The sequence below is a fragment of the Caulobacter sp. UC70_42 genome (genome assembly GCF_044056025.1).
Lineage (GTDB): Bacteria > Pseudomonadota > Alphaproteobacteria > Caulobacterales > Caulobacteraceae > Caulobacter.
The window spans coordinates 1,340,618-1,453,775 of sequence record NZ_CP171994.1 but is presented as its reverse complement, the minus strand read 5'-3'; the positions used below and the strand labels follow the sequence as shown (position 1 = coordinate 1,453,775).

The 113,158-nt window shown below is 67.5% G+C and carries 91 protein-coding genes, 1 tRNA gene and 27 pseudogenes (1 of these 119 only partly in view); 71 read left to right on the top strand and 48 right to left on the bottom strand.

Translation table 11 applies throughout. From position 1 onward, the window contains the following. Together hisB and ACHMW8_RS07545 are read right to left on the bottom strand one after the other, a co-directional pair. Window positions 1–592: pseudogene (gene hisB / locus ACHMW8_RS07550) on the bottom strand (imidazoleglycerol-phosphate dehydratase HisB). Window positions 593–600: 8 nt separating this feature from the next. Continuing rightward, complete coding sequence (locus ACHMW8_RS07545; protein WP_395445167.1) at window positions 601–1,590, bottom strand: adenosine kinase; 990 nt, start codon at window positions 1,588–1,590, stop codon at window positions 601–603. A 146-nt stretch (window positions 1,591–1,736) separates the two neighbouring features. Here ACHMW8_RS07545 and ACHMW8_RS07540 point away from each other — a divergent pair, with 146 nt between their 5' ends. Continuing rightward, window positions 1,737–2,594 (top strand): RimK family alpha-L-glutamate ligase, encoded by an 858-nt coding sequence (locus tag ACHMW8_RS07540; RefSeq protein WP_395445166.1) that lies wholly within the window; start codon window positions 1,737–1,739, stop codon window positions 2,592–2,594. On the opposite strand, the gene nth is transcribed toward ACHMW8_RS07540, so the two are convergent. After that, window positions 2,591–3,298 (bottom strand): endonuclease III, encoded by a 708-nt coding sequence (gene nth, locus ACHMW8_RS07535; RefSeq protein ID WP_395445922.1) that lies wholly within the window; start codon window positions 3,296–3,298, stop codon window positions 2,591–2,593. The genes ACHMW8_RS07540 and nth overlap by 4 nt on opposite strands. 69 nt (window positions 3,299–3,367) lie before the next feature. On the opposite strand from nth, the gene ACHMW8_RS07530 reads away from it, so the two are divergent. Together ACHMW8_RS07530 and ACHMW8_RS07525 are read left to right on the top strand one after the other, a co-directional pair. Beyond that, entirely contained in the window at window positions 3,368–3,844 is a 477-nt protein-coding gene (locus tag ACHMW8_RS07530; protein ID WP_125158972.1) for a DUF2244 domain-containing protein, read from the top strand. Window positions 3,845–3,906: 62 nt separating this feature from the next. Continuing rightward, entirely contained in the window at window positions 3,907–4,803 is an 897-nt protein-coding gene (locus ACHMW8_RS07525) for a methylated-DNA--[protein]-cysteine S-methyltransferase (RefSeq protein WP_395445165.1), read from the top strand. 2 nt (window positions 4,804–4,805) lie between these two features. On the opposite strand, the gene hslU is transcribed toward ACHMW8_RS07525, so the two are convergent. Both hslU and hslV read right to left on the bottom strand, forming a co-directional pair. Next, on the bottom strand, window positions 4,806–6,098 hold the full coding sequence (gene hslU, locus ACHMW8_RS07520) for an ATP-dependent protease ATPase subunit HslU (RefSeq protein WP_125158974.1): 1,293 nt from the start codon (window positions 6,096–6,098) through the stop codon (window positions 4,806–4,808). A 916-nt stretch (window positions 6,099–7,014) separates the two neighbouring features. After that, window positions 7,015–7,614 (bottom strand): ATP-dependent protease subunit HslV, encoded by a 600-nt coding sequence (gene hslV, locus ACHMW8_RS07515; protein ID WP_395445164.1) that lies wholly within the window; start codon window positions 7,612–7,614, stop codon window positions 7,015–7,017. A gap of 5 nt (window positions 7,615–7,619) precedes the next feature. Between hslV and ACHMW8_RS07510 the strand changes: the two genes are divergently transcribed. The 4 genes and pseudogenes from ACHMW8_RS07510 to ACHMW8_RS07495 all read left to right on the top strand — a co-directional run bounded on the left by ACHMW8_RS07510 (window position 7,620) and on the right by ACHMW8_RS07495 (window position 11,438). Then, window positions 7,620–8,357, top strand: a complete 738-nt coding sequence (locus tag ACHMW8_RS07510; protein ID WP_199743572.1) for a molybdopterin-synthase adenylyltransferase MoeB — start codon at window positions 7,620–7,622, stop codon at window positions 8,355–8,357. Window positions 8,358–8,415: 58 nt separating this feature from the next. Further along, complete coding sequence (locus tag ACHMW8_RS07505) at window positions 8,416–9,378, top strand: alpha/beta fold hydrolase (protein ID WP_125158978.1); 963 nt, start codon at window positions 8,416–8,418, stop codon at window positions 9,376–9,378. 79 nt (window positions 9,379–9,457) lie between these two features. Next, window positions 9,458–10,973: pseudogene (locus ACHMW8_RS07500) on the top strand (acetyl-CoA hydrolase/transferase family protein). A gap of 87 nt (window positions 10,974–11,060) precedes the next feature. After that, window positions 11,061–11,438, top strand: a complete 378-nt coding sequence (locus tag ACHMW8_RS07495) for a globin (RefSeq protein WP_395445921.1) — start codon at window positions 11,061–11,063, stop codon at window positions 11,436–11,438. 4 nt (window positions 11,439–11,442) lie between these two features. On the opposite strand, the gene ACHMW8_RS07490 is transcribed toward ACHMW8_RS07495, so the two are convergent. Beyond that, complete coding sequence (locus ACHMW8_RS07490) at window positions 11,443–12,429, bottom strand: D-glycerate dehydrogenase (RefSeq protein ID WP_125158981.1); 987 nt, start codon at window positions 12,427–12,429, stop codon at window positions 11,443–11,445. 72 nt (window positions 12,430–12,501) lie between these two features. On the opposite strand from ACHMW8_RS07490, the gene ACHMW8_RS07485 reads away from it, so the two are divergent. From ACHMW8_RS07485 to ACHMW8_RS07470, 4 genes are all read left to right on the top strand, one after another. After that, on the top strand, window positions 12,502–13,026 hold the full coding sequence (locus tag ACHMW8_RS07485) for an SH3 domain-containing protein (RefSeq protein WP_395445163.1): 525 nt from the start codon (window positions 12,502–12,504) through the stop codon (window positions 13,024–13,026). A gap of 81 nt (window positions 13,027–13,107) precedes the next feature. After that, complete coding sequence (gene fabA, locus ACHMW8_RS07480; protein ID WP_125158983.1) at window positions 13,108–13,623, top strand: 3-hydroxyacyl-[acyl-carrier-protein] dehydratase FabA; 516 nt, start codon at window positions 13,108–13,110, stop codon at window positions 13,621–13,623. A 107-nt stretch (window positions 13,624–13,730) separates the two neighbouring features. Continuing rightward, entirely contained in the window at window positions 13,731–14,945 is a 1,215-nt protein-coding gene (fabB, locus tag ACHMW8_RS07475) for a beta-ketoacyl-ACP synthase I (RefSeq protein WP_125158984.1), read from the top strand. Between the two features lie 72 nt (window positions 14,946–15,017). Beyond that, on the top strand, window positions 15,018–15,833 hold the full coding sequence (locus ACHMW8_RS07470; protein ID WP_395445162.1) for an enoyl-ACP reductase: 816 nt from the start codon (window positions 15,018–15,020) through the stop codon (window positions 15,831–15,833). 48 nt (window positions 15,834–15,881) lie between these two features. Here the strand turns inward: ACHMW8_RS07470 and ACHMW8_RS07465 are convergent, their stop codons facing one another. From ACHMW8_RS07465 to ACHMW8_RS07455, 3 genes and pseudogenes are all read right to left on the bottom strand, one after another. Further along, window positions 15,882–16,490 (bottom strand): TetR/AcrR family transcriptional regulator C-terminal domain-containing protein, encoded by a 609-nt coding sequence (locus tag ACHMW8_RS07465; RefSeq protein WP_395445161.1) that lies wholly within the window; start codon window positions 16,488–16,490, stop codon window positions 15,882–15,884. Between the two features lie 16 nt (window positions 16,491–16,506). Continuing rightward, window positions 16,507–18,100: pseudogene (locus tag ACHMW8_RS07460) on the bottom strand (DHA2 family efflux MFS transporter permease subunit). Window positions 18,101–18,116: 16 nt separating this feature from the next. Then, window positions 18,117–19,237: pseudogene (locus tag ACHMW8_RS07455) on the bottom strand (HlyD family secretion protein). A 387-nt stretch (window positions 19,238–19,624) separates the two neighbouring features. Here ACHMW8_RS07455 and ACHMW8_RS07450 point away from each other — a divergent pair. Beyond that, on the top strand, window positions 19,625–19,744 hold the full coding sequence (locus ACHMW8_RS07450) for a hypothetical protein (protein ID WP_395445920.1): 120 nt from the start codon (window positions 19,625–19,627) through the stop codon (window positions 19,742–19,744). Between the two features lie 101 nt (window positions 19,745–19,845). On the opposite strand, the gene dut is transcribed toward ACHMW8_RS07450, so the two are convergent. Further along, window positions 19,846–20,313, bottom strand: coding sequence for a dUTP diphosphatase (gene dut / locus ACHMW8_RS07445; protein ID WP_125158990.1), 468 nt, complete (start codon window positions 20,311–20,313; stop codon window positions 19,846–19,848). Between the two features lie 69 nt (window positions 20,314–20,382). Next, window positions 20,383–21,578, bottom strand: a pseudogene (coaBC, locus tag ACHMW8_RS07440) (bifunctional phosphopantothenoylcysteine decarboxylase/phosphopantothenate--cysteine ligase CoaBC). Window positions 21,579–21,745: 167 nt separating this feature from the next. Between coaBC and ACHMW8_RS07435 the strand changes: the two are divergent. Continuing rightward, entirely contained in the window at window positions 21,746–22,309 is a 564-nt protein-coding gene (locus ACHMW8_RS07435; RefSeq protein WP_395445160.1) for a hypothetical protein, read from the top strand. 2 nt (window positions 22,310–22,311) lie between these two features. On the opposite strand, the pseudogene ubiB reads toward ACHMW8_RS07435, so the two are convergent. Both ubiB and ACHMW8_RS07425 read right to left on the bottom strand, forming a co-directional pair. Further along, window positions 22,312–23,791, bottom strand: a pseudogene (gene ubiB / locus ACHMW8_RS07430) (2-polyprenylphenol 6-hydroxylase). A 32-nt stretch (window positions 23,792–23,823) separates the two neighbouring features. Next, window positions 23,824–24,583: pseudogene (locus ACHMW8_RS07425) on the bottom strand (class I SAM-dependent methyltransferase). 85 nt (window positions 24,584–24,668) lie between these two features. Here ACHMW8_RS07425 and mutM point away from each other — a divergent pair. After that, window positions 24,669–25,545 (top strand): annotated as a pseudogene (gene mutM / locus ACHMW8_RS07420) (bifunctional DNA-formamidopyrimidine glycosylase/DNA-(apurinic or apyrimidinic site) lyase). A gap of 1 nt (window position 25,546) precedes the next feature. Here the strand turns inward: mutM and ACHMW8_RS07415 are convergent. Together ACHMW8_RS07415 and ACHMW8_RS07410 are read right to left on the bottom strand one after the other, a co-directional pair. After that, window positions 25,547–26,221 (bottom strand): hypothetical protein, encoded by a 675-nt coding sequence (locus ACHMW8_RS07415; RefSeq protein WP_395445159.1) that lies wholly within the window; start codon window positions 26,219–26,221, stop codon window positions 25,547–25,549. Between the two features lie 59 nt (window positions 26,222–26,280). Then, window positions 26,281–27,690 (bottom strand): calcium-binding protein, encoded by a 1,410-nt coding sequence (locus tag ACHMW8_RS07410; protein ID WP_395445158.1) that lies wholly within the window; start codon window positions 27,688–27,690, stop codon window positions 26,281–26,283. A 177-nt stretch (window positions 27,691–27,867) separates the two neighbouring features. Here ACHMW8_RS07410 and ACHMW8_RS07405 point away from each other — a divergent pair, with 177 nt between their 5' ends. From ACHMW8_RS07405 to ACHMW8_RS07390, 4 genes are all read left to right on the top strand, one after another. Beyond that, window positions 27,868–28,656, top strand: coding sequence for an enoyl-CoA hydratase (locus ACHMW8_RS07405; protein ID WP_125158996.1), 789 nt, complete (start codon window positions 27,868–27,870; stop codon window positions 28,654–28,656). Window positions 28,657–28,793: 137 nt separating this feature from the next. Beyond that, window positions 28,794–29,069: a 30S ribosomal protein S20 gene (gene rpsT, locus ACHMW8_RS07400; RefSeq protein WP_004617408.1), complete on the top strand. Its 276-nt coding sequence runs from the start codon at window positions 28,794–28,796 to the stop codon at window positions 29,067–29,069. Between the two features lie 403 nt (window positions 29,070–29,472). After that, the gene (gene dnaA / locus ACHMW8_RS07395; RefSeq protein ID WP_395445157.1) at window positions 29,473–30,948 is read left to right on the top strand and encodes a chromosomal replication initiator protein DnaA; all 1,476 of its coding nucleotides are present in this window, start codon (window positions 29,473–29,475) and stop codon (window positions 30,946–30,948) included. Between the two features lie 113 nt (window positions 30,949–31,061). Next, entirely contained in the window at window positions 31,062–31,448 is a 387-nt protein-coding gene (locus tag ACHMW8_RS07390) for a MerR family transcriptional regulator (RefSeq protein WP_395445156.1), read from the top strand. A gap of 82 nt (window positions 31,449–31,530) precedes the next feature. Here the strand turns inward: ACHMW8_RS07390 and ACHMW8_RS07385 are convergent, their stop codons facing one another. Continuing rightward, window positions 31,531–32,148 carry an alpha-ketoglutarate-dependent dioxygenase AlkB gene (locus ACHMW8_RS07385; RefSeq protein ID WP_395445155.1) on the bottom strand — a complete coding sequence of 206 codons (618 nt, stop codon included), beginning with the start codon at window positions 32,146–32,148 and terminating at the stop codon, window positions 31,531–31,533. A gap of 92 nt (window positions 32,149–32,240) precedes the next feature. Here ACHMW8_RS07385 and ACHMW8_RS07380 point away from each other — a divergent pair, with 92 nt between their 5' ends. From ACHMW8_RS07380 to dnaJ, 3 genes are all read left to right on the top strand, one after another. Further along, on the top strand, window positions 32,241–34,880 hold the full coding sequence (locus ACHMW8_RS07380) for a M1 family metallopeptidase (protein WP_395445154.1): 2,640 nt from the start codon (window positions 32,241–32,243) through the stop codon (window positions 34,878–34,880). A 373-nt stretch (window positions 34,881–35,253) separates the two neighbouring features. Further along, window positions 35,254–37,155: a molecular chaperone DnaK gene (dnaK, locus tag ACHMW8_RS07375; protein WP_395445153.1), complete on the top strand. Its 1,902-nt coding sequence runs from the start codon at window positions 35,254–35,256 to the stop codon at window positions 37,153–37,155. A 160-nt stretch (window positions 37,156–37,315) separates the two neighbouring features. Further along, window positions 37,316–38,473 (top strand): molecular chaperone DnaJ, encoded by a 1,158-nt coding sequence (dnaJ, locus tag ACHMW8_RS07370; RefSeq protein ID WP_125159002.1) that lies wholly within the window; start codon window positions 37,316–37,318, stop codon window positions 38,471–38,473. Here dnaJ and ACHMW8_RS07365 read toward each other — a convergent pair. Further along, window positions 38,470–38,871 (bottom strand): energy transducer TonB, encoded by a 402-nt coding sequence (locus ACHMW8_RS07365; protein WP_395445152.1) that lies wholly within the window; start codon window positions 38,869–38,871, stop codon window positions 38,470–38,472. The two genes, dnaJ and ACHMW8_RS07365, sit on opposite strands and share 4 nt — an antisense overlap. 213 nt (window positions 38,872–39,084) lie before the next feature. On the opposite strand from ACHMW8_RS07365, the pseudogene mutS reads away from it, so the two are divergent. From mutS to ACHMW8_RS07335, 6 genes and pseudogenes are all read left to right on the top strand, one after another. Further along, window positions 39,085–41,792, top strand: a pseudogene (gene mutS / locus ACHMW8_RS07360) (DNA mismatch repair protein MutS). A 20-nt stretch (window positions 41,793–41,812) separates the two neighbouring features. Next, window positions 41,813–44,636 (top strand): annotated as a pseudogene (locus ACHMW8_RS07355) ([protein-PII] uridylyltransferase). 71 nt (window positions 44,637–44,707) lie between these two features. Further along, complete coding sequence (locus ACHMW8_RS07350) at window positions 44,708–44,908, top strand: hypothetical protein (protein ID WP_395445151.1); 201 nt, start codon at window positions 44,708–44,710, stop codon at window positions 44,906–44,908. 636 nt (window positions 44,909–45,544) lie between these two features. Further along, window positions 45,545–45,889 (top strand): annotated as a pseudogene (locus ACHMW8_RS07345) (cupin domain-containing protein); the annotation flags it as partial. A gap of 85 nt (window positions 45,890–45,974) precedes the next feature. Then, the gene (locus ACHMW8_RS07340) at window positions 45,975–46,448 is read left to right on the top strand and encodes an AraC family transcriptional regulator (protein ID WP_395445150.1); all 474 of its coding nucleotides are present in this window, start codon (window positions 45,975–45,977) and stop codon (window positions 46,446–46,448) included. Window positions 46,449–46,542: 94 nt separating this feature from the next. Continuing rightward, complete coding sequence (locus ACHMW8_RS07335) at window positions 46,543–47,292, top strand: SDR family oxidoreductase (RefSeq protein WP_125159008.1); 750 nt, start codon at window positions 46,543–46,545, stop codon at window positions 47,290–47,292. A 73-nt stretch (window positions 47,293–47,365) separates the two neighbouring features. Here the strand turns inward: ACHMW8_RS07335 and ACHMW8_RS07330 are convergent, their stop codons facing one another. Continuing rightward, on the bottom strand, window positions 47,366–47,749 hold the full coding sequence (locus ACHMW8_RS07330; RefSeq protein ID WP_125159009.1) for a DUF2237 family protein: 384 nt from the start codon (window positions 47,747–47,749) through the stop codon (window positions 47,366–47,368). Between the two features lie 117 nt (window positions 47,750–47,866). On the opposite strand from ACHMW8_RS07330, the gene ACHMW8_RS07325 reads away from it, so the two are divergent. Both ACHMW8_RS07325 and ACHMW8_RS07320 read left to right on the top strand, forming a co-directional pair. Continuing rightward, a complete protein-coding gene (locus ACHMW8_RS07325) occupies window positions 47,867–48,757 on the top strand; it encodes an HpcH/HpaI aldolase/citrate lyase family protein (RefSeq protein WP_395445149.1) in 891 nt (296 codons plus the stop codon). Between the two features lie 20 nt (window positions 48,758–48,777). Next, entirely contained in the window at window positions 48,778–49,824 is a 1,047-nt protein-coding gene (locus ACHMW8_RS07320; RefSeq protein ID WP_395445148.1) for a hypothetical protein, read from the top strand. Here the strand turns inward: ACHMW8_RS07320 and ACHMW8_RS07315 are convergent. Further along, on the bottom strand, window positions 49,821–50,246 hold the full coding sequence (locus ACHMW8_RS07315) for an HIT domain-containing protein (protein WP_125159010.1): 426 nt from the start codon (window positions 50,244–50,246) through the stop codon (window positions 49,821–49,823). The genes ACHMW8_RS07320 and ACHMW8_RS07315 overlap by 4 nt on opposite strands. Beyond that, window positions 50,239–51,285 (bottom strand): MaoC family dehydratase, encoded by a 1,047-nt coding sequence (locus ACHMW8_RS07310; RefSeq protein ID WP_395445147.1) that lies wholly within the window; start codon window positions 51,283–51,285, stop codon window positions 50,239–50,241. Before ACHMW8_RS07310 ends, ACHMW8_RS07315 begins: the two co-directional genes overlap by 8 nt. A gap of 135 nt (window positions 51,286–51,420) precedes the next feature. Between ACHMW8_RS07310 and mdh the strand changes: the two genes are divergently transcribed. Next, window positions 51,421–52,383 carry a malate dehydrogenase gene (mdh, locus tag ACHMW8_RS07305; protein WP_125159012.1) on the top strand — a complete coding sequence of 321 codons (963 nt, stop codon included), beginning with the start codon at window positions 51,421–51,423 and terminating at the stop codon, window positions 52,381–52,383. Between the two features lie 67 nt (window positions 52,384–52,450). Here the strand turns inward: mdh and ACHMW8_RS07300 are convergent, their stop codons facing one another. Next, window positions 52,451–52,882, bottom strand: coding sequence for a CBS domain-containing protein (locus tag ACHMW8_RS07300; RefSeq protein WP_125159013.1), 432 nt, complete (start codon window positions 52,880–52,882; stop codon window positions 52,451–52,453). Window positions 52,883–53,002: 120 nt separating this feature from the next. Between ACHMW8_RS07300 and ACHMW8_RS07295 the strand changes: the two genes are divergently transcribed. The 5 genes and pseudogenes from ACHMW8_RS07295 to ACHMW8_RS07275 all read left to right on the top strand — a co-directional run bounded on the left by ACHMW8_RS07295 (window position 53,003) and on the right by ACHMW8_RS07275 (window position 57,050). Next, window positions 53,003–53,509 (top strand): DUF1993 family protein, encoded by a 507-nt coding sequence (locus ACHMW8_RS07295; RefSeq protein WP_125159014.1) that lies wholly within the window; start codon window positions 53,003–53,005, stop codon window positions 53,507–53,509. Between the two features lie 287 nt (window positions 53,510–53,796). Beyond that, window positions 53,797–55,324: pseudogene (ffh, locus tag ACHMW8_RS07290) on the top strand (signal recognition particle protein). Window positions 55,325–55,349: 25 nt separating this feature from the next. After that, window positions 55,350–55,840: pseudogene (gene rpsP, locus ACHMW8_RS07285) on the top strand (30S ribosomal protein S16). A 53-nt stretch (window positions 55,841–55,893) separates the two neighbouring features. Further along, window positions 55,894–56,460, top strand: a complete 567-nt coding sequence (gene rimM, locus ACHMW8_RS07280) for a ribosome maturation factor RimM (protein WP_125159017.1) — start codon at window positions 55,894–55,896, stop codon at window positions 56,458–56,460. Between the two features lie 20 nt (window positions 56,461–56,480). Next, entirely contained in the window at window positions 56,481–57,050 is a 570-nt protein-coding gene (locus ACHMW8_RS07275) for an NUDIX hydrolase (RefSeq protein WP_395445146.1), read from the top strand. Between the two features lie 4 nt (window positions 57,051–57,054). Here ACHMW8_RS07275 and ACHMW8_RS07270 read toward each other — a convergent pair whose 3' ends face one another. Next, entirely contained in the window at window positions 57,055–57,909 is an 855-nt protein-coding gene (locus ACHMW8_RS07270; protein WP_395445145.1) for an acyl-CoA thioesterase, read from the bottom strand. Between the two features lie 81 nt (window positions 57,910–57,990). On the opposite strand from ACHMW8_RS07270, the gene ACHMW8_RS07265 reads away from it, so the two are divergent. Further along, entirely contained in the window at window positions 57,991–58,911 is a 921-nt protein-coding gene (locus ACHMW8_RS07265) for a histone deacetylase (protein ID WP_395445144.1), read from the top strand. 72 nt (window positions 58,912–58,983) lie between these two features. Here the strand turns inward: ACHMW8_RS07265 and ACHMW8_RS07260 are convergent, their stop codons facing one another. The 3 genes from ACHMW8_RS07260 to ACHMW8_RS07250 all read right to left on the bottom strand — a co-directional run bounded on the left by ACHMW8_RS07260 (window position 58,984) and on the right by ACHMW8_RS07250 (window position 60,217). Further along, entirely contained in the window at window positions 58,984–59,082 is a 99-nt protein-coding gene (locus tag ACHMW8_RS07260) for a hypothetical protein (protein WP_395445143.1), read from the bottom strand. 218 nt (window positions 59,083–59,300) lie between these two features. Continuing rightward, entirely contained in the window at window positions 59,301–59,720 is a 420-nt protein-coding gene (locus tag ACHMW8_RS07255; RefSeq protein WP_125159022.1) for a PaaI family thioesterase, read from the bottom strand. Further along, window positions 59,717–60,217 carry a PaaI family thioesterase gene (locus tag ACHMW8_RS07250; protein ID WP_125159064.1) on the bottom strand — a complete coding sequence of 167 codons (501 nt, stop codon included), beginning with the start codon at window positions 60,215–60,217 and terminating at the stop codon, window positions 59,717–59,719. Before ACHMW8_RS07250 ends, ACHMW8_RS07255 begins: the two co-directional genes overlap by 4 nt. A 25-nt stretch (window positions 60,218–60,242) precedes the next feature. Between ACHMW8_RS07250 and ACHMW8_RS07245 the strand changes: the two genes are divergently transcribed. Further along, on the top strand, window positions 60,243–61,271 hold the full coding sequence (locus tag ACHMW8_RS07245; RefSeq protein WP_395445142.1) for a ligase-associated DNA damage response exonuclease: 1,029 nt from the start codon (window positions 60,243–60,245) through the stop codon (window positions 61,269–61,271). Here the strand turns inward: ACHMW8_RS07245 and ACHMW8_RS07240 are convergent. Beyond that, the gene (locus ACHMW8_RS07240) at window positions 61,247–62,419 is read right to left on the bottom strand and encodes a citrate/2-methylcitrate synthase (RefSeq protein WP_395445141.1); all 1,173 of its coding nucleotides are present in this window, start codon (window positions 62,417–62,419) and stop codon (window positions 61,247–61,249) included. The genes ACHMW8_RS07245 and ACHMW8_RS07240 overlap by 25 nt on opposite strands. Window positions 62,420–62,493: 74 nt before the next feature. On the opposite strand from ACHMW8_RS07240, the gene ACHMW8_RS07235 reads away from it, so the two are divergent. The 5 genes from ACHMW8_RS07235 to queG all read left to right on the top strand — a co-directional run bounded on the left by ACHMW8_RS07235 (window position 62,494) and on the right by queG (window position 67,999). Beyond that, the gene (locus tag ACHMW8_RS07235; RefSeq protein ID WP_395445140.1) at window positions 62,494–63,579 is read left to right on the top strand and encodes a citrate synthase/methylcitrate synthase; all 1,086 of its coding nucleotides are present in this window, start codon (window positions 62,494–62,496) and stop codon (window positions 63,577–63,579) included. A gap of 56 nt (window positions 63,580–63,635) precedes the next feature. After that, window positions 63,636–64,565 carry a cation diffusion facilitator family transporter gene (locus ACHMW8_RS07230; RefSeq protein WP_395445139.1) on the top strand — a complete coding sequence of 310 codons (930 nt, stop codon included), beginning with the start codon at window positions 63,636–63,638 and terminating at the stop codon, window positions 64,563–64,565. A 31-nt stretch (window positions 64,566–64,596) separates the two neighbouring features. Continuing rightward, window positions 64,597–66,048: a D-glycero-beta-D-manno-heptose-7-phosphate kinase gene (rfaE1, locus tag ACHMW8_RS07225; protein WP_125159027.1), complete on the top strand. Its 1,452-nt coding sequence runs from the start codon at window positions 64,597–64,599 to the stop codon at window positions 66,046–66,048. Between the two features lie 168 nt (window positions 66,049–66,216). Next, the gene (gene fzlA / locus ACHMW8_RS07220) at window positions 66,217–66,903 is read left to right on the top strand and encodes an FtsZ-binding protein FzlA (RefSeq protein WP_125159028.1); all 687 of its coding nucleotides are present in this window, start codon (window positions 66,217–66,219) and stop codon (window positions 66,901–66,903) included. Continuing rightward, a complete protein-coding gene (queG, locus tag ACHMW8_RS07215) occupies window positions 66,884–67,999 on the top strand; it encodes a tRNA epoxyqueuosine(34) reductase QueG (protein ID WP_395445138.1) in 1,116 nt (371 codons plus the stop codon). Before fzlA ends, queG begins: the two co-directional genes overlap by 20 nt. Window positions 68,000–68,003: 4 nt before the next feature. Here the strand turns inward: queG and ACHMW8_RS07210 are convergent. Continuing rightward, window positions 68,004–68,874, bottom strand: a pseudogene (locus tag ACHMW8_RS07210) (UTP--glucose-1-phosphate uridylyltransferase). A 162-nt stretch (window positions 68,875–69,036) separates the two neighbouring features. Here ACHMW8_RS07210 and ACHMW8_RS07205 point away from each other — a divergent pair. Then, a pseudogene (locus ACHMW8_RS07205) lies at window positions 69,037–69,535 on the top strand (FKBP-type peptidyl-prolyl cis-trans isomerase). 6 nt (window positions 69,536–69,541) lie between these two features. On the opposite strand, the gene ACHMW8_RS07200 reads toward ACHMW8_RS07205, so the two are convergent. From ACHMW8_RS07200 to rfbC, 3 genes are all read right to left on the bottom strand, one after another. Then, window positions 69,542–70,744 (bottom strand): threonine ammonia-lyase, encoded by a 1,203-nt coding sequence (locus ACHMW8_RS07200; RefSeq protein WP_395445137.1) that lies wholly within the window; start codon window positions 70,742–70,744, stop codon window positions 69,542–69,544. Between the two features lie 87 nt (window positions 70,745–70,831). Beyond that, entirely contained in the window at window positions 70,832–71,755 is a 924-nt protein-coding gene (locus ACHMW8_RS07195; protein WP_395445136.1) for an alpha/beta fold hydrolase, read from the bottom strand. 2 nt (window positions 71,756–71,757) lie between these two features. After that, window positions 71,758–72,321 (bottom strand): dTDP-4-dehydrorhamnose 3,5-epimerase, encoded by a 564-nt coding sequence (rfbC, locus tag ACHMW8_RS07190; protein ID WP_395445135.1) that lies wholly within the window; start codon window positions 72,319–72,321, stop codon window positions 71,758–71,760. Window positions 72,322–72,357: 36 nt separating this feature from the next. On the opposite strand from rfbC, the gene ACHMW8_RS07185 reads away from it, so the two are divergent. Continuing rightward, a complete protein-coding gene (locus ACHMW8_RS07185; RefSeq protein WP_395445134.1) occupies window positions 72,358–73,383 on the top strand; it encodes a glycosyltransferase family 2 protein in 1,026 nt (341 codons plus the stop codon). Here the strand turns inward: ACHMW8_RS07185 and argE are convergent. Next, window positions 73,361–74,540, bottom strand: a pseudogene (argE, locus tag ACHMW8_RS07180) (acetylornithine deacetylase). The gene ACHMW8_RS07185 and the pseudogene argE sit on opposite strands and share 23 nt — an antisense overlap. A 114-nt stretch (window positions 74,541–74,654) precedes the next feature. Between argE and ACHMW8_RS07175 the strand changes: the two are divergent. The 6 genes and pseudogenes from ACHMW8_RS07175 to ACHMW8_RS07150 all read left to right on the top strand — a co-directional run bounded on the left by ACHMW8_RS07175 (window position 74,655) and on the right by ACHMW8_RS07150 (window position 80,643). Continuing rightward, window positions 74,655–75,290 carry a glutathione S-transferase family protein gene (locus tag ACHMW8_RS07175; RefSeq protein WP_395445133.1) on the top strand — a complete coding sequence of 212 codons (636 nt, stop codon included), beginning with the start codon at window positions 74,655–74,657 and terminating at the stop codon, window positions 75,288–75,290. A 90-nt stretch (window positions 75,291–75,380) separates the two neighbouring features. Next, window positions 75,381–76,226 (top strand): annotated as a pseudogene (gene purU / locus ACHMW8_RS07170) (formyltetrahydrofolate deformylase). Between the two features lie 94 nt (window positions 76,227–76,320). Next, window positions 76,321–77,388 carry a dTDP-glucose 4,6-dehydratase gene (gene rfbB, locus ACHMW8_RS07165; RefSeq protein WP_395445132.1) on the top strand — a complete coding sequence of 356 codons (1,068 nt, stop codon included), beginning with the start codon at window positions 76,321–76,323 and terminating at the stop codon, window positions 77,386–77,388. Further along, the gene (gene rfbD / locus ACHMW8_RS07160) at window positions 77,388–78,287 is read left to right on the top strand and encodes a dTDP-4-dehydrorhamnose reductase (protein ID WP_395445131.1); all 900 of its coding nucleotides are present in this window, start codon (window positions 77,388–77,390) and stop codon (window positions 78,285–78,287) included. Before rfbB ends, rfbD begins: the two co-directional genes overlap by 1 nt. 84 nt (window positions 78,288–78,371) lie before the next feature. Continuing rightward, a pseudogene (gene rfbA, locus ACHMW8_RS07155) lies at window positions 78,372–79,257 on the top strand (glucose-1-phosphate thymidylyltransferase RfbA). 108 nt (window positions 79,258–79,365) lie between these two features. Beyond that, window positions 79,366–80,643, top strand: coding sequence for a serine hydrolase domain-containing protein (locus ACHMW8_RS07150; protein ID WP_395445130.1), 1,278 nt, complete (start codon window positions 79,366–79,368; stop codon window positions 80,641–80,643). 52 nt (window positions 80,644–80,695) lie between these two features. Here ACHMW8_RS07150 and ACHMW8_RS07145 read toward each other — a convergent pair whose 3' ends face one another. Continuing rightward, a complete protein-coding gene (locus ACHMW8_RS07145; protein WP_395445129.1) occupies window positions 80,696–81,130 on the bottom strand; it encodes a COG3650 family protein in 435 nt (144 codons plus the stop codon). 48 nt (window positions 81,131–81,178) lie between these two features. Between ACHMW8_RS07145 and ACHMW8_RS07140 the strand changes: the two genes are divergently transcribed. The 3 genes from ACHMW8_RS07140 (at window position 81,179) to ACHMW8_RS07130 (ending at window position 83,834) form a co-directional block, all read left to right on the top strand. Then, window positions 81,179–82,303, top strand: a complete 1,125-nt coding sequence (locus ACHMW8_RS07140; protein WP_395445128.1) for a DNA cytosine methyltransferase — start codon at window positions 81,179–81,181, stop codon at window positions 82,301–82,303. 72 nt (window positions 82,304–82,375) lie between these two features. Continuing rightward, window positions 82,376–83,362, top strand: coding sequence for a cysteine synthase A (gene cysK, locus ACHMW8_RS07135; RefSeq protein WP_395445127.1), 987 nt, complete (start codon window positions 82,376–82,378; stop codon window positions 83,360–83,362). Window positions 83,363–83,381: 19 nt separating this feature from the next. Then, on the top strand, window positions 83,382–83,834 hold the full coding sequence (locus tag ACHMW8_RS07130) for a very short patch repair endonuclease (RefSeq protein ID WP_125159045.1): 453 nt from the start codon (window positions 83,382–83,384) through the stop codon (window positions 83,832–83,834). A gap of 219 nt (window positions 83,835–84,053) precedes the next feature. Here ACHMW8_RS07130 and ACHMW8_RS07125 read toward each other — a convergent pair. From ACHMW8_RS07125 to ACHMW8_RS07105, 5 genes and pseudogenes are all read right to left on the bottom strand, one after another. Continuing rightward, window positions 84,054–84,890, bottom strand: a pseudogene (locus tag ACHMW8_RS07125) (hybrid sensor histidine kinase/response regulator); the annotation flags it as partial. A 40-nt stretch (window positions 84,891–84,930) separates the two neighbouring features. Then, window positions 84,931–85,536 (bottom strand): hypothetical protein, encoded by a 606-nt coding sequence (locus tag ACHMW8_RS07120; RefSeq protein WP_395445126.1) that lies wholly within the window; start codon window positions 85,534–85,536, stop codon window positions 84,931–84,933. A gap of 188 nt (window positions 85,537–85,724) precedes the next feature. Beyond that, window positions 85,725–86,012: a DUF167 family protein gene (locus ACHMW8_RS07115; protein WP_125159047.1), complete on the bottom strand. Its 288-nt coding sequence runs from the start codon at window positions 86,010–86,012 to the stop codon at window positions 85,725–85,727. After that, complete coding sequence (locus ACHMW8_RS07110; protein ID WP_395445919.1) at window positions 86,005–86,112, bottom strand: hypothetical protein; 108 nt, start codon at window positions 86,110–86,112, stop codon at window positions 86,005–86,007. The genes ACHMW8_RS07115 and ACHMW8_RS07110 overlap by 8 nt, the downstream gene beginning before the upstream one ends. Before the next feature lie 106 nt (window positions 86,113–86,218). Then, window positions 86,219–86,320 (bottom strand): annotated as a pseudogene (locus ACHMW8_RS07105) (YggT family protein); the annotation flags it as partial. 112 nt (window positions 86,321–86,432) lie between these two features. Here ACHMW8_RS07105 and ACHMW8_RS07100 point away from each other — a divergent pair. From ACHMW8_RS07100 to istB (ACHMW8_RS07085), 4 genes and pseudogenes are all read left to right on the top strand, one after another. Continuing rightward, window positions 86,433–86,508 (top strand) — tRNA-Ala (locus tag ACHMW8_RS07100). A 569-nt stretch (window positions 86,509–87,077) separates the two neighbouring features. Further along, a complete protein-coding gene (locus tag ACHMW8_RS07095) occupies window positions 87,078–87,707 on the top strand; it encodes a hypothetical protein (protein ID WP_395445125.1) in 630 nt (209 codons plus the stop codon). 42 nt (window positions 87,708–87,749) lie between these two features. Beyond that, window positions 87,750–89,264: pseudogene (istA, locus tag ACHMW8_RS07090) on the top strand (IS21 family transposase). After that, window positions 89,251–89,980, top strand: a pseudogene (gene istB / locus ACHMW8_RS07085) (IS21-like element helper ATPase IstB). The pseudogenes istA (ACHMW8_RS07090) and istB (ACHMW8_RS07085) overlap by 14 nt, the downstream one beginning before the upstream one ends. Before the next feature lie 628 nt (window positions 89,981–90,608). Here the strand turns inward: istB (ACHMW8_RS07085) and ACHMW8_RS07080 are convergent. The 3 genes and pseudogenes from ACHMW8_RS07080 to istA (ACHMW8_RS07070) form a co-directional block, all read right to left on the bottom strand. Further along, a pseudogene (locus ACHMW8_RS07080) lies at window positions 90,609–90,848 on the bottom strand (transposase); the annotation flags it as partial. A gap of 191 nt (window positions 90,849–91,039) precedes the next feature. Beyond that, window positions 91,040–91,468, bottom strand: a complete 429-nt coding sequence (locus ACHMW8_RS07075) for an ATP-binding protein (protein WP_395445124.1) — start codon at window positions 91,466–91,468, stop codon at window positions 91,040–91,042. Beyond that, a pseudogene (istA, locus tag ACHMW8_RS07070) lies at window positions 91,455–92,968 on the bottom strand (IS21 family transposase). Before istA (ACHMW8_RS07070) ends, ACHMW8_RS07075 begins: the two are co-directional and overlap by 14 nt. Before the next feature lie 137 nt (window positions 92,969–93,105). Here istA (ACHMW8_RS07070) and ACHMW8_RS07065 point away from each other — a divergent pair. After that, the gene (locus tag ACHMW8_RS07065) at window positions 93,106–93,270 is read left to right on the top strand and encodes a hypothetical protein (protein WP_205196272.1); all 165 of its coding nucleotides are present in this window, start codon (window positions 93,106–93,108) and stop codon (window positions 93,268–93,270) included. Between the two features lie 217 nt (window positions 93,271–93,487). Here the strand turns inward: ACHMW8_RS07065 and ACHMW8_RS07060 are convergent, their stop codons facing one another. The 4 genes from ACHMW8_RS07060 to ACHMW8_RS07045 are packed head-to-tail and all read right to left on the bottom strand — an operon-like array spanning window position 93,488 to window position 96,606. Next, window positions 93,488–94,288, bottom strand: a complete 801-nt coding sequence (locus tag ACHMW8_RS07060) for a Dyp-type peroxidase (protein WP_395445123.1) — start codon at window positions 94,286–94,288, stop codon at window positions 93,488–93,490. Further along, window positions 94,269–94,862, bottom strand: coding sequence for a hypothetical protein (locus ACHMW8_RS07055; RefSeq protein ID WP_395445122.1), 594 nt, complete (start codon window positions 94,860–94,862; stop codon window positions 94,269–94,271). Before ACHMW8_RS07055 ends, ACHMW8_RS07060 begins: the two co-directional genes overlap by 20 nt. Before the next feature lie 3 nt (window positions 94,863–94,865). After that, a complete protein-coding gene (locus tag ACHMW8_RS07050; protein WP_035219808.1) occupies window positions 94,866–95,477 on the bottom strand; it encodes a hypothetical protein in 612 nt (203 codons plus the stop codon). A 40-nt stretch (window positions 95,478–95,517) separates the two neighbouring features. Next, entirely contained in the window at window positions 95,518–96,606 is a 1,089-nt protein-coding gene (locus ACHMW8_RS07045; protein ID WP_197426846.1) for a catalase family protein, read from the bottom strand. 155 nt (window positions 96,607–96,761) lie between these two features. On the opposite strand from ACHMW8_RS07045, the gene ACHMW8_RS07040 reads away from it, so the two are divergent. The 5 genes and pseudogenes from ACHMW8_RS07040 to ACHMW8_RS07020 form a co-directional block, all read left to right on the top strand. Then, window positions 96,762–97,385, top strand: a complete 624-nt coding sequence (locus tag ACHMW8_RS07040; RefSeq protein ID WP_050746444.1) for a TetR/AcrR family transcriptional regulator — start codon at window positions 96,762–96,764, stop codon at window positions 97,383–97,385. Further along, window positions 97,382–97,879: a thioesterase family protein gene (locus tag ACHMW8_RS07035; RefSeq protein WP_197426847.1), complete on the top strand. Its 498-nt coding sequence runs from the start codon at window positions 97,382–97,384 to the stop codon at window positions 97,877–97,879. The genes ACHMW8_RS07040 and ACHMW8_RS07035 overlap by 4 nt, the downstream gene beginning before the upstream one ends. Then, window positions 97,876–98,742 carry a 3-hydroxyacyl-CoA dehydrogenase gene (locus ACHMW8_RS07030; protein WP_046407406.1) on the top strand — a complete coding sequence of 289 codons (867 nt, stop codon included), beginning with the start codon at window positions 97,876–97,878 and terminating at the stop codon, window positions 98,740–98,742. Before ACHMW8_RS07035 ends, ACHMW8_RS07030 begins: the two co-directional genes overlap by 4 nt. A gap of 27 nt (window positions 98,743–98,769) precedes the next feature. Next, window positions 98,770–100,536 carry an oleate hydratase gene (locus ACHMW8_RS07025; RefSeq protein WP_066730386.1) on the top strand — a complete coding sequence of 589 codons (1,767 nt, stop codon included), beginning with the start codon at window positions 98,770–98,772 and terminating at the stop codon, window positions 100,534–100,536. Window positions 100,537–100,577: 41 nt separating this feature from the next. Beyond that, window positions 100,578–102,293, top strand: a pseudogene (locus ACHMW8_RS07020) (heavy metal translocating P-type ATPase); the annotation flags it as partial. Window positions 102,294–102,485: 192 nt separating this feature from the next. Here ACHMW8_RS07020 and istB (ACHMW8_RS07015) read toward each other — a convergent pair. The 4 genes and pseudogenes from istB (ACHMW8_RS07015) to ACHMW8_RS07000 all read right to left on the bottom strand — a co-directional run bounded on the left by istB (ACHMW8_RS07015) (window position 102,486) and on the right by ACHMW8_RS07000 (window position 106,209). Continuing rightward, a complete protein-coding gene (istB, locus tag ACHMW8_RS07015; protein WP_291844237.1) occupies window positions 102,486–103,214 on the bottom strand; it encodes an IS21-like element helper ATPase IstB in 729 nt (242 codons plus the stop codon). Continuing rightward, window positions 103,201–104,714, bottom strand: a pseudogene (gene istA, locus ACHMW8_RS07010) (IS21 family transposase). Before istA (ACHMW8_RS07010) ends, istB (ACHMW8_RS07015) begins: the two are co-directional and overlap by 14 nt. Before the next feature lie 118 nt (window positions 104,715–104,832). Beyond that, window positions 104,833–105,329, bottom strand: a pseudogene (locus ACHMW8_RS07005) (transposase); the annotation flags it as partial. A 304-nt stretch (window positions 105,330–105,633) separates the two neighbouring features. Further along, window positions 105,634–106,209, bottom strand: coding sequence for a TetR/AcrR family transcriptional regulator (locus ACHMW8_RS07000; protein WP_395445918.1), 576 nt, complete (start codon window positions 106,207–106,209; stop codon window positions 105,634–105,636). A 240-nt stretch (window positions 106,210–106,449) separates the two neighbouring features. Here ACHMW8_RS07000 and phbB point away from each other — a divergent pair, with 240 nt between their 5' ends. The 8 genes from phbB to ACHMW8_RS06960 form a co-directional block, all read left to right on the top strand. Continuing rightward, window positions 106,450–107,178: an acetoacetyl-CoA reductase gene (phbB, locus tag ACHMW8_RS06995; protein ID WP_395445121.1), complete on the top strand. Its 729-nt coding sequence runs from the start codon at window positions 106,450–106,452 to the stop codon at window positions 107,176–107,178. Between the two features lie 119 nt (window positions 107,179–107,297). Next, the gene (locus tag ACHMW8_RS06990; protein WP_395445120.1) at window positions 107,298–107,687 is read left to right on the top strand and encodes a hypothetical protein; all 390 of its coding nucleotides are present in this window, start codon (window positions 107,298–107,300) and stop codon (window positions 107,685–107,687) included. Window positions 107,688–107,713: 26 nt separating this feature from the next. Next, the gene (locus ACHMW8_RS06985; protein ID WP_395445119.1) at window positions 107,714–108,220 is read left to right on the top strand and encodes a TolC family protein; all 507 of its coding nucleotides are present in this window, start codon (window positions 107,714–107,716) and stop codon (window positions 108,218–108,220) included. Window positions 108,221–108,257: 37 nt separating this feature from the next. Beyond that, window positions 108,258–109,184 carry an efflux transporter outer membrane subunit gene (locus ACHMW8_RS06980; protein WP_395445118.1) on the top strand — a complete coding sequence of 309 codons (927 nt, stop codon included), beginning with the start codon at window positions 108,258–108,260 and terminating at the stop codon, window positions 109,182–109,184. Continuing rightward, window positions 109,181–110,251: an HlyD family secretion protein gene (locus ACHMW8_RS06975; RefSeq protein WP_066681802.1), complete on the top strand. Its 1,071-nt coding sequence runs from the start codon at window positions 109,181–109,183 to the stop codon at window positions 110,249–110,251. The genes ACHMW8_RS06980 and ACHMW8_RS06975 overlap by 4 nt, the downstream gene beginning before the upstream one ends. A gap of 81 nt (window positions 110,252–110,332) precedes the next feature. After that, window positions 110,333–112,600, top strand: coding sequence for a ribosome-associated ATPase/putative transporter RbbA (gene rbbA / locus ACHMW8_RS06970; RefSeq protein ID WP_395445917.1), 2,268 nt, complete (start codon window positions 110,333–110,335; stop codon window positions 112,598–112,600). Beyond that, entirely contained in the window at window positions 112,507–113,013 is a 507-nt protein-coding gene (locus ACHMW8_RS06965) for an ABC transporter permease (RefSeq protein WP_395445916.1), read from the top strand. Before rbbA ends, ACHMW8_RS06965 begins: the two co-directional genes overlap by 94 nt. A 1-nt stretch (window position 113,014) precedes the next feature. Then, on the top strand, window positions 113,015–113,158 hold the beginning of the coding sequence (locus ACHMW8_RS06960) for an ABC transporter permease (RefSeq protein WP_012285996.1). 978 nt of this gene lie beyond the right edge of the window; only the first 144 of its 1,122 coding nucleotides appear in the window; its start codon is at window positions 113,015–113,017; its stop codon lies beyond the right edge, outside the window.

Below are 113,158 nucleotides of genomic sequence, written 5' to 3'. Positions count from 1 at the left end.
TTACAGCACGCCCTTGGTGGACGGAGCCTGACCGCCGGTCTTCGGGTCGATCTCGACCGCCTGACGCAGCGCCCGGGCCAGGGCCTTGAAGCCGCTTTCGGCCACATGGTGGGTGTTGTCGCCGTACAGGGTCTCCAGATGGACGCACGCCCCGCAGTTCATGGCGAACGCGTGGTGGAACTCCTTGAAGAGCTCGGTGTCCATCTCGCCGACCTTGGGCCGCTTGAACTCGACCCTCCAGATCAGATACGGCCGGTTGGAGAGATCGATGGCGCAGCGCGTCAGGGTCTCGTCCATCGGGATATAGGCGTGGCCGAAGCGCCGGACGCCCTTGAAGCCGTCCAGCGCCTTGTGGATCGCCTGGCCCAGCACGATGCCGGTGTCCTCGACCGTGTGGTGCATGTCGATGTGCAAGTCGCCCTTGGTCTCGACCTTGAGGTCGAAGCCGCCGTGGCGCGCGAAGCTCTCCAGCATATGGTCGTAGAAACCGATGCCGGTGGAGATCGTTCGAGGCGCCGGTCCCGTCGAGATCGATCCAGACCCGGATCTGGGTCTCCTTCGTCTCGCGGACCACTTCAGCGGTGCGGGCCATTTGCGTCCTTACAGTCCGTTCTTCCGGGCCAGTTCGCGCAGGGACACCTGCGGACGTGGGCCATAATGGTCGATCACCTCGGCGGCGGCCAGGGAGCCCAGCTGACCGCAGACCGGCAGCGGGCGGCCCTGCGAAAGGCCGTAGAGGAAGCCAGCGGCGTATTGGTCGCCCGCGCCGGTCGTGTCCACGACTTTTTCCACCGGATAGGCCGAGATTTCGTGGAGGCTTCCGCCGGAAGCAATCACCGAGCCCTTTTCGCTGCGGGTGACGGCGGCGATCTCGCAGCGCTCGGCCAGGGCCTTCACCGCCGCGTCGAAGTCGGTGGTCTCGAACAGCGAGCAGACTTCGCTCTCGTTGGCGAAGACGATCTCGCACTGGGTCTCGATGAAGCCCATCAGGGCGCCGCGATGGCGATCGACCATGAAGCTGTCGGACAGGGTCATCGAGATCTTGCGGCCGGCGCCGTGGGCCAGGGCGGCGGCCTTGGCGAAGGCGCGGCGGGCTTCCGGCGGATCGAACAGATAGCCTTCCAGATACGAGATCTGGGCGGCCTCGATGATGGCGGGGTCGACGTCGGCCGGGGTCAGCTCGACGCACGCGCCGAGATAGGTCGACATGGTGCGCTGGGCGTCTGGGGTGACGTTGATCAGGCTCTGGGCCGTGGCCGGGCCCTCGGCCAGGGGCGACGTGGTGAAGGCGCAGCCGATGGCCTGCATGTCGTGCCGGAACACGCGGCCCAGCTGATCGTCGGCGACCTTGCCGATGAAGGCGGCCTTGCCGCCGAAGCTGGCCACGCCGGCCAGGGTGTTGGCCGCGCTGCCGCCCGAGGCCTCGATGCCGGAGGCCATGGCGTCATAGAGGCTCGCGGCCCGCGCCGGGTCGATCAGGGCCATCGAGCCCTTGGTCAGGCCTTCCTGGGCGAGGAAGGCGTCGTCGCACTGGGCGATGACGTCGACGATGGCGTTGCCGATGCCGGCGACGTCGTAGAGCGCGGTCATGGAGCGGAACAAACCTTTGAAAGAACAGGGCGGAGAAGCCACAAACACTTGGCGATTAAAGGAAGTGGGGGCTCAAGGCAACGCAAGGCTTGCCGCGCGTGTCGCGACATCTTAGCTGCGAGGCTTCGTTGAACGCGAGTATGCCGATGGCCGACGTCCTCATCCTGGTCCCCGCCCGCGACGAGCGCCGCTACGGCGACAGCTGGGCGCCGCTGCTGGAGCGTCTGGCCGGGCCGCTGCGCCGCCACGGCCTGACCATCGCCGCCCAGCCGTGGACGGATCCGGTCGACAAGGACCAGGCGCGCCTGGTCATGCCGTCCCTCGCCTGGGGCTATCATGCCCGTCAAGCCGAGTGGTTCGCCCAGCTGGACGCCTTCGAGGCGAGCGGCGCGCGCATGGTCAATCCGCCGGCGGTGCTGCGCTGGAACTCGACCAAGACCTATCTGGTCGAGCTCGCCGGGAAGGGCGCGCCGGTGGTGCCGACCCTCGCCCACGACATTCTGACGCTGGAGCATGTCCAGGCCGCCTTCGACGCCTTCGGGGTGGACGAGGTGGTGGTCAAGCCGCAGATCTCGGCCGGTTCGCACGAGACCATCCGGGTCAAGCGCCACGGTTCGCTGGAAGGCGGACCCACGGGGCCGGCCCTGATCCAGCCGTTCCTGCCGGCCGTCGGTGAAGAGGGCGAGCTGTCCCTGTTCTATTTCGACGACGCCTTCAGCCACGCCGTGGCCAAGGTCGCCGAGGGGGGCGACTTCCGGGTCCAGCCGCAGTTCGGCGGCAAGGTCACCGAGATCGCGCCGGAGCCCGAGGCCCTGCGCGCGGCCGAGATGGTGCTGGAGGCGGCTGGCGCGCCGCTGACCTACGCTCGCGTGGATCTGATCCGGGGCCTGGAGCACACGCCGCAACTGATGGAGCTGGAGGCGATCGAGCCGGACCTCTTCCTGGAACATGCGCATGACCACGGCGAGGCCTTCGCCCGGGCGGTGATCAAGGCAATCGGCTAGGCCCCCAGGAACAGCTCCCGCGAAGGGCACAGGTCGCTGATCCTGCAGATCTCGCACTTCGGTTTCCTCGCCACGCAGACATAGCGCCCGTGCAGGATCAGCCAGTGGTGCGCCCGGGTCTGGTGGCGCGGCGGCACGATCCGCATCAGGTCCTGCTCGACCGCGTCGGGCGTCTTGCCGGCCGACAGTTTCAGGCGGTGCGAGACACGGAAGACGTGGGTGTCGACGGCGATGGCCGGCTCGATGTCCAGCTCGTTCAGCACCACGCTGGCGGTCTTGCGGCCCACGCCCGGCAGGGCTTCGAGGTCGGCGCGGTTCAGCGGCACCTGACCACCGTGCTTGTCCATCAGGATGTGGGCGGCGGCGATGACGTTCTTGGCCTTGGTGCGGAACAGGCCGATGGAGGCGATGTACTTGATCAGCCCATCCTCGCCGAGTTCCAGCATCTTCTCGGCGCTGTCGGCGACCTGGAACAGCGGGCCGGTGGCCTTGTTGACCTGGACGTCCGTCGCCTGGGCCGAAAGGGCCACGGCGGTGACCAGCTCATAGGGATTGGCGTAGTTCAGCTCGGTCTTGGGATGCGACTCCAGGCTCTCGAAGCGCTTGAACAGGGTTTCGACCCGCTCGCGTTCGGCGGGGCTGATGCGCTTTCGGGCGGGTTTCTTTTTCTTCGCGAGCACGGGCTTGGCCATGACGCGGACCATGCCGTGATGCGCCTGAAACGCCAAGAAGGACGGCTCGCCAAGCGCCAGGGACGGTTCTAAAATCCCGCCATGGCCCTGCCGATCTACATGGACCGCGTGATCGCGCCACACCGTTCGCTGACGCCGCGGGGCGCCGTGGTGCTGTTGGCGGTGGTCATGGCCTTCAACGTCATGGTGGCGATTTTCCTGCTGGTGGTCGGCGCGCCGCCGGTCCTGCCGTTCCTGGGACTGGACGTCCTGGCCCTGTGGCTGGCGCTGCGGGCCTCGGACCGCGCCGCCCGCCGGGTGGAGCGGGTCCAGGTCACGGCGGAGGCCGTCACCGTCAGCCGCGAGGACGAGAAGGGCGCGCGCACCGTCTGGACCTCGCCGACGGCCTTCACCCGGGTGGGCGTGGACCATCTGGGCGAGCACGAGGCGCGCGTCCGGCTGATGATCTATCGCAAGCGCCTGACCCTGGCCCGGTCCCTGAGCCCCGACGAGCGGGTCAGCTTCGCCCAGGCCCTGCAGGACGCTATCCGCGCCGCCCGCGCCGAGCGGTGGTCATGACCGGCGACGCGGCCGCAAGAACCGGGCGGACGGCGGTAACCGACGCGTCTAGCGTCCCGGGCATGGCATACGACGCATCCCCCCTTTCGACCGACCTTTCGGAGGCCGCCAGCCGGGAGCTGGTCCGTCTGGCCGAGCGCTCGGTCGACTACCACCGCATGGCCAAGGCGCTCGATTGGCTGGCCGAGCGGTGGTCGGACCATCCCTCTCTGGACGAGGCCGCCCAGGCCGTGGGCCTGTCGCCGTTCCACTTCCAGCGCGTCTTCACCCGCTGGGCCGGGGTCAGCCCCAAGAGCTTCGTCTCTGCCATCGCCCACGCCGAGGCCCGGCGCTCGCTGGAGGCCGGCGGCACGGTGCTGGACGCGGCCTTCGACGCGGGGCTGTCGGGCCCTTCGCGGCTGCACGACCTGTTCATCGCCCAGGAGGCCGCGACCCCCGGCGAGGTGCGCCGCCGCGGGGCGGGGATGCGGCTGCGCTGGGGCTGGGCTCCGACGCCGTTCGGCAAGGGCCTGTTCGTGATGGCCGAGCGTGGTCTGGCGGGCCTGGCCTTCTCGGACGGCGACGACGAGGCGACTTTCGCCGACATGCATCGCCGCTTCCCGGCCGCCGACTGGATCCGCGACGACGCGGCCGCCCAGGCCACGGCCATCCACGCCTTCACGGGCGGCGATGGGCCGCTGCCTGTCGTACTGATCGGTTCGCCCTATCACGTGCAGGTCTGGAAGGCCCTGCTGCGGATTCCGGCCGGCGAGACCGCCACCTACGGTCAGGTGGCGTGCTGGGCCGGCAAGCCCAAGGCGTTCCAGGCCACCGGCGGCGCCATCGGGGCCAACCCGATCTCGCTGCTGATCCCCTGTCACCGGGCGATCGGCAAGAGCGGCAAGCTGACCGGCTACCACTGGGGCCTGGCCCGCAAGGCCGCGATCCTTGGAATGGAGGCGGTTTCCGCCGCCTCCTAAACCTAGAGGATGAACCGGCTCAGGTCGGCGTTGGCCGCCAGGGCGCCGATCCGCTCCTGCACATAGGCCGCGTCGACCGCGATGGTCTCTCCGCTACGATCGGCCGCCGAGAAGCTGATTTCCTCGACCACCTTCTCCAGGATCGTCTGCAGCCGGCGGGCGCCGATGTTCTCGACCGAGTTGTTCACGGCCACGGCCGCGTCGGCCAGGGCGTCGATGGCCTCGTCGGTGAAGGTCAGGGTCACGCCCTCGGTCAGCATCAGGGCCTGGTGCTGGCGGATCAGGTTGGCTTCCGGCTCGGTCAGGATGCGGCGCATGTCGTCGCGCGACAGGCCCTTCAGCTCGACGCGGATCGGCAGGCGGCCCTGCAGTTCGGGCAGCAGGTCCGACGGCTTGGCGACATGGAAGGCGCCCGAGGCGATGAACAGGATGTGGTCCGTCTTGACCGGGCCATACTTGGTCGAGACGGTCGTACCCTCGATCAGCGGCAGCAGGTCGCGCTGCACGCCCTCGCGGGAGACGTCGGCGCCAGAGCGCTGCGAGCTGCTGGCGACCTTGTCGATCTCGTCCAGGAAGACGATGCCGTGGTTCTCGGCCAGCTCCAGGGCTTCCTGGGTCAGGGCTTCCTGGTCCAGCAGCTTGTCGCTTTCCTCGGCGATCAACGGGGCCCAGGCGCCGGTGACGGTGGTCTTGTGGGTCTTGGTGCGACCGCCGCCAAACGACTTCATCATTTCCGACAGGTTCAGCACCTGGGCGCCGGGCTGGCCGGGGATCTCGAAGCTGGCGCCGCCGGTGTCGGCCAGCTGCAGCTCGATCTCCTTGTCGTCCAGCTCACCGGCGCGCAGCTTCTTGCGGAAGCTGTCGCGGGCGGCGGTCGAGCCGGGGCCGGTCATGGCGTCGAGGATGCGCTCCTCGGCGGCGGCCTCGGCCTTGGCCTTCACGGCCGCGCGGCGCTTGTCGCGGACCATGGCCAGGGCGCTTTCCACGAGATCGCGGACGATCTGGTCGACGTCGCGGCCAACATAGCCGACCTCGGTGAACTTGGTGGCCTCGACCTTGAGGAACGGCGCCTGGGCCAGCTTGGCCAGGCGGCGGGCGATCTCGGTCTTGCCGACGCCGGTGGGGCCGATCAGCAGGATGTTCTTCGGCGTCACCTCGTCACGCAGATCGGCCGGTACGCGCCGGCGGCGCCAGCGGTTGCGCAAGGCCACCGCGACGGCCTTCTTGGCCTCGGCGTGACCGACGATGTAACGGTCCAGTTCGGAAACGATCTCGCGGGGGGAAAACTCGGTCATCGGTCGTTGATCAGGGTCTCGAAGATCAGGCGCCGACCCGTCGGGCCGCCTTTGCCAGACATGCATATAGTGCGCGGCGACGGCTTTTTGACCCTCCGACCACGCGGCTTCGCCATGGGTCCAGACGAAATCACCAGCCTTGGCGGCGCCGCCGCCCCGCAAGGTCAGGGTCATGGCCGCCGGACGCTGTTCCAAGCGTTCCATGAGCGCCGTTGGAAGCAAGGCGCGGGTTCCGCGCGGACCGATCAAATGGGCGTCGGCCGACAGAACGGCCTTGTAAGCCAGGGGCGCGTTTTTCTCGGCCGATTGGCTCAGCATCGTCTCGGCCGCCCGCACGGCGTCGAAGGCCTTGGCGGCCGAGCCTTCGCCGGCCTTGGACATCGGCCCTTTCCGCGCCGGCGTCGCCTGGACGGGGGCCGAGACCGGGTCGGCGGCGCTGCCGCCGTCATAGATCCAGCGCCATATATTGTCGGCGTCCTTGCGCCAGATGCTGGCGTACCAGCCGCCTGGCTTGCCGTCGAAAAAGGACGGGCCGGTGGAAAGGGCCAGATCCCCGGACTTGGCGGCGACCACCCACGCCGGCCACCATTCCAGCTTCGGGCCCATTGTCACCCGCCCGGCTTTCGTAGAAGGCGCGGGCGTTGGCCGGGGCGGGCGTGAAGATGATGGCGTCGCCGGCCATATGCTTCAGGAACGCGCGCTTCACGCCAAGGGCCAGGCCGTCGGCCGCGAAGGCGCGCTCGGCGGCCTCCACCTGGTCGGCGGGGTTCCTGGACTCGGCCTGAACGGCGCCGGCCAACGCAACGCAAGCGATCAAAAAGGTCTTCAGCATGGCGGGATCCTCCCCGCGCCTAGCCAAGCGCCGGGAGAATTCGCCGCGCATCTCGTTTGCGACGAAAACCCGCTGGGCCTCGCCCTAAAGCGCTTCGACGGTAAGATTGCCGTTGGTGTAGACGCAGATCTCGGCGGCGATGGCCATCGCCTTGCGAGCGATCTCCTCGGCCGAAAGGTCCTGGTCGATCAGCGCCTTGCCGGCCGCCAAAGCGTAGTTGCCGCCCGAACCGATCGCCGCCACGGCGTTGCCGTCGGCGCTCTCGCCCGGCTCCAGCACGTCGCCGACGCCGGTGACGGTGTAGATGGCGGTCTTGTCGGCCACCAGCAGCATGGCTTCCAGCCGGCGCAGATAGCGGTCGGTGCGCCAGTCCTTGGCCAGATCCACGCAGGCGCGGGCCAGCTGGTCGGGATATTGCTCCAGCTTGGCCTCAAGGCGCTCGATCAGGGTGAAGGCGTCGGCCGTGGCCCCGGCGAAGCCGGCCACCACCTTGCCGCCGGCCAGGCGTCGCACCTTGCGGGCGTTGCCCTTGACGACGGTTGGGCCCATGGAGACCTGTCCGTCGCCGGCGATCACCGTCTGTCCGTTCTTGCGCACCGCCAGAATGGTCGTGCCGTGCCAGTCGGGGAAGGAAGTCGAGCTTTGCATGGCTTCGCATGTGGCGAGGCCGGGCCGGAGGGTCAAGCGCCATGAGTTTTTCAGAAGCCGAGGTCGAGCGCTACGCCCGCCATCTGGTGCTTCGCGAAGTCGGCGGTCCGGGCCAGCAGAAGCTGAAGAGCGCGCGCGTGCTGATGGTCGGGGCCGGGGGCCTGGGCGCGCCGGCCGCGCTGTATCTGGCCGCCGCCGGGATTGGAACGATCGGCCTGGTGGATCCCGACGCCGTCTCGCTGTCGAACCTGCAGCGCCAGGTGCTCTACGCCACCGCCGATGTCGGCCGGCCCAAGGTGGAGGCGGCGGTCGAGCGTCTGGCCGCCCTGAACCCGCACACGGTCGTGGAAACTCATCCGGTATGGCTGGACTCCGCCAATGCTGGTGACATCGTCGGCCGGTATGACCTGGTGCTGGACGGCACGGACGATTTCGCTACCCGCTTCGCCGTCAGCGACGCCTGCCTGGCCCACGGCAAGCCGCTGGTCAGCGGAGCCCTGGGGCGCTGGACAGGTCAGGTCGGGGTCTTCCACGGCAGGCCCTGCTACCGCTGCCTGGTGCCGGAAACCCCGCCGGACGCCGAGACCTGCGCCTTGGTCGGCGTGGTCGGCGCGTTGGCGGGGGTGATCGGATCGATGATGGCCCTGGAAGCGATCAAGCTGGTCGTCGGCGCGGGCGAACCCTTGTCGGGCAAGCTGTTGATCTATGACGCGCTCTCGGCTGAGAGCCGCACCGTGAGGATCGGGGCCGATCCTCAATGTCCGTCGTGCGGCGCTTGACGGGCGACGGCGTCCGCCCAAATCCTGGCGCCCGGGGCCAGTCTCCGGGGAGGGTGGGATGAAGACGCTGGCGAAGGGTCTTGCGATCGCTCTCGGATTGATCGTCGTACTGGCGACCGCCGGCTGGTTTCTGCTGCAGCGGCCGGACATCCCCTACGCCGCGCTGGAAGCGCGGTATGGCTACGCGGATTCCCGGTACATGGACCTGCCGGGCGGGGTGCGGGCGCACTATCGCGATCTTGGCCCGCGCGCGGCGCCGGCCATCGTGCTGGTGCATGGCTTCTCGGCCTCGACCCATGCCTGGGACGCGTGGGCCAAGGCGTTGTCGAGCGACTATCGCGTGGTTGTCCTCGACCTGCCTGGCCATGGCCTGACCCGCGCGCCCCCGGGCTATGCGGCCGGGCGGGATGGCTTCGACACAGTGGTCGACGGCGTGACGGGCAAGCTGGGCCTGACCCGCTTCACCCTCGGCGGCAATTCGATGGGCGGCGGGGTGGCCTGGGCCTATGCGCTGAACCATCCGGACAAGGTCCAGCGCCTGGTCCTGGTCGATGCGGCCGGCTGGCCAACGAGCAAGGCCGGCGGGGCTTCGATCTTCGCGATCCTGCGCAACCCGCTGGGCCGAAAGCTGTTGCGAAACATCGACACCCGACCGCTGGTCGCCCAGGGCCTGCGCGCGGCCTATCTGGATCCCAGGCTGGTCACCCCGGACCTGATCGACCGCTATGTCGACCTGGCGCGCGCGCCAGGCCACCGGGACATCCTGCTGGGCCTGCAGACCGGCCCGCGCCGCCTCGCCACGACGGCCGACCTGTCGCGGATTCATGTTCCGACCCTGGTAATGTTCGGCCAGGACGACCGCCTGATCCCGGCCGCGGACGGCGAGAAGTTCCACAAGGCCATACCGGGCGCGACCCTGATCCTCTATCCCGGAGTCGGCCACGTGCCGATGGAGCAGATTCCGGACCGATCGGTGGCCGATCTGAAGGCGTGGCTGGCGACGCACCCTGTCGGATATTGACCGCCACGGGCTAATACGGGACAGACACCAGCCCGACGGCCAAGCTAAGCCCTCGGCGTCCTGTACGGAGGCTTGGAAGATGAGCGGATCACGGATCGGACTGGAGAGCCTGGCGGCCAGGATCATGCCGGCCGAGGCGGCCGCGGCGCTGATCGCGCCGGGCGAAACGGTGGGCATGAGCGGCTTCACCGGCTCGGGCTATCCCAAGGCTGTGCCGATGGCCCTGGCCAGCCGCATCGAAGCCGAGCACGCGGCCGGAAACCCCTTCCGCCTGCGAGTGTGGACCGGGGCTTCGACGGGCCCGGAGCTGGACGGCGCCCTGGCCAAGGCCGATGGCATCGAATTCCGCCTGCCGTACAACTCCGATCCCATCGCCCGCGACAAGATCAATCGCGGGGAGATGGACTATTTCGACATGCACCTGTCGCAGGTCGCGCCCATGGCCTGGCAGGGGTTCCTGGGGCCGCTGGACACGGCGATCATCGAGGTCAGCGGCATCCGCCCCGATGGCGCGCTGATCCCGTCCTCGTCGGTCGGCAACAACAAGACCTGGATCGACCGGGCCTCGAAGGTGATCCTGGAGGTCAACCGCTGGCAGAACCCGGCGCTGGAAGGGATGCACGACATCTACTACGGCACCGCCCTGCCGCCGAACCGGGTGCCGATCCCATTGGTGCGGCCCGACCAGCGCATCGGCGAGGCCTATTTCCGCTGCGATCCTTCCAAGATCGTCGCCGTCGTCGAAACCGACTTCCCCCGACCGCAACCTGCCGTTCGACGCCCCGGGCGAGGACCATCGCGCCATCGCCGGCCACCTCCTGGAATTTTTCCGTCACGAGGTCGCGCGCGGCCGCCTTCCGGCCAGCCTTCTGCCGCTGCAGTCGGGCGTGGGCAACATCGCCAACGCGGTAATGTCGGGCCTGGTCCACGGTCCGTTCGACAACCTGACCGCCTACACCGAGGTGCTGCAGGACGGGATGCTGGAGCTGATGGAGTCCGGCAAGCTGCTGACCGCCTCGGCCACCGCCTTTTCCCTGAGCCCCGAGGCCGCGGCGGCCCTGAACGCCGACATGGTCCGCTTCCGCGAGCGGCTGGTGCTGCGGCCGCAGGAGATCAGCAACCATCCCGAGCTGATCCGCCGCCTGGGCTGCATCGCCATGAACGGCATGATCGAGGCCGACATCCACGGGGCGGTGAACTCGACCCACCTGATGGGCTCGCGCATCCAGAACGGCATCGGCGGCAGCGGTGACTTCGCCCGCAACGCCTACGTCTCGATCTTCATGGCCCCCTCGACCGCCAAGGGCGGCAAGATCTCGACCATCGTCCCGAAGGCTCCGCACGTCGACCACATCAATCAGGACGTCCAGATTCTGGTCACCGAGCAGGGCCTGGCCGACCTGCGCGGCCTGTCGCCCCGCCAGCGAGCCGAGGTGATCATCGAGAACTGCTCGCACCCGGACTACCGTCCGGCCCTCAAGGACTATCTGGCCCGCGCCCGCCGCGACTCGTACGGTCAGCAATCCCCGACCCTGCTGGACGAAGCCTTCGCCTGGCACCAGCGGTTCGTCGAAACGGGCGACATGCGCGGCTAGTTCGCAACGAGGCTTGAGGGGGATCAAGGCGCGGTCGGTCGGTCGCGTCGATCCTGCCGGTTTAGAGTCCGGAGCCTTCGATGACCGATCAACAGACCGCCTTCGACCAGATCGGCGGCGCCGGGCCGCGTCGACGCCCTGGTCGAGGCCTTCTATGACCTCGTCGAGACCGATCCGGCCTATGCGGGGCTAAGGGCCATGCACGCGCCCGAGCTGTCGGCCGTCCGCGCCGGGCTGAAGGGCTGGCTGACCGGCTGGCTGGGCGGTCCGCGCGACTGGTTCGCCGCCAACCCCGGGGTCTGCATGATGTCGCTGCACCGCGCGATGCCGATCGACGCCGCCACGGCGGGGCAATGGACGGACGCGATGCGCCGCGCCCTGGTTCAGGTCGAGGTCGATCGTGAAATGGCCGAGGCGCTCCACGATGTTTTCGGGCGCATGGCCGCCAACATGACGGCCCGCTGAGCCTCTAAAGCATCGCCGGGATCACCCGGTCCGGCGGTCGGTGGCCGTCCATGAAGGTCTTCACGTTGACGATGACCTTCTCGCCCATGTCGATGCGACCCTCGACCGTGGCCGAGCCCATGTGGGGCAGCAGCACGACATTGGGCAGCTTCAGGAGCTTGGGGTTGATCGCGGGCTCGTGCTCATAGACGTCGAGGCCCGCGCCGGCGATCTCGCCCTTGGCCAGCATGTTGGCCAGGGCGCCCTCGTCGATCACCTCGCCCCGCGCGGTGTTGACCACGATGGCGTGCGGCCGCAGCAGCTTCAGCCGACGGGCGGACAGCAGGTGGTAGGTCGCCGGCGTGTGCGGGCAGTTGACGGAGATGAAGTCCATTCGGGCCAGCATCTGGTCCAGGCTTTCCCAGTAGGTGCAGCCCAGCTCCTCGGCGATGCGCGGGCTGACGGGCTTGCGGTTATGATAGTGGACCTGCATGCCGAAGGCCTTGGCGCGGCGGGCCACGGCCTGGCCGATGCGGCCCATGCCGATGATGCCAAGGCGCTTGCCCCACAGGCGGCGGCCCAGCATCCAGGTCGGCGACCAGCCGTGGAAGCCGCCGGACTTGACCACCTCGGCGCCTTCGACGATCCGGCGCGAGGCGGCCATGATCAGGGTCATGGTCAGGTCGGCCGTGTCCTCGGTCAGAACCCCCGGCGTATTGGTGACGATGATGCCGCGCGCATTGGCCGTGGCGACGTCGATATTGTCGACCCCGGCCCCGAAATTGGCGATCAGCTTGAGCCGATCGCCGGATCGCGACAGAAGGCGCGAGTCGATACGATCGGTGATCGTCGGCACGAGCACGTCGGCTCGGCTCATGGCCTCGACCAGTTCATCCGCCGTCAAGGGTTTGTCGGAGACGTTCAGTTCGGTATCGAACAATTCGCACATTCGCGTCTCCACCGGATCGGGGAGTTTGCGGGTGACGATGACTTTGAGCTTGCGGGCGGCCATGGGCGGTTTGAAAAGCTCTCACTGACGGGCGTTTGAAAGCTGTAGCAAAGGGGCCCGAAGGGGCCAAGCAACATGCCGTCGAAAACAAAACAAGGTTCGTTTCGTGTCGTTCTTGGGGCGATCGTCGGCCTGTCGGCGGGCCCGGCCCTGGCGGACGGCCCGAAGATCACGCCGTCGGGCCTGGAAGTGCCGCGTTACGTCTCGCTGAAATACGCCGAGGTCAACGCGCGCAATGGCCCGGACGAGGCCCATCGGCTGCTGTGGATCTACCATGCCAAGGGCCTGCCAGTGCAGGTGGTGGCCGAAACCCGCGAGTGGCGGCGGATCTGCGACCCCGAAGGCGGCCTGGCCTGGGTGCACAAGCGCACCACGGACGGCCGCCGGTCGGCCATGCGCGTGCAGCCGACCAACCTGCCCTTGTTGGGCGCCCCCAGGGATGGGGCCAAGGTCAGCGCCTATCTGAAGGGCCGCTCGGTCGCCCAGCTCGACAAGTGTGAGAAGGGCTGGTGCAAGCTGCGCGCCGAAGGCTCGTCGGGTTGGGCCAAGGAAAGCGACATCTGGGGCGCGGATCCGGCCGTTCAGTGTCGCAAGGATTAGGCGCCCGCCCGCGCCGGCGTCGGAACGCCGCTCGACAGGGAAACGTTGAGACCTGACCCGCCGCCGTGCTAGGGCGTCCCCATGCAGAAGAACGCCTACACCTTCGAAGAACTCCTGGCTTGCGGCCGCGGCGAGCTGTTCGGCCCCGGCAACGCCCAGCTTCCGGCCCCGCCGATGCTGATGTTCGATCGCATCGTCCGGATCGAGGCCGAGGGCGGCAAGCACGGCAAGGGCTATGTCGAGGCCGAGTTCGATATCAATCCCGACCTCTGGTTCTTCGGCTGTCACTTCATCGGCGACCCCGTCATGCCCGGGTGCCTGGGTCTGGACGCCATGTGGCAGCTGGTCGGCTTCTTCCTGGGCTGGTCGGGTGGTCCCGGCCGAGGCCGCGCCCTGGGCGTCGGCGAGGTCAAGTTTACGGGCCAGGTGACGCCGGACGTCAAGAAAGTCGTCTATAAGATCGACCTGAAGCGGGTGATCATGCGTAAGTTGGTCATGGGAATCGCCGACGGTGTCCTGGAAGCCGACGGCAAGGCCATATACGAAACCAAGGACCTCAAGGTCGGGCTGTTCACGCCCGAACAGATGGCGTCCTGATCCGTTAGACGAGACCGGCCATTCCTTGGAGCGCGGCAGCGCAGCGCTCGGGGATTTGGGAGAGCTGGCCCCTGGCGGATTTCGAGGGGGAGAAGAGGATTTACGATATGCGTCGCGTCGTCGTCACCGGACTGGGGATCGTCTCGTCCATCGGCAACAACGCCAATGAGGTGTTGGCGTCCCTGAAGGAAGCCAAGTCCGGCGTGATCGCCGCCCCGGAATACGCCGAGCTCGGCTTCCGCTGTCAGGTCCATGCCGCGCCCCAGATCGAGTGGGAGCCGCTGGTCGACCGCCGCGCCGCCCGCTTCCTGGCGCCCGGCACGGCCTACGCCCACATCGCCATGGAGCAGGCGATCGCCGACTCTGGCCTCCAGGAAAGCGACATCTCCAACGAGCGCACCGGCCTGATCGTCGGCTCGGGCGGCCCGTCCACCCGCGTCATCGTCGAGGCGGCGGCCACGACGAAGGAGAAGGGTCCCAAGCGGATCGGCCCGTTCGCGGTGCCCAAGGCCATGAGCTCCGGCCCGTCGGCGGTGCTGTCGACCTGGTTCAAGATCCGCGGGATCAACTATTCGATCAGCTCGGCCTGCGCGACCAGCGCCCACTGCATCGGCGCGGGCGCCGAGCAGATCCAGATGGGCAAGCAGGACATCATCTTCGCCGGCGGCTGCGAGGAGCTGGACTGGACCCTGTCAAACCTGTTCGACGCCATGGGCGCCATGAGCAGCAACTTCAACGATCGTCCGGCCGTGGCCAGCCGCGCCTACGACAAGGACCGTGACGGCTTCGTGATCGCCGGCGGCGCGGGCGTCGTGGTGCTGGAAGAGTACGAGCACGCCAAGGCGCGCGGGGCCAAGATCTATGGCGAACTCGTGGGCTACGCCGCCAATTCCGACGGCTACGACATGGTCGCCCCGTCGGGCGAGGGCGCGGCGCGCTGCATGAAGCTGGCCATGGCGCAGGCCGGCGACCGCAAGATCGACTACCTGAACCCGCACGGCACCTCGACGCCGGTCGGGGACAGCAGGGAGATGGGCGCGGTGCGCGAGGTGTTCGGCGACAAGGCCCCGATGATCTCGTCGACCAAGTCCCTGACCGGGCACAGCCTGGGCGCGGCTGGCGCGCAGGAGGCCATCTACTCGATCCTGATGCTCGACAACGGCTTCGCCTGCGAGAGCGCCCATATCGAGGAACTGGACCCTGAGTTCGCCGACCTGCCAATCCTGCGCCAGCGCGTCGACACGCCGCTGCAGACGGTAATGTCCAACAGCTTCGGCTTCGGCGGCACCAACGGCACGCTGATCTTCAGCCGCGCCGACTAGGTTGGGGAGGGTTCCGCCCGGCGGAGCCGCCTGCTAACCAGCAGTCAACGACTTCCGGAAAGGGCCCGACACATGGCCGACGAATACGCGTTCCCCAAGGGCGAGCTGATGCGGGGCAAGAAGGGCCTCGTCATGGGCGTGGCCAATCACAACTCGATCGCCTGGGGTATCGCCAGCCAGCTGGCCGCCCAGGGCGCTGAGATGGCCTTCACCTATCAGGGCGAGGACCTGGAGCGCCGCGTGCGCCCGCTGGCCGAGAGCATCGGCGTCAAGACGATGATCCCCTGCGACGTCACCGACGACGCCTCGATGGACGCGGCCTTCGCGCAGATCGAGAAGGAATTCGGCGCGCTGGACTTCGTGATCCACTCGGTGGCCTTCGCCAACAAGAACGAGCTGAAGGGCTCGTTCGTGGACAACACCACCCGCGAGGGTTTCCTGACGGCCATGAACATCTCGGCCTTCAGCTTCGTGGACGTCGCCAAGCGCGCCAGCAAGATCATGCCGAACGGCGGCTCGCTGGTGACCATGACCTATCTGGGGTCGGAGCGGACGATCCCGAACTACAACACCATGGGCGTGGCCAAGGCGGCTCTCGAGGCCTCGACCCGCTATATCGCTCGCGACCTCGGCCCCAAGGGCATCCGCGCCAACGCCATCTCGGCCGGCGCCATGCGCACCCTGTCCCTGGCCGGCATCTCGGGCGGTCGCGGCATGATCGCCCAAGGCCGCGCGTTCTCGGCGATGAAGGAAGACACCTCTATGGAAGGCGTCGCGGGCTGCGCCCTGTGGCTGGCCTCCGATCTGGGCAAGTCGACCACGGGCGAGGTCGTCCACGTCGACGCCGGCTTCCACATGATGGGCATGCCGGACCCCGAAGAGGCTTAAGGCTTCTCTAGCGCCGCCAGGACCGGCGGCCCTTTCAGCCCATCGCGCTTACGGCGCGTAGGCCCGCATGAAGCGAACGGCCGCCTCCCGCGCGAGGCGGCCGTATTCGTCCGGGGTCTTGTCGGACGGCAGGCGCAGCAGCGAGCGCAGCTGGCTGTGACCCATGACCATGCCGGAAAAGAACTCCGCGGCCTGGTCGAAATTCTCGACCTTCATCCGGCCCAGCTCGGTCTCGGTCTTCAGGAACGCCGCCAGTTGCCGGCGGGCGCTCAACGGGCCGGCCTCGAAGACCTCCTTGGCGACGTCGGGCATCTCGCCCGATCCCAGCATGATCACCCGCATCATCGAGTAGCTCTTGGTGGTGATCACGGTTTCCAGCACCGAGCGGGCGTAGGCCTCCAGCGCCTCGGTCGGGTTGTCGATGGCGCCAGGTTCCCGAAGGGAGGCCGTGATGGCCTCGACCCGGCGGTTCATCAGGGCCCGCATCAGCTCGGCCTTGGAGCCGTAGTGATTGTAGACCGTCTGCTTGGAGACCCCCGCGCGGCGGGCGATCGCCTCCATCGGGGCGGCGAGGCCGCGTTCGCCGATCACCTCGACGGCCGCGTCGAGGATAGCTTCGGTCTTGGCGACGTCGATCTGTCCGGGCACCCTTGGCATTAGAAAACTCCGGGCATCAGTGAGCGTCCGAAGGCGGCGGGGCGGCGTTCTTGACCGGCGCGGCCAGCAGCGAGACGCCGGCGGCGACGAAGCAGCCGATGGCCAGCAGGGTGAAGCTGTCGCCGAAGGCCATGACCGTGGCCTGCTGCTCCAGCATCCCGCCGATGGCCTTGCGCGCCGCGCCGCCGGGGTCGGTGACGCCCAGCTGCTGCATGCGCTCCATCAGGCCCGCCATCATGCCGGCCGTGGCGCCGCCCTGGGTCACCTTCGACGACAGGTCGTCATAATAGAGCGCCGTCTGCTGGGTGATCGAGGTGGCGAGCAAGGCCAGGCCGATGGCCCCGCCGGTGTTGCGCGCCAAGTTCACCAGGCCGGAGGCGTTCTTGACCATGTGCGGGGGCAGGGTGCTCATCGTGATCTGCTGGGTGGCGATCATGGCGATCATGACCCCGACGCCGCGACAAGCCTGGACGCCTGCGAATTCCCAGAAACCCCATTCCTTGGTCACGCCGTGGGCCATGTACATGCCGAAGCCGGCCAACAGAAAGCCGATGAACATCGGCACGCGGGGGGTCGGTCTTGCGGACAAGGCGGCCGGCGATCGGTCCGGTCAGGAACATCGACAGGCCAGACACGATCATCGTCGTGCCGACCTCCGACGCCGAATAATGACGCACTCGGCCCAGGAACTGCGGCAGCAGAAAGGTGCCGCCGAACAGGCTGGCGCCCGAGACAGCCGTCATCAGCACGCCCACCGAGAAGTTGCGGTTGGCGAAGGCGCGCAGCTCGACGATGGGGTTCTTGTAGGTCAGCTGCCGCCAGATGAAGACCATGCCGCCGATCACGGCCAGCACGGTCAGCCACAGGATGCCGCTGTCGTCGAACCAGTCGTCCTTGGCGCCTTCCTCCAGCACGAACTGCATGCTCATCAGGAAGATCGCCATGACGATCAGTCCGAACCAGTCGAAGCCCTTGGCCAGGCTGGGGTCGCCCTTGTCGAAGTCGGCCCAGCGATAGACGCCGAACAGCACCACCAGACCGGTCGGGACGTTGATGAAGAACAGCCAGCGCCAGGACAGCGCCTCGGTCAGATGGCCGCCCAGGGTGGGGCCGACCGTGGGCGCCAGGGTGACGATCAGGCCCATGATCACGCTGGCCGTCACGCGCCGCTCCGGCGGGAAGGCGGTGAAGGCCACGGCGAACACCGTCGGAATCATCGCCCCGCCGATGAAGCCCTGCAGGGCCCGGGTCAGGATCATCATGTCGATCGACGAGGACAGGCCCGTCAGCACGCTCATGACGATGAAACCCGTACACGAGATCAGATAGAGGCGCTGGGTGCCCCACAGTCGCGACAGGTAGCCCGACAGCGGGATCATCACGACCTCGGGGATCAGATAGGCCGTCTGGATCCAGCTGATCTGGTCGGTGCTGGCCCCGACGCCGGCCTGGATCTGCGGCAGCGAGGCCGCCACGATCTGGATGTCGAGGATGGCCATGAACTGGCCGATGACCATGGCGCCGAAGCCGAGGAACAGCTTGGTCCAGTCGACCTTGGGTTTTGTCGGGGCCTTGGAAACGGTGGTGGCGGGCAGGGCGGCGTCGGTCATGACGCGCTCCTTCGCTCTAGCGATCCACGCCCTGGCGGGCGACCTGCGGCGTGGCCTGGCCGGCCTCGGCGAACGAGGGGCCCGACCGGTCGCGGACGTCGACCTTGATCTCGACCGACAGGCCCGGGCGCAGGGCCTGGCCCAGCTGGCTGCGGTCGACCACGATCTTGACCGGCAGGCGCTGGGTGATCTTGGTGAAGTTGCCGACAGCGTTCTCGACCGGGATCAGGGCGAACTCCTGGCCGGTGGCCGGGGCGAAGCTGTCGACCTTGCCGACGATCTTCTGTTTGCCGAAGGCGTCGGCCCTGATCTCGACCGGCTGGCCGACCCGGATGCGCGAGACCTGGGTCTCCTTGAAGTTGGCGACGATATAGGCCTGGCCCAGCGGCACGATCGACATCAGCGCCACGCCCGGCTGGACCAGCTGGCCCGGGCGGACCGAGCGGGCCCCGACCACGCCGCCGGCGGGCGCGCGGATCACGGTGCGCTCCAGATCCAGCTTGGCCTGCTCCACGGCGGCGTGGGCGGCGGCGGCCTGGGCGATGGTCTGGGCCTTGGCCGAGCCCAGCGACTGGGCGGCGCGCTTCTCGGCCTCGAGCGCGGCCTGGGCGCTGGCCACGCCAGCGGCGGTCTGGGTCGGCGCCGGCGCGTTCGGTCTGGACCTTCTGCTGCGAGACCCAGCCTTGCTTGGCCAGAGCGTCGTAGCGCTCGAGATCGGCCTTGGCGCGCCCGGCGTCGGCCTGAGCGCTGGTCACGCCGGCCGCCTTCTGGGCGATCATCGCCTGCTCCAGGCTGGCCTTGTCGTCGATGGCGCGGATGGCCGCGTCGGCGGCGCTGGCGTTGGCGATCGCCTGGTCAAGGCGCGCCTGGAAGGTCGACGGATCGATCTTGGCCAGCACCTGGCCGGCCTCGAACCCGCTGGTTGTCGGCCACCAGCACCTCGGCGACATAGCCGGAGACCTGCGGGCTGACCGACACGGTGTCGGCCTGGACGAAGGCGTTGTCGGTGCTCTCGAAGTGCTGCTTGTCGAGGAACCAGAACGTTCCGCCGACGACCACGCCGGCCAGGATGGCCCCTCCGGCGATCATCGGGACCAGCTTGCTCTTCCTGTTCGCGGAGGTTTCCGGCGAGGCCATGATCTGTTCCGATCGAAAGTTCGAAGGCGCCGGATACTGGGGTGCCGACGCGCCCTTCAAGGGATAAATGGACGCACCCGTCCAAAAATCAACGATCGAAGAAAAGTTCCCGGACATCGGAGGCGGCGATGGGGAGTCGCTGTCTTTTCGCCTGGCGGATCGAGCCTTGAACCAGGGTCGGTCGCCAATGCCCAAGGGGCCGGCAAGGCGCCGGAGTTCGACCACGCGACGACAGGTCGCGATTTTTCTTGCGTCGGAATCGCGGCAGATTAAAAGCCGCTCCCCAATCGCAACCAACGGCTTGGGAGCGCGTATCTCCTCCGGCGCGCGTTTTCGCCGGCCCATGCTCAAGGCGGCAGGAGGTTCCCTTGAAGACTCAGCACCCCGATCGGCCAGACGCCGCTCGACATGATCCGCCCGGTCCTCTGGATGGCTGCGGCCGCTTTCGCGGCCGGTTTCGGCGGCTACCTCGTGCTGGGCCTTCGCGCCATTCACCCGGCCGTTTAGAGCATTTTCGATCCAACCGTATCGATAGAGTGCTCTAGGCCTTTGTTTTTACGCATTTTCTGGCCACGAACCGGCGCCCGCTTCGTCGGAAAATGCTTTGGCTAGACGCCCGTCGAGCCGAAGCCGCCCGCGCCGCGGTCGGTCGCGTCCAGGTCGTCGACCTCGACCAGCGACCATTGCGGGGCCGCCGCGATCACGCCTTGGGCGATGCGGTCGCCCCGGCGAATGGTGAAGTCCTCTTCGCCCAGATTGATCAGCAGCACGCAGACCTGACCGCGATAATCGCTGTCGACGGTGCCGGGGGCGTTGACCACCGTGACGCCGTTCTTGAACGCCAGGCCCGAGCGCGGGCGCACCTGCATCTCATAACCGTCCGGAATCGCCACAGAGAAGCCGGTCGGAGCCATGCAGCGCGAGCCCGGCTTCAGGACGATCGGCTCGTCTTCGGGCACATGGGCGCGGAGGTCGAAGCCCGCCGCGCCGGCGGTCGCATAGGCCGGAACCGGCAGGTCGGCATTGCCGTCCCAGCGCTTGAAGCGGATGGCGAGGCCGGCGGGGATGGCGGACATGCGGGCGGCTCCTGATCTGGAAGGTCGGCCCGGCTGTAGCTGATTTGCCGGGCCTACGGCCAGCGCCGCTTAAGCGAGGGCGTCGGCGATCCGCTGGGCGATTTGGGCCGCCACCTGGTCCTTGGCCGCGCGGTCCCAGCGCTCAAGCCCGTCCTTGGTGATCAGCAGCACGGCGTTCTCCCCCCGCCCATCACGCCCGGTTCGGTGACGTCGTTGGCGATGATCCAGTCGCAGCCCTTGCGGGCCAGCTTGGCCCGCGCGTGCTCCTCGACATGATCGGTCTCCGCCGCGAAGCCGACGACAAGTTTCGGCCGCATGGGTCCGGTGGCCGACAGGGTCGCCAGGATGTCGGGGTTCTCGACGAAGGTCAGGGCCGGCGGGCCGCCCTTTTCCTTCTTCAGCTTGGTTCCGAAAGCCTCGTCCACGCGCCAGTCGGCGACGGCGGCCACGAACACGCCGACGTCGGCGGGCAGGGCGGCCTGGCTGGCGGCTAGCATCTGGCGGGCGGTCTCGACATCGATCCGCTTGACCCCGACCGGCGTCGGCTGGGCGACCGGACCCGCCACCAAGGTGACCTCCGCGCCCAGCTTGGCCAGGGCCTCGGCGATCGCGAAGCCCTGCTTGCCGCTGGAGCGATTGGTGATGCCGCGCACCGGGTCGATCGGCTCGAAGGTCGGGCCGGCGGTGACCAGGGCGCGTTTCCCCGCCAGAGGCCGGGCGGCCGAACCTTCGAGCATCGCCATGATCGCCGCGAAGATCTCTTCCGGCTCGGCCAGCCGGCCTGGTCCGAACTCGCCGCAGGCCATGGCCCCTTCATCGGGACCGACGAAGGCGACGCCGTCGGCTTTCAGGGTGGCGATATTGCGCTGGGTGGCCGGGTGCAGCCACATCCTCACGTTCATGGCCGGAGCCATCAGAACCGGCTTGTCGGTGGCCAGCAGGGTGGTGGAGGCGAGATCCCCGGCCAGGCCGTGGGCCGCCTTGGCGATCAGGTCGGCCGTGGCGGGTGACACGACGATCAGGTCGGCCGAGCGGGACAGCTCGATATGGCCCATCTCGTGTTCGTCGGTCAGGGAGAACAGTTCCTGATAGACCTTGTCCTCGGCCAGGGCGGCCAGGGACAGCGGGGTGACGAACTCGGCGCCGGCCTTGGTGAGGATCGGTCGCACGCCGACGCCAGCCTTGCGCAGCAGGCGGGTCAACAGCAGCGCCTTGTAAGCCGCCACCCCGCCGCCGACGACCAGAAGAACCCGTTTTCCGCTCACGTCGCGCTCCGCCTTCCGCGTTCGTCTCGTCCCCAGCACATGCCCACGCTCGAACCAAAGCGCCAGAGGCAATTCGAGCGGCAATCACAAGGCGAAGATTGGGACTCGACTCTCGTTCCGCTTTCGTTCAGTAATCGTATAGATAGAGTTATGGGGCGAATACGATCATGAAGGTTGTTCGACATATCTCGGCGGGCGTTGTGGCGGCGCTCGGCCTGATGAGCCTCTCGGCCTGCGATAGCGGGGCGTCGGCGGTCAAGGCGCCCAAGGCTGGCGAACGCGCCAGCCTCGAATCTGGGTCTCCGACCGAGACCGCCGACGGCGGCCGGGGCGAGGGCGTCCGCCGCGCCGATCCGCGCGATGCGCCGGTCAAGCTGGTGGCGGGCAAGCCGTACTGGGCCGCCAATCGCACCCGCACGGCCGAGGAGAACGCCGAGCGTTCGTTTCAGAGCAACGGCAAGACCTTCGACGCCAAGTCGACCGATGACTACGTGGCCAAGGTCCACGCCTTCGTCAGCGATCCGCCCAAGGGCGCCGAAACGCTCAAGCGCGCGAACGGCGACCTGCTGATCTACGACCCCAAGGGCAATGTCTTCGCGGTGGTGTCGCGCGAAGGCGCGCCGCGCACGATGTTCAAGCCGGACGAGGGCGCGGCCTATTGGGACGAACAGAAGACCCGCGAGGCGCGCCGGGCTTCGGCGGCCAAGCGGCGTGAACAGGCGGAAGGGTAGGGCTACCGCGCCAGCAGCAGGCCCGTCACGAACGCCGCGCCCGCCGTCGCCGCGCCGACCAGGAACCACAGCAGCGGCCAGGTCTGGTCACGCTCCACCTTGACCGGGACGGGCGCTGGCGGGGCCTCGGCCAGGCGGGCGAGGGCCTTGATGGCGCGTAGGGCTTCTTCGGCGAAGTCGCGGGCCTTGGCGGCGGGGACAGCTCGCGACCGATCCAGCGGCGCACCACCGGGTCGGCGGCGGCCCACAGGTCGTGGGTGGGGTCGATGCGGCGAGCGACGCCCTGAACCGTGACCATGGTCTTCTGCAGCAGCACCAGTTCGGGGCGTAGGGCCATGTCGAACAGGGCGGTGATCTCGAAGAGCTGCGCCAGGAGCCGGCCCATTGAGACCTCGCGGGCGTTGCGGCCGAACACCGGCTCGCCGACGGCGCGCAGGGCCTGGGCGAAGGCGTCCATATCCTGGTGGGCGGGACGTATCCCGCGTCGAAATGGATCTTGGCCACCCGCGCGTAGTCGCGGTTCAGGAAGCCGTAGAGAATCTCGGCCAGGTAGCGGCGCTCGCCGGGACCCAGGCGACCGACGATGCCGTAGTCGACGGCGACCACCTCGGCCGGGGCGGCGACGAACAGGTTGCCCTCGTGCAGGTCGGCGTGGAACAGGCCATGGTCCAGGGCCTGGGCGAGAAAGCCGCGGGTGACGTTCTCGGCCAGGGCCTTGCGATCCAGGCCCGGCAGCGCCAGGGCGGCGGGGTCGGAGAGCGGCACGCCCTCGGCCCAGGTCAGGGTCAGGACCCGCTTGCCGACGCCTTCCCAGCAGACCAGCGGCGCGCGCATATAGGGATCGATGGCCATAGCCTCGCCCAGCTCGGCGCAGCCGGCGGCCTCGAAACGCAGGTCCATCTCCAGGTCCAGGGACCGGATCACGACCTCGACGAACTCGGTGGGGCGCAGGCGGCGCGAGGCGGGCGCCAGCCTTTCGGCCAGGCGCGCGGCCAGGCGCAGCACGGCGCTGTCTTGGGCGACCTGGCGCTCGACGCCGGGCCGCAGCACCTTCACAGCCACCTTGCGACCATCGAGCAAAGCGGCCGGATGGGCCTGGGCCAGGGAGGCGGCGGCGACCGCCTCGCCAATCTCAGCATAGACCTCGTCGAGCGGCTTGCCGAGGTTGCGGACGATCTCGGCCCTGGCCGTTTCCAGCGGGAACGGCGCCAGACGATCCTTCAGATGCGACAGGTCCTCGGCGAAGGCGGTCCCGAAGATGTCGGCGCGGGTCGACAGGAACTGGCCCATCTTGATCGCCGCAGGTCCCTGCTTTTCCAGCACCCGCGCCAGCCGCTCGCCCGGGCGGCCGCGCTTGGCCGCGCCCCCGGCGAACAGGCGTAGCAAGCGGCCCGCCAGCTTGGCGGTCGGCGGCAATTGCGGCTCGACCTCGCGCGGGATCAGGGCGTCGGCCCGGACCAGGGCCCAGCCCGCGCCGGTCAGGCGCCAGAAGGCGGAGAAAACTCGTCACCGTTCTAGAGCGCCCAGCCCTGGTGCAGGGCCGCCACGCCGCCGGTGAAGTTGGTGTAGGTCACCCGCTTGAAGCCGGCGTTTTCCATCATGCCGGCGAAGGTCCGCTGGTCGGGGAAGCGGCGGATGCTCTCGACCAGGTACTGATAGGCCTCGCGGTCCTTGGCGACCCACTCGCCGACCTGTGGAATGACCTTGAAGCTATAGGCGTCATACGCTTTGGCCAGGGCCTCGGTCACCGGACGCGAGAACTCCAGGCACAGGAAGCGGCCGCCCGGCTTCAGCACGCGGCGGGCCTCGCGCAGGGCCGCGTCGATGTCGGTGACGTTGCGGATGCCGAACGAGATCACATAGGCGTTGGCGTAGTTATCCGGCAGCGGCAGGCGCTGGGCGTCGCCGACGGTCCAGGTGATCTCCGGTTCGCCGCCGCGCGTCGATGCCGGCCATGATCATCTCGGCATTGTAGTCGACGATGTTGATGGTCGCGTCGGGGCCGCCGCGCCGCTGCTGGGCGCTGCGGGCCATCTTGGCGAAGCGGCGGGCCATGTCGCCCGTGCCGCCGGCGCAGTCGATGATCACCTCGCCGGGCTGCGGGTTGAGGCGCGCGGCCACGGCGTCCTTCCAGAGCCGGTGCACGCCGCCGCTCATCAGGTCGTTCATGATGTCGTAGTTCTTGGCGACGCGGTCGAACACGCCCCGCACCATCCCGGCCTTCAGCGAGGCGTCGACGTCCTTGAAACCGAAGCTGGCGGAGGTGTTGCTCATGACGTCCTTGGGCCGCGCTCTTACTATATGAACGTCCGCTATTAGCTTGCGCCTCGCGCCGCGTCATCGCCTTAAGGAATGATCCTTGCCCGAATTGCCCGAAGTCGAGACCGTGCGACGCGGTCTCGAGCCTGTCCTGTCCGGCGCGCGCCTGGCCCGTGTTCGCGCCAACCGGCCGGACCTGCGCTTTCCCCTGCCGGACGGCTTCGTCCAGCGGCTGACCGGCGCGAAGATCCTGCGCCTCGATCGCCGCGCCAAATATATCCTGGCCCCGCTGGACCGGGGCGACACCCTGGTGATGCACCTGGGCATGACCGGCCGCTTCGAGATCGCTGCGCCGGCCGGAAGCCAGGAAAGGACGGTTCGTCCCGGCGACTTCGCCCGCGAGGTCACGCCGGGACGACAAGCACGCCCACATCGTCTTCGAGACCGAAGAGGGCGCGATGGTCACCTACTACGATCCGCGTCGCTTCGGCTTCATGGACCTGATCCCCACCGATCGCGTCAGCCATCATCCTTGGTTCGCGACCATGGGCCCCGAGCCGCTGGGCGAGGGGTTCGACGCCAAGACCCTTGAAAGGGCCTTCGCGGGCCGCAAGCAGGGGCCCAAGACCTTGCTGCTCGATCAGCGCACCGTGGCCGGCCTGGGCAATATCTATGTCTGCGAGGCGCTGCACCGGTCGCGCATTTCGCCGTTCAAGCCGTCGGGCGGGATCGCCAGGAAGCGCCTGGCGCCCCTGACCCTGGCGATCAAGGATGTGCTGGCCGAGGCCGTCGAGGTCGGCGGCTCGACCCTGAAGGACTTCGCCGCCGCCGACGGAGCGCTGGGCTATTTCCAGCACCGCTTCCGCGTCTACGACCGCGAGGGCGAGCCGTGCCCGACGCCGGGCTGCGGGGGCGTCATCGCCCGCCAGGTCCAGGCGGGCCGTTCGACCTTCTTCTGTCCGGTTTGCCAGGTGTGAGCTAGCCGCCGCCGAAGATGAACTCGGTCTTGTAGTAGCCGTTGGCCGGATCGAGGATATTGACCGCGTACGGCGCCGCGCCGTCGGAGAGATCCGTCAGCCAGGCGTCGTTCGACCGCGCCATCACGCCCAGGTTCTCGGTGGCCGCCGCCGCCAGCAGGAAGCCGACCATCGCGGCCTTGGTTCCCATGCCCTCTGGCCCGTCGCCGCCGTAATAGGCGAGATAGTCCACGCGGCTGTCGATCAGGCTATGGACCTTGGTGTCGCTCGGCGTCCCGCCGAAGATCGCCGCATAAGCCTTCTTGGTGGCTTCAAACAGCGACAGGTACTGGTAGCCGCCGAGGAAATTGTCGGCGCCCTCGCCGTTCTTGCCCAGGTTCACCGCGAAGTTGATGTACCGGTTCACCGTGTTGAACTCGGCATAGTAGGCGCTATTGAGGTTTGTGGCGTTCGGTCCCGTCGGCGCGATCAGGAAGTCGACGCCGATCTGGCTGGGAACCTTACCCGTGAAGAACTGGTAGCTCATCGAGGCCACCGAGGTCGTGGCGTCGGCGGCGTCAACTATGGCCCTGGTCACCTGGTCGTCTGACAGCTGGCCGGCCTGCCACTGGGTGAACAAGGTCTGGGATAGGGCCGCGCCCGCACCGCTCGCGGGCAGCCTCAGGATGTTGAGCACCCGCGCCGAGACCTCGCCGATCGAGGGCTCCGCCGCGAAGGCCAGGGTTTCGATGCTGGTCAGGTGGTCAACGCCGTCGGGCGCCCCGTGCGCAGATCGGTCACGGTGATCGAGCCGTCACCGTTGGTGACGACGCGGTAGTCCCGCATCGTCCCGGCGTAGCGGACCGTGTCCTTGCCGGCGCCGCCATCGATGGTGTCGTCGCCGGCCCCTCCGCGGATGATGTCGTCGCCGCCGCCGCCGACCAGCACGTCGTCGCCGGCCCCGCCGTAGATCGTGACCGAACCGGCATAGCCCGCGCCGACCGTGATCTTGTCGTTCTGGGCGCCGCCCGTGATCGAGCCGATCGCCTCGACCTCCGTGATCGAGAGGCCGCCGGCGGTGAACTGGCCGTTCTTGAAGGTGCTCAGATCCAGGTTCAGGGCCGTCGCGCCCGCCACGAAGTGGACCGTGTCGGTTCCGAAGCCGCCGGTCACCTTGTCGTCGCCGACGCCGATATAGAAGGTGTCGTCGCCGTAGCCGCCGTCGAGGATATCGTCCCCGGTCCCGCCGTAGAGGATGTCCGCGCCGTCGGAGCCCTCCAGCGTCGCGCCGGTCGCGCCGGCTTTGAGGACATCCGCGCCGAGCCCGCCGACCACCCGCTCGATGCTGATATAGGTCTTTTGCTGTCCGGCCGGCCCCTGAGGGGTGGCCAGGGAAAGGTCCACGGTCGCGCCGGAGAAGGCCCAGTCCCCTGAGTTGAACAGGCCGAAGTCCACCGTGTCGAAGCCGTCGCCGCCGTCGACGATGTCGTCGCCGTTGCCGCCCACGAGCACGTCGTCCCCGGCCCCGCCGCGCAGGACGTCGTCGCCGTTGTTTCCGTAGAGGGTGTCCGCGCCGCTGCCGCCGACGAGCACGTCGTCATAAGTCGAGCCGTCGACACTCTCGATGCCGATCAGGGTGTCATTGCCCCATCCAGTCGCCTGCGGGCCGGACTTCGAGAGGTCGACCGTCACGCCGTTGGTCGCATCGGTATAGATGGCTTCATCGCCCCACTGACCGTTGGCGCCGCCGTCGAGCACGTCGTCGCCGAGCCCGCCGTAGAGAGCGTCGTCGCCGCCGCCACCGCGCAGGACGTCATCACCGCCGTTGCCGACGAGGCGGTTCGAGAGGTTGTCCCCGGTTAGTCGGTCGGCGAAGGCGGAGCCTAGGAGCGCTCCGATGGACTTCAGGGTGTCGGTTCCGGCGCCGCCCGTGACTTGCGGGCCGGTGAGCGTCAGGTCGACCGTCACCCCGCTTGTGGCGCGGGTGTAGTCGGCGGTGTTGGAGCCCGTGCCGCCATCGAGCAGATCATCGCCGGGACCGCCCTCGAGGATATCGTGGCCTTGGCCGCCCCTGAGGATGTCGTCGCCCTCGAGCCCGATCAGCGTGTCGTTGACCGGGCTGCCGTCTATCGTGTCGTTGCCCGATGTGCCGATGAAAGTGGCCATGCCGAAATCCCCTGCCGCAGGCGCGCGGACAGATGTAAAGCCACGACGCCACTCGAAATTGAGCCAAGGTCTGACCTAAATCTGAGGGGGTGGTCAGTTGTCGCCAACCGCCGCCTAAGGCTCTCCCCCAACGCCACTGGCCTCTCTATAACTGCGCGGCTCAAGCAGGAGACCTTGATGGCCGAGTACCAGACCCTGATCGTCGAAGCGCCCGAGACCGCGCCCGGCGTCGCCCTGATCCGCCTGAACCGACCCGAGGCCCTGAACGCCCTGAACACGGCGCTGCTGGCCGAACTGGCTCAGGCCCTGGCGGCGGCGGAGGCCGACGACGCGGTGGGCTGCATCGTGCTGACCGGCTCGGCCAAGGCGTTCGCGGCCGGCGCCGATATCAAGGAGATGTCGGACAAGACCTACGCCCAGATGTTCAAGGCGGACTTCTTCACCGCCGGGGCGCGGGCGGTCGAGCAGTGCCGCAAGCCGATCATCGCCGCCGTCGCCGGTTACGCCCTGGGCGGCGGCTGCGAGCTGGCGATGATGTGCGACTTCATCCTGGCGGCCGACACCGCCAAGTTCGGCCAGCCCGAGATCACGCTGGGCGTGTCGCCGGGCATCGGCGGCACCCAGCGCCTGACCCGCTTCGTCGGCAAGTCCAAGGCCATGGACATGATCCTGACCGGCCGGATGATGGGCGCCGAAGAGGCCGAGCGCTCGGGCCTGGTGTCGAGGATCTTCCCGGCCGACGCGCTGATCGACGAGGTCCTGGCGGTCGCCGCCAAGATCGCCGCCCAGTCGCCGCTGGCCGTGGCGATGAACAAGGAGCTGGTCGAGGCCGCCTACGAGACGACCCTGACCACCGGCGTCGCGCTGGAGCGGCGGCTGTTCCACTCGCTGTTCGCGTTCGAAGATCAGAAGGAAGGCATGGCGGCCTTCGTCGAGAAGCGAAAGCCGACATTCAAGGGCGAGTAATCGATTGCGCCAAAATGGCCCGCAGGATTCATGCCTGTGGACCGTTGACCCCGGCCGGCGCTTCCCGTATATCCGCGCGCTCTATTTTCCCTGCTTCGCGGCCGCCCGCGTGGCTGTCCGTTTGAAGGTCCGACCTAATGGCCAATAATCCCGGCGCCAAGAAAGCGATCCGCAAGATCGCTCGCCGCACCGAAGTCAACACCGCCCGTCGCTCGCGCGTGCGCACCTTCCTGCGCAAGTTCGAAGACGCCATCGCCAAGGGCGATGTGGCCGTCGCCAAGGCCGCTTTCGTGGAAGCTCAATCGGAGCTGATGCGCGCGGTTTCGAAGGGCGTGGTTCACCCCAACACGGGCTCGCGCAAAGTGTCGCGTCTGGCCGCGCGCCTGAAGAAGCTGGATAAGGCCGCCGCCTAGTCCAGATTTTAGACGAACGTCGTTCGTCTAACGATTTCAAGTATTTACGAGAGCCGATCAGGTCCGCCTGGTCGGCTTTTGCTTTGAATCCAACGCCCTATTCCAGTCGTTGCAATCTGTGATCTGAGCAGCTGACTTTGCTATTCCCTTGCCGGGCGAGGGGCTCTCGCGAGTCAACAGAAATATCCGGGCTCGGACGCAAGTTTTCCGTTTGACCGGCCCTCCCCGCTGGCTAGTTTAAGCGTCTCAGCGCTTCTCCAGTCTTGGAAAAAACAAGGCGGCGGCGGACCTACCGTGGTCGCCGAGTAAGAACCTGTGTGCGTTGAGAAGACCGGCCGTACGCCATGGGGGGCGGGCGGCAGGAATGGTAGCGGCGGTTGTTTTTGTGCGAGGCGGTGGACGAATGACGATGAAGGGCGGGGTGGCCAGCCAGGACTTCTCGACGGCGATCGCGACGGTTGTAGAGCCGGCGACGAGCGTGTGGTCGAAGGTTTGCGTGGCTCTGAAACGCGAGCTTGGCGATGCGGCCTTCGGGTCATGGATCGCTCCGGCGGCTCTGCGCGAGGCCGCGGCCGGCGATGTCGTCCTGGTCACGTCGACGGGCATCGCCCGCGACTGGATCCGTCGCAGCGCCTGGCGCCGCATCGGCGAGCTGTGGGCCGCCAACGACCCGACCGGTCGTCGCATCGACCTGAAGTCGCGCCTGGAGTTCGAGGCCGCCCTGGCCGGCAACGGCGGCGCCTATATCGAGGCCGCCCCCAAGGCCGCGACCGCCGAGCCCATCGAGATCGTCCTGCCGGTGTCCAGCGACGTGCCGGCACCGATCACCAAGTCGACCCGCACCCAGGGCCTGCAAGAGCGCTTCACCTTCGAGACCTTCGTCCCGGGTCCGGCCAACGAGTTCGCCCACGCCGTGGCGCGCCGGATCGCCAACTGGGCTGACGGCCATTTCAATCCCGTGCTGTTCCATGGCCCCTACGGCTTCGGCAAGACCCACCTGCTGAACGCTCTGGCCTGGGAAGCCATGCGCAACGCGCCGGAAAAGCGCGTCGTGTATCTGACCGCCGAACGCTTCCTGTCGACCTTCGTGCGCGCCCTGATGGATCGCCAGACGGCGGCCTTCAAGGAAGAGCTGCGCGCCGCCGACCTGCTGATCATCGACGACGTGCATTTCATCGCCGGCAAGCAGTCGACCCAGGAAGAGCTGTTCCACACCCTGACCGCCCTGGTCGGCGACGGCGGCCGCGTGGTGTTTTCGGCGGACCGTCCGCCGTCGGCCATGACCGAAATGGACGCCCATCTGCGCTCGCACCTGTCGGCGGGCCTGGTCTGCGGCCTGGAGCCGGCCGACCGCAATCTGCGCCTGGGCATCCTGGAACGTAAGATCCAGACCCTGGCCGTGGCCCACGGCTTCGAGCCGACCATGCGTCCGGACGTGCTGCAGTTCCTGGCCGACCGCTTCACCGACAGCGTCCGCGAGCTGGAAGGCGCGCTGAACACCTTGTCGGCCCGCGCCGGCGAAGGCCTGTCGCGCATGACCCTGGACGAGGTGCAGGCGGTCCTGCGTCCGCACCTGCGGTCGGGCGAGAAGCGCATCACCATCGACGACATCCAGAAGGCGACGTCCGAGCACTACGGCATGAAGCAGGCCGACCTGCTCAGCGAGCGCCGCAACCGCGCCGTGGCCCGTCCGCGCCAGGCCGCCATGTGGCTGGCCAAGCAGCTGACCACCCGCTCGCTGCCGGACATCGGCCGTCGCTTCGGCGGTCGCGACCACACCACCGTCCTGCACGCCGTGCGCCGCATCGAGGCCCTGCGCGCCGAGGACAGCACCCTGAACCACGACCTGGAAGTCATCACCCGCAAGCTGCGCGGCTGATCCGGCCTCCGATCGACCGACAAAAAGGCCGCTCCGAAAGGAGCGGCCTTTTTCGTGTCCGAACTTATAAAATAGACAGTTGAAATGCGACATTGAACTGTCAGTATGTCGACATGACCGACGATCCGCCCCGCTATACGGCTCGGGATCTCGCCGCCCTGTGCGACATCTCCGAGCGCACCGTCCGCTACTATGTCGCCGAGGGCCTGCTGCCGCCGCCGGCCGCGCGCGGGCGCGGGGCCAATTTCGATGACGATCACCTGACCCGGCTGCGGCTCATCCGGGCCATGCAGCGGGCCGGGAACGATCTTGAGGCGATCGGCGACTATCTGCGCGAGCTGGAGGCCGAGCTGGCCGGGCGTCCGTCGGGTTTCGAGAGCGCGCTGGCCGTCTGGACCGGCCGGACCGAACGGCTGGAGATCGAGCAGCGCTTCCGTTCCCGCTGGAACGTGCCGAACCCGCGCACCGCTATCGCGTGGCGCCGGGGGTCGAGGTGCTGATCTCGAGCGCCGGCGGACCGCCGCAATCGCGGCTGCAGGCCGCGTTGAAGGCCATGCGTGAGGCGCTTGAAGACGAGGACGCCTAGGCCGGCCTCGCCCGGCGGAGCGTCAGATTGATCCGCCCGCCGTCCGGGACCAGGCCAGAGGATCCGGCCAGGATCCGGTCGACGCCATGGAAGGCCAGCCGCGCGGGGCCCGACAACCGGCAGACGTCGCCCGAGGCCAGCTTCAGGCTCCGCGTCGGGTCCTTGCGCGATGTTCCGCCGATCCGGAACACCGCCGTGTCCCCCAGGGAGATCGACAGCACCGGAAAGGCCGGGTCCGCCTCGTCGCGATCCTGGTGCAGGCCCATGCGCGCGTCGCCGCGATAGAGGTTCACCAGGCAGGAGTCCGGCGGAGTCTCGGGGTCGCCCAGCTGGGTCCAGAGATCGAGCAGAGCTTGCGGCATGTCGGGCCAGGCCTGGTCCGTGCCCGGATGGCGTTGGGCGTAGCGGTATCCCGCCTTGTCGCTGGTCCAGCCCAGCGGCCCGAAGGCGGTCATGGCCACGCTCATCGCCTTGCCATAGGCCGTGTCGTAGCGGGCGAACGGAGCCGTCTTCGCCGCGGCCATCACCGCATCGACCAGCGCGCGCTGGGCCGGCAGGTCCAGCAGGCCGGGCCAGAGGTCGAAACCGGGAATGATGGAGAGGGGCTGAAACATTACTGAAATTTAAGACGCGCCATAGGGACGGAAGGTGTTGGTTTGCGCCTCCGGTGAAGAGGCCGGACTATTTTTCCATATCAGGACCGTACATGCGCCGTCTTATGTCCTCCGCGGCCGTCGCCGTGATTTTGTTCGCCGCGGGCGGCGTGTCGGCCGCGGCTTCCGGACACCTCCAGGTCAAGCCGAAGCCGGCCGCCGTCGCCGCGCAAGCCGGTTCGAAGGGCGCGACCTTCGCCACGGTGACGACCCAGCTCCCACGCGCTGTCCGGCCCACGCACTACGACCTGTCCTTCACGCCCGACGCCGACAAGATGGCCTTCACCGCCAGCGTGAAGATCGCCATCGAGGTGGTCGAGCCGACCGCGACCGTGACCCTGCAGGCCGCCGACCTGGCCTTCTCCAAGGCCGAGATCGCCGGAGTCGGCGCGGCCAAGGTCAAGGTCGACGACGAGGCCCAGACCGCCAGCTTCACGTTCGCCAAGACCCTTCCGAAGGGCAAGTACGTCCTGGCTCTCGACTACACGGGCAAGATCTACACCCAGGCCGCCGGCCTGTTCGCGCTCGACTATGAGACCGAGAGCGGCAAGAAGCGCGCGATCTACACCCAGTTCGAGAACTCCGACGCCCGTCGCTTCATCCCCTCGTGGGACGAGCCGTTCTACAAGGCCACCTATAGCGTCGAGGCGACGATCCCGACCGGCCAGATGGCGCTCGGCAACATGCCGATCGCCTCGGCCAAGGACCTGGGGAACGGCAAGACCCTGGTCAAGTTTGCGACCTCGCCGAAGATGTCGACCTATCTGCTGTTCTTCGGCCTGGGCGAGTTCGATCGCGCCTCGGTCAAGGCGGCGGGCGCCGACGTCGGCGTGGTCACCAAGAAGGGCGACACCCCCAAGGCGCAGTTCGCCCTGAAGGCGGCCGCCGACATCCTGCCCTGGTACAATGACTATTTCGGCACGCCGTATCCGCTGCCGGTGCTGGACAACATCGCCGCCCCGGGCCGCAGCCAGTTCTTCAGCGCCATGGAGAACTGGGGCGCGATCTTCTACTTCGAATACGCCCTGCTGCTGGATCCGAAGATCTCCACCGAGAGCGACAAGCAGACCGTCTTCACGACCGTGGCCCACGAAATGGCCCACCAGTGGTTCGGCGACCTGGTCACCATGGCCTGGTGGGACGACCTGTGGCTGAACGAGGGCTTCGCCTCGTGGATGGAGGGCCGGGCGACCGAGCACTTCCACCCGGAATGGAACGCCAACCTGAACGCCGTGGGCGGCCGCGAATACGCCATGGGCCTGGACGCCTTGTCGACCACCCATCCGGTGGTCCAGCACGTGACCACCGTCGAGCAGGCCAGCCAAGCCTTCGACGGCATCACCTACCAGAAGGGCGAGGCCGTCATCCGCATGCTGGAAAGCTATGTGGGTCACGACGCCTGGCGTGACGGCGTGCGCGCCTACATGAAGAAGCACGCCCACGGCAACACGGTCAGCGACGACCTGTGGTCGTCGGTCGAAGGCGCGGCCAAGAAGCCGATCACCGCCATCGCCCACGACTTCACCCTGCAGCCCGGCGTGCCGCTGATCACCGTCGACGCGGCGACCTGCGCGGCGGGCAAGACCACCCTGACCCTGACGCAAGGCGAGTTCAGCAAGGATATGCCGGGCAAGAAGCCGCTGCTGTGGCGCGTGCCCGTCACCGTCCGGGCCATCGGCGGCGGCGAGGCCAAGACCCTGGTCACCGGCGGCAAGGGCTCGGTCACGGTCGACGGCTGCGGCCCGGTCGTGGTCAATGCCGGTCAGAACGGCTATTTCCGCACCCAGTATGGCGCAGAGCGCTTTGGCGGCATCGTCCAGAGCTTCGCCAAGCTGCCGGCGATCGACCAGCTGGGCGTGATGAGCGACGCCTGGTCGATGGGCCTGGCCGGCTACCAGCCCGCCACCGACTTCCTCGATCTGGCCAAGGCCACGCCGGCCGACGCCGACCCGCAGGTGTTCTCGAAGATCGCCGGCGTCTATTCCAGCATCGACAACTACTATGAGGGCATGCCGACCGAGCGCGCGGCGTTCCGCAAGCTGGCCGTCGCCAAGCTGCGTCCGCTGCTGGCCAGGGTGGGCTGGACCGCCCGGTCGGGCGAGCCCGACAGCACCGCCATCCTGCGCGGCGAACTCATCGGCACGCTGGGCGGCCTGGGCGACCCGGAAGTCGTGGCCGAGGCCACCCGCCGGTTCAACGCCGACAAGACCGATCCTTCGGCCATCCCCGGTCCGCTGCGCAAGACCATCCTCAGCGTCGTGGCCCGTCACGCCGACGCCGCCACCTGGGACGCCATCCATGCCCAGGCCCTGGCCGAGAAGACCCCGCTGATCCGCGCCCAGCTGTTCTCGCTGCTGGCCTCGGCCGAGGACGAGGCCCTGGCCAGGAAGGCGCTGGAGCTGGCCCTGACGCCGGAGCCGGGTGAGACGATGTCCAGCACGATGATCTCGCGCGTCGCCGGCGCGCACCCTGACATGACCTTCGACTGGGCTGTGGCCAACAAGGACAAGGTCAACGAAAAGGTCGACTCAACCTCGCGCACCCGGTTCATCCCCGGTCTGGGCGCCGGCTCGTCGAACCCGGCCATGGCTGAGAAGATCAAGGCCTGGGCCGACGGCCGATCTGGCGGAAGGTTCGCGCAAGGAAGCCGACAAGGCCGCCGCCTCGGTGCTGAACCGCGCCAAGATCCGTGAGCAGCGCCTGCCCGCCATCACCGCCTGGGTCGGCAAGAACGGCTAAATCCTCGATAACGTGATATATTTCCTGGCCGCGCCCGAAGGGGTGCGGCCATTTTTCTTGCCCAAAAAGCCAGATTCCCCCTCGCGGCATGGGGTTATGGTCTTGCGCCCTTCACCCTATCCCCCATATCCGGCTTCGAAGCGGGGTTGACGGGCTCGTCAAGTTCGCACAACGCATTTTGCCCGCTCGGTTTTCGCCGGTGGGACAGGATGTGGATCTAACCGTAAAGCGTACGAACCCATCGGGGACGGGAACGAGAAAAACCGGGGCGCTTCCGAGAAGGCCCTCGTCACCACCGTCCGCCTAAAGGAGCGAACAGGTACCAAAATGAGCAAGATTATCGGCATCGACCTTGGCACCACGAACTCGTGCGTGGCCATCATGGACGGCAAGAACCCGAAGGTGATCGAGAACGCCGAAGGCGCTCGCACCACGCCGTCGGTCGTGGCCTTCCTGGAAGACGGCGAGCGCCTTGTCGGCCAACCCGCCAAGCGCCAGGCCGTGACCAACCCGACCAACACGCTGTTCGCGATCAAGCGCCTGATCGGCCGCAACGCCAGCGATCCGGTGGTCGAGAAGGACAAGGGCATGGTGCCCTACGAGATCGTCAAGGGCCCGACCGGCGACGCCTGGGTCAAGGCCCACGGCAAGGACTACAGCCCGCAGGAAGTCTCGGCCTTCATTCTGCAGAAGATGAAGGAAGCCGCCGAGGCCCACCTGGGCGAGCCCGTGACCAAGGCGGTCATCACCGTCCCGGCCTATTTCAACGACGCCCAGCGTCAGGCGACCAAGGACGCCGGCAAGATCGCCGGCCTGGAAGTCCTGCGCATCATCAACGAGCCGACCGCCGCGGCCCTGGCCTATGGCCTGGACAAGGACAACAACAAGAAGATCGCCGTCTATGACCTGGGCGGCGGCACCTTCGACGTGTCGATCCTGGAAATCGGCGACGGCGTCTTCGAAGTGAAGTCGACCAACGGCGACACCTTCCTGGGCGGCGAGGACTTCGACCTGCGGATCGTCGACTACCTGGCCGACGAGTTCAAGAAGGAGCAGGGCGTCGACCTGCGCAAGGACAAGCTGGCCCTCCAGCGCCTGCGCGAGGAAGCGGAAAAGGCCAAGAAGGAGCTGTCCTCAACGGCTCAGTACGAGGTCAACCTGCCGTTCATCAGCATGAACGCCTCGGGTCCGCTGCACCTGAACATCAAGCTGTCGCGCGCCAAGCTGGAAGCCTTGGTCGACGACCTGATCGCCCGCACCATCGGTCCGTGCGAACAGGCCCTCAAGGACGCCGGCCTGAAGAAGAGCGACATCGACGAAGTGATCCTGGTCGGCGGCATGAGCCGCATGCCCAAGGTCCAGCAGGCGGTGCAGGACTTCTTCGGCCGCGAGCCGCACAAGGGCGTCAACCCCGATGAAGTCGTGGCGCTGGGCGCGGCCGTTCAGGCCGGCGTGCTGCAGGGCGACGTCAAGGACGTGCTGCTGCTGGACGTGACCCCGCTGACCCTGGGCATCGAGACCCTGGGCGGTGTGTTCACCCCGCTGATCGAACGTAACACCACGATCCCGACCAAGCGCTCGCAGACCTTCTCGACCGCTGACGACAACCAGTCGGCCGTGACGATCCGCGTGTTCCAGGGCGAACGCCCGATGGCGCAGGACAACAAGATCCTGGGCCAGTTCGACCTGGTCGGCATCCCGCCGGCGCCGCGCGGCATCCCGCAGATCGAAGTCACCTTCGACATCGACGCCAACGGCATCGTGCAGGTCCACGCCAAGGACAAGGCGACCAACAAGGAGCACTCGATCCGCATCCAGGCCAACGGCGGCCTCTCGGACGCGGACATCGAGCGCATGGTCAAGGAAGCCGAGGCCAACAAGGCCGCGGACGAAACCAAGAAGAAACTGGTCGAGGCCAAGAACCAGGGCGAGGCGATCCTGCACTCGACCGAGAAGGCCCTGGCCGAGCACGGCGACAAGGTGGGCGCGGCTGAAAAGACCGCGATCGAGACCGGCGTCACCGAACTGAAGACCGCCCTGGAAGGCGACGACGTCGAGGCCATCCAGGCCAAGACCCAAGCGCTGATCCAGGCGTCGATGAAGCTGGGCGAAGCCATGTACGCTTCGCAGCAGGGTTCGGCCGAAGGCGCTGACGGCGCCGAGGCCGCGGACGATGGCGTCGTCGACGCCGAGTTCGAGGAAGTCGACGACAACAAGCCGTCGAACTAATCGCCATGCGTGCGCCGCGGAACATCAGCGACAGCCCTGTTCCGCGGCCGCGACCTCTTGCCGCTCCGCCCGCTGGCGCCTTGCGCCGGGCCGCGTGCTATCCCACCTCTTCCTTCATCAACGCCACTTTCGTGGGCCTTTTGGGCGCCAGACGCTGATTATGCGCGACTATTACGAAATTCTCGGCGTGACCCGGACCATCGATGACGCTGGTCTGAAGTCCGCGTTCCGCAAACTGGCGATGGAACACCACCCGGACCGCAACGGCGGATGCGAGAACGCCACCGGCCGGTTCAAGGAAATCAACGAGGCCTATTCGGTCCTCTCCGATCCGCAGAAGCGCGCGGCCTACGACCGCTTCGGCCATGCCGGCGTCAATGGCGGCCAAGGCGGCGCGGGCGGCTTCGGTGGTCAGGGCTTCGACGCCAGCGACATCTTCAACGATGTCTTCGGCGACGTGTTCGGCGAGATGTTCGGCGGCGGTCGCCGTCAGTCGAACGGTCCCCAGCGCGGCCAGGACCTGCGCTATGATCTGGAGATCGCCCTCGAGCAGGCCTATGCCGGCGCCGAGGTCGAGATCAAGGTGCCCGCCGCCATGACCTGCGAGGTCTGCGAAGGCTCGGGCGCCAAGCCCGGCACCAACCCCACCGTCTGCGGCACCTGCGGCGGCGCCGGCCGGGTCCGCGCCACGCAAGGCTTCTTCGCGGTCGAGCGCGGCTGCCCGCGCTGCGGTGGCTCGGGCCGTCTGGTTCTCGATCCCTGCCAGAACTGCCATGGCCACGGCCAGGTGCGCCGCGAGCGCATCCTGTCGGTCCGCATCCCGGCCGGCGTCGACGACGGCGCCCGGATCCGTCTGGCGGGCGAGGGCGACGCGGGCGCACGCGGCGGTCCGCGCGGCGACCTCTACATCTTCCTGTCGGTGACCCCGCACGAACTGTTCGAGCGCGACGGTCTCGACCTGCTCTGCACCGTGCCGGTGCCGATGACCACCGCCGCCCTCGGCGGCGAGATCGAGGCCCCCTGCCTGCTGGGCGGCGAGACCTGCGACGGCGAGTGCAAGATCACCGTCACGGTTCCCGAAGGCGCCCAGACCGGCAAGACCGTCCGCCTCAAGGGCAAGGGCATGCCGTCCCTGCGCAGCCGCCAGCGCGGCGACCTGGTGGTCGAGCTGTTCGTCGAAACCCCGACCCACCTGTCCGCGCGCCAGAAGGAACTGATGCGCGAACTGGCCGGCCTCTGCGGCGAGAAGCAGAACCCCAAGTCCGCCAACTTCGTCGGCAAGGCCAAGCGGTTCTGGGAAGAGGTGACGGGGAACTAGGGTTCCCCCTTCGGACGCCTTTCCGCCGCGGGGGTGTTGTAGCGATCCAGGCCCCAGATCAACACCAGCAGCAGGGTAAGTGCGATGGCGGCGACGCCAGCCGCCGCGCCCATCATGGACTGCATGGTCTCCTTGTCTGGCCGGATCATCGCGTGCGGTTCCGGCGGGCGGAAAACGAGCGGGATCGTCACAGAAGCCGGCGGCCCGTTGGGATCGGGCTTGGTCATCTGGAACTTCGACGCCATCTTCAACGCCGCGTCGCCGAAGTGCTCGTCGGTCGGCGATTCCTCCAAGACCATGCAGCCGTTTAGCCGCCCGTCGGCCATCACGTCGCACCTGATGGTCGCCCTGCCGGAGATGTCGCGCCGCGCCGCGCGCGCTGGATAGAACTCGGCCAAATCCTCGCCGGAGGGTTTCACCAGCCAGTCGGGCCGGTGGATGATCGTGCCGGCGGGAGGTGGTGGCGAGGTTGTGCTCATAGGCAAAGCTCAGCCGCACGTCGATATGGTCGTCAAGGATGCTCGAACGTTCCGAGCATGACGTTCCATCCCCTTATTTCCTTAACGCCGCCCCTTAACGGGAGTCGCGACGCTCTGTAGTTTCCAGGCGTCATGAACGCCCACGCCACGCCGACCCCCGCCCACCTGCTCGACCCCGCCGGCGCGACGCCGGTGATGGCGCAGTTCTTCGAGATGAAGGCGCGGCAGCCCGACGCGTTGATCTTCTTCCGCATGGGCGACTTCTACGAGCTGTTCTTCGATGACGCCTACAAGGCCGCCGCGGCCCTGGGCATCAGCCAGACCTTCCGGGGAACCCACAACGGCCAGCCGATCCCGATGGCCGGCGTGCCGCAGCACGCGGCCGAGGCCTATCTCTCCAAGCTGATCCGCATGGGCTTCAAGGTCGCCGTCTGCGAGCAGATGGAAGACCCGGCCGAAGCCAAGAAGCGCGGCTCCAAGTCTGTCGTCCGTCGCGACATCGTCCGGGTCGTGACGCCGGGCACCCTCACCGAGGACGGCCTGCTGGACGCCCGGGCGCCGAACCGCCTGGCGGCCGTCGCCATCCGCGCGGGCCAGGCGGCCGTGGCCTCGGTCGAGTTGTCGACCGGCGAGGTCGAGGTCTTCACCGTGGCCAAGGAGGCCGTAGCGCCGATCCTGGCCGCCCTGGCCCCGTCCGAGACCCTCGTCGCCGACCGGCTGCTGTCCGACGATGGGTTGTCCCAGACCCCTGAAGATCTGCGGCGGCCTGGTGCAGCCGATGCCCTCGGCCCTGTCCGAGCCGCAGGCGTCCGAAGCGCGGGTCAAGCGCCTCTACGGCGTCGAGACCCTGGATGGCTTCGGCGGACTTACTCCCGCCGAAGTCGGCGCCTTGGGCCTGATCGCCGCCCATCTGGAAATGACCCAGGCCGGCAAGCTGCCGGCCCTGCGCGCCCCGCGCCGCGCCGCCGACGCCGACGTCATGGCCATCGACCCGGCCACGCGCGGCAGCCTGGAGATCGACCGCACCCAGACCGGCGACCGCAACGGCTCGCTGCTGGCCTGTATAGACCGCACGGTGACCGCCGGCGGCGCGCGGATGCTGGCCTCGCGCCTGGCCCGGCCGCTGCTGGACGTCGCCGCCATCGATCAGCGCCTGGACGCCGTCGAGTGGTTCGTCGAACACCGCCAGCTGCGCCAGCGCCTGCGTGAGGTGCTGAAAGGCGCCGGCGACATGGCCCGCGCTCTGTCGCGTCTTGCACTAGGGCGAGGCGGGCCGCGCGATCTGGGTTGCCTGCGCGACACCCTGAAGGTTGGCGAGCGTCTGGCCGGCATGGCGGGCGGTTCGCCCGATCCGCTGTCGCCGCCGCCGTTCGAACTGGAGCACGCCTTCAAGGCCCTGACCCCGTCGCTGCACGAGGGGCTGTCGCAATTCCTGAACACCCTGGAGCAGGGCCTGGGCCCCGATCTCCCGGCCCTGGCCCGCGACGGCGGCTTCGTCGCCGCCGGCGTCCGGCCCGAGCTGGACCAGGCGCGGGGCCTGCGTGACGACAGCCGCAAGGTGATCATCGCCCTGGAAGCCCAGCTGATGGCCGAGAGCGGCGTGCCGCTGAAGATCCGCCACAACGGCGTGCTGGGCTATTTCGTTCGAGGCCACGGCCGGCAAGGCCGACCCGCTGTTCCAGCCACCGCTGAACGCGACCTTCATTCACCGTCAGACCCTGGCCAACCAGGTGCGCTTCACCACGGTGGAGCTGGCCGATCTGGACGCCCGCATCGCCCAGGCCGCCGAACGGGCCCTCGCCATGGAGGTCGCCGCCTTCGAGGACTGGCGCGAGCAGGCTCGAGCCCACGCCGACGCCATCCAGATCGCCGCCGAGGCCCTGGCGCGGCTCGATGTCGCTTCGGCCTTGGCCGAATGGGCCGAGGACGCCGGCGCGGTGCGGCCGATCGTCGACGCCTCCTACGCCTTCGACGCCAAGGGCGCCCGCCACCCGGTGGTCGAGGCCGCGGTCAAGCGCGCCGGCGATCCCTACACCCCCAACGACTGCTGCCTGGACGCCTCGGGCGAGACCGGGGCGCGGCTGTCGATCGTCACCGGCCCGAACATGGCCGGTAAGTCGACCTTCCTGCGCCAGAACGCCTTGCTGGCGATCCTGGCGCAATCGGGCTGCTACGTGCCGGCCGCCAGCTTCCGCCTCGGCGTCGTCGACCGCCTGTTCAGCCGCGTGGGCGCGGGCGATGATCTGGCCCGCGGTCGCTCGACCTTCATGATGGAGATGGTCGAGACCGCCGCCATCCTCACCCAGGCCGGGCCGCGCAGCCTGGTGATCCTGGACGAGATTGGCCGGGGCACGGCCACCTATGATGGTTTGGCGATCGCCTGGGCCTGCGCCGAGGCCCTGCACGACACCAACAAGAGCCGCGCCCTGTTCGCCACGCACTATCACGAGCTGGCGACGCTGGAGGAGCGGATGGCGCACGTCTCCAACCTGTCCCTGAGGGCCAAGGAATGGAACGGCGACCTGGTCTTCCTGCACGAGGCCGCGCCGGGTCCGGCCGACCGTTCGTACGGCGTCCAGGTGGCCAAGCTGGCCGGCGTGCCCGGTCCGGTCGTCGTGCGCGCTCGCGAGGTGCTGGATCGCTTGGAGAGCAAGGATCAGTCGCCGGCCAAGCTGGACGACTTGCCGCTGTTCGCCGTCAGCCAGGCCGTGGCGCAGGCGCCCGCCAAAGCGGCGCCCAGCGCGGTCGAGACCACGCTGGAGGACCTCGATGTTGACGGGATGAGCCCCCGAGAGGCCCTGGAAGCCCTCTATCGTCTTAAGGGTCTGCTCAAGACCTAGCGCGTAACCATATAGGCCATATGCCCCGTCGCCTCCGCCCCACCCGCCTGGAACATGTCGTCGACGGGCACGCCTTGCGCGCGCGCCTGTCCGCCGCCGCCCTCGACGCCATCGGCAACGAGGCCGAGCAGCGCGCCCGGGCCATCGACATCCTCAAGCAGGCGCTGTTTCGCGGCCGGATGATCGCCAAGGAGCGGCTGGAGAACGGCGCCAGCGGCGTCGAGACCGCCCGCCTGATCAGTGGCGTCACCGACGAGGTGATCACCGCCCTCTACGACTTCACCACGGTCCACGTCTTTCGGGCCCGAAACCCGACCGAGGGTGAGCGCCTGTGCCTGCTGGCCGTCGGCGGCTATGGCCGGGGCACCCTGGCCCCGTTCAGCGACATCGATCTGCTGTTCCTGCGACCCTATAAGCAGACGCCGCACGCCGAGAGCGTGATCGAGTTCATGCTCTATGCGCTGTGGGATCTGGGCTTCAAGGTCGGCCACGCCTCGCGGACCATCGAGGAGTGCGTGCGCCTCTCGAAGGAAGACTTCACGATCCGCACCTCGATCCTGGAGGCCCGCCGCCTGACCGGTGACGAGCGCCTGGCCAACGATCTCAAGAAGCGCTTCCGCGACGACGTCATGAAGGGCACCGGCGCCCAGTTCGTCGCCGCCAAGCTGAAGGAACGCGACGATCGCCAGGCCCGGGCCGGGGACCAGCCGCTACATGGTCGAGCCCAACGTCAAGGAAGGGAAGGGGGGCTTACGCGACCTCCACACCCTGATGTGGATCGCCGAATATCTGCATCCGGTCGATCGGCCGGAGGATGTCTTCAAGCTGGAGGTGTTCTCGAGCCGAGAGACCAAGGCCTTCATCCGCGCCTTCGACTTCCTGCACGCCGTGCGGGCCCACCTGCATTTCACGACGGGCCGGCCCGAGGAGCGGCTGACCTTCGACCTGCAGCCCGAGATCGCCCGCCGCATGGGCTATGGCGACCGGGGCGACGCGCCGGCGGTCGAGCGGTTCATGCGCCGCTACTTCCTGATCGCCAAGGAAGTCGGGGCCCTGACTCGCGCCTTTTCGGCCAAGCTGGAAGCCGAGCACTTCAAGAACGAGCCCAAGGGCATTTCGCGCTTCCTGCCGGGCGGCCGGCCCAAGCGCAAGGCGCTGGACGTCGAGGGGTTCTACGAGGACGGCGGTCGCCTGAACATCGACGGGCCGGCGGTCTTCGAGGCCGATCCGGTCAATCTGATCCGCCTGTTCAAGATCGCCGACGAACGCGATCTCGACCTGCATCCGGACGCCTTCACGGCGGTGACCCGGAGTCTCTCGCTGATCACGTCCAAGGTGCGCCGCGCCCCCGAGGCCTGCCGGGCGTTCCTGGACCTGCTGGCGCGCGGCAAGCGCAGCTATCGCACCCTGACCCTGATGAACGACGCCGGGGTCCTGGGCCGCTTCATCCCCGAGTTCGGCCGCGTCGTCGCCCAGATGCAGTTCAACATGTACCACTCGTACACGGTGGACGAGCACACCCTGCGGGCCGTGGGCGTGATCGGCGACATGGCGGCCGGCCGGCTGGTCGAGGACCACCCCCTGGCCGTCTCGATCATGCCACTGATCGAGGACCGCGAGGCGCTGTTCCTGGCCATGCTGTTGCACGACACCGGCAAGGGTGGCGTTGGCGGCCAGGAAAAGGCCGGGGCCCGCGCCGCCCGCAGCGCCTGCGAGCGCCTGGGCCTGGAACGGGTCAAGGTCGAACTGGTCGCCTGGCTGGTCGAGAACCACCTGGTGATGAGCGACTTCGCCCAGAAGCGCGACGTGTCCGATCCCGGCACCGTCGCCGCCTTCGCCCGGATCGTCGAAAACCCCGAGCGCCTGCGCCTCTTGCTGGTCATCACCGTCGCCGACATCCGCGCCGTCGGGCCGGGGGTGTGGAACGGCTGGAAGGGCCAGCTGCTGCGCGAGCTCTACAACGCCACCGAGGCCGTGTTCCGGGGCGGGCGCGGCAGCGACGCCGCCGCCAACGTCCTGCGCCACCAGGAAAGCCTCGCCGAGGCCGCCCGCGCCACGCTGCTGGAGATCGATCCTGCCGCCAAGGGCTGGGTGTCGGCGATGGAGAACGCCTATTTCAGCGCCTTTCCGCAGGAGGAGCTGTTCGAGCACGCCACCCTGGCCCGCCGCGCCGCCATCCAGGGCGGGGCCGCCGCCGAGGGCCGAGTGCAGCCCAACCAGAACGCGGCCGAGATCGTGGTCGCCGCCAAGGACCGCCGCGGCCTGTTCGCCGACCTGGCCATGGCCATTTCCGCCCTGGGCGGCAATGTGGTCGGGGCTCGGGTCTTCACCTCCCGCCAGGGCCAGGCGCTGGACGTCTTCTACGTCCAGGACGTGACCGGCGCGCCGTTCGGCTGTGAGAACCCGCGCGCCCTGCGCCGCCTGGCCGATGCGCTGGAAGCCGCCGGTAAGGGCGAGTCTCTGGGCGTAGAGCCGCGCCGGGGCTCCGAACCGTCCCGCGCCGCCGCCTTCGCCATCGCGCCGACCGTGACGATCGACAACGAGGCGTCCAACGACGCCACGGTGGTCGAGGCCTCGGCCCGCGACCGGCCGGGCCTGCTGCACGCCCTGGCCAAGACCCTCGCCGACAACGGCCTCTCCATCCAGTCGGCCCATATCGACGGCTATGGCGAGCGCGCCGTCGACGCCTTCTACGTCCAGACGCCGGAAGGCGGAAAGCTGACCGAGATCCGCAAGGTGGCCGTCGTCAAGGCCGACCTGCTGGCGGCTCTGGAGCAGAACGAGGCTACCGCGCCCGCCGCCCGACCGGGCTTGAAACGGGCGCGGGCCAGCGTGGCGCGGTAGGGCTGTCTTGCCGCCGTCACGGATCGCCGCCTAAAGTTCCGTCCGCAACCGGGGCCAAATCGGGAAACGACATGAAGCCGCCCATCAAGCGCCTGGCCGACCTCAAGCCCGCGGTCATCGCCGGGGCCTATGCCCGCCCGACGCCGAAGGTGGTGCGACGCAAGACCGCCAAGGTGCTGACGCCCGAGGAAAAGGCGGCGTTCCTGGCCTCGCGCCCCGGACCTGTCGTCGAAGTCCTGAGCGGGATCGACATCGCGCGTCTGGCTGCCTAGACCTTCGCCTCAGGTTGAGCGCGGGGCGGGCATGGCGAAGGGTGTTGCGGTAACGGCGAGGGGCGAGGCCGCCGAGGCCTGGGCTCTCTGGGACAAGCTGAAGCGCCTGTTCCCGGCCTGGAACCTGTTGCTTGAGGCGTTCTACACGCCCGGCGCCTGGGGCTATATGGGCGTCGACTTCCTCAACGGCTTTCGCCGGAACCCTTCGACGGCGAAGGCCTTCGCGCTGCTGGACGGGATCGACGGCGCTACGTTCGACGCCCTGTCGGCCCTGGCCAGCCTGAACGCCCGTCGACATGATCAGATGGTCCGGGCGGTGGTTGTCGTCTACCTGACCGTGCCGTTGACGATCGCGGCCATCATGGCGGACTTGGCGGGCGACAGCATGCTGAGTTTCATTCGCGCGCACAGCACCGTGACGATCCAGGTCGCGGCGGGCGTCACCCTGGGTCCGATCTCCTACCTGCAAGGCCAATGGCGCTCCCGCCAGAATTCTCGGCGTGCTGGACCTGATCCGCATCGAACGCGGCCAGGCGCCGTTCACGGCCTTGGAGCTGCGGGAGGAGTAGGGGCGGCTGGACAGTCAGGTGCGATGATCGATAATAATTGGGCTAAATTTCAGTTTCGATCGTCCGAATGGATCCGCTCAGCGACGTCATCGCCCTGCTCCGGCCGAACTCGGTCATCTCCAAGCCCATCACTGGGAGGGGAACCTGGGGCGTGCGCTACGCCGCCCACGACGCGCCGGGCTTCACGATTGTGCTCAAGGGCGAATGCTGGATCGCCTTCGAGGGCCAGCCGGCCTTCCGGATGGGGCGGGGCGACTTCCTGTTGTTGCCGTCGACACCGGCCTTCACCCTGAGCAGCGCCCCCGGCGTCGCGGGCGAGGCGCGCGAACCCACGGAGGTCCCTGTCCGGCACGGCGAGCAGGAGGGCGAGGCCGATTTCGAGTCCCTGGGCGGCGCTTTCGGCATCGAGCAGGTCAACGCGTCGCTGCTGCTGGCCCTGCTGCCGCGCATGATCCACATCCCCGCCTCGGAGGGGCGGAGCCGACCGCCTGGCGGGCGTGATCGCGCTGATCATGGACGAGTGCGGACGCGACGAGCCAGGCAAGGACATGATCCTGCGGCGGATGCTGGAGGTCCTGTTGGTCGAGGCGCTGCGCTGGCGTGCCGTGGCCCGCGACGGCGCCCGGGCCGGCCTTCTGAATGGCCTGCGCGACCCGGCCCTGGCCCGGGTCCTGCGGGCCATGCACGCCGACGTGCGCGCCCACTGGACGGTCGCGGGACTGGCCAAGATCGCCGGCTTGTCGCGATCGGCCTTCGCCGCGCGCTTCGGCGAGGTGCTGGGCTGCGGGCCGATCGAGTATCTGGCGCGGTGGCGCATGGCCCTGGCCAGGACCGCCCTTGTCAGCGGAGACAAGACCCTCGACAGGATCGCTGACGAGATCGGCTATGAGTCCGCCAGCGCCTTCAGCACGGCCTTTCGCAAGCGGCAGGGCTGCTCACCTGGCCGGTTCGTTCGGAGCCTCGCCGCCTGATCTGGACGATCGGAAACTAATCTTGGACGTTCGATTATCGATTGGCCTGGCGTGAAGGCGCATTGAGGAGACCGTCCCATCCGTGGAGGTCCCCATGCAAACCATCCTGATCACCGGCGCGTCCTCGGGCTACGGCCTCGAAACCGCTCGCTATTTCCTGGCCAACGGTTGGCGCGTCATCGCCACCATGCGCCGGCCCGACCCGAATGTCCTGCCGCGCTCAGAGGCCCTGCGCATCCTGCCGCTGGACGTGACCCAGCCGGACAGCATCGCCGCGGCCGTCGTCGCCGCAGGTCCGATCGACGCCCTGGTCAACAATGCCGGGGTTGGCGTCGTCGGCGCGTTCGAAGCCACGCCGATGGCCCACATCCGCAAGGTGTTCGACACCAACACCTTCGGCGTCATGGCCATGTGCCAGGCGGTGATCCCGGGGATGCGGGCGCGCCGTTCGGGCGTGATCGTCAACGTCACCTCGAGCGTCACCCTGGCCGCCATGCCGCTGGCCGCCGCCTATACCGCCAGCAAGCAGGCCATCGAGGGGTTCACGGGGTCGCTGGCCCACGAGTTGGGTCATTTCGGCGTACGCGCGAAGCTGGTCGAGCCCGGCTATGGCCCGACGACCCGCTTCAGCCAGAACACCGATGTCAAGGTCGAGGACCTGATCCCGCCGGCCTATGCCGACTTCGCCGCGCCGATCTTCGAGAGCTTCGCCAAGCCGGCGATGACCACCCGGGAGATCGACGTCGCCGAAGCTGTTTGGGACGCCGTCGCCGACACCAAGGGCCGGCTGCGCTTCCCCGCCGGCGCGGACGCGGTGGCGCTTTCCAAAGCGCGGTTCGGCTAGAGAGAGCAACGGGCGCGGGCTGAAATCACCCGTGTGGTCCGGGGCCAGGGTCGTGGCCCCGGACCGCGCGTTCTCACGCCACCGCGTGGTCCTTCAGCACGCCCAGGGTCACCACCGCCAGCATCTCCTCGTGCGTGGCGTCCAGCACCACCTGCGGGGCCATGCCGGCGTCGAGGGCTTCCTTCCAGCGGCCGGCGCACAGGCACCAGCGGTCGCCGGCCTTCAGGCCCGGGAAGGCCAGTTCGGGACGCGGGGTGGAGAGGTCGTTGCCCTGGGCCTTGGAGAAGGCGAGGAAGTCGTCGGTCATCACCGCGCAGACGGTGTGCAGGCCCAGGTCATGCGGGCCTGTCTCGCAGCAGCCGTTGCGATAGAAGCCGGTGATCGGATCCAGCGAGCAAGGGGCGAGCTCGCCGCCCATGACGTTCCTGGCGCTGTTGTCGTACCGGGTGGTGCTCATGGGGCGATCCTAACCCCGTGAGAGGCGGCGCCAAGCCGCTTCCCGCACGGGGAAGGCTTTTGCTGCGTCGCGGCGGTGCTAGGGTCGGGTGAAGGACAAGAGAGCAGGGGATTTGCCGTGACCGACACCGATACCGCCATCCGCCCGCGCCGCAGCGCCCTCTACATGCCGGCTTCCAACGCCAAGGCCGTCGAGAAGGCCCGCACGCTGGACGCCGACGTGATCATCCTCGACCTGGAAGACGCTGTCGCGCCGGAGATGAAGCCGGCGGCGCGCGAGGCGGCCGTGGCGGCGGTCAAGGCCGGCGGCTTCGGCGCGCGCGAGGTGGTGATCCGTGTCAACGGCATCGACACCCCCTGGGGCGCCGAGGATCTGCGCGCCGCCGCCGAGGCGGGGCCGGACGCGGTGCTGGTCCCCAAGGTCGACGACGCCGACGGTGTGCGCCTGTACGACCAGTACCTGAATGGCGCTCCGCCCGCGACCCGGCTGTGGACCATGATCGAGACCGCCAAGGCGGCTTTCCACCTATGGGACATCGCCGGGGCCGTGCATGGCACGCGCCTGTCGACCTGGGTGATGGGCGTCAACGACTTCGCCAAGGAGATGCGGGCCCGCCAGACGCCGGATCGCGCCCCGTTTCTGCCGCTCCTGACCCTGTCGGTCGCCGCCGCCCGGGCCCACGGCCTGACCATCCTGGACGGGGTCCACAACGATATCGAGGACCTGGACGCGCTGGAGGCCGTCTGCGTCCAGGGCGTCGACTTCGGCTTCGACGGCAAGACCCTGATCCATCCCAAGCATCTGGCGATCTGCAACCGCGTGTTCTCCCCCTCGCCCGAGGACATCGCCTGGAGCCAGGCGGTGATCGCCGCCTTCAACGCGCCCGAAAATGCTGGCAAAGGAGCCTTGCGCGTCGACGGCAAGATGGCCGAGCGCTTGCATCTGGCGCAGGCGCAGCGTCTTGTCGCGGTGGCGGAGGCCATCGCGGCGCGATCGGTCGCCGCCTAGGGGGTACCAGAAGGTTTCGTATGCGGGCTCGGGCTATCGTTCTTTCCGTCGTCTTGATGGCCAGCCCGGCGCTGGCGCAACAAACTCCGGCGACGGCCCCGCCCACGGGCTATGTGCCGACCTTCGGGACCCAGGCCGCGCCGTCGACCACGCCCGCGCCAGTTCCCGCGCCTGGCGCCGAAGCGCCGGCCAGGACGGCGGTCCCAACGCCGTCGGCGCCTGTCCTGGATTCCTCGCAGATCCCCCAGGCCATCGATCCGATGGCCGACCTCATCTCGCGGAGCGGCCAGACGGTCGACGAGGAGGCCGCCGAGACCGCCGCCAACAAGCCGGCGGCCAGGCACCGGGCCACCATCCTGCCGATTCCGCCGCCGGAGCCCGAGGCGCCGACCGGCGCTGAGCTGACCAAGGCCCAGGTCTATGAACTGCGGGTCAAGGGCTCGATCGCCGCCGCCCAGAACCTGCAAGGCCCGCTCGACGGCGGCTGGCGGATAGTCGGGGCCGACGGTGGCCAACTCTACGCCCTGCAGCTCGTCGACAAGGCTGGCGGCTACGGCGAACTGGAGGGCGCCTGGCGCGACGTACGCCGTCCGGGGGCCGTCGGCTCGACGGGGCTGATCGACGACCTGCGCCGGGACGGCGGCGACGTCGTCGTCCGCTTCAGCCCCCGGGGCGGCCAGTCCACGACCTTGACCCTGCGTTCGTCCGGCGATGAGCGATGGTCGGGCGAACTGGTCGAGAACGGCGCGACCCAGGCGGTCAGCGCCGAACACATTCTTCCGCAGGCCCCGCCTGGCTATGAAGGGCAGGGGCGCGGACACTATGTCTGGCCGCCGCGCGTGGTCGCCCGTCCGACGGCGCCGGTCGCCGCCTCGCCGGCCTGCTCGACCCGGGGCAAGAAAGGCAAGGCGCTGAAGGCCGCCAAGGCCAAGTGCGCCGCCGCGGCCAGGAAGAGCGGCAAGGGCTCGGCCCTGAAGAAGGGCAAGGGCGGCAAGGCCAAGGCGACCCCTGCTCGCAAGGGCAAGGCGACGGCGGCCAGGAAGGGCTCGGCCAAGAAGAAGCGTTAGAGCTTCAAGGCGTCCCGCGCCGCCGCCATCGCCGCCGCGAGGTCCTCGGTCGTATAGGCGGCCGCCGGGCTGTGACCCCAGACGGGGCCCGGCCAAGCCGGATCGTTTCCGCGGCGGCCCACGACATGAACATGCAGCTGGGCCGTGACATTGCCCAGCGCCCCGACGTTCAGCTTGTCGACCGGCAGGCCCAGCGTCGCCCCGACCGCGCGGACGGCGGTCCCGGCCAGGACGATCTCCTCCATCAGCTGGACGCGATCGCCGGTCTCGAGGTCCTCGATCTCCCGCAGGCCGGGCCGGCGGGGAATGAGGACCAGCCATGGGTAGCGGGCGTCGTCGTGCAGACGCACTTCGCACAGCGGCAGGTCGGCGACCTCGTGCGCGGTGGCGACGAAGGCGGGGTCGAGCTTGAAATCAGCCACGCTTTGGAACCGCCGCCCAGTAGTCGAAGTCGAGAATGACGGCCGGATTGTAGGTCCCCTCGCCGTCCTTGTCGGGGAAGTCGTCGCAGGGACGGTCTCTGGTCGCCACCAGCCGTAGGCGCAGGGCGCCGACGCCGCCGAGATCAGCCTTGTCCAGCACCTCGCTCCAGGCGAACACCGTGCCGCCGGCGAAGAACGGCGCCACGTGCCGTCCGCCGTTGATCGCCAGGATCAGGCCGGCGTTCTGCAGTCCGTTGTAGGACAGGGCCTTGGCGGTCGAGATCACCACGCCGCCATAGATCAGCCGCTTGCCCGACGGGTCCTTGGCCCGCTCGAACTGGTTGAAATGGACCTTGGCCGTGTTCTGCCACAAGCGCGTGGCCATCTGGTGCTCGGCCTCCTCGACCGCCATGCCGTCGACATGGTCGATCCGCTCGCCGACGACATAGTCCTCGAAGGCGTGCGGCGCGCCGGCCAGGGGCCAGTCGTAGTTCGAGAAGTCCAGGCCTTCGGGAACCGTCAGGTCGGCCGGAGCCACCGCCGCCGACAGGGTCGGCACCGCCTGCTCGGTGATCTCCGCGCCCGGATCGCGCTTTCGGACCATCACCCAGCGGACATAGCTCAGCACCGCCTCGCCGCGCTGATTGGTCCCGGTCGTTCGCACATAGACGACGCCGGTCTTGCGGTTGGAGTTTTCCTTCAGCCCGATCACGTCCGAGACGGCGCTCAGCGTGTCGCCCGGAAACACCGGAGCCAGGAAGCGGCCCTCGGCGTAGCCGAGGTTGGCGACGGCGTTCAGGCTGACGTCCGGCACGGTCTTGCCGAACACCACGTGGAAGGCGATCAGCGGATCGACGGGGGCGGACATAAGGCCGCAGGCTCGGGCGAACTCGTCCGACGAGAACAGCGAGAAGCGTGGCCCGTACAGCGCCGTGTACAGCGCGACGTCGCCGGTCGTAATCGTCCGGGGCGTGGCGTGGACCAGTCTCTGACCGAGACGGAAGTCCTCGAAGAAATGGCCTGGATCGGTCTTGCTCATCCCCGGTGCTCCTTATCGTTGTTCAGCCATCTTTGCCGCAGTGCAGCGAAACCGGAAAGAGGGCTTGAGGCCGAGCCGCGACGGGTCTAGACCGCGCCCCGACATTCCACTGTCCACAGCCTTGATGGAGACCCCATGGCTCGCGCGAAGATCGCCCTTATCGGCGCCGGCATGATCGGCGGCACCCTGGCCCACATCGCCGCTCGCGAAGAGCTGGGCGACGTGATCCTGTTCGACATCGCCGAAGGCACCCCGCAGGGTAAGGCCCTCGACATCGCCGAAGCCTCGGCCGTGTTCGGCAAGGACGTGGCCCTGAAGGGCGCCAACGCCTACGAGGACATCGCCGGCGCCGACGTCTGCATCGTGACCGCCGGCGTGCCGCGCAAGCCGGGCATGAGCCGCGACGACCTGCTGGGCATCAACCTGAAGGTCATGAAGGCCGTCGGCGAAGGCATCAAGGCCCACGCCCCGAACGCCTTTGTCATCTGCATCACCAACCCGCTCGACGCCATGGTCTGGGCCCTGCAGCAGTTCTCGGGCCTGCCGAAGGAAAAGGTCATCGGCATGGCCGGCGTCCTCGACTCGGCCCGCTTCGCCTACTTCCTGGCCGAAGCCACCGGCGTGTCAGTGGAAGACATCCACGCCTGGACCCTGGGCGGTCACGGCGATGACATGGTGCCGATGGTCCGTCACTCGACGGTTGGCGGTCTGCCGCTGCCGGAACTGGTCAAGCAAGGCTGGCTGACGCAAGAAAAGCTGGACGCCATCGTCGAGCGCACCCGCAAGGGCGGCGGCGAGATCGTCGCTCTGCTGAAGACCGGCTCGGCCTTCTACGCCCCGGCCGAGAGCGCCATCGCCATGGCCACCTCGTACCTGAAGGACAAGAAGCGCGTCCTGCCGTGCGCCACCTACCTGACCGGGCAATATGGCCTGGACGGCCTCTATGTCGGCGTGCCGGTCGTCATCGGCGCCGGCGGCGCGGAAAAGATCGTCGAGTTCGAAACCAACGACGCCGAGAAGGCCATGTTCGCCGCCTCGGTCGCCTCGGTTAAGGGCCTGATGGAAGCCTGCAAGGCCATCGACAGCTCGCTGGTCTAAGCGACTTTCGATTTCAGGACCGACAAAGGGCGGCTCCTCGCGGGGCCGCCCTTTTGCTTTCGGTCGCTTAGTGCGCCGCTTCGCCGCCTTCCTGGGAGATTTCCTCCAGGGTCTTGCCGACTTGCTTGGCGCCGTAGTCCTTGGCCACATCGCCCAGCGAAAGAATGCCGGTGAGGTCGCCCGCGTCGTTCAGCACGATCAGGCGGCGGACCTGATTGTTGGCCATCTTGGCGGTGGCGTCGGCCAGCACGTCATCCTCCTTCACGCTCAGGACCTCGCCCTCCGACATGGCCTCGGAGATGGGGCTGTCGAAGCTGCGGCCCTCGGCGACCACGCGCAGGACGATGTCGCGGTCGGTGACCATGCCGACCACTTTGCCGTCGTCGACCACGGGCACGACCCCGCTTTCAACCTTGGCCATGGTCTGGGCGACCTGGCGGATGGTGTCGGAGGGACGGGCGACCGAGACCTGGCTGGTCATGGCGTCGCTGACTTTCATGGAGGAACCTCGTGGGTTGGAATTCGAGGCTGTAAAACCCTCAGCTTGGGCCAACCGTTCCGCTTCCGATCGTCACGGCGCGCGCGTATCTAGGCGCTTCCCTTTTTCGTGGAGCTTCCCATGGCGATCTCTATCCATCAGGCCAGCGCGCCCGTGTTCATTCAGGGCTTGAAGGGTCTGAAGGGCGTGCTGACCAAGGCCGCCGCCGTGGTCGAGGCCAAGGGATGGGATCCGGACGCCCTGCTTAAGGCGCGACTCTATCCCGACATGTTCCCGCTGATCCGCCAGGCGCAGATCGCCACCGACTTCGCCAAGGGCTGCTGCGCGCGCCTGGCCGGGGCCGAGGTTCCGGCCTGGGATGATGTCGAGACCAGCTTCGCTGAACTGATCGCCCGCATCGACCGGGCCATCGCCTATGTCGAGGGCCTGGATCCGGCCGCCTTCGCCGGCGCGGAGGATCGCGACATCACCCTGACCCGCCGCGGCGAGACCAGCGTGGTCAAGGGCCTAGTCTATTTCCAGACCCAGGCCATGCCGAACTTCTTCTTCCACATCACCACCGCCTACGCGATCCTGCGCCACAATGGCGTCGAGGTCGGCAAGCGCGACTTCCTGGGCGTGGCCTGATCCTCGCCCCGGGGCGGCCGTGAATGGCCGCCCCCTTCGAACTCCTCGCCCTTTTCTGTGCATAAGCCCCGGCTTCCGGCGCTTTATCAGCAGCGCCTCCACCGTCACGACCCCGGCCTGTTAGCGCAGGATCCATCCGGACGAGGACGGCGAGGACCCCCGTCGACGTGATCGTCCACGGGGGCTGATCGCGTTTGGACCCCGGTCTGTTCTTCGAACAGGCCGAAGCAAGACAAAAGAGTCGGAACGTGACGCGTCACGTTCCAGGGTATTCAACAGGGTTCGACATGTTCGACGGCCTTACAGAGCGACTTTCCGACGTCTTCGAACGTCTTGGCGGTCGCGGCGTGCTGTCCGAGAAGGACATCGACGAGGCGCTGCGCGAGGTTCGCGTGGCCCTGCTCGAGGCCGATGTCGCCCTGCCGGTCGTCAAGGACTTCATCAGCAAGGCCAAGGAACTGGCTTCGGGCGAGGCGGTCATCCGCTCGGTCAAGCCGGCCGACCAGGTGGTCAAGATCGTCTATGACGGCCTGGTCGACATGCTGGGCGGCGAGCAGCCGACCGGCCTGAACCTGGCGCTGAACCCGCCGTCGGTGATCCTGATGGCCGGTCTGCAGGGTTCGGGCAAGACCACCACCACCGGCAAGCTGGCCCTGCGCCTGTCCAAGACCGAGCGCAAGAAGGTGCTGGTCGCCTCGCTCGATACCCGTCGTCCGGCCGCCATGGAGCAGCTGGCGACCCTGGCCAAGCAGGTCGAGGTCGAGAGCCTGCCGATCGTCCCCGGCCAGAGCGCCCAGGACATCGCCAAGCGCGCGATGAGCGCCGCCAAGCTGGGCGGCTACGACGTCCTGATCCTCGACACGGCCGGCCGCACCACGCTGGACGAGGCGATGATGAGCGAGGCGGCGGACATCGCCCGCATCGCCCAGCCGTCCGAGACCATCCTGGTCGCCGACAGCCTGACCGGTCAGGACGCCGTGCGCACCGCCAAGGCGTTCCACGAGCGGCTGCCGCTCACGGGCCTGATCCTGACCCGCGCCGACGGCGACGGCCGCGGCGGCGCTGCGCTGTCGATGCGCCATGTCACCGGCCTGCCGATCAAGTTCCTCGGCGCCGGCGAGAAGATCGACCAGCTGGACGTGTTCGACGCCCGTCGCGTCGCTGGCCGCATCCTGGGCCAGGGCGACGTCGTCGCGCTGGTCGAGAAGGCCGCGGCCGACCTCGACCATGCCGAAGCCGAGCGCATGGCCAAGAAGCTGGCCAAGGGCAAGTTCGACCTGGACGACCTGTCGGCCCAGCTCTCCCAGATGCAGAAACTGGGCGGCATGGAAGGCATCATGGGCCTGCTGCCCGGCGTCCAGAAGGTCAAGAAGCAGATCGCCGAGAGCGGCATCGACGACAGCATCTTCCGTCGCCAGCAGGCGATCATCAGCTCGATGACCAAGGAAGAGCGCAAGAAGCCCGACATCCTGGCCGCTTCGCGCAAGCGCCGCATCGCCGCCGGTTCGGGCGTCGACGTCGCCGAGGTCAACCGTCTGCTCAAGCAGCACCGCCAGATGGCCGACATGTTCAAGGCCATGTCCAAGGACGGCGGCAAGGGCATGGCCCGCATGGCCCAGATGATGGGCGGCGGCGACATGGCCCGTCTCAAGAATTCGGGGCGGCGGCAGGATGCCCCAGCCCGATCCCAACGCAGCGGGGGGCCAAGGCCCCTCGGGGCTGCCCGGTCTGCCGGGCCTCGGGGGCGGCGGCGACGCCAAGCCCAACCCTCTCTCCGGCCTGGGCCTGCCCGGCTTCAACCCGTTCAAGAAATAGAACTTTAGACCAAGGACTACCTCAAATGCTGAAGATCCGTCTCGCCCGTGGCGGCGCAAGAAGCGTCCGTACTACTCGATCGTCGTCGCCGACAGCCACTCGCCGCGCGATGGCCGTTTCATCGAGAAGGTCGGCACCTACAACCCGCTTCTCAAGAAGGACGACGCCAACCGCGTCACCCTGAAGGTCGAGTCGATCCAGGAATGGCTCAAGAAGGGCGCCCAGCCGACCGACCGCGTCGCGCGCTTCCTGGCCGCCCAAGGCCTGACCACCTGGGCCCACGGCAACAACCCGCAAAAGGGCGCTCCGGGCAAGAAGGCCCAAGAGCGTTCGGCCGAGCGCGCCCAGCGCGAGGAAGACCGCAAGCAAGCCGAGGCTGACGCCAAGGCCGCCGCCGAAGCCGAAAAGGCCGCCGCCGCTGAAGCCGCCGCCGCGGCCGCCGCGGCTCCGGCCGTGGAGGAAGCTCCGGCTGCTGAAGCCGAAGCCCCGGCCGCTGAAGAAACCACCGAAGGCTAAGGGTTCCCGCGCCGTCGTCTCTTTCGAGGCGGCGGCGCGACTCTGTCCGCGCCATGGCCGCACCTCAAGACGATCCGCTGATCCTGGTCGGCCGCGTGGCTGGCGGCTTTGGCGTGCGCGGCGAGGTGCGGATCTCGACCTATACCGAAGACCCGATGAGCATCGCGGCCTTCAAGGCGTTGAAGCGCCAGGACGGCTCGCCCGCCCTGACCATCGCCTCGGCCCGCAAGACCAAGGACGGCGTCGTCTGCCGCTGTTCCGGCATCGACACCAAGGAAGCCGCCGACGCCCTGCGCGGCCTTCGCCTCTATGTTCCCCGTTCGGCCCTGCCGCAGCCCGACGAGGACGAGTTCTACCTGACCGATCTGGTCGGCCTGTCGGTCCGACACGTCGCCACCGACGTCCTGCTGGGTCGCGTGAAGAGCGTCCAGAACTTCGGCGCCGGCGACATTCTCGAGATCACGCCCGACCTGGGCGGCCCCACCTGGTACCTGCCGTTCACGCGGGCGGCCGTGCCCGAGGTCAAGATCGGCGAAGGCCTGATCCTGGCCGACCCACCCGCCCTCGTGGGAGAACCGGAAGGCTCCGCTGAAGACGAAGAGTTGGGCGACCGAGACTGACTTTCGGCGAGGAGCCAGCGATGTCGGACGGAAAATGGCGGGTCACCGCCTCGCGCGTCGTTCACAAGGACCGCTGGATTAGTCTGCGCGCCGACGACTGCGTGACCGACGAGGGCGCGGTGGTCGCGCCCTACTACGTGCTCGAATATCGCGACTGGGTCGAACTGGTGGCTCTGGACGCCGAGAACAACGTCCTGCTGGTGCGCCAGTATCGTCACGCCCTGGGTGACATCTCCACCGAACTTCCGGCTGGCGGCATGGACGCCGACGAGACCGATCCGGTCGAGGCCGCCCGTCGCGAACTGCTCGAGGAAGCCGGCTGCGCGGGAACCTTGACCCTGCTGGGCGAGACCCGGCCAAACGCCGGCACGCACACCAACCGCATCCACATCATCCTGGCGCGCGATGTGTCGAAGGTCGCCGAGCCGAAGGACGACCCCCATGAACGGATCGAAACCCTCTGGGTCCCGGCCGCCGAGGCCCTGCGCATGGCGCTGGCCGGCGAGATGACGGTGGGCATGCAGGCGGCCTCGCTGTTGCGCGGGCTCGCCGCCGCCGGCGTGATCAGGATCGAGGCGGTTCAGGCCTGAAGGCCTACTTCCGCACCCGCATCAGGCATTCCTGAGCCACCGAGGCCAGCAGCTTGCCGTCCTGGCTGAACATCTGGCCGCGCACCAGGCCGCGGCCGTGTGAGGCGGCCGGGCTGTCCTGGGCGAACAGGGTCCAGTCGTTGAAGTTGAAAGGCTGATGGAACCACATGGCGTGGTCCAGGCTGGCGGCCTGAATGCCCGGCGTGGTCCAGATCAGGCCGTGCGGGCGAAGGGCGCTTTCCATGAACGCCATGTCCGAGGCGTAGGCCAGGGCGGCCTGCTGCATCCTCACGTCGTCGCCCAGCGGAGCCTTGGCGCGCATCCAGACGTTCTTGGTGCCGGACTTCTTGACCGGCGCGACGGGGTTCTGGGGATCCTCCCAGCGAATGTCGACCGGGCGGGGCCGGCTGGCGATGGCCAGCATCTTAGGATGGATCTGGTCGCCCAGGCTCTTGAGGAACTCGACCTCGGTCGGCAGGGTCTCGGGATTGGGCGCGTCGGGCATGTCCGACTGGTGCTCAAAGCCGTCTTCCGGCGTCTGGAACGAGGCGGCCAGGTTGAAGATCTGCTCGCCATGCTGGATGGCGGCGACGCGGCGGGTCGTGAACGTGCCGCCATCGCGCGCCCGCTCGACCTCGTAGAGCACGGGCGCGGTCACGTCGCCGGGACGGATGAAATAGGCGTGCAGCGAGTGGCAGACCCGGTCCGGCACGGTCTTGTAGGCCGCCAGCAGGGCCTGGGCGATCACCAGGCCGCCGAAGATGCGCGGAAAGCCGTCATTGGGGCTGACGCCCCGAAACAGGTTCACCTCGATCGGTTCGAGGTCGAGGATGTCGGCGAGGTTCTCGGTCGTCTGCATGGTGCAGTGCGATAAGCCCGCCAGAGCGCCGCCGCAAGCCGTCACCTTGCGTCAGCCGGCCGCCGTCCCCATCGTGAGGCGATGTCGCGCGTCCCTCCGATCGTCCATCACCCCGCCTTCCGCGCCGAGATGCCAGTCGGACATCGCTTCCCCATGGACAAGTTCTCGCGCCTGGCCACCGTGCTGGAGGCAGAGGGTGTTCCGGGGCTGGACGGCTTCGTGAAGCCCGAGTTCGTCGATGTCGAGACGCTGCTGCTGACCCATACGGAAGATTATGTGCGGGGCGTGATCGAGCTGTCCCTGCCGGCCGAGGTGGTCCGGCGGATCGGCATGCCCAATACCGACAGCGTCGCGACCCGGGCGCTGGCGGCGACCGGCGGCACCCTGCTGGCCGCGCGTCTGGCGCTAAGGCAGGGGATCGCCTGCAATACGGCGGGCGGCAGCCATCACGCCTCGGCCGAGAGCGGCGCGGGGTTCTGCGTGTTCAACGACGTGGCGGTGGCGGCCCGGCGGCTGCTGGCCGAAGGCGCGATCGGCCAGGCTCTGGTCGTGGACCTCGATGTTCACCAGGGTGACGGCACGGCGCGGATCTTCGAGGGCGATCCCAGCGTCTTCACGCTGTCGATGCACGCCGAGAAGAACTTCCCCCACCGCAAGGCGACCAGCGACCTCGACGTCGAACTGGCCGACGGGACCGGGGACGTGGCCTATCTGGAAAAGCTGGGAGAGATCCTGCCGGCGCTGCTGCGCAGCGTCCGGCCGGACATCGTCTTCTTCAATGCGGGCGTGGATCCGCACGCGGACGACAAGCTGGGCCGCCTGTCGCTGACCGACGACGGTCTGGGGCGACGGGAGGCCTATGTCCTGGGCGCTTGTCTTTCTCTTGAGATCCCCGTGGTCGGGGTCATTGGCGGCGGCTACGACGCGGATATCGATCGTCTGGCGGCTCGCCACGCCATCCTGCATCGGACGGCGAAATCTCTTTATTCTTCGGTAGCTTAGTCGTTCGTTCTTTCGCCATCTCCGTCGAGGCGGCCCTTGCGGGCGGCCCGACGGAGGTTACGCGGCGATCACTTACAGGCTCGAAGCGAGCGAACCGGCGATGATGACGAGCGGCAGAACCGCGAGAACGAGCGAGGCGAAACCGGCGATGGCGTTGGTCTTCATGGTCATGGTCTTGATCCCTGTTTTTTGTCTTCCGGCGCCCGTTGGCGTCCGGTGATCAGGGATATAGGCGCTGACCCTCGTTAATGCACGTTACTCATGCTTCATGACGCCGATTTAAGAAACTTTGTCGCACCTAATCGGCATTACAGAGGATTAATGTGGTCGTGGAATTTGGTTTCGCGGGAAACATTATCCTTTGAGACCATCGTTCCGACCTCTGACGATCACTCCTCGCTGGGGGCGACCAGAAACAGTCCCCGCATTGTCGCGATCGGAGCCGAACGCGTTTCCTGCCAGGCCTCGACGTGGACGTTGGCGATGCGCCGGCCCAGCTTCTTGATGCTGGCGCGGGCATAGGTGGTCAGCGGCCGGCCCGAGCGCAGATACTCGATCGAGACGTCGATCGTGCGCGGCTGACGCTTCATTGGCGCGGCCACCGAAAGCTGGGCCAACGCCGTCATCTCCATGAAGGCGCCCAGCACGCCGCCGTGGATGGCGGGCAGCATCGGGTTGCCGACGATGTGCTGTGCGAACGGCAGGATGGCGGTCATCTCGTCGCCGGCCAGCTCGGCCTTGATCCCCAGGAAACGGGCATAGGGAATGGAGTCCAGCATCGAGACCAGACGCGTGTCGATGTCGCTCATTGGCCGGCGTCTCCGGTCTTGGTCCGCGGCTCGCGCGGCGGCTTGAGGTTGGCGCCCGGCTTCTTGCCGGCGCTGCTGTCGAGCATGAAAGTCGCCTGAGCGGTGGCGACCGGATCCTCGGGATCGCGGTCGTAGGCCACGGCGCGGACGAAGGCTACCGAGCGTGTCAGCTTGTAGCAGTGGGCTCGGGCCATGACGTCCAGGCCAGGTTCGGCCGCGCGCATGTAGTCGATGCGCAGATCCAGGGTGGCGATCGAGGTGAAGGTTTCCATGGCCGCGTGCACCGCCTGGCCGCTGGCGTGGTCCAGCAAGGTGGTGACCACCCCGCCGGCGATGACCCCCGTCTCGGGATCGCCGACGATCTCGGGGCGATAGGGGACCTTCAGGATGGCGACCGCGTCGCCGATCTCCAGGGTGGTGAAGCCCAGGGCCTTGGCCTGCGGGCTGCCCTCGTTCATCGCCGTGGCGATGAGTTTTGTCTGCTCGTGATCGCTCATGCGGATAGGCTTAGCGCCATAGGCGTTGTCATATCCAGACGTGATCAAGCCCGAAGATCTTCTCTGTCCCCGGCCGGACGGCCTCTACTGCCCGCCGGGAGACTTTTACATAGACCCCGTCCGCCCCGTGGACCGGGCCGTGATCACCCATGGCCACGCCGATCACGCTCGCGCCGGCCACGGGACGGTCGCCGCCACGCCCGAAACGCTCGCGATCATGGCCACGCGCTATGGCGAGGATTTCACGGGCCGGCGCCAGGCCGTTCCGTATGGCGAGACGATCACGCATAACGGCGTCGAGGTGACCCTGGTCCCCGCCGGCCATGTGCTAGGTTCGGCCCAGGCGGTGGTGCGCTGGAAGGGCCTGACCATGGTCGTCTCCGGCGACTACAAGCGCCGCCGCGACCCGACTTGTGCGCGGTTCGAGCCGGTGCCGTGCGACGTGTTCATCACCGAGGCGACCTTCGGCCTGCCGGTGTTCCGCCATCCCGACGACGCCGGTGAGATCCGGAGCCTGCTGGCCTCGGTCGAGCAGTTCCCCGAGCGCTGCCACATCGTTGGGGCCTATGCCCTGGGCAAGGCGCAGCGGGTGATCCGGCTGCTGCGCGAGGCGGGCTGGGACAGGCCGATCTTCGTCCATGGGGCGCTGGAACGGCTGAACGCCCTTTACGAGGCGCATGGCGTGGAGCTTGGTCCGCTGGCCCCCGCCACAGCCTCGGGCCCGAAGGACGCCTTCGCCGGCCAGATCATCATCGCGCCGCCCAGCGCGGTGGCCGACCGTTGGTCGCGGCGGTTCCCCGATCCCGTCGACTGTTTCGCCTCGGGGTGGATGCGGGTGCGGGCCAGGGCGCGCCAAAGGGGCGTCGAGCTGCCGCTCATCCTCTCCGATCACGCCGACTGGGACGAACTGACGGCGACCCTGAGCGAGCTGCGGCCTGGCGAGGTCTGGATCACCCATGGCCGCGAAGAGGCCCTTGAGCGCTGGTGCGCGCTGGAAGGCCTGCCGGCGCGGGCGCTGCGGCTGATCGGCTACGACGAGGAAGAGGGCGAGTAACCCTCAGGGGCGACGCCGACATAGCGCGCCCGGGGCCGGATCAACCGCCCGGTCTGAAGCTGCTCGATCGCGTGCGCCGCCCAGCCGGCGCTCCTGGCCGTGGCGAACAGGATGAACGGCGCGTCCGGCGGCAACCTCAAGGCTCGCGCGAGGGTCACCAGGGCGAAATCAATGTTCGGCGTCAGGCCGGTCGCGGTCTCGGTCGCCGTTCGGAGGTCGGCCAGCACGGGCGGGGCCTCGAACGCCGACAGCAGCGCCGCCGCGCGCGGGTCGCCATCGGGATAGAGCGGATGGTTGAAGCCGGGCATCGTCGCGCCGCGCGCCAGTCTCGCCGAGACCGCATGAACGGCGTCGCGCCGCTCGGCCTCCTCGACGAAGGCCTCCACCCGCGCCGCCATGCCGCCGTGCAGCGGGCCGGACAACGCCGACAGCCCCGCCAGGCAAGCCGCCGACAGCGACGCCCCGGTCGAGGCCGCGACCCTCGCGGCGAAGGTCGAGGCGTTCAGCTCGTGGTCGGCCAGCAAAACCAGGGTCCGGCGGACGAGGTCGGCGCCGGCCGCGTCCAGACCCCAGGCGGCCGCGAAGCGGGCGTGGGCGGGACCCTCGCCGTTCTGGCCGGTAGCGGCGTCGACCACGGCCTCCAGCAGATCGGCGGCTTCCATGGCCAAGGCCAGCGGTGCGCGGCCCCGAGCGGGCGGCTCGCGCCCGGCGCGCGCGGCCAGCGTCAGGAACAGTCGGCCCCGCGCGCTGTCGGCGACCGGCGGCTCCGGACGGCGGGATGATTTCAGCGCCGCGCCATGGCCGCCGCGCAGCAAGCGGCCGACATTCTCCAGCGTCAGGCCTTGCTCGGCCAGGGCGACGGCGTCGCGACCGCGATACCAGAGTTTCCCGCCGGCCACGGTGGTGATGGCCGAGGGCAGGACCGGCTCGCCCCAGGCGATGGCCTCGGCGGCGACGTCGGCGGCGCGGCGGCCGCGCGCCTTCCTCTGGGCCAGGGCCGCGACGTCCGAGGCGCGATAAAGGCTACGGCGCGGATCGCGCGGGTGGGCGACGGCCTCGATCCGACCCCGGCTGACATAGGCGTAGAGGGTCTGCGGCCGGATCCCGAGCCGCTCCAGAACCTGATCCGCGTCGAGCCAATCCGCCATATAGATTGATTATATTGATCAAGATTGACGATCAAGCTGGGGCGGCGTCTTTCGGCGGCGAAAGGAGACCGAACATGTCCGATGGTCTTGAGGGCGTCGTCGCCGCCCGCACCGTTCTGTCCGATGTCGACGGCGCCAGGGGTCGCCTGGTGATCCGAGGCTACGCCGTCGAGGATTTGTCGGGCCACACCCGTTATGAGGAGGCCGCCCACCTGCTGTTCGACGGCTTCTTCGAGGACGCGTCATCCGACCTGGCGCCAGCGCTGGGCGAGGCCCGGATCCGCGCCTTCGCCGAGGTCGCCGCCCTGGACGAGGGCCTGGCCCACCGTGACCCGGTCGAGGCCATGCGCGCCCTGCTGGCCCGCTTGCCCGACGGCGACGACCTGCCGACAGCCCTGCTGCTGATCGCCGCCCCCGCCGTCTTCACCCCCGCCGTGCTGCGCGTCGCGAAAGGCGAAAGCCCGGTCGCGCCCGACCCGACCCTGTCGCACGCCGCCGACATCCTGCGGATGACGCGCGGAACGCCCGCCACCGACGCTGAAGCCGCCGCGCTGGACGCCTATCTGGTCACGGTCTGCGACCACGGCCTCAACGCCTCGACCTTCGCCGCCCGGGTGGTGGCCTCGACCCGCGCGGGCCTGACCTCGGCGGTGCTGGCCGGGCTCTCGGCGTTGAAAGGTCCGCTTCACGGCGGCGCGCCAGGGCCGGTGATCGAGATGCTGGACGCGATCGGCGCGCCGGGAAACGCTCGCCCGTGGCTGGAGAAGGCTCTGGCGCGCGGCGATCGGCTGATGGGCTTCGGCCACCGCATCTACCGGGTCCGGGATCCTCGCGCCGACGCCCTGAAGACGGCCGTGCGCAAGCTCGCGGCGGCCTCGGACAGCCTGCCCGGGCGACTGGCCTTCGCCGAGGCGGTCGAGCGCGCCGCCCTGGAAATCCTGCGCGAGCACAAGCCCGATCGGCCTCTGGACACCAATGTCGAGTTCTACACGGCGCTGCTGCTCGAGGCGCTGGGGCTGCCGCCGTCCAGCTTCACCTGCGTCTTCGCCATGGGGCGCGTCTCTGGCTGGCTAGCCCACGCCCGCGAACAACTGGCCGGTGGCCGGCTGATCCGGCCGCAGTCGGTCTACGTCGGACCCGAGGCGCGCGCCGCGGCTTAGGGCGCTCGCGAGTCGTTCGCGCTGGGCAGGCGAAACCGCCTTGCTAAAGTGCTGCCATGACTCTCTCCGCCACCTCGCCCGAAACCCGCGCCGCCACCCGACGCGTGGCCCTGCTTTCGGTCGCGGTGGCGGCGATCCTGATCGTGGTCAAGGCGATCGCCTGGCGGATGAGCGGCTCGGTGGCGATCCTGGCCTCGTTGTCGGACTCGGCGCTCGACCTCGTCGCCTCGCTGATCACGGTCTATGCGGTGCGCTACGCGGCCGAGCCGCCGGACGCCGAGCACCGCTTCGGCCATGGCAAGGCGGAGGCGTTTTCCAGCCTGATGCAGGGCGGCCTGGTCTTCGCCTCCGGCGCCCTGATTGGGCGGGAGGCGATCGACGCCCTGCTGCATCCGCGTCCGGTCCAGCACGGCCTGGCCGGGGTGGTGGTGATGATCGTCTCGATCGGCCTGACCCTGGCCCTGATCACGGCCCAGACCCGCGTGGTGAAGGCCAGCGGCTCGATCGCCATCTCCGGAGACCGGGCCCACTACGCCGCCGATCTGGCCTCGAACGCCGTGGCCCTGGTCGGCGTGGGCGCGGCGGCGTGGCTGGGCCTGGCCTGGATCGACTCGGCCGCGGGCCTGGTGGTGGCGCTGTGGCTGATCTGGGGCGCGATCGGCGTCTTCCGCGAAGCTTCGGCCCAGTTGATGGACCAGGAACTGCCCGAGACCGAACGTGAGCGGATCGTTCTCCTGGCCACCACCGATCCGCGCGTTCTGGGCGTTCACCAGCTGCGCACCCGCGCTTCCGGTCCCTACGTCCATATGCAGATGCATGCCGACCTGGCGGCGGACATCTCTCTGGCCGAGGCGCACACCATCATCGTGGCCGCCGAGAACCGGCTGCTGGAGGCCTTCCCGTCGGCCGACATCATCATCCACCCCGATCCGAGGGGGCTGGCCGAGAAACACGGCGGTGTCTTCGCCGAAACGGTCGAGGGTTGAGTTCCTCGAGCCGGTGAGGGTACGGAACCTTATGGACGACGCCCTCTCTCATCTCCCCCGCGCCTTCTCCGACAAGACCGTGCTGGTCCTCGGCGACGTGATGCTGGACCGCTTCATCTATGGCGCGGTCGACCGCATCTCGCCCGAGGCGCCGGTGCCGGTGATCGCGGTCGAGAAGGAAACCGCCATGCTGGGCGGCGCGGGCAATGTCGCGCGCAACGTCGCGGCCCTCGGCGCCAAGGCGGTGCTGATCGGTCTGGTGGGCCAGGACGACGCCGGCGCGGCCCTGCGTGGCATGATCGACGCCGAGCCGGGGCTGGAGGCGGAGCTTGTCGCCGATCCCCAGCGCCGCACGACCGAGAAGGTCCGCTACATTTCCGGTTCGCACCAGATGCTGCGCGTGGATCGAGAGGATCGCGGCCCCGGCGACGGGGCGGCGCTGCTCGCGGCCTTCGCGGCCCGTCTGCCCGCCGCCGACGTCGTGGTGCTGTCCGACTACGCCAAGGGTGTGCTGAGCGCCGAGGTGGTGCGCGGGGCGATCGACGCGGCCCGCGCCGCCGGCAAGCCGGTGATCGTCGATCCCAAGAGCCGCGACTTCGCCCGCTACGACGGTGCGACCCTGATCAAGCCCAACCGCAAGGAGGCCGCCGAGGCCACCGGCATCGTCGACAACTCGGATGAAGCCTCCGAGGACGCCGGCGCGGCCATCCTGGCCATGGCCCCGGGCCTGGAGGCCGCTCTGATCACGCGTGGGGGGGCCGGCATGACCCTGTCGGTGCGCGGCCAGCCGCACGTTCATCTGCCAGCCACGGCGGTCGAGGTGTTCGACGTCTCCGGCGCCGGCGACACCGTGGCCGCGACCCTGGCTCTGGCCGTCGCGGCCGGGGCGAGCCTGGCCGACGCCGCGCGCCTGGCCAACCTGGCCGGCGGTCTGGTCGTCGCCAAGCTGGGCACCGACGTCGTTACGGCCGCAGAACTGACGGCCGTCGCGGTCTCCACCCAAGGCGAGCCCGGCGAGATCAAGATCGCCGACCGCGATCTGGCTCGGCGGATCGTCGAGGGCTGGCGCGCGCGCGGGCTGAAGGTCGGCTTCACCAACGGCTGCTTCGATCTGCTCCACCCCGGCCATGTCTCGCTGCTCAGCCAGGCCAAGGCCGCCTGCGACCGGCTGATCGTCGGCCTCAATACCGACGCCTCGGTCTCCAAGCTGAAGGGGCCCTCCCGGCCGGTGCAGAAGGAGCAGGGGCGCGCCACGGTGCTGGCCTCGCTGTCGTCGGTGGACCTGGTGGTGCTGTTCGGCGAGGAGACGCCCCTGGCGCTGATCGAGGCGTTCCGGCCAGACGTGCTGATCAAGGGCGCGGACTACACGGTCGAGACGGTGGTCGGGTCCGATATCGTCCTCGGCTATGGCGGTAAGGTTGTTCTGGCCGAGCTCAAGCAAGGGCAGAGCACGACGAACCTGATTGCTCGCATGAACAGCTAGCCGCGAGCGCGTCAGGCGAAGTGTGCGCGGTTCGCCGCCCGTACGCGCGGCAAAAGAGTTCAAAGCGCCGTACAAAGGTCTGCTTTTCTTGGGTAAACCCCGTTCGGCAATCTGTTGTTAAGCAAAACGGCGCATCGCTCTTTCGATGCAGCCTGAGCGCACCTGGGCATGAGCGTCGAACGCACCCTACACCATTTCCCTCTCGACCCCGCCTCGCGACAGGTGCGTCTGGCGCTGGGCGAGAAGCGGCTGCCGTTCCTCGAGATCCAGGTTCGCTACTGGGAGATGCCGCCGGAGTTCACCTCGCTGAACCCGTCGGGCATGCCGCCGGTGCTGGTCGAGACGCGCCACCAACGCAACCTCGTCGTCTGCGAAACCCGGGCCATCCTCGAGCACATCGAGGAGACCGAGCCAGAGCCGCCGTTGCTCGGTCGCGACCCGGCCGAGCGCGCCGAGGCGCGCCGCCTGCTGCAGTGGTTCGACCGCAAGTTCGACAACGAGGTCAACGGCTTCCTGCTGCACGAAAAGATGGAGAAGCGCCTTCTTCGCATGGGCGCGCCGGACCTGGCCGCCCTGCGGCAGGGGCGCGAGGCGCTGCGGGCGCATCTGGGCTATATCGACGGCCTCTTGCAGACCCGCGACTGGCTGGCTGGCCGTCGCATGAGCCTGGCCGACTTCGCCGCCGCGGCGCACCTCTCCGTCATCGACTATTTCGGCGATGTGCCCTGGAAGGACTTCTCCACGGCGAAGACCTGGTACATGAAGTTGAAGTCGAGGCCGGCCTTCCGTCCGATCCTGGCCGACCGCTGGCCCGGCCTCGCGCCGGCCGCGCATTATGACGACCTCGACTTCTGAGCTGAGCTTTCAAACCATCAAGGACGAGATTCGCGCCGAGGCCCTGAACCTGGGGTTCTCGGCCTGCGGCTTCGCCGACGCGGCGGCGGCCTGGCCGAATGGCGCGTGGCTGGAGGCCTTCGTCGCGGCCGAGCGCCATGGCGAGATGGGCTGGATGCAAGAGACGCTGGAGCGGCGCTCGCATCCCACGGCCATGTGGGCGGATGCGAGGTCGGCGGTGGTGCTGGGCGTCAACTATGGCCCCGACATAGATCCGCTGGAGCAGCTGGCGCGCGGCGACCACGCGGCCATCTCTGTCTATGCCCAGGGCGACGACTATCATGATGTCATCAAAAAGCGCCTGAAGCTGCTGGCCGGCTGGATGCATCGCCGGTTCGGCGCCGACGTGAAGGTGTTCGTCGACACCGCGCCGCTGATGGAAAAGCCGCTGGCGCAACGGGCAGGTCTGGGCTGGCAGGGCAAGCACACAAACCTGGTCTCGCGGCAGTTCGGCTCCTGGCTGTTCCTGGGCAGCGTGCTGACCACGCTCGACCTGCCGCCGGATGAAGCCGAGGTCGACCACTGCGGCCGGTGCAGCGCCTGTCTCGACATCTGCCCGACGAGAGCCTTTCCGGCGCCTCGCCAGCTGGATGCGCGGCGGTGCATCTCGTACCTGACGATCGAACTCGCCGGTCCCATCCCCGCGGAGTTCCGCGAGGCCCTGGGCAATCGGATCTACGGCTGTGACGACTGCCTGGCGGTCTGCCCGTGGAACAAGTTCGCGTCGCTGTCGAGCGAGGCCAAGCTTCAGGCGCGCCAGGAACTGCGGCAACCGACCCTGGCGGAACTGGCTGTCCTGGATGACGCCGCGTTCCGGGCGCTGTTCTCGAAGAACCCGATCAAGCGGATCGGTCGAGATCGCTTCGTGCGCAACGTGCTCTACGCGATCGGCAACAGCGGCGATGTCGGGCTGATGGCGGTGGTCGAGCCCCTGCTGACCGACCCCGCGTCCGTGGTGCGCGGCGCGGCCGTCTGGGCCGCGCGGCGACTGCTCGGAGACGCCTCGGCGCTGAAGCGCGCCGAGGACGATCCCGAGGTCCTGGCCGAGTGGGCCTGAGGGTCTATTTCAGCAGGTCCTCGATGGCGGCGCGGGCGGCGGCGCCCAGTTCCCGGATTGGCCAGGGCCAGGGCGACATTCGCGCGCAGCAGGCCGATCTTGTCGCCGCAGTCGTAGGTGACGCCTTCGTATTCCAGGGCGTGGAAGTCCTGGGTGGTCAGCAGCTTCAGCATCGAGTCGGTCAGCTGGATCTCGTTGCCGGCGCCCTTCTCCTGGCTGGCCAGCAGGTCGAAGATCTCGGGCTGCAGGATGTAGCGACCGCTGATGAACAGGTTCGAAGGTTCCGTGCCCTTCGGCGGCTTCTCGACCATGCCGGTCATGCGGTTCAGGCGGCCGTCCTGGCCGTCCAGCGCGACGATGCCGTACTGGTGGGCCTGGCCCTCGGGGCAGGGCTCGACCACGACGATGTTGCCGCCGACTTGGTCATAGGCCTCGATGGCCTGGGCCAGGGCCGACTTCTGGGCGTGCATGACCATGTCGGGCAGCATGACGGCGAAGGGCTCGTCGCCGATGATGTCGCGCGCGCACCACACCGCATGGCCCAGGCCCAGCGGGGCCATCTGGCGCACGAAGCTCATCTCGCCCGGCTTGGGCAGCTCGGCCAGCAGTTCGTCGAGCAGGGCGGTCTTGCCCTTGGCGGCCAGGGCGGCTTCCAGCTCGACCTGGTGGTCGAAATAGTCCTCGATCGCGCCCTTGTTGCGGCCGGTGACGAAGACGAAGTGCTCGATGCCGGCCGCGCGGCCTTCGGCGATGATGTAGGACAGGATCGGCCGATCGACGACGTTCAGCAGTTCCTTCGGGGTGGTCTTCGTGCCGGGCAGCACGCGGGTGCCAAAGCCGGCGACAGGAAGGACGGCTTTACGAACGGGTTTCATGAGCGGCTCGCCTGATGTTCGGGAGGCCGTTTCTAAGAGGGCTGGCCAGCGAAAGCCACCACTGTTCCGTGAAATCGCCTTCCGCGCGGGTCAATGCTTGCACGGAGATGGAATCGCGGGCGGTCCGTGCTAGCTGGACGGCCTGAACGTTTGAGGTCTGTCATGCATCGTCGCGCTCTTCTCGTCACCCTCGCCGCCGCCGGCTTGGCCCTGGCCGCCTGCGGGCCCAGCAAGAAGGCGCAGGAAAACCTCTCCATCGCCGACGAATTCATGGCCAAGAACGCCAAGGAGCCCGGGGTCGTCACCCTGCCGCAAGGCCTGCAGTACAAGGTGGTGCGCGAGGGGCCTCAGGGCGGCCTGCACCCGACCCAGGCCGACGAGGTCAAGGTCCACTACGAGGGCAAGCTGCTGGACGGCACGGTGTTCGAACTCCAGCTACGAGCGTGGCGTGCCGGCCGTGTTCCCGCTGGACGGCCTGGTCCCGGCCTGGGTCATCGCCCTGCAGCGCATGAAGGCCGGCGACGAGTGGATCCTCTACGTGCCGCCGGCCCTCGGCTATGGCGCGCAGGACAAGGGTCCGATCCCGGCCAACAGCGTGATGATCTTCAAGATCGAGCTGCTGGACGTGAACCGTCTGGGCCCGGGCAAGCCGAAGGAATAGGCCGCCTTAGACGGCCCGCGGCGGATAGCCCTTCTCGCGCAGGGCGTTCATGACGTCCTGGGTGTGCTGGGCGTCGCGGGTCTCGATGGTGATGTCGAATTCCGCGCCCTTGGCAGGGACGTCCAGGGCCAGGCGGTTGTGGTTGACCTCGATGATATTGGCGCCCATCGCGCCGATCACGCTGGCCACCGTCGACAGCAGGCCGGGACGATCGTCGCCGATGATCCGCAGGCTGATCAGGCGCTGGGCGCGGACGAGTTCGCGGGTCAGGACCGAGGCCAGCAGGCGGGTGTCGATATTGCCGCCGCACAGGATCAGGCCGCACTTCTTGCCCCGGAAGCGTTCCGGATAGGCCAGCAGGGCCGCGAGCGACGCCGCGCCGGCGCCCTCGGCGATGGTCTTCTCGACATTGCAGTAGAGCGCCACGGCCTGCTCGATGTACGGCTCTTCCAGCAGCAGCACGTCGTCGATCAGCGGGCGGGCGACGCCATAGGTCAGGTCGCCGACCGTCTTGACCGCCACGCCCTCGGCGATGGTCTGGCCGCCGCAATGGGCGGTGATGCCGCGCATCTTGGCGGTGAAGGACGGGTACATCGCCGGCTCGCAGCCGACGATGTGGATGTCGGACTTCAGCGCCTTGGCCGCCGTGGCCACGCCGCTGATCAGGCCGCCGCCGCCGATCGGCACCGGTAGAACTTCCAGGTCCGGCGCGTCTTCCAGCATCTCCAGGGCGATCGTGCCCTGGCCGGCCATGATGTCGTAGTCGTCGAACGGGTGGACGAAGGTCAGGCCCTGCTCATCGCGCAGCTTGCGGGCGTGGGCGTTGGCGTCGTCATAGGTCTCGCCCTCGATGATCACGGTCGCGCCGAAGTCGCGGGTGTGCTGCACCTTCACGAACGGCGTGGTGCGGGGCATGACGATGGTGACGGGCACGCCGAGGCGAGCGCCGTGATAGGCAAGGCCCTGGGCGTGGTTGCCGGCGCTGGCGGCGATGACGCCCTTGGCCTTCTCGGCGTCCGACAGCAGCATCAGCTTGTTCAGCGCGCCGCGCTCCTTGTAGGCGGCGGTGAACTGCAGGTTCTCGAACTTCACCCACACCTCGGCGCCGGTGATCTTCGACAGCGTCTTGGAGTGTCGGCACGGGGTGCGCTCGATCTGACCCTTCAGGCGGCCGGCGGCGGCTTGGATGGCGGCGAGGTCGAGGGTCATCGGGTCAGCACTCTGTCGCGGCGAGGAACGGGCCGTGGCGGGCGTCTAACACGGTCGAGCCGGCAAAACACCCCTTGGCCATGCCCCTCAGGGCGCTTCCCTCAGCAGGTTTTCTATCGCCGCCCAGGCTTCCGGCTCGGTGAGCATCGGGGCGTGGCCCACGCCGGGGACCTCGGCATAGGCCATGTGCGGCGCGGCGGCGCGCATGCGCTCGGCGATGGCGGGGTCGATCAGGTCCGAGATGCCGCCGCGCACCAGCAGCAGCGGCCGGTCCTTCGCCAAGGCCCGGAACAGCGGGTACATGTCCGGCGGAGCCAGGGCCTGCCCTCCCTTTGGGCCGCCTTCGGCCTGCGACTTCGCGGCCGCTTCGGCGGCGGCCTTGATCGGGGCCGAGATGTCGGGGTCATAGGCCAGGACGTAGCCGCCATCGGCTTCGTCGAACAGGCAACGGGCGAAGGCGTCCCAGTCTTCGGCTGAGTAGGCGGGGAAGGCGGCCTCATTGATCGCCTTGGCGTAGGCCACGGCGTCGTCCCAGGTCTCGAACCGGCTGGCCATGCCGGTATAGCCGGCGATGCGGGCCAGGCCGACAGGCGACAGCTCGGGGCCGACATCGTTCAGCACGGCGGCGGCGATGGCCTCGGGCTTTAGCGAGGTCAGCACCATGGTGATCAGCCCGCCCATGCTGGTGCCGACGAACACCGCCTTGTCGATCCCGGCTGCCTGGAGCAGCGAGACGATGTCGGCGGCGTAGGTTCCCGGATGGTAGTTCATCGGGTTCGGATCGCGCGCCGACAGGCCCCGACCGCGCACGTCGACCGCCAGCACGCGGCGGCCCGTGGCGGCGATGCGCGGGGCCTGGTTCTCGAAGTCGCGGGCGTTGCGGGTCAGGCCATGGATGCAGATCACCGGCAGCTTCTGGGTCTCGCCGCCAGAAACGCCCATTGGGGCGTAGTCACGGGCGTGCAGTGGCAGGCCTTCGTGCGAAGTCCAGAAGAAGTCGGTGAAGCTCATGGTCAGGCCTCGTAGGTAAACGGCGAATCGATCTCGCTCAGCAGCGGCGCGGCGTTGTCGCGATCGTTGGCGGTGATCTCAGTTGCGGGGATAGGCCAGTCGATGCCGATGCCCGGGTCGCTCCAGCGCACCGCGCCCTCGGCGGCGGGGGCATAGTAGCCGGTCACCTTGTAGAGCACTTCGCAGGCGTCGGTCAGGGTGACGTAGCCGTGGGCGAAGCCCTTGGGGACCAGCAGCTGCTGACGGTTCTCGGCCGACAGCTCGGCCCCGACCCACCGGCCATAGGTCGACGAGCCCTTCCGGATGTCGACCGCGACGTCGAAGATCGACCCGACCACGCAGCGCAGCAGCTTGTCCTGGGCGTGCGGCGGCTTCTGGTAGTGCAGGCCGCGCTGGATGCCGCGCGTCGTGGAGCGGACGTGGTTGTCCTGGACAAACGCAGCCTTGAAACCGGCCTCCTCCAGCGCCGACTGGCGGAAGGTCTCGGAAAACCAGCCCCGCTCATCGCCATGGCGCGCGGGCGTGATAAGCAGCACTTCGGGGATCGCCAGCGGCGTGATCTTCATGACGCGTATTTGCCTTGAGAAACGAACCGGCCACCGATGCCGCCTGAGACGATGGAAAACAAGACCGGCCCGCTCGTTAGCGTGATCATCGTCTCCTACCAGAGCGGACCGACCCTGGAGCCGTGCCTGGACAGGCTGGCGGCTCAGACCTTCCGCGACTTCGAGACGATCCTGATCGACAACGCCTCGACCGACGGCGCGCCCCAGGCGGCGGCCAAGGGCCATCCGTGGGTCGATTCCGTCGAGGCCGGCGCCAATCTGGGTTTCGCGGCGGGCAACAACTTCGCGGCCCGGCGCGCCAAGGGTCGCTGGCTGGTCCTGCTCAATCCCGACGCCTACGCCGATCCCGAGTGGCTGGCCGAGCTGATGGCCGGCGTCGACCGCTATCCGACCGTGAAGAGTTTCGCCTCGCTGCAGCTGTCGGCCGACCGGCCGGGTCTGCTGGACGGGGCCGGCGACAATGTCACCAGCGCGGGCATCCCGTTCCGGGGCGGGTATGGCCGCAAGGAACCGACGGTTCTACCCGAGGGCGAGGTGTTCTCGGCCTGCGGCGCGGCCATGCTGATTGACCGAGAGCTGTTCCTCGCGGTCGGCGGCTTCGACGAGCGCTACTTCTGCTACTGCGAGGACGTCGACCTGGGCTACCGCCTGCGCCTCTACGACTACCCGACCCTGCTGCTGCCCAAGGCCAGGGTCGCCCACGTCGGTTCGGCCAGTACGGGCGTGCGGTCGGACTTCTCGATCTTCCACGGTTCGCGCAACCGCATCTGGACCTTCGTCAAGAACACGCCTGGCTGGCTGTTCCCGGTCACCCTGCCCCTGCATGTGGCGGTGACGGCGGGCCTGCTTCTGCTGCACTGGCGGCGCGGCGACGTGGCGCCGGCCATCCGGGGCATCAAGGCGGCGCTAAAACGCGAGGACCTGGATCAGGTCTTGGCGGACCGCCGCGCTATCCAGGCCAAGCGCAAGGCTTCGCCGGGCGCGATCCTGCGGGTGATGTCGATCGATCCAGCGGCGTTCATCGGTCGCCGCTTCGTCATCAGGAAATGGAAAGGTCCTTGATCAGCCGGCGCATGAAGGCCGCGCCGCGCTGCATCTGGCTGATCTCGACATATTCGTCGGGCTGGTGGGCCTGGTCGATCGAGCCGGGGCCGCAGATCACGGTCGAGAAGCCCGCGCCCTGGAACTGCCCGGCCTCGGCGGCATAGGGCACGACCCGGGCCGGACCGTTGTCGCCGGCCAGCTTGCGAGCGAAGGCCTCGGCGACGCCGTTCTCTTCCGGCGCGAAGGCCGGGTCAGCGATCGGCGCTCGACCTTGACGCCGCCCTCGGGCGCCTTGGCCTTGATCTCGGCGTCCATGCGCTCGACCGCCGCGAAGAAGTCGGCGAGGATCGCCATGGGTTCCAGATTGGCCGGGGTGCGCAGGTCGAAGACGAACACGCATTCGCGCGCCAAGATGTTGACGGCGGTGCCGCCATTGACCTGGCCGACGGTCAGGGTCGCGCCCTTCGGGATGAACAGCGAGTTCGGATCGGCCTCGCGCTCCAGCCTTTCGGAAAGCTCGACCAGCATCGCCATCAGCTTGATCGCCGCCATGTTGGCCGAGAGACGCCCAGGTGGGTGAGGCTGGAATGGGCCTCGCGGCCCGTCACCGTGACGATGAAGCTGGCGATGCCCTTGTGGGCGCGGACGGCGACCATGTCGGTGGGCTCGCCGACCACGACGAGGGCCGGGCGAGGCAGGTCGTTGGCGATGACCTCGATCATGTCCGGCGCGCCCAGGCATCCGACTTCCTCGTCATAGGAGAAGGCCAGGTGAACGGGCTTCTTCAGCGTCGCCTGGGCCAGGTCGGGCGCGGCGGCCAGGGCCAGGGCCAGGAACCCCTTCATGTCGCAGGTCCCGCGTCCGTAGAGCCGTCCGTCGCGCTCGGTCAGCACCCACGGATCGCTGGACCACGGCTGGCCGTCGACCGGCACGACGTCGGTATGGCCCGACAGCACAACCCCGCCCTCGACCGCCGGCCCGATGCTCGCCAGCAGATTGGACTTGGTCCCGTCCGCGTTCGGCACCCGGCGGCTCGGCACGTCCAGATGAGCCAGATAGGCCTCGACCCACTGGATCAGCTCCAGGTTCGAGCGGCGCGATGTGGTGTCGAACGCCACCAGCGTCTTCAGGATGTCGACGGCGCGGGCGGACAGGACTTCGGATGAGGAAACCATGCGCCGAGCCTAGACCCGTTCGTTCGCCGACGCCTACCCGCGCGCGGCGAGATCGCTAGACTGCGCGGTGTTGACCTCCATGTAGGCAGCCAGAGTTTTCCTGGGAGACGCCCCGTGATCGACCTCTACACCTGGACCACGCCCAACGGCCGCAAGGCCTCGATCATGCTGGAGGAGGTGGGCCTGCTCTACAGGGTCCACCCGGTGAACATCGGCAAGGACGAGCAGTTCGACCCGAAATTCCTGGCCATCTCGCCCAACAACAAGATCCCGGCCATCGTCGACCACGACGCGAGTGGTGGCCCGCAGACCGTGTTCGAGAGCGGCGCGATCCTCGTCTATTTGGCCGAGAAGACCGGCAAGCTGCTGGCGCCCAGCGGGCCCGAGCGCTGGGCGGCGCTGGAATGGACCTTCTGGCAGGTCGGCGGCCTGGGGCCCATGGCCGGCCAGTACAACTATTTCGCCCTCCGCGCCGACGAGAAGATCCCGGCCGCCATCAACCGGTTCGGCGATGAGGTCACGCGCCTTCTGGGCGTGATGGATCGGCGGCTGAACGACCATCCCTGGCTGGCCGGCGAGCACTTCTCCATCGCCGACATCGCCAGCTATGCCTGGACCAAGGCCATTCTCGCCGCCCTGGCCAAGGCCGAGCCCGACCGCGAACCGGGCGTCCCCGCCGTCGAGGCCTGGCTGCAGGCGGTGGGCGACCGACCGGCCGTCCAGCGCGGCATGGCCGTGCCCCAGGTTTAGGAAAACGTCCGCCGCGCCAGAAAAATCGGCCCCGCCTCAGGCGTTCAGCCGCTTTTCTTCGGCGATGGGGTTCTCTAGAGGGAGCGGATCATGATCCTGACCCTCTCCTGTCCCGACCAGCGCGGCATCGTCGCCAAGGTGTCCGCCTTTCTGTTCGAGCGTGGCTGCAACATCCTCGAACGCCCAGCAGTTCGACGACCAGGAGACCGGTCAATTCTTCATGCGCGTGGTGTTCGACGCCGATGGCGCTGACCGAGCGGCGTTGCGCGCCGAGTTCGGGACCGTGGGCGAAGCCTTCAAGATGAAGTGGACCCTGCGCGACCGCGCCGAGCGCTATCGCGTGCTGCTGCTGGCCAGCAAGTTCGACCACTGCCTGGCCGACCTCGTCTATCGCTGGCGGATCGGCGAGCTGCCGATGGACATCGCCGGCGTGGTTTCGAACCATCCCGCCGAGACCTACGAGCACATCGACCTCTCGGGCCTGCCCTTCCACCACCTGCCGGTGACCAAGGAAACCAAGTTCGAGCAGGAAGCCGAACTCTGGAAGCTGATTTCAGGACACCAGGACCGACATCGTCGTGCTCGCCCGCTACATGCAGGTGCTGTCCGATGGCCTGTCGGCCAAGCTGCAGGGCCGCTGCATCAATATCCACCACTCGTTCCTGCCGGGCTTCAAGGGCGCCAAGCCCTATCACCAGGCCCATGCGCGCGGCGTGAAGCTGATCGGCGCCTCGGCTCACTACGTGACGGGCGACCTCGACGAAGGCCCGATCATCGAGCAGGACGTCGAGCGCATCAGTCACCGCGATACGCCCGAGGACCTGGTCCCGCAAGGGCCGCGACATCGAGCGTCGGGTGCTGGCGCGCGCCCTGCGCTATCGCCTGGAAGACCGGGTTTTGCTGAACGGCCGCAAGACGGTGGTGTTCACCGACTAGGGGCCGAGCCCCAGCGTTCGGGCACGGACTGTTGCGCGTACACTAAAAACTGGAGTACGGGGCGTGCTCGTCTAGGGCTTGAGCTTTCCAGCGCATGTCGCAGCAAAATCTTCGCGTGATGGTGACCGGCGGGTCGGGCTTCATCGGCTCGGCCGTATGCCGTCATCTGGCCGGCCAGAACGACGTCGCGATTCTCAACTACGACAAGCTGACCTACGCGGCCTCGCCGGCCAGCCTGGCCATGCTGGAGGGCAAGGCCGACTACCAGTTCGTGCAGGGCGACGTCGCCGACGCGGCGACCGTCTCGGCCACGATCAAGGCCTTCCGGCCCAACGTGGTCATGCACCTGGCCGCCGAAAGCCATGTCGACCGCTCGATCACCGGCCCCGGCGACTTCGTCCAGACCAACATCGTCGGCACCTATGTGATGCTGCAGGCGGCGCTCGAGCACTGGCGAGGCCTGGAGGGCGACGAGAAGGCCGCCTTCCGCTTCCATCACATCTCGACCGACGAAGTGTTCGGCAGTCTTGGCGCGGATGGCCTGTTCAGCGAGACCACGCCCTACGATCCGCGCTCGCCCTATTCGGCCTCCAAGGCCTCGTCCGATCACCTGGCCCGCGCCTGGCATCACACCTACGGCCTGCCGGTGGTGGTCTCGAACTGCTCGAACAACTACGGGCCCTATCATTTCCCCGAGAAGCTGATCCCGCTGGTCACGCTGAATGCCCTGGAAGGCAAGCCGCTGCCGGTATACGGCAAGGGCGACAATGTCCGCGACTGGCTGCACGTCGAGGACCACGCCCGCGCCCTGCACCTGATCGCCACGAAGGGCGCGCCCGGCGAGAGCTACAATGTCGGCGGCCGCAACGAGCGGACCAATCTGCAGGTGGTCGAGGCGATCTGCGACGTGCTGGACGAGCTGCGTCCGATCGCCGGCCAAAGCCGTCGCGAACTGATCACCTTCGTCGCCGACCGTCCGGGCCACGACGCCCGCTACGCCATCGACGCCACCAAACTGGAAACCGAACTGGGCTGGACGGCGCGGGAGACCTTCGAGACCGGTCTGCGCAAGACCGTCCAGTGGTACCTCGACAACGAGGCCTGGTGGGCCCCGTTGCGCGAGCGCTATGCCGGCGAGCGCCTGGGATTGAAGACCGCCTGATGCGTATCGCCCTCTTCGGCGCCAACGGCCAGCTGGGATCGGACCTCGTCACGCTGGCCGGTCGGCGTGGTCTCGACCTAGTGGCCGTGACCCGCGCCCAGGTCGACGCGGCCGATCCGGCGGCCGGCTTCGACGGCCTCGACTTCGACATCGCCATCAACTGCGTGGCCGTCACCCGCGTCGACGACTGCGAGAAGGATCCGGGTCCGGCCGTGGCGGTCAACGCCCACTTCGCCGGCCGCCTGGCCAGGGCCTGCGCCGCCAGGGGCGCGCGACTGGTGCAGGTCTCGACCGACTATGTCTACGGCGGTCAGGCCCAACGCGAGCCCCTGTCGGAAGACGTCGGCCGGGCGCCGGTCAACGTGTATGGCGCGACCAAGGCCCTGGGCGAGGACCTGGCCCGACTGGAGCACGACGACGTCATCGTCGCCCGCGTCGCCTCGCTGTTCGGCGTGGCCGGCGCCAGCGGCAAGGGCGGCAATTTCGTCGAGACCATGCTCCGTCTGGCCAAGGAGAAGGGCCGCCTGACCGTCGTCGCCGACCAGGTGATGTCGCCCACCGCCAGCCTCGACGCCGGCGAGGCCATCCTCGATCTGGTCGCGGCCAAGGCCCCGGCGGGCGACTATCACGTGGTCAATTCGGGGATCGCGTCGTGGTGCGCCTTCGCGGACGCGATCATCGCCAGGGCCGGTGTCGCCGCCGAGGTCGCGCCGATCCCAACGAGCCAGTTCCCGACCCCCGCTCGCCGACCGCCCTATAGCGCGCTGTCGAACGCCAAACTGGTCGCCGCGATCGGTCGTCCGATGCCGGACTGGGCGGACGCTCTCGACCGCTACCTCGCGGCCAAGGGGCATATTCGAGCCGCCGCGGTCAAAATTTCTTCGAAATCATCGCGTTGAAGACGCAACCCCTGAAACTAAGGGCTCACGCCGTCGTGAATTCCGCTCTAGGTTTCGGCCGTCAAGACTGAAGAAGAAGACGTAATGAAGGGCATCATCCTCGCGGGCGGATCGGGCACGCGCCTCCATCCCGTGACCATGGCGATCAGCAAGCAGTTGCTGCCGGTCTTCGACAAACCCATGATCTACTATCCGCTCTCGGTGCTGATGATGGCCGGCGTGCGCGACGTCCTGATCATCTCCACGCCGCGCGACCTGCCGCTGTTCGAGGGGCTGCTGGGCGACGGGGCCAAGTGGGGGATCAACATCACCTACGCGGAACAGGCCAATCCGAACGGCCTGGCCGAGGCCTATCGCATTGGCGCGGATTTCGTCGGCGGCGAGCCGTCCATCCTGGTGCTGGGCGACAACCTGTTCTACGGCGCGGGCCTGGGTCGCATCCTGCAGGGCGCCAAGGAGCGCTCGAAGTCCGGAGCCAGCGTCTTCGCCTATTTCGTCAACGACCCGCAGCGCTACGGCGTCGTCGAGTTCGACGCTTCGGGAAAGGCCGTCTCCATCGAGGAGAAGCCGGAAAAGCCACGTTCCAACTGGGCGGTGACCGGGCTCTACATGTACGACCACCGCGTCGTCGACTTCGCGCGGGACCTCAAGCCCAGCGCGCGTGGCGAGCTTGAGATCACCGACATCAACCGCTTCTATCTCGAGGCTGGAGACCTGTCGGTCGAGCGCATGGGCCGGGGCTTCGCTTGGCTGGACACCGGCACCCACGACAGCCTGCTGGAGGCCTCCGAGTTCGTGCGGACGCTGGAGCACCGGCAGGGCCTGAAAATCGGCTGCGTTCGAGGAGGTCGCGTTTCAGAACGGCTGGATCTCGACGGAGCAGCTGATGGGCCTGGCGCACGACTTGGCCAAGTCGCCCTATGGCGCCTATCTGAAGCTGGTCGCCACTCAGGAGCGCGACCTGGCCTGATCAGCGGGCTCATCTACGACCACGACACGCTGGAAAAGCGCCTAGACGTCGGCGACAGTCCGATCTCCTTATGGCCAACGTTGTCATAAGAAGCGTTCGGGAGGCCACGTGTCCAAGAAGATGATCCTCGCCGCCGTCGCGGCGATGCTGCTGGCCGTTCCGGCCGCACCCGCCCTGGCGCGTCCGGCGGCGGTCGCTGAAGCCGCAGCGCCGGTCAAGATCGACAAGGCCCGCATCGACGCGGCCCTGAAGGCCATGGTCGACAGCGGCCGCGCCGTCGGGGTCTCGGCCCTGGTCTGGCAGGACGGCCAGGAGCGCTATTTCGGGACCGCCGGCATGGCCGACCGCGAGGCCGGCAAGCCGATGCGCCGCGACACCCTGGTGCAGATCTTCTCGATGACCAAGCCGATCACGGGCGTGGCGCTGATGCAGCTCTGGGAGCAGGGCAAGTTCGGCCTCGATGACCCGCTGTCGCGCTACCTGCCCGAATTCGCCGACATGAAGGTCATGGACGCCCAGGGCCATGTGGTCCCGGCCAACCGTCCGATCCTGATCCGCGATGTGATGCGTCACACGGCCGGCTTCTCGTACGGCGGACGCGGCCTGCCGGCCGACAAGGTCTTCCAGACGGTCGATCCGCTGAACCTGAAGAACGACCTGGCCGAATTCAGCCGCCGCCTGGCGACCGCGCCGCTGCTCTATCAACCCGGCGAGCAGTGGAGCTACAGCGCCGCCGTCGACGTTCAGGCGCGCCTGGTCGAGGTGCTGAGCGGCCAGTCCTATGAGGCTTATGCGAAGGCGCACATCCTCGACCCTCTGGGCATGAAGGAAACCGGCTGGACCCAGCCCGAGGCCGCCTTCGCGCGTCTGGCCGCCACCTACAACAAGGGCGCGGATGGCAAGCTGGCCCGCCAGGACGACGCCGAGACCCGCAAGCTGAACTTCGACCCCGGCCGCCGCCTGACCATGGGCGGGGCGGGTCTGGTCGCGCCAATCGACGACTACGCCCGCTTCTCGCGCATGCTGCTGGGCGGCGGGACGCTGGACGGCGTGCGGATCCTCAAGCCCTCGACCGTGCGCCTGATGGGGACCGACCATCTCGACGCTCGCGTCACCGAGACGTGGTGGCTGCCCAGCAAGGGCTCGGTCGGCTTCGGCCTCGACTTCGCGGTCCGCAAGAGCCAACCCAAGACGGCTGAGGAAAATCGCGGCGCCGTCGGCGAGTTCTTCTGGGATGGCCGCGAGACGACGCTGTTCTGGGTCGACCCGGCCAACAGGCTGACGGCTGTGTTCTTCGTCCAGACCTTCCCGTTCGACGCCAGCCTGCACCGCGATTTCCGCGCGGCGGTCTACGGTGCGAACTATCTGGGGCCGAAGGGCGACTGAAGCGCGACAGCCGAAAGCGGCCGCCGGGTTTCGACGCACGTCGCGCGTCAAACTAAGGTCGCGGCTGGGCCGCAAGGTCCTGTGTTTTCGAGGCGCAGCCCCGCAAGGTCTCGCCGTCGATCCAGACCTCGGCCGAATAGCCGTAGTGGCGGTCGGACATGCCGTCCGAACAGTCGCCCGGCGTCAGGCGCAGGACCAGCCGCTGCTCACCGACCGTGCCGTCCCAGACGCCCTGGTCGCCATCGGCCCGCACGCCGGGATTGGCGGTGGCGACCTCCGCGTGGTCCGGACGGGCCAGGGTCATGCTGGCGGCGCGGATCTTGAGGGTCCAGAACGGCTCGGTCCCGACCGCGTCGAAGTCGCCGCCGTAGTCCGGGCCCATCATCACTGGTGCGTCGGCTGGCGGCGGCGCGTTCTCGTTCGAGCCCAGCGGCGCATCGCAGGCGGCGAGAACGAGGGCGGCGGCGATCAGGACGGCGGTGCGCATGTCTCTGGCTATCCCGGCGAGGCCTGGTGAGGCTGACACTTCGCTTCGATGAATCGGAACGCTCGTCCCTCCTTCCTTGAATTCTTCGCCGGCGGCGGCATGGCGCGCCTCGGCCTGGGCGAAGACTGGGCATGCGCTTTCGCCAATGACTTCGACGCGGTGAAGGCGGCGGCCTACAGGGCCAACTTCCCGGACGCCGAGGGACATTTCCACGAGGGCGACGTCTTCGCCCTGAGCGCCGAAGCTCTGCCGACCGCCGACCTGGCCTGGGCCTCCAGCCCCTGCCAGGACTTCAGCCTGGCCGGCGCGCGGGCGGGCCTGGCGGGCGGCAAGTCTTCGGCCTTCTTCGGCTTCTGGACCCAGATGAAGGCTCTGTCGGCGCAGGGCCGCGCCCCGCCGGTGATCGTCATCGAGAACGTCGTGGGCCTGCTGACCTCGCACCACGGCGACGACTTCACCGCCCTGTGCGGCGTGCTGTCTGAGGAGGGGTATCGTTTCGGAGCTCTGGAGATCGACGCCGGCGCCTTTGTTCCGCAGTCGCGGCCTCGCGTCTTCGTGGTCGCCACCCGCCTGCCGACGGGTGACCTGGAAGGCTCCAGCGCCTTCCACACCCGGGCCGTGCGCGAGGCGGCGGCGCGGCTGCCCGAGGACCTGCAAGGGCGCTGGATCTGGTGGGGCGTCCCGTCGCCCCCGGCTCGCAACGCCGATCTGGCCGTGGTGCTCGAGCCCGACGCCGCCGTGACCTGGAATCCGCCGAAACGCACGCAGGCCCTGCTGGCCCTGATGGCCGACAGCCACCGCCAGGCGGTCGAGACACGCCGCGAGGCCGGCGGCCGTTCGGTCGGTGCGGTCTTCCGCCGGATGCGCGGCGGCCAGCAGCGGGCCGAGGTGCGATTTGACGGCCTGGCGGGCTGTCTGCGCACCCCGCGCGGCGGTTCCTCGCGCCAGACCCTGCTGGTCATCGAGAACGGCGCAGTCCGCTCGCGGCTGGTCAGTCCGCGCGAGGGCGCGCGCCTGATGGGCCTGCCGGACAGCTACGCCCTGCCGCGTTCGCAGACGGCGGGTCTGCAGGTGATCGGCGACGGCGTCGCGGTTCCGGTGGTCCGCTGGCTGGCGGAAACCCTGTTGGAGCCCCTGCTCGATAGTAAAACTGCAAGCCTCGCCGCCGAATGACCCGCTGACAGCCCTCGCCTCGGGGTCTACGGTGCGGCCCGCTTCCCGCAACCTAAGGCTCTGGGTTCTCAGATGGACGACGCTTCCTCCCTCTATGACGCCGCGCGTTTCAAGCGCGCTGGTCGCGGCAAGGTCTATGACTCGATCATCGACACCATCGGCGACACGCCGCTGGTGCGCCTGCCGCGGCTGTCGGCCGAGCTGAAGCCCAAGGGCGAGGTCCTGGCCAAGCTGGAATTCTTCAATCCGATCGCCTCGGTCAAGGACCGCATCGGCGCCGCGATGATCGAGGCCCTGGAGGCCCAGGGTCTTCTGAAGCCGGGCGCGACCATCATCGAGCCGACCTCGGGCAACACCGGCATCGCCCTGGCCTTCGTGGCCGCCGCCAAGGGCTACAAGCTGATCCTGGTCATGCCCGAGAGCATGTCGATCGAACGCCGCAAGATGCTGCTGCTGCTGGGGGCCAAGCTGGAACTGACCCCGGCGGAGAAGGGGATGCGTGGCGCCGTCGCCCGCGCCCAGGAGCTGATCGAGGCCACGCCGGGGGCCGTCATGCCCCAGCAGTTCGAGAACGGCGCCGACCCGCTGGTCCACCGCGTCTCGACCGCCGAGGAAATCTGGAACGACACCAAGGGCGCCGTTGACGCGGTGGTCTCGGGCGTCGGCACCGGCGGCACCATCACCGGCGTCGGCCAGGTGCTGAAGGCGCGCAAACCCGGCCTGAAGATGGTGGCCGTCGAACCGGAAGCCTCGGCCGTACTGTCGGGCGGCGCGCCCGGCCCGCACAAGATCCAGGGCATCGGCGCGGGCTTCGTCCCCGGCGTGCTGGATCGCGGCGTGATCGACGACATCGTCCAGGTCAGCAACGACGACGCCTTCGCCATGGCCCGCCGCGCGGCCAACACGGAGGGCCTGCCGGTCGGCATCAGCTCGGGCGCGGCCCTGACGGCGGCCTTCGACCTGGCCTTGCGCGACGAATACGCTGGCAAGGTGATCGTGGCGATCATCCCCAGTTTCGCCGAACGCTACCTGTCTACGGCCCTGTTCGAGGGGCTCTGAGCCAGCCGAGCCGAGCGCCTTGACCGATGTCTACGACAAGGCCAAGCGCTCGGCCGTCATGGCGCGCGTGAAGAGCAGGGACACCACGCCGGAAAAGGCCCTGCGCCGTATCCTCACCGGTCTGGGCGCGCGTTACCGCCTGCATCGCAAGGACTTACCGGGCAATCCGGACCTGGTGATGGCGGGGCGCAAGCTTGCCTTCTTCGTCCACGGCTGCTTCTGGCATGGACATGACTGCGCGCGGGGCTCGCGGGTCCCGAAGGCCAATCGCGACTACTGGCTGGCCAAGGTGGCCCGCAATGTCGCCCGCGACGAGCGCTCGATCCAGGCGCTGGAAGCCGCCGGCTGGCGCGCCGAGGTGGTCTGGGAGTGCGACTTCAAGGATGAGGCGGCGCTGACCGCCAGGCTTCAGGCTCTGCTGGCCTCGACGTCGGCGTCTTCGGATCGGGCGGCGGTCCCCGCCAGGACCTGAGCGAGAGCGCCGAACAGTTCGACCGGGTCGATCGGCTTGGCGACGTGGGCGTTCATGCCGGCGGCGGCGCAGGCTTCCCAGTCCTTGGCCGTAGCCGAGGCGGTGACGGCGATGACCGGGACGTCGCGGTTGGGTCCGTCGCCGGCTCTCAGAATCCGGGGTCGCCTCGCGGCCGTCCATGCCTGGCATGTAGAGGTCCATCAGCACCGCGTCGAAGACCTCCGCGCTCAGCAGATCAAGGGCCTGCTCCGCGGACTCGGCCAAGGTGGCGTCGACGCCGAGCGGCTCCAGGACGAGTTCGATGGCCCGGCGGTTGACCACGTGATCGTCGACCACCAGCACCCGCAGGCCGTTGACCGAGCGGCCTTCCTCTTCGGCGCGCGGCGCTTCGGCGGGGTCCAGCAGCGCGGTCAGGGTGAAGCGCGCGCCCTCGCTTGGCGCTCTGGCGGCGGTCAGGTCGCCGCCCATCAGACGAGCCAGCTCGCGGCTGATCGCCAGGCCCAGGCCCGAGCCGCCATGCTGGCGAACCACGGCGGCGTTCAGCTGGTCGAAGGGCGTGAACAGGCGCGGCAGGGCGGCCTCGGGAATCCCCGGACCAGTGTCATCGACGGTGATGGTGAGCAGGATCCGTTCGCCGGCCGGCCGGGCGTCGAATACGACCGTGATGTCGCCGCGCTCGGTGAACTTGATGGCGTTGCTAAGCAGGTTGTTCAGCACCTGCTTCAGCCGCATGGCGTCACCCGCAGTCCAGCGCGGCAGGCTGGCCGCGCCGGCCACCCGCAGGCGCAGCCCCTTTCGCGCCGCCTCGGGCCGCCACAGGCGCAGGGTGTCGGACAGGGCTTGGCGCAGGTTGAAGGCGCTGCTTTCCACCGACATTCGACCGGCTTCGAGGCGCGAGAAGTCCAGCAGATCGTTCAGCAGGGTCCGCATCAGTCCGCCCGCGTCGGTTATGAGCTGGGCGTGGACCTTGGAACTGGTTTCGGGAACCTCGCTGTGCAGGCGCGCGGCGCCGGCCAGGATGGCGCTGATCGGGGTGCGCAGCTCATGGCTGATCATGGCGACGAAGGCGGACTTGGCGGCCACGGCCTCCTCGGCCTCATGGCGGCGGCGCTCGGCTTCGGCCTTGGCGTCGGCCTCGGCCTTCAGGGCCGCGCTCAGGGTGCGGCTGGCCACGGTGACCGAGACAATCATCAGGAGCGCCCCGAACCAGAGGGCGTCTGCGAGATTTTACGCCTGGATTGGCCGCCTTGGCCACGAACGGGACGATCAGCAGGTAGAGGGCGTGCGGCGCGGCGGCCATCAGGGTGGCCGAACGGTCGCCGGCGTTGACCACCACGACATTCAACAGCGCCCCGGCCAGCAACATGCCGCCCAGGGTCGGGGCGAAGCGGATGTGCGATGAGAACAGCATGATCGACAGGGCGCCGAACGCCGTCGAGGTGATGGTCGGGGCCACGAACGCCGTCAGGCGCCGCCAGGTCGCCACGGGCGCGCCTGGATTGATCTCCAATGGTCTTCGCGCCCACAGCTCGAACAGGTGGCAGAGCGTATAGGCCAGCGCCCACGGCCAGCCCCAGACCGGATGCACATAGACCTGGAGTATAACGGCGATGACCAGGGTGGCGCCCAGGCGCAGACAAGTGTTCGTACGCCGCGAAGCGACGGCGCGAGCCACATCCCCTTGCGCGTCTGTCGTCGACATGGTCGCCCGGCCGCCCCGAGGGATCCCCCGATCCCCTTCACGACCGAGATTAGGCGCGAAAGGTCTAAAGGAAAATAAAAAAATCTCGGCACGTCAATGGTTTGGCTTAAGACCTCTCTGGGTAGGATCGTGCGCCAAGGTGGTTCCTTCGTGTGTGGCGAAGGCAAGTTCTTTCGCATCCAGCTTGGTTAGGGACGGGGTCCGAACGCGCGCTCCAGGTCTTGGATGGTGACTCCCTCGATTTCGAGCCGCTTGACCCGCGCTGTGTCGCCGGCGGCCAGGCGGACGGCCGAGCGAGGCACCTTCAGCGTCTTGGCCAGGAACACGAGCAAGGCGGCGTTCGCCGCGCCGTCGACCGGCGGACTGGAGACGCGCACCTTCAGATAGGGCCGTCCGTCGCCGTCCAGCGACCAGCCGTCGACGGCGTCGCGGCCGCCGCGAGGGGTCAGCCGGACAGCCAGGATCTCCTTAGCCAAGGATGTTCAGCAGCGCGCCCTGCAGGGCCGGCATGATGAAGATCTGAATGCCCCGAAGCAGCAGGAGAACGATGATCGGACTGATGTCGACGCCGCCGATCGCGGGGATGATTCGGCGGAAAGGCGCCGAGTATCGGGTCCGTGACGCGGTCCAGGAACGTCGCGATATTGTAGACGAACTGGTTGCGCCGATTGATCACGTCGAAAGCGAACAGCCAGCTCAGGATCGCCGAGATGACGATCGCCCACCACAGCAGGTCGAGCAGGGCGTTGAGGATGAAGAAGACGAGATTGATGATCGGGGCCATGGGATTTCCGTCTGGACGCCACACTTCTTGCCGCGCCTGGAGGTTGCTGGCAAGGCGTGGTGAGAACCCCGCTTGACGTCCGCGCTCTGGAGCCGTATTTCCCCCGCTCCTTGGGGCCGTAGCTCAGATGGTAGAGCGCCTCGTTCGCAATGAGGAGGTCAGGGGTTCGATTCCCCTCGGCTCCACCAAGGATTCTATCTAAATAATTGTTTTTGCTTAGCAAAAGGCAGTGGCCCGCTGAGCAACCCCACGAATTTCCCCTCACTTTTCTCGTGCTTCAATGACACCGTCTGCGTTGCAGTGGTGCACGATGGGACAGGTTCCTTTTACAATAGTCGGGCAGCAGAACCGGCCAGCGCCCTACCACCTCGCATCCGGCAAAGCCGATAAGTTGGGGGCGGCCAGATGTTTTCGCCGAACCAGTCTGAGCAATAATTTGCCGCGATGTGGCTCATGATACGCCGTCACGCGGCCTAACGTCGCAGCCAGGCGGAGCCAGTAATTCTGGACCGCGAGCCTCTCCCCCATGGGAGACCGATAGCGCCATGCCTTCCTCTAAAGTTAAGTTGTATTGGAGGCTAGGAACAGCGAGCCGCGAAGACATCGCGCGGCCGGGCCGGCTTGGGCTAGGCACCTCGCAGACTTCTGAGCGAAATTCTCAACCTGGCAGGACGCGCACCCGATTTCTACAGCTTGGCCGCTAGCGCAAGGCGTGATTCGGTGCGAATGAAGGCACGGGGGTTGAGGGGCGGGTTTCTTGGACGGTTTTTCACTAAAAACAAACCCGTTCGCGCTGCTCGGGGTGTCGCCAAGGGCGAAAGTTGCCGAAATCGAAGAAGCGTTCGAAGACGCTGTTATCGATCGCCTGGAAGACGAGCAGTCTCTTCTGAAAACTAAGCAGCTTTTGTTGACCCCCAATGCACGGCTTTTTGCGGAGTTGTCATGGCTCTCTGAGGTCGCTCCACGCCGCGCTGATCAGCTTCTGGCGATGTTGGACCGTGCCGACACCGGCGCGCTGCTGAAGGCACTGCCTGATCTCCCGCCACTGTCGTCGGCTAATATCGCAGCCGAGGGCTGCGTTCGGCTGGGCGAAGTCCGGTTCATCACCCCTCTGCTTGAGGCCCACAACCAGCTAAAACAGGAGGCCACCTTCGACTGGGTCAACAGCACTCGGGCGACCGCAGGATTCGCTCGCGTGGAAGCGTCGCAAATCCAGGATGCTTTGCGCGCTCTGCGGAGCAGCCATGCCCGGTCGGTAATTGCCGCTATTGCTGGGTCGCCCAAATCCCGCAGCCGCGCTGACGGCAGTGTGTTTCGGCTTGCAAAAATGACCCCCATCTCGGGGATATCGGCGTCCAAAAATGACCCCCTGTCCTTGAGGCTTTGATGGCCAGATCGGCGGCTTGTGTAGCCGCGGATCGAGACGGGGATGTTGGTAGTGGAGACGGTGGCGAAGATCCGGCGCGAGCACTTCGCGCGGGGCAAGGGCGTCAAGACGATCGCGCGGGAGATGGGCCTGGCGCGCAACACGGTGCGCAAGATCCTGCGGTCGGGTGATACGGCGCCGGAGTACGAGCGGCGCGAGCAGCCGCACCCGAAGCTAGGTCCGTTCATCGAGCGGCTGGAGGCGCTGCTGGAGGCCAATGCGTCAGGGGCGCGCAAGGATCGGCTGACGCTGATGCGGATCACCGATCTGCTCAGCCGGGAGGGCTATGACGGCGGTTACGACGCGGTGCGGCGCTATGCAGGACGCTGGTCGGTCCAACGCCGGGGCGTGAGCTCTCCGGTTGAGGCCTTCGTGCCGTTGAGCTTTGCGCCGGGCGACGCCTACCAGTTCGACTGGAGCCACGAGCAGGTCGAGATCGGCGGCACGCCGCTGACGGTGAAGGTGGCGCACGTGCGGCTCTGCCATAGCCGCCGGTTCTACATCCGAGCCTATCCGCGCGAGACCCAGGAGATGGTGTTCGATGCTCACGCCCGGGCCTTCCAGGCGTTCGGGGCGTCACGCGGCGAGGCATCTACGACAACATGAAGACCGCCGTTGAAGCGGTGTTCACCGGCAAGACCCGCCGCTTCAACCGGCGCTTCGAGCAGATGTGCTCGCACTACCTGATCGAGCCGGTGGCCTGCACGCCGGCCTCGGGCTGGGAGAAGGGCCAGGTGGAGAACCAGGTCGGCTACGCCCGTGACAACATCTTCAAGCCGCGCCTGCGCTTCCATAGCCTGGAGGAGCTCAACGGCTGGCTGGAGGCCGAGTGCGTGCGCCGGGCGCGCAATGATCGCCATCCCGAGCACCGAGACCGCGTTGTCTGGGACGTCTACGAGGCTGAGCGGCCGTTCCTAGCGCCCTTCGCCGGCCCTTTTGACGGCTTCCACCAGATCGAGGCCGTCGCCCAGGCCACCTGCCTGATCACCTTCGACCGCAACCGCTACTCGGTGCAGGCCAAGGCCGCGCGTCGGGCCGTCCAGATCCGCGCCTACGCCGACCGGATCCTGGTGCTGTGCGACGGCGAGGTGGTGGCCGATCACCCGCGCGGCTTTGGCCGTGACCACACCGTCTATGATCCCTGGCACGTATCTGCCCGTCCTGGCCCGCAAGCCCGGAGCGCTGCGCAACGGCGCGCCTTTCCAGGAATGGGCGCTGCCGCCCGCCTTCAATCGGCTGCGCAAGCGGCTGGGCTCGGGCGACGAGGCCGATCGGCGCTTCGTACGGGTGCTGGCGGCGGTGCTGGACGATGGGCTCGACGCTGTCGACCAGGCCGTCCAGGAGGCGCTCGACGCCGGCGTCGCCAGCGACGAGGTAATCCTCAACATCCTGGCCCGCCGGCGCGAACCGCCCCGCCCCGAGGCGATCACCACTTCCCAGGCTCTGGCCCTGAGCCATCCGCCCATCGCCGACTGCGCGCGCTACGACCTGCTGCGAGGCTCCCGTGCAGCGGCATGAGATGATCCAGGCCCTGGGCGAGCTGGGCCTCAAGGGCATGGCCGGCGCCTTCGACGACGCCGTCACCACGGGCCTGCAGCGCAAGCGCACCGCCATGGAGATCCTGGCCGATCTGGTGAAGGCCGAGGCTGCCCATCGTCAGGCCGCCTCCATCCGATATCGGATCACCGCCGCCAAGCTGCCGGCGATGAAGGACCTGGCGCGCTTCAACTTCGAGGGCTCGCCCATCAACGAGAGCCTCGTGCGCGCCCTGCATGGCGGCTCATTCCTGGCCGATCACCGCAACATCGTCCTGATCGGCGGAACGGGCACCGGCAAGACCCACCTGGCCATCGCCATCACCGCCAATGTGGTGCGGGCCGGGGCGCGCGGGCGCTACTTCAACACCGTCGATCTGGTGAACCGGCTCGAGGAGGAAGCCCGCCAGGGCCGCTCCGGCGCTCTGGCCGCCCCAGCTCTCGCGCCTGGATCTCGTCGTCCTCGACGAGCTGGGCTATCTGCCCTTCGCCCAGTCCGGCGGCCAGCGCCTTTTCCATCTGATCAGCAAGCTCTACGAGCGCACCTCGGTGATCATCACCACCAACCTGACCTTCGGCGAATGGCCCACCGTCTTCGGCGACGCCAAGATGACCACGGCGCTCCTCGACCGCCTGACCCATCACTGCGACATCGTCGAGACCGGAAACGACAGCTGGCGTCTCAAGACCAGGGCTTGATCCACAATCTATTCAACCTCCCCCAGACCCCCTCCGGGCAGCTGAATCTCACGCGGCTCACCCGGCGGCGACGCGCTGCGCTAGCTGATGGCTACGCGCCTCGCCGCCAGCCCAGGACAACCAACAGAGGGGTCAATTTTGGACGCCGATAGGGGGTCAATTTTCAACGCCGTTTGACAGACGGCAGTTCTGGAAAGCTGGCACGACCCGCGAGACCTCCTAATGAAGGAGGTTCTCCGCGAGTACGATAGTTGGTCCAGCCCTCACTTGGGGAGATCGAGCGCGACATCGACGCGGCTCTGTCAGATCTGATGGCGGGTTGTGATGGTGCGGTGGACCGCGTCAACAACCGGCTGGCCGCCTGAGACGACCTGAGCCAGCCTGCCCAACTCTACAGCCAGCTTTCTGGTCTGGACGAAGAGCGATCACTTCGCATTTACCGGCGAGTTCGCAGCCACTGTATTGACCTCGCCAACGATCATCAGCGCTTCGCCGACGCCCATGCGGTGGCCACGGTGATGCGTGAGTGACCTGCCTCTGAACTTTCATCCAGCGCGGACCAGAAGTCTCGGCATTGGTTGACCTTGCCCCCAACCTTGGACCAGGTCGGGCCGGGATTTCTCGCCGGTCAGGCGCCGGGCGGGCCATATGGCCCGGCGCCGTTCATCAGCTCGATCGGGCACTTGTCGCCAATCGCGCTGTGGGGACGATGTTCATTATAGTCCCTACGCCAAGCCTCGCATTTTGAACGGGCGTCGTCGAGGGACATGAACCAGGCGGTGTTCAGGCATTGGGCCCGGACCTTGCCGTTGAAGGATTCCGCGAAGGCGTTGTCCGTCGGCTTGCCAGGCCGGCTGAAGTCCAAGGTGTCAAACGGCACGCAATCGGGACCCCCTATCGGCGCCCAATAGGGACCCCCTCTTCGAGTTCGAGCGGCGATGCGCGTAGCTCTCAGCCAGCGCAGAGCATCGCCGCGGGGTGAGCCACTGATCGATCAGCTGCCCGGAGGGGGGTCTGGGGGGAGGTTGAACAAGTTGTGGATCAAGCGGGGCGTGCCGGTCAGGCGCGGTTCCTGAGCCGCCAGCTGTCGTTGCCGGTCTCGACGATGTCGCAGTGATGGGTCAGGCGGTCGAGCAGCGCCGTGGTCATCTTGGCGTCGCCGAAGACGGTGGGCCACTCCCCGAAGGTCAGGTTGGTGGTGATGATCACCGAGGTGCGCTCGTAGAGCTTGCTGATCAGGTGGAACATCGCAGAGCCTTCGAAGCTGAACGCCGCCAGGTCCTTCATCACCGGCAGCTTGGCGGCGGTCAGGCGATAGCGGATGGATGCGGCCTGGCGATGGTTGGTCTCGGCCTTGAGCAGCTCGGCCAGGATCTCCATGGCCGTGCGGTTGCGCTGAAGGCCCGTGGTGACGGTCTCGTCGAAGGCCCCGGCCATGCCCTTCAGGCCCAGTTGGGCGAAGGCTTCGATCATCTCATGCCGCTGCACGGGGACCTCGCAGCAGGTCGTAGCGGGCGCAGTCGGCGATGGGCGGATGACGCAGGACCAGCGCCTCGCAGGTGGTGATCGGCTGTGGCGCTGGCGGCTCGCGGCGCCGGGCAAGGATGTTGAGGATGACCTCGTCGCTGGCGGCGCCGGCATCCAGGGCCTCGCGGACGGCGTCATCGACCTCATCAAGGCCATCGACCAGCACCGCCGCCAGCACGCGCACGAACCGGCGGTCGGCTTCGTCGCCACGACCCAGCTTCTTCCTCAACCGGGTCAGGGCTGGTGGCAGAGTCCAATCTTGGAATGGCGCGCCATTGCGCAAGCTCCCGGGCTTGCGGGCCAGAACCGGCAGGTAGTGCCAGGGATCATAGATCGTCCGGCCTCGGCCGAAGGATCGGACGTGCTCGGCCACCACTTCGCCGGCGCAGCGCACGACGATCCGATCGGCATAGGCGCGCACTTGCACCGTGCGCTTGGCGGCCCTGGCCATCACCGAGTAGCGGTTGCGGTCGAAGGTGATCAGGCAGGTGCCGGTCACCGCGTGCTCGACCTCGTGGAAGCCGTCGAACGGCGCAAGATCGCCTGCAGCGCCGGCCGCTCGGCCTCAAGGGCCTGGGCCAAGGTGATCTCGCGCTGCTCGGGATGGGGGTGTAGGCGCGCCCAGCGGCGGCACTCGGCCTCCAGCCAGCCGTTCAGCTCTTCCAGGCTGGCGAACCGCAAGCGCGGTTTGAAGAACCGCTCCCGGCTGGTCTGCACCTGGTTCTCGACCTGGCCCTTCTCCCAGCCTGCGGCGGGCGTGCAAGCAGTCGGTTCGAACATGTAATGATCGGCCATCAGCAGGAAGCGACGGTTGAAGACCCGCTGTTTGCCCACGAACACCGCGTCCACGGCGGTCTTCATGTTGTCGTAGATGCCCCGCGTGGGGACCCCGCCGAAGAAGGCGAACGCCCGGGCATGGGCGTCGAACACCATCTCCTGGGTCTCACGCGGATAAACCCTGACGTAGACCGCACGCGACGCGCAAAGCCGAACATGGGCCGCCTTCACCCGCATCGGCTGGCCGGCGACCTCCACGTCCTCATGACTGAAGTCGAACTGGAACGCCTCGCCCGGCGCGAACATCAGCGGCACGAACGCTGTCCCGCCATCGCCGGGCGCCGTCTTGGTCTCCTCGCGCCAGCGGGCCGCGTAACGACGGACCGAGTCATAGGAGCCGTCGTAGCCTTCCTGGACCAACAGGTCCCAGACCCGCGTCAGTCGCAAACGGTCCCGCCGGGGCCGCGCCTCGTTCTCCGTCAGAAGTTGCACAAGCCGATCATGCACCGGCCCGATCTTCGGAAACGGCTGCGTCGTCCGCTGATAGCTGAACGCGCCTTCCTCCGCCCGGATCGCCTTGCGCACGACCTTCCGCGACAGTCTCAAATCCCGACAGATCGCCTTGATCGGCTTGCCCGCCGCATACTCACGGCGAATCCGCACCACTGTCTCCACCACCAACATCCCGATCTCGACCGCCCGGTTGAACCAAGCCGCCGTGCCTAAACCATCGGAATGAGGGGTCCCTTTTAGGCGCCTATCACCCCGCTAAGGGGGTCCTTCTTCCACGCCGCTGCACAATCCAGATCCCAGCCTATGACGTGAAACAGCATCTTGAGGCGGGAGAATTGGTTGAGGTGATGCCCGGCCATCGAGCCGAGCTGATGCCTATGACGTTACTCTATCCCCACCGCCAGCACCTTTCACACCGGCTGCAGGTATTTGCCGATTGGCTTGAGACGCTGCTGAAGGACAAGCTCTTATGAAGAGCAAAAGCCACCCGGGATCCGAAACGCCTGCGCTCAAGCGGTCCGGATGACCGAAGCGTCCTCGCCGATCATGCGTTAGAGGCAGTTTTTGCAGACGTCAGGATTACCGATCGGGCCAGACGCGACTGGCAAAGATCATGGTGAGGCCGAGCGCAGCGATCCTGATGAATTGCACGTTCATCTTCACAAAGGCCAACGACTCACCGGCGGGTTCCTAACCCCAGCTCCTGGCCGCCAGCCATTTGAGCGCGGACAGGCTTGGCATGAACAGATATTCGCCGCCCTTCATGACATTGAAAGTCTGCACTCCGTCGATGCGCTTGCGCGCCGGCGCCTGCGGGATCGTGAACCGGCCATCATCCTCATGCAGGCCAACGATCGGATCGCGCTCTTCGCCAAGGTCGACGAAATTGCCTCGGTTGATCCACTCCTGCTGCATGAACTCGATCGTGTCGTAGGCACGCGCGCTGATGAAGATGAAGAACAGGCCGCGATCGCCGTTGGCATCGTCCTCAGGCCCCACATCCTCGGAATAAACCGGCCCGAAGGTCGAGGAACGGCGAATGATGCGGTGGATGTTGACGTCGGTGAGCAGCGTCAACTCGGAATCGCGGGGATTGAGCCGTCGCATATGGCAGCCGAACGGCACGACGCGGCCTTTGGGATCGTCCTTGAAGGTGAAGTCGTTGTTGCGCTGCGGATCGGCGCCGAGGTCGGGATCGTCGTGATCGTGCGCCAGCGTCAAGGGTGCGCCGGAGCGCCAGCGCCCGAACATCTTGGCGGCAAGGCGCTCGCGTTCCTCCGGCGTGTCGCCATGTGCCTTGAGGAAGGCGTTGAAGCAACCGACCCGGCTGTTATACTTGCGCATTACGACGAAGGTGCCGTTCCTTCCGAGAACCGCAGGCTCGGGCATGCCGAGCGGCTGGCCGTTCTCGCTCTCATAGCCGAGGATGAATTCGCCGGCCTTGATCGGCCGCTCCTCGCCTGGCAGCGGATCAACGCCGCTGCCCTCCACTGCGGGCTGGGAGATCGAATCCCGGAAACCGAACGGGTTTTTCGCGCCGTCCCGGCGCGCCGAAGCGATGCTCGCCGAGCAAGGTGACGCCGCTGCTCCGGTCGAGTTCGGTGCGCGCCGTCGCCAGCGCCTTGTCGAGCGCATCATCGTCGACCGCGTAGATGGTCAGCGCGAGATGGCAGTTGCCCGGCTTGAACACGTCTTCCCAGTTTTCCGGCGCGTTGGGTCCGAAGTCGCGAAGCTGCTCCGCGCGTGCGGCCATGCCCTGCTGGAACGGGAGCGGAAAGGTCTTGAGCTGGGCGTCGGGAACGCCGAGCGCCTTCAGACCCTCGAAGCTGAGCGCAGCGCCGATCCAGAAATCGAGATCCTCGCTCCAATTGTCGGCCGAAGCGATATGCGGTGCCAGCCGGCCGAGAAGATTGCGGGCTCCCGCTGCCTCGTCGAAATGGAGCATGGCGTGAACGCCGACATAGGGTTCCGGCCGGCTTCTGAGGATCAGCGCCTGGATGTCCTGCAGGTCGAGCGTGACGCTATCCCGCGAGAAGTGCTCTTTTAGTTTCTGAAGGATCGCCATGGCTCAGCCCACCTTGTCCAGGAATTCGTTGACGGCATGTTCGAGCCGTTGGAGCCGGCGCACATCGACGACGGTGACCTGCGGATTGGCGACGAACCAGCCGGCGGCGGTGATCTGATGCTCGGCGATGAAGTCCTTGACCTCGGGGCTGGCGATGCCCGGCCAGCCCTCGACCGAGGCGAAGATCAGGTCCATCAGATCGGGGATCTTGGTGGCGAAGTCGTTGATATAGGTGTCCCAGTCGCCGTCATAGGCGGTGGCGAACAGGATGCGGGTGTCGTTGTCGAAGAACACGAACCGCATGTTGTGCAGCGTGCCGACCTTCTGCGCCCCGTCGAAATTGCCGTTCACCAGCCCGAATATGCGTTTCAGCCGATCCGCGCCGCCGGGCTTGAGGTTGGCGATGGCGGTGAGCTCGGAGACATTGCCGGACTGCGCGCCGACGCGACCGGCCGAGCCGGCTGTGCCCTTGAGGTCGGGATTATGCTTCGTCACCATCTGCTCGAGGGCGAGCTTGGCGAGCTGTGGCGCATCGCCAACCACTTCCTCGATGCGGCGGCGGATGGCCTGCAAGCGGGTTTCATCGATCTGCGGGGTTTCTTCGGTCTCGGCCATGGCTGGCCTCCTTTCGTGATTGCGTGTGACGATCGGATCGTCAGTCCGGAATGACGTCGATGCTCGCCGGCTCGACGCGCGGTTGCGCGTTCATTTCGTGGCGGTAGCGGGTGGATCGTTCATAGGCGGCGATGCGCACGCGCATGATCGAGCCGAGTGGCTGATGATCGCGGATACCGTGCCAGGGATTGAACGACAGCACATCATCGCCGTAGACGCGCCGCGCCGGCGAATAGGCCTCCTGTGGCGGGATGCGCAGGGTCGCGATCGGCTGGTGCGGCGAAAGGTCTTCCGGCCAGAGCACGGCGGCGTCCTCGACCGGCATCCTGTCGAGATCGGCACAGAGCTGAGCACGGAGCTGATACTCTGCGCCTTGCTCGCGGAAATGTTCAACCACCAGATCGCGCATGGTGGAATCCTCAACCGCGCCGACATCCTTGCCGGTCAGTGCACGGACGTTGTCGGAGAACGGCGCGGCACTGATCTTGGCGATATGGTCGCCGAAGCGGATCGCCGCCATCGAATGATAGGTTTCGCCCAGCAGATGGTTATTGTCGCGAGCGAGCCCGCGCAGCGTGGCGCCGGGCTCGACGCCGACCGCTTCGACTGCCGCCTCCACGCCGCGCGCGACCCCAGCCATCGCTCGCTGGAGAAAGGCCGGGTTATGGGCATTCTTCTCCAGAAGGCTGATGAGCTGGCGATATTTACCGATCGTGCCGAAGCTCAAGGTCGGGATGTTGACGAGCAGGAAATCCTGGTTGTGGCCCTGGTCTTCGGGGAGAAGCCGCTCGCCATCGACACCGATCACCTTGATCGCCATGCCACGCGGCGCGGGAATGGTATCGGAGTGGATGTCGCCCGGCGCCGAAGAGAGGCGGATCACCACCGGATAGTTGGCGGGTCGGGCGAACAAGCCCTGGCGCAGATGCGAGGGCAGTTCGTGAACGATCAGTTCGCCCTTCAGGAACCCATGGCTTTTGGCATGGGCGTCGCGCACGGCGTGGCGATGACGCTCGAAGGCCCGCCGGTTGGTGGTGGCCATGATCTCGAGGATCTCGGCGGTCAGCCGCTCCTCGTCCTCGCCGAGAACCTCCACGTCCGGGGAATAGCCAATGTAGGTTTGAGCCAAGAGCGCTCCTTCACACTGAGATTTCGTTGCCCAGGAACGATTTCGGGTCGAAATCGCCGTTGATTTCGGATATCAGTTGATATCTGGTTTCACTGAGAACGCGGAACCTCCGAAAAGGTTTCGCACGTCTCGCCCGTTGGTTGGAGAACGAACCCATGCCGCTTACGCGCAAGGACACGCAGCGCCAGACGCGGGACCGGCTGATCGCGGCCGCGCATTCCTCGATTATCGAGGAGGGGGTCGCTGCCATGTCGATTCGCAACATCTGCAGCGCCGCAGGGCATTCGCAGGGCGCCTTCTACTCGAACTTCGCCAGCAAGGATGATCTGCTGGTCGAGATCCTGCAAAGCCATATCCAGGACGAGGTCACACTGCTTCGCGACCTGGTCGCGCACTGCTCCGGCGACGATATCGAGGCGACGCTGCAGGTGCTGGCCGCGCGGCTCGCGAAGTTGGCCGACGAGGCACAATGGTCACTGCTCTCGATCGAATTGCAGCTCCATGCCCGGCGCGATCCGGCTTTCGCCGAGCGGCACCGGGAGGGCAAGGCGGCCTGCTATCGGATGTTCGGTGAGCTCGTCGCCGATCTGACGCAACGCTTCGCACTTCGTCCGGCCTTGCCGCCGATGCAGACCGGTATCGGTCTTTACGCGCTCTGGATGGGACTGGCGGTGCAGGGCGATGTCGAAGGCGCCATGCCGCGCGACGAGATGCTCGTCGGCTTCTTCCGCGCCATGGCAGGACTGGGTTCGTCGCATGAGGAGCAGGCGTATTCGTGAGCGGGATCGTGTCAGATCGTCGACGCATCGGCTGCGATGAGCACGGACACCCACTCGTCGGCGAGGTGGATGAGCATCGGCGCTTCCATATCCGCTTCCGCGCCCGGGACGCCGACATCGACGAACTCGGCCATGTCAACAATGCGGTCTGGGTGACCTGGATTCAGGATGCGTCGGTGGCGCATTGGCTGACGGCCGCGCGGCCGCAGGATCGCGACCGGTTCGTCGCGGTCGTGCTGCGCCATGAGGTCGACTATCGCGGCAATGTCCGGGCGGGAGACGAGGTCAGTGCGATCACCTGGGTCGTCCGAGCGCCGCGGGGTGCCCGCTATGCACGATGTGTCGAATTCCATGCCGAAGACGGCCGGACGATCGTCGCCTCGCTGACCCAATGGGCCCTGGTCGATCGGGAAACCGGCAAGCTGGCCCGCGTCCCGGTGGAGGTGGCGGCTCCGTTTCTAAGTGACGATACCGCGCAGAAGGAAATTGGATGAGCGATATCAGGAAAGTGGCGGTTCTCGGCACGGGAGTCCTCGGGAGCCAGATCGCCTTCCAGACGGCCTATAGCGGCTTCGATGTTGTCGCCTACGACATCAGCGAGGAAGCGCTCGAACAGGCGCGCGCACGGCTGGCGGCGCTCGTCGAAACCTACACGAACGAGGTGTCGGGCGCGGCTGGCGGCAAGGCGGCCGGGGCGCTCAAGCGGATCGCTCTGCTGAGCGATCTCGGCGCGGCCGTCGCGGACGCGGACCTCGTGATCGAGGCGGTTCCGGAGGTTCTTTCGATCAAGCAGGCGCTCTACGAGAAACTGGCGGGGCTCGCGCCGGACAGGACGATCTTCGCCACCAATAGCTCGACCCTGCTGCCGAGCGACCTGAAGGCTTACACCGGCCGACCGGACCGGTTTCTGGCGCTGCACTTCGCCAACAGCATCTGGAAGTTCAACACCGCCGAGGTGATGGGCACGGACGACACCGATCCGGCCGTGTTCGATGCCCTGATCGCCTTCGCCTCCGCCATCGGCATGGTGCCGATCCCGGTGCGCAAGGAGAAAGCGGGTTACGTCCTCAATTCGCTTTTGGTGCCGCTCCTGAACGCGGCCGCCGATCTGGCGGCCGGCGGCTATGCCGAGCCGGAAGATGTCGACAAGGTCTGGCGGATCGCCACCGGCGCGCCGATGGGGCCGTTCCAGATCTACGACATCATCGGATTGAACACCCCCTACAACATCCTCTCGCATGGCGACGAGCATGCTCAGTCGCTCGCCGCCTGGCTGAAGGAAAACTACATCGACAAGGGCAGGCTCGGCATCGCCTCGGGCGAAGGCTTCTACAGCTACAAGCCCTCCGCAGACTGATCCCAACAAGAAGAACAGGAGTTCGCCATGCACTATAGCAGCGGAAACTATGAAGCCTTCGTGCGTCCCCGCAAGCCCGAGGGCGCCGACAAGAAGACGGCCTGGTTTGTCGGTTCGGGGCTGGCGGGGCTTGCCGGCGCGGCCTTCCTGATCCGCGACGGCGGCGTTTCCGGCGACCGCATCACCATCCTTGAAGAGCTGGAAATCCCTGGTGGCGCGCTCGATGGTCTGGACGTGCCCGAAAAGGGCTTCGTCATTCGCGGCGGCCGCGAAATGGAAGAACATTTCGAGTGCCTGTGGGACCTTTATCGCTCGATCCCCTCGCTGGAGATCGAGGACGCCAGCGTGCTCGACGAGTTCTACCGGCTCAACAAGGACGATCCCAACTTTTCGCTCCAGCGCACGACGCAGAACCAGGGCCAGGACGTGCCCGACAAAGCGCTGTTGACGCTAAACGACAAGGCCCAGAAGGACCTGCTCTCGGTCTTCCTCGCGACGCGCGAGGAGATGGAGAACAAGCGTATCAACGAGGTCTTCGGCGAAGACTTCCTCAAAAGCAATTTCTGGCTCTACTGGCGCACCATGTTCGCCTTCGAGGAATGGCATTCCGCGCTGGAGATGAAGCTCTACCTGCACCGCTTCATCCATCATATCGGCAGTCTCGCCGACTTCTCCTCGCTCAAGTTCAACCGCTATAACCAGTATGAATCGATGGTCCTGCCGCTGGTGAAGTGGCTGACCGATCACGGCGTCACGTTCCGCTACGGCGTCGAGGTCACCGATGTCGATTTCGACATCCAGCCCGGCCGCAAGCAAGCGACCCGCATTCACTGGAAAGAGCGCGGCGTCGAAGGCGGCGTCGATCTCGGGCCAGACGATCTCGTCTTCATCACGATCGGCTCGCTGACCGAGAATTCCGACAATGGCGACCACAGGACGCCGGCGAAGCTCAATGAAGGACCGGCGCCGGCCTGGGACCTGTGGCGCCGCATCGCCGCGAAGGATCCGGCCTTCGGCCGCCCAGACGTGTTCGGCGCCCATATCCCGAAGACGAAATGGGCCTCCGCCTCCATCACTGCCCTCGACGCCCGCATTCCGGCCTATGTCGAGAAGATCACCAAGCGGAACCCCTTTACCGGCAAGATCGTCTCCGCCGGTATCGTCACGGTGAAGGACTCGGCGTGGCTGCTGAGCTGGACGGTTCATCGCCAGCCGCATTTCAAGAAGCAGCCCAAAGATCAGATGATCGCCTGGTTCTACGCGCTCTTTGTCGATTGCCCCGGCGACTTCGTGAAGAAGCCGATGCAGGAATGCACCGGTGAGGAGATCACCCAGGAATGGCTCTATCACCTCGGCGTGCCGGTCGAGGACATTCCCGAACTCGCGGCATCCGGCGCCAGCACCGTTCCCACGATGATGCCCTATATTACCGCCTTCTTCATGCCGCGTCAGGCGGGTGACCGGCCGGACGTGGTGCCGGAGGGCGCGGTCAACTTCGCCTTCATCGGCCAGTTCGCGGAATCGAAGCAGCGGGACTGCATCTTCACCACGGAATATTCGGTGAGAACCCCGATGGAGGCCGTCTACACGCTGATGAATGTCGAGCGCGGCGTGCCGGAGGTCTTCAACTCGACCTATGATATTCGTACACTTCTTGCTGCGATCGGTCCGCTGCGGGACGGCAAGGGCATCGATCTTCCCGGACCGGCCTTCCTGCGCAAGCTGCTGATGAAGAAGCTCGAAGGCACAGAGATCGCCAAGCTGCTCGAAGAGTTCCATCTGATCGAGGAGTGAACAAAGACCGGAAGGCACGCGCGGCGTGTGAAAGGTGATGAATGGCCGACGACGATCAGAAGAGCGAACGCGCCGCCGAGGTGACTGGGGCGCACGGCCATCATCACCATCATGAGCCGGACGGCGAAACGCCGTCCGGTCACGTCGACCATGATCCGGTCTGTGGCATGGTGGTCGATCCCGCCAGGACCGCTCACAAGGCTGAGTATGAAGGCGAGCGTTACGCCTTCTGCTCGGCCGGCTGTAAGGCGAAGTTCGACGCCGACCCCGTGCGGATTATGCAGCACGGGTAGCGCATGCCGAGCCGCACCATGAGGGTGCTGCTACCCATGGCGATCATTCCCACCCTAGCCACACCCATAGACTTGATCGCCATGAGCATCACCCCGTTGCGGCGTTAACGGCAGCCGTAACGGAGGGCACGATCTGGACCTGCCCGATGCATCCGGAAATCCGCCGGGACGCGCCGGGCAGTTGTCCGATCTGCGGCATGGCGCTGGAGCCGCTGATCGCGGCGGCGGATGCCGGACCCAGTCCCGAACTTGCCGATATGACCCGGCGCTTCTGGATCGGCCTCGCGCTCGCCTTGCCCGTGTTCCTGCTGGAGATGGGCGGCCACCTGATCCCGGCGCTGCACCATCTGGTGCCGATGCACATCTCGATCTGGATCCAGTTCGCCCTGGCGACGCCGGTGGTGCTGTGGGCCGGATGGCCGTTCTTCGCGCGTGGCTGGGCGTCGATCGTCAACCGCAGCCTCAACATGTTCACGCTGATCGCGATGGGGACCGGCGTCGCCTGGGGATACAGCATCGTCGCGACATTCGCGCCGCAGCTCTTCCCGCAGGCTTTCCGTGACGCTGATGGCGCGGTCGCGGTCAATTATGAGGCGGCCGCCGTCATCACCGTGCTGGTGCTGCTTGGTCAGGTTATGGAGTTGCGCGCCCGGGAACAGACGTCCGGCGCGATCCGCGCGCTTCTCAATCTCGCGCCGAAGACCGCACGACGCATCGGGGCAGACGGTGTGGAAGAAGATGTGCCGGTCGAGGCGATTGCGATCGGCGAGCGGCTCAGGGTCCGGCCCGGGGAAACCGTGCCGGTGGATGGCGTGGTCGAGCAGGGGCGCTCATCGATCGATGAATCGATGGTGACCGGCGAATCCATGCCGGTGACGCGCGTAGTCGGCGAAGCGGTCGTAGGAGGTACGCTGAATCAGACCGGCGCGCTCGTCATCCGGGCGGAAAAAGTCGGGCGCGACACGATGCTGGCTCGCATCGTCCAGATGGTCGCGGATGCCCAGCGCTCGCGTGCGCCGATCCAGCGCATGGCTGATCAGGTGTCGGGCTGGTTCGTGCCGGTCGTCATCGCCGTAGCGCTGCTCGCCTTCGCGGCCTGGGGTGTATGGGCGCTAGAGCCGCGTCTGGCGCATGGCCTGATCGCGGCCGTTTCCGTGCTGATCATTGCCTGCCCCTGCGCGCTCGGGCTTGCGACGCCGATGTCGATCATGGTCGGTATCGGCAAGGGGGCGGCCGCCGGCGTTCTGATCAAGAACGCGGAGGCGCTCGAGCGGATGGAGAAGATCGATACTCTGGTGGTCGACAAGACCGGGACGCTTACCGAAGGCAAACCGGCGGTGACCCGGATCGTCGCGGCGCCGGGATTTGTTCGAGGAGATCATCCTGCGGCTGGCGGCAGGTGTTGAAAAAGCCTCGGAGCATCCGCTTGCGCGCGCGATCGTGGCGGCTGCCGAGGAACGAAAGTGTCAAACGGCACGCAATCGGGACCCCCTATCGGCGCCCAATAGGGACCCCCTCTTCGAGTTCGAGCGGCGATGCGCGTAGCTCTCAGCCAGCGCAGAGCATCGCCGCGGGGTGAGCCACTGATCGATCAGCTGCCCGGAGGGGGGTCTGGGGGGAGGTTGAACAAGTTGTGGATCAAGCGGGGCGTGCCGGTCAGGCGCGGTTCCTGAGCCGCCAGCTGTCGTTGCCGGTCTCGACGATGTCGCAGTGATGGGTCAGGCGGTCGAGCAGCGCCGTGGTCATCTTGGCGTCGCCGAAGACGGTGGGCCACTCCCCGAAGGTCAGGTTGGTGGTGATGATCACCGAGGTGCGCTCGTAGAGCTTGCTGATCAGGTGGAACAGGCGCTGGCCGCCGGACTGGGCGAACGGCAGGTAGCCCAGCTCGTCGAGCACCACCAGATCGAGACGCGAGAGCTGGGCGGCTAAAGCGCCGGCCTTGCCGCGCCGGGCCTCGTCCTCGAGGCGGTTCACGAGATCGACGGTGTTGAAGTAGCGGCCACGCGCCCCGGCCCGCACGACGTTGGCGGTGATGGCGATGGCCAGATGGGTCTTGCCGGTGCCCGTGCCGCCGACCAGGACGATGTTGCGATGGTTGGTCAGGAAGGCGCCGTCGTATAGCGAACGCACCAGGCCTTCGTTGATCGCAGAGCCTTCGAAGCTGAACGCCGCCAGGTCCTTCATCACCGGCAGCTTGGCGGCGGTCAGGCGATAGCGGATGGATGCGGCCTGGCGATGGTTGGTCTCGGCCTTGAGCAGCTCGGCCAGGATCTCCATGGCCGTGCGGTTGCGCTGAAGGCCCGTGGTGACGGTCTCGTCGAAGGCCCCGGCCATGCCCTTCAGGCCCAGTTGGGCGAAGGCTTCGATCATCTCATGCCGCTGCACGGGGACCTCGCAGCAGGTCGTAGCGGGCGCAGTCGGCGATGGGCGGATGACGCAGGACCAGCGCCTCGCAGGTGGTGATCGGCTGTGGCGCTGGCGGCTCGCGGCGCCGGGCAAGGATGTTGAGGATGACCTCGTCGCTGGCGGCGCCGGCATCCAGGGCCTCGCGGACGGCGTCATCGACCTCATCAAGGCCATCGACCAGCACCGCCGCCAGCACGCGCACGAACCGGCGGTCGGCTTCGTCGCCACGACCCAGCTTCTTCCTCAACCGGGTCAGGGCTGGTGGCAGAGTCCAATCTTGGAATGGCGCGCCATTGCGCAAGCTCCCGGGCTTGCGGGCCAGAACCGGCAGGTAGTGCCAGGGATCATAGATCGTCCGGCCTCGGCCGAAGGATCGGACGTGCTCGGCCACCACTTCGCCGGCGCAGCGCACGACGATCCGATCGGCATAGGCGCGCACTTGCACCGTGCGCTTGGCGGCCCTGGCCATCACCGAGTAGCGGTTGCGGTCGAAGGTGATCAGGCAGGTGCCGGTCACCGCGTGCTCGACCTCGTGGAAGCCGTCGAACGGCGCGAGATCGCCTGCAGCGCCGGCCGCTCGGCCTCAAGGGCCTGGGCCAAGGTGATCTCGCGCTGCTCGGGATGGGGGTGTAGGCGCGCCCAGCGGCGGCACTCGGCCTCCAGCCAGCCGTTCAGCTCTTCCAGGCTGGCGAACCGCAAGCGCGGTTTGAAGAACCGCTCCCGGCTGGTCTGCACCTGGTTCTCGACCTGGCCCTTCTCCCAGCCTGCGGCGGGCGTGCAAGCAGTCGGTTCGAACATGTAATGATCGGCCATCAGCAGGAAGCGACGGTTGAAGACCCGCTGTTTGCCCACGAACACCGCGTCCACGGCGGTCTTCATGTTGTCGTAGATGCCCCGCGTGGGGACCCCGCCGAAGAAGGCGAACGCCCGGGCATGGGCGTCGAACACCATCTCCTGGGTCTCACGCGGATAAACCCTGACGTAGACCGCACGCGACGCGCAAAGCCGAACATGGGCCGCCTTCACCCGCATCGGCTGGCCGGCGACCTCCACGTCCTCATGACTGAAGTCGAACTGGAACGCCTCGCCCGGCGCGAACATCAGCGGCACGAACGCTGTCCCGCCATCGCCGGGCGCCGTCTTGGTCTCCTCGCGCCAGCGGGCCGCGTAACGACGGACCGAGTCATAGGAGCCGTCGTAGCCTTCCTGGACCAACAGGTCCCAGACCCGCGTCAGTCGCAAACGGTCCCGCCGGGGCCGCGCCTCGTTCTCCGTCAGAAGTTGCACAAGCCGATCATGCACCGGCCCGATCTTCGGAAACGGCTGCGTCGTCCGCTGATAGCTGAACGCGCCTTCCTCCGCCCGGATCGCCTTGCGCACGACCTTCCGCGACAGTCTCAAATCCCGACAGATCGCCTTGATCGGCTTGCCCGCCGCATACTCACGGCGAATCCGCACCACTGTCTCCACCACCAACATCCCGATCTCGACCGCCCGGTTGAACCAAGCCGCCGTGCCTAAACCATCGGAATGAGGGGTCCCTTTTAGGCGCCTATCACCCCGCTAAGGGGGTCCTTCTTCCACGCCGCTGCACACCATTGACCGGCCATCCCTCGCGTTTGAGCAGCACCGTGATCCGCCGGTAGCCGTAGCGAACCCGCGTCTCGGCAATCTCCTTGATCCGCTTCTTCAGGGCGACAGGATCGGTCCGCTTGCCCTTGTAGTGATAGCTGGATCGTTCCGCCTGGAGCGCCCCGCAGGCGCGTCGGATGCTGACCTGCCAGGCCGCTCGCAGATAATCCACGAGCTGGCGGCGCCGGGCAGGTCCTAAAGCTTTCGCTTGATGACGTCCTGCAGCATCTCCTTGTCGAGCGACAGGTCCGCCACGATCCGTTTGAGCCGGGCGTTTTCATCCTCGAGTTGGCGCAGCCGCTTCATCTCCGACGGCATCAGGCCAGCGTATTTCTTGCGCCAGACGTAGAACGTCGCCTCGGAAATTCCCGCCTTGCGGCAGACCTCGCCAACCGTGGCGCCCTCGTCTGCCTGACGCAGGATAAACGCTACCTGCGCCTCACTGAACTTCGACCTCTTCATGGTCGCTCCTCGCTCCGTGGCCCATGCCGCAAAACGAGAAAATTCTAGCTCAAACCGGTCCAGTTTTTCAGGAGCAGGTCAATGGCGAAGTGCTTCGGAGGATTGCCTCAGACCGCGCTCGAGGTTCTTCTGCGCTAGCCTCAAGGCGAGAGGGGGCGTGGCGGGGATCCCGTCCGCGGAGCCCGGGTTGGTCGCTTTCCAGACCATCCCGGGATTACTCAGCAAGGCTAAGGTCGGCCCAGGTTCAGATCGCACCAGTTTGTGCTTATGGCTGGCCCATAGGCCGCCGTCCTGGCGATTGTTGTCACTCTGACCGAGGCGAAAGGCCCATGAGGATCAGATCGACAGCGCCTTGCAGGTAGGCGCCTTTGGCCGCCTTGGTGTCGCCAAGCCTCATGCTGACGACTATTCGATCTCGAGGCACGGTGACGAGGGCGTCTAGCACAAAGGCGGCCGTGAACGCCTTGTCTTTTAGGACCACCTCTCCTCGACGGGCGCCATCTTCGAGAATTTGCTCCACGATGGCGATCGCCATATCCACGCCGCGTTCGTGGACCACCTTGCGGAAGGTCGGCTGCTCTTTGGCCACCCATGCCACCAAGGCCTCCAGCCCGATGACTTCCGGCTTGAGCGCCAGGTCTAGAAATCTCGCGCCTACGTCCAGAAGCCGCTCACGCAGGGAGCCCTCGGCGCTGCGGCTTGAGAGTGGGTTCAGGTGCTTGGCCACGCCATATTCGATGCTCGCGACGAGCAGGTCCATCTTCGAGCCGAAACGCGCATAAAGCGTCCGCTTCGAAACGCTCGCGGCGGATGCTATGGCCTCCATGCTGGTGGCCTCAACGCCTTGGCGGATGAACTGCTCCAGCGCCGTGTCAAGGATGTGAGCGCCAAGCTTGGCCGCGACGCTTCGAGGCGGACGCCCCCCCTTGGGATCTCTCGGCGGAAGCCTGCTTTGCCGCTTCGCGACGTCGTTTTGATCATCAACTTAGCATAACCCAATCTCCGGGCAGGTCTAGACAACGGGGTTGATCTAAGTCAAACGAATGCCATAACGAAACCGATAAGGGTACATCCATGGGGGCGGCAGTTGGTCGTCTCCGCTTCGGTCGAGGATTGGTGCATGAGTAACGTGGCCTTGGTGAGCGGCGGAACCCGAGGCATAGGCGCGGCCGTGGCGCGCGCGCTTGCGGCCGAAGGCCGCCGCGTCGCGGTCACGTATCACGGCGATGAAGCCGCCGCCGCGCGGTTCAAGCAGGAAGCCGGCATTCCTGTGTATCGCTGGGATGTCGCGGACGAGAGCGCCTGCCGCGCCGGGATTGAACAGGTCGAGGCCGATCTTGGGCCGGTGTCCATCCTCGTCAACAATGCCGGCATCACCCGCGACGGCATGTTCCATCGCATGACCTGGGGCCAGTGGCGCGCGGTGCTGAGCACCAATCTGGACTCGATGTTCGCCATGACCCGGGTGGTCATCGAGGGCATGCGCGAGCGCCGCTTTGGACGCATCGTCAATATTTCCTCGATCAATGGCCAGAAGGGCCAGGTCGGTCAGACCAACTATTCGGCCGCCAAGGCTGGTGTGATCGGCTTCACCAAGGCTCTGGCGCTCGAAAACGCCTCGCGCGGCGTGACGGTCAACGCCGTGTGCCCAGGCTACGTCAATACCGACATGGTCGCTGCGGTGGCCGAGGAGGTGCGGGCGGGCATTGTCGCGGGCATTCCCCTGGGTCGCCTTGGGGACGTCGAAGAGATCGCCCAAGCCGTCTGCTATCTGACCTCGGAGAAGGCCGCCTTCTGCACGGGGTCTGTCCTCACCATCAACGGCGGGCAGTACATCGCCAACGGATGACGGCGCGTCCCATCACCTTGGGCCGCGGCATCCGGCAAAACTCGATTGTTTCCTAGCAAGCCATGACCCTTAGAAGGAAGACCCAGATGAGCGGCTCTCTCGACCAAGTGACGAACATGATGGAAGCCAACCTGCGGCTGACGCGGACCTTGGCCGAGGTCACCCAGGCTAGCAGCGAAACCAATATGCGGCTAGGAGCCCAGGCCGCGACGCGTTTCGCTGAGCAGGCTCGCCATCTGGCGAGCGGCGAGATGACCGGCCTTTTCGCTGACGCATCGCCGCTTGTCGCGGAGTTTCAGCGCGATCGCGAAGCCGCCGCCAAGAAGGCCGCTGCTGCCTTCGCCGACTGGCAGAAGGCCTGGACCCAGGCCTGGAGCGCGACGCTGGACCAGAAGGCCGCGACCAAAGCCTTTCAGGGCCTTCTTCAACCCTGGAGCGCGTTCAAGCCTGCGGCGGCCGAAGGGGCGAAATCCGATGTGCGCGCGGCCAAGGCCAAGGCTGCCGATTGATAGATCAACGAGCGGCGCGACACGCCATGGATCAAATCAAATCCGTATCCGCCGCCGCTCCGGGCCGGGGCGGCGGCGCGGTTCTTGTCGCCGTGTCGCTGATCCTGGCGGGGTGCGCCTCGACGGCGTCCTTCGCTCCGCCACCACTTCCGACACCGCAGACCTTTTCCGGCCAGCCCGAGGCCAAGGGTTCGGTCGGGGCGGTGGGCTGGCGGGATTTCTTCCAGGATCCCCAATTGCGGGGCCTGATCGAGACGGCGCTGGCGGATAATCGCGACGTCCGCATCGCGGCGGCTCGGCTGGACGAGGCGCGCGCCGCCCTTCGCATCGAGAGCGCGGCGCTCTATCCGAGCCTGGACGGCGTGGCGACATCGACCCGTGGACGCACCCCCGCCGACCTGTCGATCACCGGACGGGCCGAGACGGGCAGCGAATACCGTTCGGTTCTCAGCGCCGGTTGGGAGATCGATTTCTGGGGTCGTCTGCGCGCTTCGCGCCAGGCGGCCCTGCAGACAATATCTGGCCACCGATGAAGCCCGCCGCGCCGTCGCGACGAGCCTGATCGCGCAGGTGGCCAACAGTTATCTGGCCGAACGGGAGTATGACGAACGCATCGCCCTGGCCCGCCGCACGGTCGCCTCGCGCGAGGAGTCCTTGCGCATCCTGCGCCGTCGCTACGAGGTGGGGGCGGGCTCCAAGCTGGAGATGACCCAGGCCCAGACGCTCCTGGCCCAGGCGCGCGCGGCGGTCGAGGCGCTCGATCAGGACCAGGCGGTCAACCGCCACGCGCTCGCCGTTCTGGTGGGACGGCCCGTGGAGATGGCTTCGGGGCCGTTGCAGTTGTCCGAGGTGGGGCCCGATCAGCCGCTTCCCGCCGGTCTGGCCTCTGAGTTGCTCGTCAATCGTCCCGACGTCATCGCCGCCGAGCACCGCCTGCGGGCGGCCAGCGCCAATATCGCCGCCGCCCGCGCGGCGTTTTTTCCTAATATCACCCTGACCGCCGCCGGCGGAACCGCCAGCGCGCAGCTGGATGGCCTGTTCAGGGGCGGCAGTCAGGCCTGGAGCTTCACGCCCAGCCTGGATCTGCCGATCTTCGACGGCGGTCGTCGCGACGCCAATCTCGATCTGAGTTTGGCGCGACGCGATATCGCGGTGGCGGATTATGAGCGGACCATTCAGGGCGCGTTCCGCGACGTCGCCGATGCGCTGGTCCAGCGCCGGCAACTCGCGGCGCGGATCGCCGATGCGCGGGACATGCTCGCGGCCCTACAGGAGCGCGCGCGGCTCGCCGATCTGCGCTTCGCCAATGGCCGCTCGACCTATCTGGAGGTGCAGGACGCCCAGCGCGACCTGTTCGAGACCGAGCAGGCCCTGGTCCAGTTGCGTCGCGGCTATCTGGCCAGCGGCGTGGCGCTCTATGCCGCGCTCGGCGGCGGGGTCGGCGACGACGCCTCCTTCCCACCTCCCCACCAGACCCTCAAGGAACCGGCGCGATGAAGGCCACCAGCAGACAATGGCTCGTGCGTGGCGGGGTCGTCGCGGCAGTGGTCGTCGTCGCGTTCCTCGGCTGGCGACTGTTGCGCCCGCCAGCGCTTCCCGAGGGCGTTGTCAGCGGCAACGGCCGGATCGAGGCGGTCGAGATCGACGTGGCGGCCAAGACCCCCGGCCGGGTCCGCGACATCCTTGTCGACGAGGGCGCCTATGTGAAGGCGGACCAGATCGTCGCCCATATGGACACCGACGTGCTGCAAGCCCAGCGCGCCGAGGCCGAGGCGCAGCATCAGCAAGCCCTCAACGCCATCGAGATCGCCAACAGCCAGGTGATCCAGCGCGAGAGCGAGCGCGCCGCTGCGTTCGCGGGGACCCGGCAACGCCAAGCCGAACTGGACGCGGCGCGCCGTCGGCTGGCGCGATCAGACACCCTGGCGCGTGAAGGCGCGACCGCCATGCAGGAACGGGATGACGATCAGGCGCGGGTCGAGGGCGCCCAGGCGGCGCTTGAGGCCTCCAGGGCTCAGATGGCCGCCGTCGACGCGGCCATCGCCACGGCCCGTTCGCAGGTGATCGGCGCGCGCTCGAACGTCGACGCCGTGCTGGCCGCCTTGCGCCGGCTGGACGCCGACATCGCCGATAGCGCGCTCAAGGCGCCGCGCGACGGGCGGGTCCAGTTCCGGGTGGCTCAGCCGGGCGAGGTGGTGGCCGGTGGCGGGCGGGTGCTCAACCTAGTCGACCTGTCGGACGTCTACATGACCTTCTTCCTGCCGGAGACGGTGGCGGGGCGGGTGGGGCTCGGCACGGAGGTGCGGATCGTCCTGGACGCCGCGCCCGACTATGTGGTGCCTGCCAAGGTGTCGTTCGTCGCCGACGTCGCCCAATTCACGCCCAAGACCGTGGAGACCCAGAGCGAGCGGCAGAAGCTGATGTTCAGGGTCAAGGCGCGGATCGATCCAGACCTCCTGCGACGGCACATCCGTCAGGTGAAGACCGGCCTGCCGGGCATGGCCTATGTGCGGATCGATCCAAAGACGCCCTGGCCGGCCAAGCTGGAGCTCAAGGCGCCATGACGGCCCGACCCGGTCCGGACGCGACGCCTCCGGTCGCCCGGCTCGCGGGGGGTCAGTCTCGACTATCGGGGTACGCGGGCCCTGGACAACATCGATCTGGACATCCCGGCGGGCCGGATGGTGGCGCTGATCGGCCCCGACGGGGTGGGCAAGTCGACGCTGTTCTCGCTGATCGCCGGCTCGCGGGTCATCCCCTCGGGCACGGTGGAGGTGCTCGGCGGCGACATGGCCGACCGTCGGCACCGCGAGGCGGTCTGCCCTCGCATCGCCTACATGCCCCAGGGGCTGGGCAAGAACCTCTATCCGACGCTGTCGGTCTTCGAGAACCTGGACTTCTTCGGCCGGCTGTTTGGCCAGGACGGGGCGGAGCGTGAGCGCCGGATCACTGACCTGCTGGACAGCACCGGTCTCGCGCCCTTCAGGGGCCGGCCCGCCGGCAAGCTGTCCGGCGGCATGAAGCAGAAGCTGGGCCTGTGCTGCGCCCTGATCCACGATCCCGACTTCCTGTTGCTCGACGAGCCGACGACGGGGGTCGATCCGCTGTCACGGTCGCAGTTCTGGGATCTCATCGACCGCATCCGCGCCGCGCGGCCTGGCATGAGCGTGCTGGTGGCCACCGCCTATATGGAGGAGGCGGCGCGGTTTGACTGGCTGATCGCCATGGACGCCGGCAAGGTCCTGGCGACCGGCTCTCCCGACGCGCTCTATCAACGCACCGGCACCACCGATCTCGAACAGACCTTCATCGCCCTGCTGCCGGAGGAGCGCCGGCGCGGCGCCCAGCCCGTGACCATACCGCCGCGTCTGCACGCGGGCGAGGGCGACATCGCCATCGAGGCCAAGGGCCTGACCATGCGGTTTGGGGATTTCACCGCTGTCGATCAGGTGGATTTCCAGATCGAGCGCGGCGAGATCTTCGGGTTCCTGGGGTCGAACGGCTGCGGCAAGACCACCACGATGAAGATGCTGACCGGCTTGCTGCCCGCCACCGCCGGCGAGGCGCATCTGTTTGGCCGCCTGGTGAACGCGGGCGACATCCAGACCCGTCGGCGGGTCGGCTACATGTCCCAGGGCTTCTCGCTGTATTCGGAACTGACCGTCGCGCAAAACCTGGAGCTCCACGCGCAGCTGTTCGGGATGGAGGCGCGAGACATCCCGGATCGGATGGCGGAGATGGCCGAGCGCTTTGGACTGGCCGACCTGATGGACGCGCTACCGGACGCTCTGCCCCTGGGGCAGCGCCAGCGTCTTTCCCTCGCCGTCGCCATGATCCACAGGCCGGAAATCCTGATCCTGGACGAGCCGACCTCTGGCGTCGACCCCATCGCACGCGACCAGTTCTGGCAGAGCATGATCGACCTGTCGCGGCAGGACGGAGTGACGATCTTCATCTCCACCCACTTCATGAACGAGGCCGCACGCTGTGATCGCATCTCGCTGATGCACGCGGGCAAGGTGCTGGTCAGCGATGCGCCGGCGCGCATCGTCGAGCAGCAGGGCGCCAAGTCCCTGGAAGATGCCTTCATCAGCTATCTGAAGGCGGCCGGGGGAGACGACGCCCCGCCGCCCGCGCCTGCGTCTCCCCCCAGCGACACGGTCGCTCAGCCGCCGCGCCCGGGGCGCGGCTGGCTGGGCGGCTTCAGTCCTCGGCGGATGATGAGCTATTCGCGGCGCGAGGCGCTTGAGCTGCGCCGCGACCCGATCCGGGCGACTCTGGCCCTGCTGGGCAGTGTGATCCTGATGTTCATCATGGGCTACGGCATCAGCATGGACGTCAAGGACCTGCCGTTCGCCGTGCTGGACCGCGACGGGACGACCACGAGCCAGGACTACGCGCTCAACATCGCCGGCTCGCCCTATTTCGTCGAGCGACGGCCGATCTCGGACTATGGTGAACTGGATCGACGGATGCGGTCGGGCGAACTGAGCGTGGCGATCGAGATCCCGCCCGGCTTCGCCCGGGACCTGCGCCGGGGCGACACGGTGGCGCTGGGCGTGTGGATCGACGGCGCCATGCCCCAGCGCGCCGAAACCGTGCAAGGCTACGTCCAGGCGCTGCACACCCAATGGCTGAGCGACATGTCCGTTCGAGAGCTTGGGGTGCGGCCGTCGACTGGCTTGATCAACATCGAAACCCGCTATCGCTACAATCCCGACGTCAAGAGCCTGGTGGCGATCGCGCCCGCGGTCATCCCTGTGCTGCTGCTGCTGTTTCCGGCCATACTGACGGCGCTGAGCGTCGTGCGGGAAAGGAGCTGGGCTCGATCATCAACTTCTACGTCACCCCGGTCACGGCGCTGGAATTTCTGCTGGGCAAGCAGGCGCCCTATGTGGCGCTGGCCATGTTGAACTATGCCCTGCTGGTCGTGCTGTCCCTGTCGACCTTCCGCGTGCCGATCACTGGCGACATCGTGGCCATGACCTTGGGCGCCCTGCTCTATGTCCTGTCCTCGACGGCGATCGGCTTGCTGTTCTCGATCTTCATGCGCAGCCAGATCGCAGCGCTGTTCGCCACCGCCATCGGCACGATCCTGCCGGCCGTGCAGTTTTCGGGACTGATCAATCCGGTCTCGTCGCTGGAGGGAGCCGGGGCGGTCATTGGTCGCGTCTTCCCGACCAGTCATTTTGTCACCATCTGCCGCGGCGTGTTCTCCAAGGGACTGGGGTTTCCCGATCTCCAGCCGGAACTGCTGAGCCTGGCGGTCACCTTCCCGCTGCTGCTGGCCGCCTGCGTCATGTTGCTCAAGAAACAGGAACAATAGGGTGCGCGGGGCCAACATCCTGAGGTTGGGCGTCAAGGAACTGCGCAGCGTCGGGCGCGATCCGATGATGCTGGTCCTGATCGTCTTCTCCTTCTCGTTCTCCATCTATATGGCGGCGACGGGCATCCCCGAGTCCTTGCACAAG

Coding starts and splice junctions, on each gene's coding strand:
- nth (WP_395445922.1), bottom strand. CDS start 3,298: ATGGTCCGCGTCATGGCCAAGCCCGTGCTCGCGAAGAAAAAGAAACCC.
- ACHMW8_RS07380 (WP_395445154.1), top strand. CDS start 32,241: ATGCGCCGTCTTATGTCCTCCGCGGCCGTCGCCGTGATTTTGTTCGCC.
- ACHMW8_RS07230 (WP_395445139.1), top strand. CDS start 63,636: ATGACTCTCTCCGCCACCTCGCCCGAAACCCGCGCCGCCACCCGACGC.
- ACHMW8_RS07320 (WP_395445148.1), top strand. CDS start 48,778: ATGCGGGCTCGGGCTATCGTTCTTTCCGTCGTCTTGATGGCCAGCCCG.
- ACHMW8_RS07025 (WP_066730386.1), top strand. CDS start 98,770: ATGCACTATAGCAGCGGAAACTATGAAGCCTTCGTGCGTCCCCGCAAG.
- ACHMW8_RS07525 (WP_395445165.1), top strand. CDS start 3,907: ATGGCATACGACGCATCCCCCCTTTCGACCGACCTTTCGGAGGCCGCC.
- fabB (WP_125158984.1), top strand. CDS start 13,731: ATGCGTCGCGTCGTCGTCACCGGACTGGGGATCGTCTCGTCCATCGGC.
- cysK (WP_395445127.1), top strand. CDS start 82,376: ATGGACGACGCTTCCTCCCTCTATGACGCCGCGCGTTTCAAGCGCGCT.
- ACHMW8_RS07260 (WP_395445143.1), bottom strand. CDS start 59,082: ATGACCATGAAGACCAACGCCATCGCCGGTTTCGCCTCGCTCGTTCTC.
- ACHMW8_RS06985 (WP_395445119.1), top strand. CDS start 107,714: ATGGATCAAATCAAATCCGTATCCGCCGCCGCTCCGGGCCGGGGCGGC.
- ACHMW8_RS07390 (WP_395445156.1), top strand. CDS start 31,062: ATGACCGACGATCCGCCCCGCTATACGGCTCGGGATCTCGCCGCCCTG.
- ACHMW8_RS07405 (WP_125158996.1), top strand. CDS start 27,868: ATGGCCGAGTACCAGACCCTGATCGTCGAAGCGCCCGAGACCGCGCCC.
- ACHMW8_RS07195 (WP_395445136.1), bottom strand. CDS start 71,755: ATGAGCTTCACCGACTTCTTCTGGACTTCGCACGAAGGCCTGCCACTG.
- ACHMW8_RS07145 (WP_395445129.1), bottom strand. CDS start 81,130: ATGCGCACCGCCGTCCTGATCGCCGCCGCCCTCGTTCTCGCCGCCTGC.
- rfaE1 (WP_125159027.1), top strand. CDS start 64,597: ATGGACGACGCCCTCTCTCATCTCCCCCGCGCCTTCTCCGACAAGACC.
- ACHMW8_RS07055 (WP_395445122.1), bottom strand. CDS start 94,862: ATGGCGATCCTTCAGAAACTAAAAGAGCACTTCTCGCGGGATAGCGTC.
- ACHMW8_RS07330 (WP_125159009.1), bottom strand. CDS start 47,749: ATGAGCACCACCCGGTACGACAACAGCGCCAGGAACGTCATGGGCGGC.
- ACHMW8_RS07410 (WP_395445158.1), bottom strand. CDS start 27,690: ATGGCCACTTTCATCGGCACATCGGGCAACGACACGATAGACGGCAGC.
- ACHMW8_RS07200 (WP_395445137.1), bottom strand. CDS start 70,744: ATGACCCTCGACCTCGCCGCCATCCAAGCCGCCGCCGGCCGCCTGAAG.
- ACHMW8_RS07530 (WP_125158972.1), top strand. CDS start 3,368: ATGGCCCTGCCGATCTACATGGACCGCGTGATCGCGCCACACCGTTCG.
- ACHMW8_RS07265 (WP_395445144.1), top strand. CDS start 57,991: ATGTCGCGCGTCCCTCCGATCGTCCATCACCCCGCCTTCCGCGCCGAG.
- mdh (WP_125159012.1), top strand. CDS start 51,421: ATGGCTCGCGCGAAGATCGCCCTTATCGGCGCCGGCATGATCGGCGGC.
- ACHMW8_RS07485 (WP_395445163.1), top strand. CDS start 12,502: ATGCCGTCGAAAACAAAACAAGGTTCGTTTCGTGTCGTTCTTGGGGCG.
- ACHMW8_RS07505 (WP_125158978.1), top strand. CDS start 8,416: ATGAAGACGCTGGCGAAGGGTCTTGCGATCGCTCTCGGATTGATCGTC.
- ACHMW8_RS07335 (WP_125159008.1), top strand. CDS start 46,543: ATGCAAACCATCCTGATCACCGGCGCGTCCTCGGGCTACGGCCTCGAA.
- hslU (WP_125158974.1), bottom strand. CDS start 6,098: ATGACCGAGTTTTCCCCCCGCGAGATCGTTTCCGAACTGGACCGTTAC.
- ACHMW8_RS07490 (WP_125158981.1), bottom strand. CDS start 12,429: ATGGCCGCCCGCAAGCTCAAAGTCATCGTCACCCGCAAACTCCCCGAT.
- ACHMW8_RS07540 (WP_395445166.1), top strand. CDS start 1,737: ATGGCCGACGTCCTCATCCTGGTCCCCGCCCGCGACGAGCGCCGCTAC.
- rpsT (WP_004617408.1), top strand. CDS start 28,794: ATGGCCAATAATCCCGGCGCCAAGAAAGCGATCCGCAAGATCGCTCGC.
- ACHMW8_RS07030 (WP_046407406.1), top strand. CDS start 97,876: ATGAGCGATATCAGGAAAGTGGCGGTTCTCGGCACGGGAGTCCTCGGG.
- ACHMW8_RS07295 (WP_125159014.1), top strand. CDS start 53,003: ATGGCGATCTCTATCCATCAGGCCAGCGCGCCCGTGTTCATTCAGGGC.
- ACHMW8_RS07240 (WP_395445141.1), bottom strand. CDS start 62,419: ATGGCGGATTGGCTCGACGCGGATCAGGTTCTGGAGCGGCTCGGGATC.
- ACHMW8_RS07385 (WP_395445155.1), bottom strand. CDS start 32,148: ATGTTTCAGCCCCTCTCCATCATTCCCGGTTTCGACCTCTGGCCCGGC.
- rfbD (WP_395445131.1), top strand. CDS start 77,388: ATGCGTATCGCCCTCTTCGGCGCCAACGGCCAGCTGGGATCGGACCTC.
- ACHMW8_RS07545 (WP_395445167.1), bottom strand. CDS start 1,590: ATGACCGCGCTCTACGACGTCGCCGGCATCGGCAACGCCATCGTCGAC.
- rfbC (WP_395445135.1), bottom strand. CDS start 72,321: ATGAAGATCACGCCGCTGGCGATCCCCGAAGTGCTGCTTATCACGCCC.
- ACHMW8_RS06990 (WP_395445120.1), top strand. CDS start 107,298: ATGGAAGCCAACCTGCGGCTGACGCGGACCTTGGCCGAGGTCACCCAG.
- ACHMW8_RS07250 (WP_125159064.1), bottom strand. CDS start 60,217: ATGAGCGATCACGAGCAGACAAAACTCATCGCCACGGCGATGAACGAG.
- queG (WP_395445138.1), top strand. CDS start 66,884: ATGACGACCTCGACTTCTGAGCTGAGCTTTCAAACCATCAAGGACGAG.
- ACHMW8_RS07310 (WP_395445147.1), bottom strand. CDS start 51,285: ATGAGCAAGACCGATCCAGGCCATTTCTTCGAGGACTTCCGTCTCGGT.
- ACHMW8_RS07510 (WP_199743572.1), top strand. CDS start 7,620: ATGAGTTTTTCAGAAGCCGAGGTCGAGCGCTACGCCCGCCATCTGGTG.
- phbB (WP_395445121.1), top strand. CDS start 106,450: ATGAGTAACGTGGCCTTGGTGAGCGGCGGAACCCGAGGCATAGGCGCG.
- ACHMW8_RS07275 (WP_395445146.1), top strand. CDS start 56,481: ATGTCGGACGGAAAATGGCGGGTCACCGCCTCGCGCGTCGTTCACAAG.
- ACHMW8_RS07255 (WP_125159022.1), bottom strand. CDS start 59,720: ATGAGCGACATCGACACGCGTCTGGTCTCGATGCTGGACTCCATTCCC.
- ACHMW8_RS07300 (WP_125159013.1), bottom strand. CDS start 52,882: ATGAAAGTCAGCGACGCCATGACCAGCCAGGTCTCGGTCGCCCGTCCC.
- dut (WP_125158990.1), bottom strand. CDS start 20,313: ATGTCCGCCATCCCCGCCGGCCTCGCCATCCGCTTCAAGCGCTGGGAC.
- ACHMW8_RS07050 (WP_035219808.1), bottom strand. CDS start 95,477: ATGGCCGAGACCGAAGAAACCCCGCAGATCGATGAAACCCGCTTGCAG.
- ACHMW8_RS07185 (WP_395445134.1), top strand. CDS start 72,358: ATGCCGCCTGAGACGATGGAAAACAAGACCGGCCCGCTCGTTAGCGTG.
- ACHMW8_RS07350 (WP_395445151.1), top strand. CDS start 44,708: ATGAAGCCGCCCATCAAGCGCCTGGCCGACCTCAAGCCCGCGGTCATC.
- rimM (WP_125159017.1), top strand. CDS start 55,894: ATGGCCGCACCTCAAGACGATCCGCTGATCCTGGTCGGCCGCGTGGCT.
- fabA (WP_125158983.1), top strand. CDS start 13,108: ATGCAGAAGAACGCCTACACCTTCGAAGAACTCCTGGCTTGCGGCCGC.
- ACHMW8_RS07120 (WP_395445126.1), bottom strand. CDS start 85,536: ATGTCGACGACAGACGCGCAAGGGGATGTGGCTCGCGCCGTCGCTTCG.
- fzlA (WP_125159028.1), top strand. CDS start 66,217: ATGAGCGTCGAACGCACCCTACACCATTTCCCTCTCGACCCCGCCTCG.
- ACHMW8_RS07270 (WP_395445145.1), bottom strand. CDS start 57,909: ATGCAGACGACCGAGAACCTCGCCGACATCCTCGACCTCGAACCGATC.
- ACHMW8_RS07435 (WP_395445160.1), top strand. CDS start 21,746: ATGAAGGTTGTTCGACATATCTCGGCGGGCGTTGTGGCGGCGCTCGGC.
- dnaK (WP_395445153.1), top strand. CDS start 35,254: ATGAGCAAGATTATCGGCATCGACCTTGGCACCACGAACTCGTGCGTG.
- dnaA (WP_395445157.1), top strand. CDS start 29,473: ATGACGATGAAGGGCGGGGTGGCCAGCCAGGACTTCTCGACGGCGATC.
- ACHMW8_RS07465 (WP_395445161.1), bottom strand. CDS start 16,490: ATGCCAAGGGTGCCCGGACAGATCGACGTCGCCAAGACCGAAGCTATC.
- ACHMW8_RS06975 (WP_066681802.1), top strand. CDS start 109,181: ATGAAGGCCACCAGCAGACAATGGCTCGTGCGTGGCGGGGTCGTCGCG.
- ACHMW8_RS07235 (WP_395445140.1), top strand. CDS start 62,494: ATGTCCGATGGTCTTGAGGGCGTCGTCGCCGCCCGCACCGTTCTGTCC.
- ACHMW8_RS07040 (WP_050746444.1), top strand. CDS start 96,762: ATGCCGCTTACGCGCAAGGACACGCAGCGCCAGACGCGGGACCGGCTG.
- ACHMW8_RS07140 (WP_395445128.1), top strand. CDS start 81,179: ATGAATCGGAACGCTCGTCCCTCCTTCCTTGAATTCTTCGCCGGCGGC.
- dnaJ (WP_125159002.1), top strand. CDS start 37,316: ATGCGCGACTATTACGAAATTCTCGGCGTGACCCGGACCATCGATGAC.
- rfbB (WP_395445132.1), top strand. CDS start 76,321: ATGTCGCAGCAAAATCTTCGCGTGATGGTGACCGGCGGGTCGGGCTTC.
- ACHMW8_RS07470 (WP_395445162.1), top strand. CDS start 15,018: ATGGCCGACGAATACGCGTTCCCCAAGGGCGAGCTGATGCGGGGCAAG.